This window comes from Sphingobium herbicidovorans (assembly GCF_002080435.1).
GTDB lineage: Bacteria > Pseudomonadota > Alphaproteobacteria > Sphingomonadales > Sphingomonadaceae > Sphingobium > Sphingobium herbicidovorans.
On sequence record NZ_CP020538.1, the window covers coordinates 2,195,893 to 2,305,959 of the forward strand.

The following is a 110,067-nucleotide window of genomic DNA, read 5'->3' on the forward strand; positions in this document are numbered from 1 at the left end:
GGTCTTGCCGTCGAAGCGATAGCCGCTGCCTTCCAGCGTCAGCTTGTAGCTGGTGAAGCCCAGCAGCGTGTTGACGGTGTTGGTGAAGCCCAGATCATTGTTGAAGGCGAAGCGCAGTACCGGCAAGCCGACCTGCGTCGCGCCATAGATGGCCATGCCCGGCGCTGTGATCTGCGCCTCGTAATAAGTAAGCTGGCTGGGCGCCCAGGGCAGGTGCGGGTTGGCGAGCAGCATCGCCTTGCCGCTGGCCGAGCGGGACGGTGCGACGGCCCAGGCGTTGGAGCCGCCCGCTTCGTTGATCGACGGATCGGCCAGCACCTTTCGATCAGACGCTATATAGCCGAAATTCATAAGACGCTGCGCGTGGGCGATGATGTCCACGCCCTTCAAAGGCAGCACAATCTTCACATCGGGGTCGATCGCCTCGGGATGAGCCGCTGCATAGGCATTCACCCCGGCCGCGAAGGCTTCGAGATTCGTCTGCATCTGGGGTGTCTGGCGTTTGAACCACAGGGCGGAGCGTTCCGGCACGTCATTGGCGACCAGCCATTTGTCCTGCTTTTCATATTTCTCGCCCCAATATTCAGCAGCGCGGGCGCGGCTTTCGCCATACATGCGCAGCAGCAGATTTCCGTGGCTTTGCGCCTGGGCGTAGCCGAAGCCGTAAAAGCCGCCTTCCTCGGTCCTGGCGTAGATATGCGGCACGCCGAAACTGTCCCACAAAATCTCGCCCCCGCCCCATCTGGCCGTGGGCGCTGCGACCGATGCGGTCATCGCGGTGGAAGCGGCCAGCGTCGCCAGCCAGATCGTCATGTGGCGCATCGCAATCAGTCTCCCGTCAATGCAGAAAAATGCGCCGCCCCTGAAATGCCCGGCGGCGCGCAGCCGGATCATGTTCCGGGCGCATTTTGGGGAGCGGTCGCAATGGAAGACAAGTCGCTTGATGTATCGACCGGGATGCCCGCTTCGCACCGTTCGGAATAACGATCGACCAGCTGCTGTGCATGCGGACGCAGCAGGACTGTAAAGCGCACCAGCTCTTCAACTACATCGACAATGCGATCATAATAGCTCGACGGCTTCATGCGGCCATCTTCGTCAAATTCCGTGAAGGCCTTGGCCACGCTCGACTGGTTGGGAATTGTGAACATCCGCATCCACCTGCCCAGAATGCGCAGTGTGTTGACGCTGTTGAAGGACTGCGAACCCGCGCTGACCTGCATCACGGCAAGCGTGCGCCCCTGCGTGGGCCGCATGCCCTTATAGGCTAACGGGAGATGGTCTATCTGGGCCTTCATGATCCCCGTAATCTGTCCATGCCGTTCCGGGCTGCACCAGATTTGTCCTTCCGACCATAAGGAATGCGTGCGCAGTTCGGCGACCGCAGGGTGATCGTCCCCGTCGACCTGATCGGGGAGCGGGAGTTCCGACGGATCGAATATTCGCGTTTCGCATCCGAAATATTGGAGCAGGCGCGCAGCCTCTTCCACCACGAGCCGGGAGTAGGACCGCTCCCGCAAACTGCCGTAGAGGAGCAGTATGCGCGGTGGCGGATCCAGTTCGCGAAGGCCCAGCGCCGGGCGGCGATGGGCAAATTCCTGCTTTAACGCTGGAAGTGTGCCGGGATAGGGCAAGTCGCGAAGGTAGCGGAAATCGGGCATGATCTGCGGTCAGGCTCCTTCAGCCGGGTTTAAAGCCATGCTCGCTCAAGCTGCGGCAGGCACGGTATCGGGGAACCACCGTCGTCCGAACCAGAAGGCGACATTGACCAGCAGGATCAGCACCGGCACCTCGACCAGCGGCCCGATCACGGCGGCAAATGCGACCGGGGACGCCAGCCCGAAGGCCGCGATGGCGACCGCTATGGCCAGCTCGAAATTATTGCCCGCCGCCGTGAAGGCGACAGCAGTGGTGCGCGGATAGTCGCTGGCGATCAGCTTGCCCATGAAGAAGCTGATCGTGAACTGGACGACGAAATAGATCGTCAGCGGTATGGCGATGCGCAGGGCGTCACCGGGCAGGGTAACGATCTCGTTGCCTTTCAGACTAAACATGGCGACGATGGTGAACAGCAGCGCGACCAGAGTGATCGGGCCGATCCTGGGCAGGAACACGCCTTCATACCAGTCGCGCCCCTTGGCGCCCGCAAGCCATTTGCGGGTCAGATAACCGGCAAGGAAGGGGATGCCCAGATAGATGGCCACGGCTTCCGCGATGGTCCAGAAGCTGACGTCGATGACGCTGCCTTCCAGCCCGAACAGCGGCGGCAGGAAAGCTAGAAAGAACCAGGCATAGACGCTGAAGAACAGGATCTGGAAGATGGAGTTGAACGCCACCAGCGCCGCGACATATTGATTGTCGCCCTTTGCCAGCTGGTTCCAGACGATCACCATGGCGATGCAGCGGGCCAGGCCGATGAGGATAAGGCCGGTCATATATTCCGACTGATCCCGCAGGAAGATGACCGCCAGCACGAACATCAGGACAGGGCCGATGATCCAGTTCTGGATCAGCGAAATGGCCAGCACCCGCTTGTCCTCGAACACCCGCGGCAGTTCCTCATAGCGCACGCGCGCCAGCGGGGGATACATCATCAGGATGAGGCCGATGGCGATCGGGATGTTGGTGGTGCCCCAGGACAGGCTGTTGATGACCTGTGGCAATCCCTCGACGCTTGTTCCTAGGCCGACGCCCAGCGCCATGGCGAGGAAAATCCAAAAGGTAAGGTATCGGTCCAGAAAGGACAGGCGCGGAGATCTGCTTGCGGTCATTGCTGTTCCATCAGCTATGAGGTGGCATGGCGGTGGGCACGCGGTTGCCCGTGGCGTCGATCACCTGTTCGCCATCCTCCTTGCTGAAAGCGCCGCGCTGCGCCGCCGGGATCAGGTCGAGGACGGCCTCTGAAGGGCGGCACAGCTTCACCCCCAGCGGAGACACGACCAGCGGCCGATTGATAAGGATGGGATGCGCCATCATCGCGTCGATCAACGCCGCGTCGGAGAGGCCTTCATCCCCCAGCCCAAGCTCGGCATAGGGCGTGCCCTTTTCCCGAAGGAGGGCGCGCGGCGTCATCCCCGCGCGAACGATCAGGCTTTCCAGCATGGCGCGGGAGGGCGGCGTCTTGAGATATTCGATGACATGCGGCTCGATACCGGCATTGCGGATCATGGCCAGCGCGTTGCGGGACGTCCCGCACTCGGGATTATGGTAGATGATGATATCGGTGGTCATTCACTTTGCTCCGCTTCTCGCACATGCGCCTTCATCTTCACCAACAGCATCGCAGGCGATCGTGGACAGCAGGTCGGCGCAGGCGCGTGGGTCGCCCTGGCAGCAATCCGCCATCAGGAATGTGAGCAGCGCCTGCATTCCCGCATAGTCGGCGGCATAATGGATCTGTCGGCTTGTCCGCCAGGATGTGACGAGTCCGGCCAGTTCCAGCTTCGCCAGATGATGCGACATGGTGGAGGGCGGAACATCCATCGCGTCTGCCACTGCGCCCGCGATCATACCGTCGGGACCGACCTTTATCAGCAGGCGGAACACGGAAAGGCGCGTTTCCTGCGCGAGTGCGGCCAAAGCCGCCACAGCCTTGTCCTGATCCATGGACCGTCCACCTTGATTCGATGATCGTCAAAATATGCCGGCCATCAGCAGTGCGTCAATAACATTTCGAAAAATGTCAAAATATCCAGTCTTCAGGCGAAACGATCCCCCGTCTTTGCCGTTGTACCAGCATGAACAAGACCTCCCTTCTCATCGCGCCCCTATGCGGCTTTCTTCTCATCGCCACTGGCTGTTCGGCCGATCCCCAACCGACTGACCAGGCGACCATGGCAAAGGGCGCAGATAATGGCAGTGGGTCAACGACCAGCGACGTCGCCGCCATCTCACCCGTGGATGCCGCCCCCGACACATCCCCGGCATCCTCCGCCGACCCGAAGGTCCTCGCCCTTGAAGGTCTGGGCGATCTGATGATCGGCGAACCCGTCCCCAAAGACAGCCGCTGGGCCGAGCGCGGTGCGCAAATCAGCGATGCCTGCCGCACGGTAAGTTCGCCGGATTATCCCGGTGCTTATGCGATCGTGACCGATGGCAAGGTTCAGCGCATCACATTGGGCCAACGATCATCCGCTAAACTGGCTGAGGGCATCGGCGTCGGAGCGAGCGAGGCGGACGTCAGGAAATGGTTTGTCGGCTTCCGCGAAGAGCCGCATAAATATGAAGAAGCGCCCGCGAAATATCTGACGGCGCCAAACGCGTCGAGCGGCTCGTCTGCGCTGCGTTTCGAGATCGGTGATGACGGCAAGGTCAAGATGATCCATGTCGGCCTGATGCCGGTGCTCGCCTATGTCGAGGGCTGCGCATGACCCGGCCCTGACCACCAGACGCCTGAACGGTCAGTCGCAAACAATCACGCAGTTGCGCAGTTCGTAGCCGGTCACCAGCCGGTTCCAGGAAAGATCCGGCGCTCGCTCGAGCTTCAGCCCCGGCACCCTCATCAGCCGGTCGAGGAACAGGCAGCTTTCCTGCAGTGCGACCTGTGCGCCGGGGCAGCGATGCTCGCCGTCCCCAAAGGCAAGCCCCGCATTGCCATATTTTGCGCTGACCTTGCGCCCCGGCCGAACCTGCATCGGGCAGGCGCCGAACGCCGCCACATCGGTATTGGCGGCGCGCACATCGACCGCAACGGCCTCACCTTTGCGGATATCCTTCGCGATCCCGTCCGTAGTCGGCAGATCGTCCTGAAGGCGGCGATAGATATAGCCGACTACAGGTTCCAGCCGCAGAATTTCCTCCAGGATCGCGATCTTGCCATGCTCGTCGGCCTCTAGAAAAGCGCCGCGGACCTCGTCATTGCCCAGCATGTGCCAGGCGGCCATGACGATGAACTCACGCGTGGTCGCCATACCTGCGGCGCCGTAGACAAGACATTCCGTCAGTATCTCGCGGCCATTATAGCCTTCATCGATCAAGTGCGAGATCACATCGTCCTTGCGCTGCTGCCTGCGCGATCGGATCGCCGGAGCCACATCCTTGTAGTAAAATCGCAGAACCCAATATTGCTGGCGGAGAAACCGGGCAAATGCCTGGATCGGGTTTGTTTGCGGATCGAAATCGCCGGTGAAGAAAACGTCCAGGCGCTTGGCGAGGCCCTTCGCGTCGCTATCGGTCAGGCCGACAATGTCGCCTGCAACCCCTACAGCCAACTCCAGGCTGAGATCATCCAGCTTCGCCCGCTTGCGCGCCTGAAAGCGGCTGACGAGATTGTCCGATAGGCGGATCATCAGGTCACGATAATGGGTGGTGACGATTTTCGGCGTGAAGAAGCGCGCGGTCGCGCCGCGCTGCACGCGATGCGCCTCGCCTTCGAGGAACAGGATCGGCTGGCGCGTGGCGCTGCCGATCTTGCCCACCTGTTCGGCCATGAATCCGGCCTGCCGCGCACCCTGGTTGCGAAGCACCGCGCGGGCATGATCGAAGGTCCGGGTGCGCACATTCTCCTTGATCGTCCCTCCGCCGACCGACGCCGCCGCTGACTTGCGATGGTCTTCGTTATCGGTGACAGGACACAGGACAGGGTTCAGAGGGGCTTGCGGGGTCACGTTTCTCGCCTTCCCGATGACTGACTCTGATTGGCATTCTGCCAAAAACAGGGTGCGATGTCTCCGGGAATCAACCAGGCCGCTTCCTGACACCGGACCCGGTTCGGTCGCGACCGGTCTTGGTGGCCGCGCTCACAGGATGATCTCCAATGCAGCAATCTTCTCGTCCTCCAGGTGAGGGGGGTTGTTGTTGGTATAGCGATTTCCGAGACCAAAATCTGATGATACACATATATCATGATTGCAGCCGCCACTATGATCCGCTGCCGGGCGCGCTGCGCTTCGACAGGGGCGATGCCGAGTTGACCCATGAACAGGACCGGTGCAGCTTCGAAACCCTGCTGCTGCGCGCCAATCTGACGAACGATCCGCGCTGATGGCGAGCGACGCTTTCAACCAGTTCCATGCCTTTTTCAGCAACAGAAGGACGGACCGATGACGACAGGCGCGTCCTCCATAACTCCTGCGGACACGCCTTCCGCCGGCGACCACGGCATCCCCTTGAACGAAGCCACAAAGGTTTGGGCCCGGATTGCCGCACTCAGCTTTGGCGGACCGGCGGGCCAGATCGCGGTCATGCACCGTATCTTGGTCGAAGAGAAACGATGGATCGGTGAGGAGCGCTTCCTGCATGCGCTTAACTACTGCATGCTGCTGCCTGGACCCGAAGCGCAGCAGCTCGCCATTTATATCGGTTGGCTGCTGCACAAGACGAAGGGCGGCCTGATCGCCGGAGCGTTGTTCGTGCTGCCCGGCTTTCTCGCCATATTGGGCTTGAGCTACCTCTATGTGCTGCTCGGCCATGTGCCCTTGATCGAAGGGCTTTTCTTCGGCCTGAAAGCAGCGGTGCTGGCAGTCGTGGTGCAGGCCGTCGTGCGCGTCGGATCGCGGGCGCTCAAGAACAACGTCATGCGCGGCATAGCCGCCGCTGCGTTCGTCGCGATCTTTTTTCTGGACGCGCCCTTCCCGGTGATCATCCTGGCCGCAGGGCTAGCCGGCTATGTCGGCGGACGCAGCGGCCTTCCGCAGTTCAAAGGCGGTGGCGGCCATGGCGCGGGTGGTGGGGAGGTCATTCATGATCGCGACACCGCGCTTGGCGAAGCGTTGCCCGAACATGCAAAGCCCAATTATGGTTGGTCGCTGCGGATCAGTTCGGTCCTGCTGTTGCTCTGGCTGGCGCCGGTTCTGGCGCTGTTCCTGACGCTAGGACCCGATGATGTGTTCTACCGCATCGCCAGTTTCTTCAGCCAGATGGCGGTGGTGACGTTCGGGGGCGCCTATGCCGTGCTCGCCTATGTCGCGCAGGAGGCTGTCGACACCTTCGGCTGGCTTCAGCCGGACGAAATGCTGGACGGCCTCGGCATGGCGGAAACCACGCCCGGACCGCTGATCATGGTGACGCAGTTCGTCGGTTTCCTTGCAGCTTTCCGCGATGCGGGTCAGCTCTCGCCATTGATCGCGGCAACGCTCGGCGCAATCCTCACAACCTGGGTTACCTTCGTGCCCTGCTTCCTCTGGATCTTCGCCGGAGCCCCCTTCATCGAGCGGCTTCGCGGCAACAAGGCGCTTTCGTCTGCGCTGACAGCCATCACCGCAGCGGTGGTGGGGGTCATCCTGAACCTCGCTCTCTGGTTCGCGATCCACACGCTGTTTGGAGAGGTCAGACTCCTCGCGACGCCGACGGGCTCTCTCGACGTGCCGGTGCTGGATTCAATCAACATCCCGGCGACACTGTTGTCGATCGCCGCCCTGATAGCAGTGTTCAGATTCAAGATCGGCGTCCTGCCTGTGCTGGGCGCATGTGCGGCAATCGGCGCTGCCTATGTAATCCTCGTCTGAGCTTGGACTTCTGACGGATGTGCGCCTGTCACCCGAGCGATCCGACCTCGGAACAGGAGACTGACGAGATGATCGAGCATACATAGCAGCGCTCGCCTTCAATTTTCATCATGTCAGCGGCGGAAGTTGGTTCAGGTGCTTGTCGAGCGTGATCGGGTAGTCGCGCACGCGGACGCCAGTGGCGTTGTAGATGGCGTTGGCGATGGCTGCGGCTACACCGCACAGCCCGAGTTCGCCCACGCCCTTTGCTTTCATCGGGTTGGCCTTGTCGTCCGCCTCCTCCAGGAAGATCACTTCCTGATGAGGGATATCGGCATGAACCGGCACTTCATAGGACGCGAGATCGTGGTTGACGAAAAAGCCGAAACGCCTGTCGACGGCCAATTCCTCCATCAATGCGCCGCCGACCCCCATGGTCATCGCGCCGATCACCTGGCTGCGCGCTGACTTGGGGTTGATGATCCTGCCGGCAGCGCAGACTGCCAGCATCCGGCGAATGCGCGTGGCGCCGGTGTAGGCGTCGACGCCCACCTCCACGAAGTGAGCGCCAAAAGTGGAAAGTTGCCACTTTTCCGCCAGTTCGCCAAATTCGATACGGTCCTCGGCCGTTAATCTTCCCGCTGCGGCTGCCTTGTGGAGTTCCGTCGACCGGTTGCCGCTGCGCACATAACCGCCTTCGAACAAAGCGCCGCCTGCTTCAATGCCCAGGCTTTGGAGGACCGCTTCCCGCAATTTTACACAAGCCGCATATACGCCTGCCGTGGCATTGGCCGCACCCCATTGACCGCCCGAACCCGCAGCGACCGGGAAGGTTGAACTACCGAGCTTTACTTTGACGGCGTCCATCGGCACGCCCATCATCTCCGCCGCGGTCTGGGCGATGATGGTGTAGCTGCCAGTGCCGATATCGGTCATGTCTGTTTCGACGGTTATGAGACCATCGGGGTCGAGATGGACCCGCGCGCCGCTGGCCCGATTGATATGGTTGCGAAAGGCCGCAGCTACCCCCATTCCGACCAGCCAGCGCCCGTCTCGCACCTTGCCTGGGACGGCATTTCTGCGCGACCAGCCGAACCGTTCGGCGCCTTCCGTCAGGCAGCGTACAAGCTGGCGTTGCGAAAACCGCCGTTCGGGTTTGGCGGGATCGACCTGGGTGTCGTTCTTGATCCGGAAGGCGACGGGATCCATTCCCAGCTTCTCGGCCATTTCGTCCATGGCGATTTCAAGCGCCATCATGCCGGGCGCCTCCCCCGGAGCGCGCATGGCGTTGCCTTCGGGCAGGTCGAGCACCGCCAGCCTGAGTGCGGTCAGTCGGTTCGCACCCGCATAGAGTAGCTCAGTTTGGGCGGTCGCCGATTCCGGGCCGCCGCCTGGTTGGTCCCCCGAGCCGCTTTCATGCGCGATGGCGGCGATCGTACCGTCGCGCCCCGCGCCGATGCGGATGCGCTGGCGGGTTGCGGGACGATGCGTGCTGTTGTTAGCCATGAAGGGCCGCGGCAGCGCAATCTTCACCGGCCGTGCCGCCGCCTTTGCTCCCAGCGCGGCGAGGACAGCGTCCGTCCGCAGGAACAGTTTTCCACCGAAGCCGCCGCCGATATAGGGCGACAGGAAATGGATTTTCTCCTTTGGCATGTTGAGCGTTCGGGCAAGGTCCCCGCGACCCCAGTCGATCATCTGGTTCGATGTCCAGATCGTCAGTTCGTCGCCCTGCCACGCCGCGATGGAAGCGAAGGGCTCCATCATCGCATGGGTGTGATCGGGCGTCGTATATTCGGCATCGATCTTTACCGCAGCGGCAGCGAAAGCAGCCTTGAAATCACCGACCGTCGCTGGCTCGCCGCCATTGCCAACGACTGGAGCGGTCTTCAACGCCTGGTCCAGATCGAACCGCCCTTGCGTACGGTCATAATCGACCCGCGCCATGGCGGCGGCGGCGCGGGCCTGTTCGAATGTCTCTGCGACGACGATAGCGATGGCCTGGTGATAGTGATCGACCTCCGGCCCGCCGAGCAGCTTCACCGTATTGAACTGTCCTTTGCCCAGCGTGCCGGCATCCTCTGCGGTGACCACCGAAATGACGCCGGGCGCAGCCCTTACAGCGTCCAGGTTCAGCCAGCGGAAGGTGCCCTTGGCGATTGCCGACCCGATCACATAGCCATAGGCGGGGTTCGCCGCCTCGCGCTGTTCATAAGCGTAGGGCGCGAGGCCCGTCGTCTTGAGCGGACCGTCGATCCGATCCTGCGCACGGCCGACAACGGACATCCTGTCGATGGGATTGGTCCCGGCGGGAACATTGAACTTCATGGGATCAGATCCTGGCTTGCGCGATGACATAGGCCAGCGCGCGCGTCGCGAGCGGCAGCTTGAAGCCATTGTTTCTTGTCGGCGTCGCCCCTTCAAAGGCCCGCGCGGTAACGGCCGCCGCACCTTGCGGCAGCAGCGCCTCGGCGGCTTCGATGCGCCAGGGCTTTGGCGCAACCCCACCAAACGCCACGCGGCCGATGCCATCAGGCTGGATCACGGCCGCGACCGACACGAGTGCGAAGGCATAGGAGGCGCGGTCGCGGACTTTCTCGTAGAAATGCTTGCCACCTAGGGGCGCGGGCAGCGTGACGGCGGTGATGAGTTCGCCGGGCTTCAGCACGGTATCCTGTTCCGGATTGTCTTCCCAGAGGCGATGAAAATCCGCAATCGGGATGGACCGGGTTCGCCCATGCGCATCAATCGTTTCCACAACGGCGTCGAGCACGCGCAGGGCTACGGCCATGTCGCCCGGAAAAGTCGCGATGCAGGACTTGCTCACTCCGATCACGCCGAGATGGCGGGAATAGCCGCCAACTGCAGCGCATCCCGAACCCGGCTTCCGTTTGTTGCAGGCCATGTTGATGTCGTAGAAATAGGGGCAGCGGGTGCGCTGGAGCAGGTTGCCGCCGGTCGTGGCCTTGTTGCGCAATTGTCCCGAAGCGCCGGCAAGGATCGCGCGCGACAGCACGGCATAGTCACGGCGCACACGTTCGTCCGTGGCAAGATCGGTATTCGTGACGAGCGCCCCGATCCGCAGGCCGCCCTGGGGCGTCGTTTCGATCTTGGTGAAGTCCAGGTCCTGCACATCGACGAGATGCGTCGGCGTTTCCACCTCGATCTTCATGAGGTCCAGCAGGTTGGTGCCCCCGGCGATGAACCGCGCGCCGGGGCGTTGCGCTACCGCCCGTGCCGCCGCGACAGGGTCCGTAGCGCGTTCATAGGTGAAGGCTCTCACGCGCTCTCTCCCGCGACGTCCGCCATCGCCTCGGCGATATTGGAGTAAGCGCCGCAGCGGCAGATATTGCCGCTCATCCGCTCCCGCATCTCCAGCGCCGTGGCGCGTGGGCTGGCAGTCAGATCGTCCTGAACGTGGCTGGGGATCCCGCGCGCGATCTCATCCAGAACCGCGACTGCGGAACAGATCTGGCCGGGCGTGCAGTAGCCGCACTGATAGCCGTCATGCTTGATGAATGCCGCCTGCATCGGGTGCAACTTGTCAGGCGTGCCCAGCCCCTCGATCGTGGTAATTTCGTGGCCTTCATGCATGACGGCGAGGCTGAGGCAGGAATTGATGCGCTTCCCTTCGACAAGGACGGTGCAGGCGCCGCACTGGCCGTGATCGCAGCCCTTCTTGGTGCCAGTCAGATGAAGATGTTCGCGCAGGGCGTCGAGCAAGGTCGTGCGCGGATCAAGCGCCAGCTGCTGCTTGCTTCCATTGACGGCGAAAGTGACGGACATTGTAGGAACAGGCCGGGCAGGCGGAAGTGCGGGGGACTCAGTCAAGGCAGGCGCCGCAGCCGCGACTGCCGTGACGGTCGTTCCGGCCAGAACGCCGCGGCGCGATATCTCCAGCTTGGGCCGATTGGCCATGAGTTCAGTCCTTTCGCGCATCTTTTCAATCTGGCCGCGGGGCGACCGGGTAGATGATGAAATCGTCATGAGCTTGCGGCCGCTCGGGCACGTCGAGCGGCGCCTTGAGGCCCTTTTGCAGCTCGACGATGCTGCGTTTCGGCAGTTCCAGCGGACGCTCGTCCGGGTGCGCCTGTGCTTCGTGCGGATAGTCCTGGCCAGGCGTTCGCGTCATTTCGATATGGGCGCCCAGCACTGCGCGGATCGGGTGTCTGGCCGCAAATGCCGCCACGCGATCCACGCTTGCCCGATTGTCCGCCAGAAAGTTGACGGGGATGTACAGGCGGCCGGGATAAAGCGTGTCGCCCGACAGCAGGATCTTCAACTGCGGATCGTAGATCATGATGGCGGCGGCCTGGTGTCCGGGCGCAGGCATGACCGTGAGGACGCGGCCACCCAGGTCGAAGCGAGCCGGATCTTCCGGCCACTTCGCTATGCCGAAGAAGCGAGCCACATCCTGACTCCCGAGTCCGATGACCGTCGTATCGGGCCGATCCTGAAATGCTGCGTCCCCGGCGACATGATCGCCGTGGCTGTGACTATGCGCCACCACGAGAGGAATCCGCGCGCGCCCCTTTGCCGCCAGCCATTGTGCCACGAGGCGGTCGATCACCGGCCTGATCCGGCCGCCCTGTGCGCCCGTATCGACCAGTAATGCCCTGTCTCGCCCGAAAAGAAGATATAGAAAGGGCGCTTCAAAGTTGGTTTTAATCGACTGTCGGATGACGAATGTGTCGCCGTCGAGCGCCTGAACCTGGGACTCAGGCTCCTGCGCGAGCGTGCCGTCGATCCATCGCTCCGGGAACAGGCCAGGAGTCTTTGTCGTTGCAGCCGGAACGGCCGACGCGCCGCAAAGCGCCATGGTTGCCAGGACCGTTCCGGCAATCCTCGCGAACATAGTCTCGGCCTCCCTTGATCGGGGCGCTTCCCGCACCCCTGTAGTTTGCTCCTGAACCGTTACGGCTCTCCCGGCAGGAAGGGGGCGCAACCCTTTGAAGGGATGCGCCCCGCCGATCTTGTCCCGTTCAGTATTTGAGCCGCGCTTCGATGCCGAAGGTGCGCGGATTGATAACCGTCTGCTTGTAATAACGCAGCACGACGCCATCGTTGAGGCCAACCCGCGAACGATCATTTGCGACTGAGGCCACCGCATATTTGTCGAAGATATTGTTCGCAAACAGGCCGATGCTGTATTTGTCGGTCTCGTAGTTCAGAGCCGCGCGATGCAGGACATAGCCGGGTAGCTTGTCGCCAAAAGCGCGATCCCAACCAAGCCGCGTCACCACATTGCCGCGATAGGTAGCTGTCCAATTGGCGACAATGCTGCCGTCCCTGACAGGATGGGCGTATGTCACGCCCAGGCTGCCGCTGTTCTTCGCCGATCCCGGGAGGCGGTCGCCGGAAAATGCATCCAGCTGAATGGGATTGCTGGGGTAAGTGCCCGCCGGATCGTTGACGGCGATGACATTGGGCACGTCCTCAGTCAGCCTGGCATCGACGTAGGAATAGGTTCCCTGGATCGACAAACCCGGAAGGGGGCGCAGCTGGAATGATGTTTCAAACCCTTCGGATTTCGCCTTGCCGCCATTGACCGTGATGCCAACAATGCCGTTCAGAGTGGCGGAATCGACCTGGATGCCGTCCCATTTGATCTGGAAGACGTTGAAGTTGAAGGTCAGTTTTCGATCAAAGAACTGAGTACGGATGCCGATTTCCGCATTCTTGGTGGTGTCTGGCCCATATTGAAGCTCGTTGGGCAGGGCGCAGACATTTTGCGCAGGAGGCGGGTTCAGAACGGGCGGGCAGGGCGCGACCGAGTTCGGACCGCCGATGCGATATCCCTTGCTATACGTCGCATAGAGCATGATGTCGTCGGTGAAGTTGTAGGAAGTGTTGAACTTCCACACAGTGCCGCTTTTCTTTGCTGTGCCGCCTGCTGCTTCGGCGTCATATGGGCTGAGTGGATCGCCCAGCAACGGGATGACTGCGCGCCCCCTGATGTTCGACTTATACTGGAACCAGCGGCCGCCCGCCGTTACCTGCCATTCCGGCGTAATGCGGAATGTGCCTTCGCCGAATATCGCCTTTTCGGTGACCTTCGATGTTGTGTAGGACGCATATTCAATCTCTTCAGGATTGGTCGCCAGATCAACCCAGGGATGGCCGGGAAGGATCTCGCGATAGTCGTTCTGCAGCTTCTGTTCGTTGTAGAAGCCGCCTATCGCCCAATTGAAGGGCCCGCCGTGGCGTGAGACGAAGCGGACTTCCTGATTGAACTGCTTTCGACTGTTGACGCTTTCATTGTAGCTCGAAAAAGCTGGAAAGCTCTCATAGCCATAGTCGAGGTCCAGCAGAAGGTCAGTGTTGTCCGAGGTACGGACATTGCGAACATTGGTGTAGGCGGTCGTCGCGACCAGGTCGGTAAAGTCCGCAATGTTCGCGTTGACTTCCATGCTGCCGAGGTGCGCGCGACGATTTACCGGTTCCAGATAGCGGGCGCCGTTTTCGTACCTGCCGGTTCCGAGTACCCCGTCGCTAGTATACTGGCCGCCATCGGTCTTGGTCCGCTGGAAGGCGTAGGTGAAATTGACCGACAGATCGGGGTTGAACTGGACCAGCAATTGGTTGCGCGTGGTGAAGGTCTTTTCGAAATTGACGTCCTTCCGCGCAGTCAGGTTTGCGGCATAATCCGCATCCGTTACACCGCCGGGGCCGCTTGGCTGTGGCAGCGACACGCCAGGTTCCTGCAGCAGCAGCGGAGAGTCGATGAAGCCAGGATCATAATAATAGCCGGTGGACGAACGGAAGGCGACATGATCCCGGATGATCGGGATGTTGATGACGCCATCCAGCTGGAAGCCAGCCTTTTCACCATGTTCCTTGGCATAGAGGCGGCTGTGCACTTCGCCGCTGATCGCCGTCAGGTCGGGGCGATTGGGTATGTTGCGGATGGCGCCGGCTAGCGTGCCAAGGCCATAGAGCGTGCCCTGCGGTCCAAGCAATGTTTCCACTCGCGCGATGTCGAGGAGCTTGAAGTCGTAATAGAGCGGAACTTCGCCCAAATAGACGCCCAGCGCGTCGTCATAGGACAAGCCGGTTGCATCAACATCCGAAGCGCTCAGTCCCCGAAGCACGATCGTTCCGGTAGAACCCGGACCAGTATCGGAAACTGTCATACCCGGCGTGAAGTCTGCAAGATCGCGAACATCGTCGATCCGCTGCCTGGACAATTGTTCAGCGCCTATTGCGGTGATGTTGATAGGCACATCCTGAATGGTGACTTCACGGCGAGTGCCCGTCACCACGATCTCGTTGGCGTCGCCAGCTTGCGGCATGGCGTCTTGTGCGACAGCCGGAGTGGTTCCGACGCCCATTAAAATGGTCGCGCCTAACAACGTGTTCCGAAACATTTTCATAGTCACTCCGACCCCCTTTCGGTTGAGCCCTTAAGTGACATCCCTCCTATTGGCGCTCTAGCCGAGCCTGGCGCCTTGTCAGATAGTTCGCCGGTAGATTGGCGATCTCGCGCCGATGTTCATGGCGCAGCCTTACTTCCCTGCGGACATGCCGCGACGATGCGGCGTCGCGACCTGTTGTTCGAGCATTTCGAGGACGATTTGGTAGACCGATCATGTTTGATGAGCTGGCAAGGACGACGACTGATGTCATCTCATCCAGCATTGCTGCATTACTGGTCTTGATTCGATCCACTTGCCCTCACTTCGATAGGCCGTCTTGCGGACGCTCAACTTTCCGTCTCGACGCTTTGCCGAACAATCACTCATACGGTATGGATATTACCTAATGCGTCAAGCGTAATATTTTTGCACTTGCTCAGTATGAGTAAAATCTGTGACGCGCCGCATCAAAATGGCCTTTTTGGGCCGTAGGACGCTCTTGCCTTCCAGCTTTGCAGGGGTCTTGGCAGGCGATGAGCCAGTCCTTCGGCAGCAACTGGCCGCCCTGATTCGCGAAGGCGCCACTCCTTGCCCGTTGCGAATGGGAGCTCCCGGATTGCTCATGTTCATTGATGATTCGCGTCAATGGCGGTCCGGGGATGCCTTGGGCAATGATCCTGTGGATGTGCCCGCCATCACGGGTTCATGCGAAAAATTATTACATATTCGACAACTTGTAATATTTTCTTGTGGACAACAGGATGAACCAAGGTGATGCTGCATTGCGAAAGGGGATCGAATCATGGTCAGGTTGATCGACAAGGTGGGCAAGGTCGCAATGCTTGCCAGCGCGCTGTTGCTCGCATCCTGTTCGCAGACGCCAGACCGGGGGGCGCAGCGTACGGATTTCAATATCGGCTGGTCGATCTATGCGGGGTGGATGCCTTGGCCCTACGCTCAACAGGCCGGCATCGTGAAGAAATGGGCCGACAAATATGGGATCAAGATCAACGTCGTTCAGGTGAACGACTATGTGGAATCGATCAATCAATACACGGCGGGCAAGTTCGACGGGGTGACCGTCACCAATATGGACGCGCTCACCATACCCGCTGCCGGTGGCAAGGACAGCAGCGCCATCATCGTGGGGGATTATTCCAACGGCAATGACGGCATATTGCTGAGAGGCGCGGACCAGATGCGCGCCATCAAGGGCCAGCAGGTCTATCTGGTCGAACTATCCGTCTCCCATTATCTGTTGGCGCGTGGTCTCGAGACTGCAGGGCTCAAGCCGACCGATGTGAAGGCCGTGAATACGTCCGACGCCGACATTGTGGGCGCTTTCGGGAGCCCGCAGGCCAAGGCCGTGGTTGCCTGGAATCCGCAGCTTTCGGTGATGAAGAATCAGCCGGGCGTTGCTCAGGTATTCAGTTCAGCCCAAATCCCGGGCGAGATACTTGACCTGATGGTCGTCGATACCGCTACGCTCAAGGCCAATCCGAACCTGGGCAAGGCGCTGACGGGCATCTGGTATGAGACCGTTTCCCTGATGCAGCGGCAGGACGCCCAGGGCAGAGCGGCGCGCGCAGCCATGGCGAAGCTGGCCGGATCGACGCCCGAGAGCTTCGAAAGCCAGCTGTCGACCACGCATCTCTATACCGATCCCAAGGCTGCGGTGAGCGCCACCTCAAATCCGGCGCTGATCAAGACGATGACACAGGTGCGAAATTTCAGCTTTTCCAAGGGGCTGTTCAAAGGCGCGTCGTCTGCCGATGCCGTGGGCATTGCCTTCCCCGGCGGCAAGACGCTCGGCGATCCGCAACGGGTAACGCTGCGGTTCGACGAAAGCTTCATGAAGCTGGCTGCTGACGGAAAGCTCTGACTGGTTCGTTTCGAATTTATCGAAAGTGATGTGACGATGCGTTGGGTGAACCGACATGCCCGCCGAGGCGACCGCATCTTCCTGGGTGCGTTGCCGATCCTGCTGCTGGTACTGCTTTACCTGTTCCTGGCGGTGCAGCGCCACGCTGCCAATCCCATGGACAAGATCCTGCCGCTGCCTGCCAGCATGGTGGATGCCATGGCGGCGCTCCTTTTCCAGGCAGACCAGCTTACCGGCCAGTTCGTCTTCTGGGCCGACACGCTGGCCAGCCTTCAGCGGCTTGGCATTGGGCTCGGCATCGCAACCCTGTCGGCGCTGGTCGTCGGCCTCCTGCTGGGCGTACTCCCCCCGGTACGCGCCACTTTCGGCCCCCTCGTAACGGTCGTCGCGGTCATCCCCCCATTGCCCTGCTACCCATATTATTCATTGCCCTGGGTCTGGGCGAGACCGCGAAGGTCGCCCTTATCGTCATCGGCGTCGCGCCGGTCATGATGCGTGACATCGCGGCCCATGTCGCAGCCCTGCCGCGCGAGCAGATCGTCAAGGCGCAGACACTGGGCGCAAGTTCCTGGCAGATCATGATCCGGGTCGCGCTGCCGCAGGCGATGCCCCGGCTGCTGCACACCATGCGCCTGGCGCTGGGGCCTGCCTGGGTCTTCCTGATCTCGGCCGAAGCCATCGCGTCCGACGTCGGCCTTGGCTACCGGATTTTCCTGGTCCGCCGCTATCTGTCGATGGACGTGATCATCCCTTACGTCGCCTGGATCGCGATCCTGGCCATCCTGATGGATGCTGTATTGACGCTCGCCAGCCGCCGGGCATTCCCTTGGGCGCATGGAGCGGGCCATTGAGCGCGCTCCTCTCCCTCCGCAACATCTGGGTCGAATATGGCGACAAGATCGTACTCGAAAAGGTCGATCTGGACATAGAGGCAGGTTCCTTCGTGTCGATCATCGGGCCGTCCGGTGCGGGGAAGAGCAGCCTGCTGCGCGTGGTGTTAGGCCAAGAGGTGCCCACCAGGGGGACCATCCTGCTGGACGGGCAGCCGCTGAAGCCGGAATGCGGTCCCGATCGCGGCGTCGTCTTCCAGCGCTACTCGGTGTTCCCGCACCTTTCCGCGCTCCGCAACACGATCTTCGGCCTTGAATGCGCCAAGGCCCCGCTGGCCGCGCGCCTGTTCGGCGGCGCGCGCCGGGCGGCCGCCGCGGAGGCGGAAGAGATGCTGCGATCAGTAGGGCTTGGCGACGCGCTGCACCTTTATCCCGCACAGATGTCGGGGGGGATGCAGCAGCGGCTGGCCATCGCACAGGCGCTCATCAAACGGCCACGCATCCTGCTGCTGGACGAGCCGTTCGGCGCGCTTGATCCGGGCATCCGGGCGGACATGCATGCGCTGATCACGCGGTTGTGGCGCGACTATGCGCTGACGATCATCATGGTCACCCACGATATCCGGGAAGCGTTCACATTGGGCACACGGGTACTGACGCTCGACAAGCGGCGTCACGATCCGCACGCCCCCCACCGGTTCGGCGCCACCGCAGTTTATGATCTTCCGCTGCTTCGGCGCACTGAACCCGCGGCCAGCGAAGACGCCGCAGACGAGACCAGCCCGCAGGATGACAAGGAGGCAATTGGCAATGGCTAGCGAAGGCACAAGCCTGGCGAGGCTCAGCATGAGCCTGCCCAGCGATCTGTTCCGGCAGCTTGACGCCATGGTGGTCGAACGAGAGCTGCCCTCGCGCTCCCAACTCATCGCCGAGTTGATCCGCCATGCGCTGGCCGAGCATGAGGCCCTGACCCGGCCGGACGAGATGCTCGCGGGCACCATCACCTTGGTTTACCGGAGCGACAGAGGCCGGGTCCGGCATCAGCTCGCCCAGACTCAGGCCGATTATCTCAAGGAGGTGATCTCGTCCCAGCATGTGTTCCTTGAGGGGGACCAGTCGCTTGAAGTGCTGCTGGTGCAAGGTCCTGCGACATTGCTGAAGGAATTATGCGATGCGCTGCGCAGGGTGCGCGGCGTCCAGCAGCTCCAACTTGTCACGACCACCGCGCTGCTTCCGCCGCTGTATGAGCAGGAAGAAAGCGGCCGCAAGGAGAATGCCGCATGACCGAAATTCTCGCCAGTCCATCGGACGCCCGCGATCATGCCCGCGCCATGGCGGGCAGGGTGGTCGAAGCCATGCCGGTGTTGCCGCCGGTGGCGGATGATCTTCCCCCAGGCGTCGCCGCGTCCCACCTGCTGTGGGAAGAAACCGTCGCAGCCGGTGGCTACGCCACTAGGCGGCTGCCACGCGGCGCGCGCCTGCGGCTGATCGATCTGGCAGGCGATGCCTGCGCGTCGATCCTGCTTTTCAACGCGGACATGCCGACCGAACGGCTCAACGTGGCCGACACGGTGAAGGTGCAGTGGAACGCCTATCTGGGTGAGGGCAAGCTGCTCCTTTCAGACATGGGCCGGGTGCTCATGAGCATATTGGAAGATGGCGCTGGCACGCACGACACATTCTGCGGAACGTCTAACGCGGTGACCAACGCCGCCAAATATGGCTCCGGCGCGAATAGCGGACCTTATCCGAACGGGCGCGACCGTTTCCTGCTTGGCGCGGCGAAGCACGGGCTCCAGCGGCGCGACGTTCACCCCTGCATCAATCTGTTCAAGGGTGCGAAGATCGAAGCTGGCGGCGCGATAACGCCGCTGGTCGGACCGTTTCCTGCGGGCCGCAGCGTCCTGCTGCGGGCGGAGATGGAGGTGATCATGGTCGTCGCAAACTGCCCGCACGTCCTCGATCCGAGGGATGCCTACACAGTTACTCCGCTGCGGGCGACAGCCTGGCGCGGGCCAGTGACGGGCGAGGATGATCCTATACGCAACGCGACGCCGGAGGGCCTCAGAGCCTTTCTGAATGTCGAAGATTATTATCGCTGACAGGAAGGAACAGCTTCCCACATGAGCATCGATCCCCATTTGGCGGGCCTTTCGGGGCCGGTCGTCCACGATGTCATCGTGCCTGCGCGCGCGCCATGGCTGCACCATATCGCCGCCGGCCAGACGCTGCGTATCGTCGATCTGGAGGGCAATCAGGCGGTCGACTTTCTCCTCTACGCGGCGGCTGACGACGCCGAACGCTACAGCGCGCAGGACACCGTGTCGGCGCAGGGCAACCTGTTCCTGCGCGAAGGGACGGTGCTGCGGTCGAACGAGGGGCGGCCGATGATGACCATAGCGGCGACCTCCGTAGAATATCATGACACGATCGGCGGCGCATGCTCATGCGAGTCCAACACGCTGCGCTACGGACACCACACCAAGGCGGAACATGCGTGCGTCGAGAATTTTCTGGAGGCGAACCTGCGCGAGGGGCGCGGCAAGCGCGACATCGTCTCCAACATCAACTTTTTCATGAACGTGCCGGTCGAGGAGGACGGGTCCTTGGGGATCGTCGATGGCATCTCCGCGCCCGGTCTTACGGTGGATCTGAAAGCGGAAATGGACGTCATCGTCGTCGTGTCAAACTGCCCGCAGATGAACAATCCCTGCAACGGCTTCAATCCCACCTCCGTCCGCATGATCGTGGCCGCATGAGCTTCGACACGGTCCTCATTGCCAACCGGGGCGCGATCGCCACTCGGATCATTCGCACGTTGAGGCGCATGGGCTTGCGCTCCGTAGCGGTATATTCCGAAGCGGATGAAGCATCGCTGCACGTCGCCCAGGCGGACGAGGCGGTCTGCATCGGCCCGGCGCGGGCTTCCGACAGCTATCTCAACATCGCCGCCATATTGGATGCTGCTCGCGCAACCGGCGCGGGGGCGATCCATCCCGGCTATGGCTTCCTCGCCGAAAATGTGGAGTTTGCGGAAGCATGCGCGGCGGCCAGCATCGTCTTCATTGGCCCCACGTCGGATAATATCCGCACCTTTGGCCTCAAGCACAGCGCGCGTGCTCTCGCCGCCGCGCATGGCGTTCCGCTCGCGCCGGGCACCGGACTGCTGACCGGCGAAGAAGAAGCGGTTGCCGCTGCGCACGAAATCGGTTTCCCCGTGATATTGAAGGCGACGGCCGGCGGCGGCGGCATCGGCATGCGCATTTGTGAGGACGAAGCCGACGTCCGCGAAGGTTTCGCCGCCGTTGCCCGCCAAGGCCAAAGCAATTTCGGCGATGCCGGCATCTTCCTTGAACGCTATATCCGCCGTGCCCGCCACATCGAAGTGCAGTTGTTCGGCGACGGGCAGGGCCGAATCATGCCGCTGGGCGAGCGGGACTGTTCGCTTCAACGCCGCAACCAGAAGGTGGTTGAGGAAGCGCCCGCCCCCTTGCTGCCCGAAGTCGTGCGCCGCGATCTAATCGCGGCTGCAACGCGCCTCGGTGAGGCCGCGAATTACCGATCGGCGGGAACGGTCGAGTTTCTCTATGACGCAGAGCGCGAGGAGTTCTTCTTCCTGGAGATGAACACGCGCCTTCAGGTCGAACATGGCGTCACCGAAGAGGTGATGGGGATCGACCTTGTCGAATGGATGATCCGTGGCGGCGCGGGCGATTTCGCCTTTCTCGATGCCGATCCGCCCGCTCCTCGGGGGCATTCGGTTCAGGTGCGGCTCTATGCCGAGGATCCGGCGCTCGACTATAGGCCGACTTCGGGCGCGCTGACAGCATTGGAGTTCCCCGCCGACATTCGTGCTGAAACATGGTGCATGGCGGGCAGCGAGGTCACCAGCTGGTACGATCCCATGCTCGCCAAGCTCATCGTCCATGCCGCGACGCGCGCCGAGGCGATCGATAAGATGCAGTCCGCGCTCGAAGAGAGCCGGGTGGATGGTATCGAGACGAACCTGCGCTGGCTGCGCGACGTTGTCCGCGCGCCCGCCTTTGTCAGCGGGGAGGTTTCGACGGGCTTGTTGGCGGGGATCGCCTCCAAGGCCCGAAGCATCCGCGTGATCAGCGGCGGCACCGCCACCACAGTGCAAGACTGGCCCGGACGCCAGAAGCTCTGGGCCGTTGGCGTGCCTCCGTCGGGGCCCATGGACGATCAGTCTTTCCGCCTGGGCAACCGGCTGCTCGGCAACCCTGAAGGGACAGCGGGCCTGGAAGTCACCGTCACCGGCCCGACGATCCTCTTCACGGCGGAAGCGCGCATCTGCCTGATGGGCGCCGATTTCGGAGCGACACTCGACGGTGAACCGGTTCCGCGCGGTGCAGCGATCACCGTACAGGCGGGTCAGACGCTGGCGCTTGGCCGCGCATCGGGTGGAGGGCTGCGCGGCTATATCCTGTTCGCCGGCGGTCTCGATATCGCGCCCTATCTCGGTAGCCGCAGCACGTTCGAGCTGGGCCGGTTCGGCGGCCATGCCGCACGCCGGCTGCTGGCAGGAGATACGTTGCACCTTGCGAGCGAGGAAACGGACGCGCCGCTGCCTTCGGCCACGCTGCCCGATCTACCCACCGAATGGACGGTGCGCGTCCTCTACGGCCCGCACGGCGCGCCGGACTTCTTCACGCAAGCCGACATAGCGTCGATCGCTGCTGCTGAATGGCAAGTCCATTACAACAGCAACCGCACCGGCGTACGCTTGATCGGGCCCAAGCCTGAGTGGGCGCGGGCGGATGGAGGGGAGGCGGGTCTGCACCCGTCCAATATCCACGACAATCCCTACGCGATCGGCGCCGTTGACTTTACCGGCGACATGCCAATCATCCTTGGCCCCGATGGTCCGTCGTTGGGCGGTTTCGTCTGCCCCTTCGTTGTCATCGCCGCTGACCGCTGGAAGATCGGACAGCTCGCGCCTGGCGACAAGCTCCGCTTTGTGCCGGTCAATATCGGCGACGCGGCCGCGGCGGACAGGTTGCAGCGGCGGCTGATAGCCTTGGGCGCGGCGGAAGATTCGGGTCCAGCCCGGCCGATCGACATGCTCTCGCCGATCCTTGCGGACATCCCGGAAGGGCCGGGGCGGCCACACACCGTCTATCGACAGCAGGGCGACCGGAATATCCTGGTCGAATATGGTCCCATTGTCCTCGACATCGAGTTGCGGATCCGGGTCCATGCGCTGATGACCGAACTGGAGCGGCTCGCGCTACCCGGCGTGGTGGATGTGGTGCCGGGCATAAGGTCGCTTCAGCTTCATTTCGATGGCGAAAGGCTGGATCAACGCGCCGCTCTGGCCGCCCTCATTGCCGCCGAAGAGCGGCTGGGCGATCTGGAGGATTTCACCATACCCTCCCGTATCGTGCATTTGCCGCTGAGCTGGCGCGATCCGGCCACGATCGAGACGATCGAGAAATATATGAGCGGGGTGCGCGCCGACGCTCCGTGGTGCCCGGACAATGTCGAGTTCATCCGCCGGGTGAACGGCCTGCCCGACGTGGCGGCCGTGGAAAATCTCATATTCGAGGCGAACTACCTCGTCATGGGGCTGGGCGACGTCTATCTCGGCGCGCCGGTGGCCACCCCGGTCGATCCCCGGCACCGGCTTGTCACCACCAAATATAATCCCGCACGGACTTGGACTCCGCCCAACGTAGTGGGCATCGGCGGTGCCTATATGTGCATCTACGGCATGGAGGGGCCAGGCGGCTATCAGCTGTTCGGCCGGACCATTCAGGTGTGGAACACGCATCGCCAGACGGATGCGTTCGTGGAGGGCAAGCCCTGGCTGCTGCGCTTCTTCGACCAGATTCGCTTCTATCCGGTCAGCGCGGAAGAGCTGGTGGAATGGCGTCGCGACTTTCCCAGCGGGCGGCGCTCGATCAGGATCGAGCAATCGGAGTTCCGGCTGGCCGACTATCGCGCCTTCCTGGCGGAAAATGCCTCGTCCATCGCGGAATTCGAGGCGCGTCGGCAGGCGGCTTTCGATGAGGAACGCGCCGAATGGCAGCGGAGCGGCGAGTTCGACCGCATCACGGACCTCGCCGAAGCCGACGCGCCCGGATCGCGAACGATCGAGATCCCGGATGGGGCCGCGCTGGTCGAGACCCCTTTTGGCGGGAGCATCTGGAAATTGCTGGTCGCTGTCGGCGACGAAGTGAAGGCTGGCGACACGATCGCCATCATTGAGGCAATGAAAATGGAATGTGCAGTGCAAAGCCCAGGCGCGGGGATTGTCGAGGCGCTCTATGTGCAGGAACGGCAGTCGTTACAGCCCGGCGCGCCGATGCTGGCGCTGAGGGCGCAGGCATGACCGCGCTCGACCGCCGCAGCGCGATCGCCATCGCGCAGGAGGTCAGGGGTGGGCGGACCAGCGCCCTTGCCGTGATGGAGGAAACGCTTGGGCGTCTCGCCGCCTATGACGCCGTCCAGCCGCAAATATGGATCAGCAGGCCCAGCGCGGAAAGTCTGATCGCCGCCGCCAAAGCCGTCGACGCTCGGCTGGCTGCGGGCGAAGACCTGCCGCTCGCTGGAGTGCCCTTCGCGGTCAAGGACAATATCGATGTGGCCGGGGCGGAGACCACTGCTGCCTGTCCCGCTTTCGCCTACAGCCCTGGCGCATCCGCAACCGTGGTCGACCGCCTTGCCGCAGCCGGAGCGATCTGTATCGGGAAGACCAATCTCGATCAGTTCGCGACCGGACTCAACGGGACGCGCAGCCCCTATGGTAGTCCCCGCAACGCCTACAACCTTGCCTACGTCAGTGGGGGGTCGAGTTCGGGCTCCTCGGTAGCGGTAGCGGCTGGGCTGGTCGCGTTCGCACTAGGCACCGACACGGCCGGGTCGGGCCGGGTGCCAGCTGCATTTCAGCATTTGATAGGCTTCAAGCCGACAAAGGGGCGGTGGAGCAATGCGGGACTGGTGCCGGCCTGCCGCACACTCGACTGCATTACCGTCTTCGCCAATGACAGCGGCGACGCGCGCCTGCTGGACAGGATCATCGCCGGCTTCGATCCGGCGGATGCCTATTCAAAGCCATTGGCCGACCGGCTGCTCTCCTGCAAGCGGATCGGCGTGCCGAGGCGCGACCAGCGGGTCTGGTTCGGCGACGCGGAGTCGGAATATCTGTATGATCGTGCGCTGGAGCGGCTTGGCGGGCTGGCCGAACTGGTTGAGATCGACATCGCGCCGCTGCTGGAAGCAGCACAGCTGCTCTATGGCGGGCCATGGGTCGCGGAACGCACAGCCGCTTTGTCCGGCCTCCTGGCCGACGATCCGGGCGCCATCGATCCGACCGTGCGGGAGGTGGTGGAACCTGGCCTTACGATCAGCGCGGTGGATCTGTTCAAAGGCATCTATCGCCTGGCAGAACTGAAGCGGCATGCCGATAAGCAATGGGCGGAGGTCGACCTGCTGGCGTTCCCGACGACGGGCACGACCTTCCGCGTCGGCGAATTGCTCGCCGCGCCGGTTGCTCTCAACAGCGCCCTCGGCTTCTACACCAATTTCGTGAACCTGCTCGACATGGCGGCTGTCGCCGTTCCTGCGGGCAGTCGCGCCAATGGCACGGGCTTTGGCATCACCCTGATCGGGCCGGCCGACACGGACCGCGCCCTGCTCGATGTAGCGGACGCCTATTTCGCCGTCGCCGATCTTCCTTCCCCACCGCCACTAGATCTGGAGGGCAAAATGCAGACTGTGAAACTCGCCGTTGTGGGCGCGCACCTGAAGGACATGCCGCTGCATTGGCAGCTTACGTCGCGCGACGCGCAGTTCGTCGGTGCTTTCGAAACCGCGCCCAACTACCGGCTTTACGCGATGGCCGACAGCGTACCGCCCAAGCCGGCGCTGGTGTATAGCGACGAAGGCGGTCCGATCGCGCTGGAAGTCTATGAGCTGGGCGTTGCCGAGTTCGGCAGCTTCGTCGCGGAAGTGCCCGCGCCGCTCGCCATCGGCACGGTGACGCTGGCGGACGGCAGCAGCGTCAAGGGCTTCGTGGCCGAGCCGCGCGCGATAACGGGGGCGGAAGACATCACCGCCCTTGGCGGCTGGCGCGCCTATATCAACCGGGAAGGATGATCATGACGAAGCTTCCAATCCTTGGCGCCATGCTGGTGGCGGGCTGTGCCACGGCGGCTGCCGCGTCGCCTGCGCACGGGGAACAGGTGATAAAGGTTCCGGGCTTTGCCGACTTTCTGGCGGTCGATGGCGACAGCGTGTGGGCGACCAACGACGCCCGCGTCGAGCGTTGGTCGCGGCAGGGCAGGATCGCATCGGTGCCGATGGCCAAACCCTGCGGCGCGATGGCGATATTGGGCGATGCCTTGTGGGTGGCCGATTGCGACGAAAAGGCGCTTGTCCGAATCGACAGGATCAAGGCGCAGAAGAGCGCCACCATCCCTACCGGCATCGCCAATCCCAAGGGCGAACTAAACGTCGTCGCCGGGGCAGGATCGGTCTGGGTCGCGAGCGACCAGAAGGGCGTGGTCTCACGCATCGATCCTGACAGCAATGAGGTCACGGCTACCATCCCGGTCAGCGTGGGCACCCATTACCTCGCCTTCGGCTTCGGCTCTCTGTGGGCGGTCAGCAGCGAGGCGGGGACGATCCAGCGCATCGATCCGGCCAGCAATATGGTGATCAAGACCACGGCGCTCGGCAAGGAGCCCGCTTTTCTGGCCGCCGGGGAAGGAGCCATATGGGTTCAGGAGCAGGGTGACGGAACCGTCGCGCGCATCGATCCAGCAAACGGCGAGGTCACCGGCCGCGTCAAGGTTGGCGAAGTGCTGAAATATGGGGACATCGACACCGGGGCAGGCATGGTGTGGCTGCGCACCACGGAAGATCAGACCTTCGTCGTGATCGACCCCGACACGATGACGGTCAAGGCGCGTGTCGGCAATGCAGAGGGCAGCGGCGCGCTGCGTTTCACCAAAAAGGGCCTGTGGACTTCAGCGCATGACGTGCAAACGCTGACCTGGTGGCCCAACCCGAAGAAACTGGCAAAATAAGCAGGCTGTTCCTCCGTCGCCCTGAAGAATGGGGCGGCGGAGGTGAACCAGCCAAGCAATTAGCGGGCGGCGACCTGGACCGGCTTTGCGTTCATGGCCAAGCGCGCTTCGATCTGCGAGCGGACATCGGCCAGCACGGCGGCGCGACATTCCTGGGCTTTTGCTTTGGCTGCGAGATGCACTGCGGCGAGGCGTTGGCCACATACGGCGTTGGCGGCCTGATCCATGCGGATGGCCAGGCGCTGCTGCCCGTCTGCCGAAGCGAGGTCGAGACCCTTGAGGTCGAGGATCGTCTGATCCTGAGCGAAGGGGTTGTCGGCGGCGAAGGCGGAAACGGGAATCGCGCATGCGAAAGTGGCGAGAGCCACAAAGCCAATCTTCATCATTGTCTCCTGTGCGTCAGACGAACGCCGCTCTCCGGCGACTGCGGATCACATAGAAGCGAGCAATGATTATTTCAAGACTACAATGAAATTTGTTCGATTATTACTAGGGCGTTACCTCAATATTACTTGGGCCTGATGACGAGCATCGTCAGTTTCTCCGGCCGGACAAACATGCCGACAGGCAGCCTGGCCTTCGTTTCCTCGCCATCCACGGAGACGGTCACGGTGCGTGCGTTGGGCGCGGACCAGGCGCGGAAGGTTTCGACCGGCAGCCGGGCCTGCCAGCGGCAATCGCCTTTGACCGCAATTTCATGGCCGTTGATGCTGACCGGGGCGTGCCGGTCGTCGCGGCGGCCGGTCACGAGCAGGCAGTCACCCGTTGAACATTCCACCAGTCGCGTGCTCGGCTCCGGCGCAGCGAGTGCTGACGTGGCCGAACCGAGGAGCACGGGGATCAACATCCATTTGGCGGCTGGTGGCATGATCCGGTTCCTTTCTGTCATGATATGTCGATCCCGGCCTGCTCGAAGAAGCGGCGCACGGGTTCCAGGACGTCGGCATGCCGTTTCCATCGACCGACCGAGTCGGCATAGATCGGGCGGCGCACCTGGGCGGCGCTGGGGGTGGAAACCGGGGCATGGTTCGTGTGGAAGGACAGGCAGCTGTCCGACCAGTCGAGCCCGCAATGGGCGAGCAGGCGGCGGCTCTCGCCTTCCTGATCGGCGACAATATCTTCATAGCGCAGTTCGATCAGGCGGCTTGGCAGGGCTTCGCGCCACAGGCTCATCAGCCGGTCGAAGCGGGCGTAATAAGCAGCAATGTCGAGCAAGTCGTAGCTATAGTCATAATAGCGGGAACTGACTGCGAAGAGATTGCGGAAGTTGCTGAGCACCGTGTCCATGGGGTGCCTGCGCAGGCAGACGATCCTGGCGGCGGGCAGGGCGCGGGCGATGAATCCCGCATAGAAGAAGTTGCCCGGAAACTTGTCGATAAAGCGGAGTTCCGGCTGCCGGCGGTGATGGGCGGCGCGGTCCAGATAGTCGCGTCCGATCATCCCAATGTCAGCGCGTGCGGCAGCCGCAATGGTCTCGGCGTCCATGACCGTGGGGGATTTCGTTCCAGCCGCTTTCTTCACGGCAAGCGGCATGGCCTGCAACTCGCCGGCGCTCTTGACCAAGGGATGGGATGACAGGATGCGGTCGACAAGCGTGGTGCCGGTGCGGGGCATGCCGATGATGAAGATGGGTGCATCGCCCGGCGCGTCAGACGCTGGAGCCAGCGGCCATGCGCCTTCCACGGCGTCGAACAACGCTGCGTCGCGGGCGAAGGCATAAGGCAAGTTTCGACGATGCTCTGCATTGGTCGCGCAAAGCTGCTTCAGCGCTTCGTCCGGCCTGCCGACATCCTCCAGTTCCTTCGTCAGCGCGTAGCCCAGAAGCAGCCTGCTGCGGCTGTCCTTCGCATCGGCAAGCGTGGCAGTCAGGCGATCTACATGATTGTTGTCCGGCCTTTGTTTGCGGAGCGCGGACAGGAGATGGTGCGCCCGCGCGTCCTGCGGGGCGAGCGCTAGCAACGCCTCCAGTGCTGTCTCTGCCTCGTCTGAGCGGCCTAGAAAATTGAGCGTCGTTGCCAGATTGTAGCGGTAATTGATGTTTGGCGGGTCCAGCCGGACAGCCTCTTCGAAATGGCCAAGCGCGGCGCCATGATCGCCCAGGCGCGCATAGACGCAGCCAATCGTGTCGCGGCTCAGTGCATCCGTGGGCGGGGCCTTTTCGGCATCATGCAGGATCGCTGCGGCATCGCCGTCGCGGCGCATCATGACGAGGAGCCGGGCGAGTTGAGCCCGATATTCCCCTTGAGGATCCAGCGTCACTGCTCGATCCAGATGTTCGATACCCGCGCCGATCCGGCCATCATTTGATTCCGCCAGGCCAAAGATGAAGTGGCCTTCGGCATCGCTGGGATCGCTTGCCATCATCCTGGCAGCGAACTGGCGCGCCGCCTGGACGTCGCCTTGGGCCAGCGCATCGCGTGCCGGACTGACCCGCAAGGCGCATGTGGCCGTCATGCCGCGATCGGGCTCTCTATGGCTTCTGACCGGGGCCGCTCCACCACCGCCTTGGCAGGGGCACTGCTGTCTCCGCTCGTCTCCGCCGAACCCTTGCGCGCCTTATATCGCGCAATCAGCGGCTCGAAGGGGAAAATCGTCTGTTCCCAGATCGACAGGCGGCGGCGTTCGTCCTGGCCGACCAGTTCCGCTTCGCCCTCACGATAGGTGCCAAAGATGCGGTCGAGACGGATCAGCGAATTGCCATAGTTGCAGCGGGTGCTTTCATAATCGGTCGAATGATGCAGGCTGTGGTGCCGGATCGTCGTGAAGAAGAAGGAGTAGAAGATCGGCGGATCGGACCGCACATTGGCGTGAGCAAAGGTCGAAATGACGCCAAGGACATTGATTGCCGCAAACACTGCGGTTGTTTGAAGATCGAACAGCGCCACGATGCTGAGGCTGATCAGCACCAGCTCGATCGGATTTCCGACCGTGCCTTTCGCTGCATTCAGTTGCGTGAGGTGGTGATGCGGGGCGTGGGTGAGCCAGAAGGGCGTCACATTGTGCATCAGGCGATGCATCCAATATTGCCCGAATTCGATCAGAAATACGACGAGGCCGACTTGCGCCAGCCAAGGCATGCGCATGGCCCATTGCGTCGTGATGCCTAACGAACCCTTGACCGCTGCCAGCGGTTCTTCACCGACCTTGCGCGACACCCATGCGATGACGGTGGCGCTGAGAACCGCGTAGAAGAGGTCGGTGAAAAATTCCTGTCGGTTCATGCGCCAACCAGCGTGGCGTTCATGGACCTGCTCGAGCAGGAGCACGCTGATCGTGATGAGCGCGGACATACCGACCAGGGTCAAAGGATGGTCCAGCAGGATTTCAGGACCCAGGGCCCAGAAAAACAGAAGGGCTGCGACCATCGCGGGCGGCATGTAGTTGAAGATGTTATCCTTCATCGCACTTGTCGTTTTGCTTGCCATGGTCGCGACGATCATCGTTTCTCGCGGGCTGGCGGGGACGCGAGCAGGACCTGCGCCCTGGCAGTCATGCCCGCGAGCAGCAGACGACCGATCAATGCGGCAATGCGGGAGAGGCTATCGGCTATATGGCCGGGACTTAGGGGCGGCCTGCGCCCTTGATTTGTCCGCATGATTCACCTCCATTCGCTCGAATGGAAAGCTGTGCTGCGGCGCGTCATTATGGGAGGGGTAAAATCCCGATGTAAGGCATCGATGAAATCTATGTCCGGTTCTTGGCCCGCAAGCGGCGGATGACCTCGTCCCAGAAAAGCTGGGTCGCCGTGTCTCTCGCGGGTTCTGAACGGGAGAGAAGGAAAATGTCGTAAGACGGTTCCATATCTGCGTCCAGAATAGGCCAAAGCCGCTCCCTGGCGACATCCTGTTCGGCCGCAAGGACTGGCAAGAAGCCGATGCCGACCCCCTGCACGATGAGCCGCCTCGCCTCGTTAATGTCTTCGGCAAGACCGCTGACCTGGGTTCCAAGACGGTAGCGACGACGCAGATGCGTGATCGCTTCGATCTCGTCATCGCCGGTGAGGACGAAGCCTTCATCCTTCAGATCGTGCAGGCGGCTGAGACGGTAGCCAAAATAGGGGCTGTAGCGGGAGCAATAGAGTTGCTGCCGCTCCACCAGCAGCGGCTCGTACATCAGACTTCCCCGAACGTTGCTGTCATAGCCGACGCCGATCTCGACCTCGCCCTGTTCGAGCGCGTCGAGCACCTGACGCCATGGCGACACGCGAATTTCGATGTGGATGGCGGGATTGCGCCGATGGAAGCTTGCAATCGCCTCGTCAAACTCGGGCGACATCAGGCCGGAGATGATCTGGATGCGAACGAAGCCTTCAACTCGCTTGGTCGCCTGCGCGATCTGATGCGGCACCATCTGCGCTGATTCGAGCATGTCTTCGCAAAGCGCCATCAACGCCTTGCCCGCCGCCGTCATCTCGACGCCAGTGGCGGTGCGGTGGAGGAGGGTGGCGCCGACATGATCCTCGAGCCGCTTGAGCGCGGCGCTGATGCTGGGCTGCTGCCGATTGAGTTGCCGGGCGGCCGCGCCAATGCCCCCGGCCCGGACGATGTCCACGAAGGTGCGCATCAGGTTCCAGTCCACTCGGCTGGCGAACTTCCGATCTATCAACTGTCCCCTGTCCGTCATGGGCCGCCTTTCCATAGCTGCTCATCGCCGCCGACATAGATCAAATCAATGCAAATCATCGTTAGGTCGCAACTTACCCTTATGACCTATGTTCCATAACAGGGTGGCATGCGTTCGCTGCCCATCATCGACATATCCAATTTGGTAAGCGCCTCGCGCGATGACCGTATCGCCGTAGCGCATGCTCTCGATCGCGCCTGTGCGGAGTCGGGCTTCCTCTACATCAGCGGTAAGCAACTGGATTGGGCGTTGTTTCGCAGATTGCACAGCCGGGCGATAGCGTATTTTGCGCTGGAGCAGACAGCCAAGATGGAAAGCTATATCGGCCGGTCGCAGAACCATAGCGGTTACGTGCCGGTCGGAGAGGAGCAGTTCGGCGAAGGCGTAGTCGACCTCAAGGAAGCCTATGACGTCAATTACGATTATCTGCATGCCGAGGGTCGGCGGCCGCTGCTCGGCCCCAACCTCTGGCCGGAGATGGCGGGCTTCCGGGACGATGTCATGGCCTATTATGCCCATATCATGGACATCGGCCGTCAGTTGTTCGGGGCCTTTGCACTGGCGCTGGGCCTGGATGAAGATCATTTCGACGCACATCGTCTAAATCCGCCGAGCCAGTTGCGCCTCATCCACTATCCTCGTGACGACAGTGCGCAGGACCGACCGGGCATCGGCGCGCATACCGACTATGAGTGCTTCACCTTGCTCTTTGCGACGGTGCCTGGGTTACAGATTGTCAGCAGGCAAGGGGGTTGGATCGACGTGCCGTTGGTTGAAGGCGCGATGATCATGAACATTGGCGACATGATGGAAATCCTGTCCAATGGGCGATATCTGGCGACCAGGCACCGCGTGAAGAAGGTCCGGGAGGAACGCTATTCTTTCCCCATGTTCCACACCTGCGATTATGACTATGTCGTCGCCCCGTTGACGAACGACGAAGCTCCCCGTTACGCGCCGCTTAAAGGCGGCGAGCATCTTTTCAATCAGACCGCGCAGACATTCGCTTATCTGAAGCGCCGCATCGCGGCCGGAGATCTTGCCTTGACTGACGTGATGCCGCTTCATTCTTTCGGGCGGCGGGACGTCTAGAGCATTTTCGAAGCAGATGGCATCATCTGCTGGCTCGGAAAATGCGGAAAACAAAAGAAAAAAGAGCGTAAACCGGTTCAGCATGAACGGATTACGCTCTAGAAAGGCGCTCGGCCCGTCTGTTCACACGCCCAGCAGCTTTCTGCGGAACAGCGATTTCACCAGCCTGGCTTCCAGGATGCGCCCGACAACATAGAGGGTGGCGAACAGGGCCGCGAACACATAGGCCGCCTTTGGCGACGGCTTGTCTTCGTCCTCGGATTTTTTGTCTTTGTCCGCCTTCGGCTTTTCGGGTGCCGGTGCGCCCAGAAAGGCGTCGATGGGGTGCTGCGGCAGCGCAACGTCCTTCTTCTTCTTGTCCGGCTTCTTCTCCGACGATTGCGCCGAGGCCTTTTCCCACTGGCCGATCATCACCGTGGCTTGAGCGAAGGCCAGGAACAGCAAGGGGGCAAGAAAGCAGAAGAGCAGCGCACGGCTTTTCAGGCGATAGTGGAGCACTGAACCGGCTGCGTCCTTTCTAACCTGGAGCACGCCAGCATCGAACACCGACATCTTGTCCTGAGCTGCCTGCCCCTTCTTGCGGAACGTCAGTGTGTCGGCTGACCTTTCATGGCTGGTGCCGGCTTCCTGGAACAGTGGATCGAGCCGGCGAAAGGCATCGTCGCTGGACTGTCCTGGAACGAGCGCCAGGCTGCCCCTGATATTCCAGATCCAGTCGATGAAGCGCCGGTTCACCCCATTTCCCCCATTCCCGCGCCGCGCCATTGTCATTCCGCGGGCACTATCGTCGGCTCGTCGAAGCGATCCCTGCGCAGCTTTGCCTTCATCGTTTTCCAGGCTTCAGTGAAGGGGAAGGTCATGGTTTCACCGACCGACATCCTGCGGCCGCCCTCCATGCCCAACAGCTCCGCTTCGCCATCAACGCAGGTGCCGAACATGCGGTCGATGATGATCCAGGTGCTGGAATAGTTGCTGCGGCTGCCCTCATAGTCTTGAGAATGGTGCACGCTATGATGCTCGGTGGTGTTGAACAGGAAACGCCACCAGCGAGGGGAGTTGAAGCGGACGTTGATGTGCTGGTAGGTCCCGACGGCAAGCCCCAACGTGCCCGCAAGCAAGGCCGCCCGGGGCAGGAAGTCAAAGAAACCACCAATGCCGATCCCGATCAGGAAGAGTTCGACCGGATTGCCGACTGCTCCCTTGTTTATATTAAGCTGCGTGATGTAGTGGTGCGGCGCGTGCGTCAGCCAAAGCGGATACCAGTTATGCATTCCGCGATGCATCCAATATTGCCCGAAATCGAAGATGAACGAGATCAGGAACGCCTGTAGCAGCAGCGGCAGGCCCATGAACCACGCGATCTTTTCCCAATTGAAATTCTGCTGAACAGCCTCGATCGCCACGTCAGCGCCGATAAAATGTTCGACAATGCTGAGCAGCGTGTAGCCCAGCCCAACATAAAAGAGGTCGGTGATCAGCTCTTTCCAGGTCAGCCGCCAGCTCTCATGGCGCGGGTTGACCCATTCCAGGGCCAGCAGCAGCACCTTGAAGGCGATGCCGATGCCGATGGCTGTAGATGCCTTGGCTATAGAATTGGGCGCATAATACCAGAACGCGATGAGCGCGAGCAGCGCTGCGGGCTGGAACCAGGTGAAGAAGGCGCGTTTGAGCGGCCCGCCTTCAACGCGCGGGATATTTTCCCACCCCACCGTGACGGGGGACTGCGTGCCTATCAGTCGTTTACCTACGCGGACTCCGTCCATACCGCCCTCATTTTGCCAGCCCATATCTGCAGGTCGTTGAAGCGCGCCCAAGGAGAGCGACGGCATCCAAGTCCATCGGGCTTCAGGTCGGTTCAGCATCGCGAAACGGCGCCATCACGCCAGCCGCTATTGCGCTATAGATCTCATAGATGCGATCTATGTGGAGTGATTGCCACATGTGCGGCCTTCTCATAGTTTTCGCGCCCTGTCCGAAGGGACATTCGGCAGCGATTTTAGGAACGTCCTGAATATGAGGTCGAGCTTGTCGAAGTGGGAGACGATGCGTCGGAAGGCCCGGAGCTTTCCCAAGAGCCGCTCGATTTCCTTGCGGCATTTGTAGAGGTTTCGGTCAAAGGCAAGCGCCAAAAATTGTGCCTTGCAACATAAAGCGAATCATTAGATAAGGAAAAGGTCGCGCGACGATGCGCGTACATGGATGAGCACGCCCAAGGATGGGATCGCGCTCTCCTGAAACAGATTTTGCAGCAAAGCCGCTGGCCGGACCCCGTCAATAACGGGCCTCCGGAGAGCGGCTTTTTTTTGTCCATTTCACAAGATTGAGGGACGTCATCATGGCAACTGCTTATTGGGACCGCGAGAAAGGCGGCGAGGGGGAAGTCGGCCAGACCAGCTTCTGGAAAGCGGGTCATACGCCCACTCTGGTCGCCGCATTCCTGTATTTCGACCTCGCTTTCATGGTGTGGGTGTTGCTTGGCCCACTCGCTCCGTCCATTTCCCTGACCTTGGGGCTGACCCCTGCGGAAAAGGGGCTGATGGTCGCCGTCCCAACGCTGGCGGGCGCTCTGCTTCGCGTCGTCAACGGCCTGTTGGTCGATCGGATTGGATGTAAGCAGGCGGGCGCGATCAGCCAGGTTATTGTCATCGTCGGCTTGTTCACGGCCTGGCTTTTGGGCGTGAACAGCTTCGGCGGTACGCTGGCGCTGGGCGTCATTCTGGGTTTTGCGGGCGCGAGCTTCGCCATTGCCTTGCCGCTCGCGAGCCGCTGGTATCCGCCCGAACATCAGGGCAAGGCCATGGGCCTGGCAGGCATGGGCAATTCGGGCACAGTGTTCGCGTCGCTTTTCGCCCCCGTTCTGGCCAAGTTTTTCGGCTGGAACTCAGTGCTGGGCCTGGCCTGCATTCCGCTCACCATCGTCTTCATCGCTTATATGCTCATGGCGAAAAACGCCCCCAACGCGCCCGCCCCCAAGAAGCTGGTCGACTATTTCCGGCCGCTCAAGACCGCGGACGCCTGGTGGTTGATGGGCTTTTATTCAGTGACGTTCGGCGGTTTCGTCGGCCTTGCCGCGTCGCTGCCTATCTACTTCACCGACCAGTTCGGCCTGACCCCGATCGTCGCGGGCTACTGCACGGCTGGGTGCGTGTTCGCAGGGTCGCTGGTTCGTCCGATGGGCGGCGCGCTGGCGGACAAGATCGGCGGCGTCAAAGCCCTGATGATCGTCTATGTCGCCGCTGCGCTGGCCTTGGCTGCTGTGGCCTATGCCCCGACGCTGGTATCGGCGCTTGCCTTCTTCGTCGCCGCGATGCTGGCGCTGGGCGCAGGTAACGGTGCGGTGTTCCAGCTCGTGCCCCAGCGCTTCCAGGAAGAGATTGGCGTCATGACCGGCCTGGTCGGCATGGCGGGCGGCATTGGCGGCTTCTACCTCGCCTCGTCGCTGGGCATCGCAAAGCAGTTCACTGGCAGCTTCGCGCCCGGCTTCCTGATCTTCGCGGGCCTGTCGGTGGCTGCTTTCCTCGGCATCTCGCTGGTCCGTGCCCGATGGCGCGCGACCTGGAGCAGCGCCGCTCGTATCTGAAAAGGTTGACAGGAGGGGAGGCGGCGGCACTCGAAAGAGGCGCCGTCGCCTTTTATAGGGTTTTGCGCGCAAAAGGATGCGCACACGGCATTGGGAATGCAAAAAACTTCCTACGAATCGCTTGACCCCCTCCACCTTTCATTTATGCTGCACTGCGAAGGACAAGGTTGTCCTCCACCTACATAGCTGACCTGGTCCACGGACGGACGGTGGGAAGCGTGAATGATGGCAAAGCCGCCATCCAGACCTCTGGGTTCAAAGCCCAGGGGTCCGGATGGCGGCTTTTTTTATTGTCTGGAGTCAAGGGATGGATTTTCAGAACAACGCCGGACCGGAGACGGCCAACGAAGAGGAAATCTTCGTGCCCTCTGACGATGTTCGCGAGCATCTGGTGGTTGTGGGCAACGGCATGGCCGGTTGCCGCGCGATCGAGGAATTGCTGGCGCGGGATGCGGGACGCTATCGCGTCACCATTTTCGGCGCTGAGCCCTATGTGAACTATAACCGGATCATGCTTTCGCCGGTTTTGGCTGGCGAGAAGAGCTTTGACGACATCGTCATCAACAGCCGCGAATGGTATTCGGACAATAATATCGAGCTGATCGCGGGTGATCCGGTGACGGGCATCGACCGGGCTGCGAAGACGGTCACGAGCCAGTCTGGTCGCACCGTTGGCTATGACAAGCTGCTGATTGCCACGGGTTCCGACCCGTTCATCATTCCGGTGCCGGGCAAGGATCTGCCGGGCGTCATCAGCTTCCGCGACATGAAGGATGTCGACACCATGCTGGAGGCCGCCGGGAAGGGCGGCAATGCAGTTGTCATCGGCGGCGGGTTGCTGGGGCTGGAAGCGGCGCACGGCCTCACCCTGCGCGGCATGAAGGTCACCGTGATCCACCTGATGGACACGCTGATGGAGCGGCAGCTGGACGAAGCGGCGGGCTGGTTGCTCAAGACCGCGCTGGAAGGCCGGGGGCAGACCATCCTGACCGGCGCCAACACCGAAGAAATCTATGGTGACGGCAAGGTCGAGGGCGTCCGCTTGAAGGACGGCACCGAAATCCCCGCGAGCCTGGTGGTCATGGCGGTGGGCATCCGTCCCTCAACCGCGCTTGCCCGCGAAGCTGGTCTTGAAGTCAATCGCGGCATCAAGGTCGATGACCATATGGTGACGAGCGATCCCGATGTGCTGGCGGTCGGCGAGTGCGTCGAGCATGACGGCAATGTCTATGGTCTCGTGGCCCCGCTGTGGGACATGTGCCGCAGCCTGGCGGACGGCCTCACCGACCAGCATACGGGCTACAAGGGTTCGGTCACTTCGACCAAACTCAAGGTCGCCGGGCTGGATGTCTTCTCCGCCGGTGACTTTTCCGGTGGCGAGGGCTGCGAGGACATCGTCCTGCGGGACGCCTCGCGCGGTGTTTACAAGCGCGTCGTGGTCAAGGAAGACAAGGTCATCGGCGCGGTGCTGTATGGCGATACGGCGGACGGCGGCTGGTATTTCGACCTGCTCAAGCGCGGCGAGGATGTCGGCGAAATCCGCGACTTGCTGATCTTTGGCCAGGCTTTCGCCTCGGGAGGGGGCGCGCTGGACCCTAAGGCGGCCGTTGCGGCGCTCTCGGACGATGCCGAGATCTGCGGCTGCAACGGCGTCAGCAAGGGCCAGGTCGTCGCCTGCATCGAAAAGGGTGCATGCAGCCTGGACGCGGTGCGCGGTGCCTGCAAGGCGTCGGCCAGTTGCGGTAGTTGCACGGGTCTGGTTGAAAATCTGCTGGCGGTAGTGCTGGGCGATGACGTGCAGTCGGGGCCCAAGACGATGTGCAAGTGCACCAGCTTTGGTCATGACGATGTGCGTCGCGAAATCGTGGCGCAGAATATGCGCTCGATCCCGGAAGTGATGCAGAAGCTGCACTGGTCGACGCCGGATGGTTGTTCGTCCTGCCGTCCCGCGCTGAACTATTATCTGCTCTGCGCGCTGCCCGGCGAATATCAGGACGACCAGCAGAGCCGCTTCGTCAATGAACGCATGCACGCCAATATCCAGAAGGATGGCACCTACTCGGTGGTGCCGCGCATGTGGGGTGGCCTCACCAACCCGCGTGAGTTGCGCGCGATTGCCGATGTGGTCGAGAAATATGATGCGCCGATGGTGAAGGTGACCGGCGGCCAGCGTCTCGACATTTTCGGCATCAAGAAGGAAGACCTGCCCGCCGTCTGGGCCGACCTCAATGCCGCGGGCATGGTGTCGGGCCACGCCTATGGCAAGTCGCTGCGCACGGTGAAGACCTGCGTGGGTTCCGAATGGTGTCGCTTCGGTACGCAGGATTCGACCGGCCTTGGCGTCAAGATCGAGCGGATGACCTGGGGATCCTGGATGCCCCACAAGTTCAAGATCGCCGCATCGGGCTGCCCCCGCAACTGCGCGGAGGCGACGATCAAGGACTTCGGCGTGGTCTGCGTGGATAGCGGTTATGAACTGCATGTCGGCGGCAATGGCGGCATCCATGTCCGCGCCACCGATCTGCTGTGCAAGGTTGCGACCGAGCAGGAGGCGCTCGATTATTGCGCCGCCTTCATTCAGCTCTACCGCGAGGAAGCCCGCTATCTGGAGCGCACCGCGCCGTGGATCGAGCGTGTCGGCGTAGAATATATCAAGCAGCGGATCGTCGAGGACGAAGCTGGCCGCGAGGCTCTGCGCAGCCGCTTCCTCTATTCGCAGAGCTTCAGTCAGGACGACCCATGGGCGGAGCGCGCAGCGGGCCAACATGCCGAACTGCATCAGCATCTTGAACCCATCGCCATCGCTGCGGAGTGAACGATATGACGACATGGATCGACATCGGAACGCTGGCCGACATTCCCCAGCGCGGCGCCCGCACGGTGCAGATTGCCGGGGAGAAGGAAATCGCCGTCTTCCGCACCAGCGACGACACCGTCTTCGCGCTGGTCAACGAATGCCCGCACAAGAAGGGGCCGTTGAGCCAAGGCATCGTCCACGGCCACAGCGTCGCCTGCCCGCTGCATAACTGGAACATCGCCCTGAAAACGGGCGAGGCGCAGGGCAATGATGAGGGCTGCACGCCGACCATCGCTGTGAAAGAGGAGGGCGGTCGTATCCTGATCGCCCGCCCCACGGCGCTGAAAGCGGCTGCGTGAGCTTCCGGTCCCCAGCCACAACGGCGGGGACCCGGGTGGGGGCGCCATGCTGGCCATCCCTTGCGGCATGCGCCTCCACCCAATTCTCTCTTCTGGACAAGAGGTAAGAGCATGACACAGGCCATCCGCACCACCTGCGCCTATTGCGGTGTCGGTTGCGGCATTTCGGCCATGCCGACCGGACCCCGGTCGGTGACGATCAAGGGCGACGAGCTGCACCCCGCCAATGCTGGCCGCCTGTGTTCCAAGGGCACGCATCTTGGCGAGACCGTGGGGCTGGAGGGCCGCCTGCTGCATCCGATGATCGGCAACAAGCGCGCCAGCTGGGACAAGGCGCTGGACCTGGTGGCGAAGAAGTTCCGCGAGACTGTGGATCGCTACGGTCCCGACAGCGTGGCCTTCTATGTTTCCGGCCAGTTGATGACCGAAGACTATTATGTCGCCAACAAGCTGATGAAGGGGTTCATCGGCACGTCGAACATCGACACCAATTCGCGTCTTTGCATGTCGAGCGCGGTTGCCGGGCACAACCGCGCCTTTGGCGAGGATGTCGTGCCCGCAACCTATGACGATCTGGAAGAAGCAGATCTCATCGTGCTGGTCGGCTCCAACACCGCCTGGTGCCACCCCATTGTATATCAGCGCATCCAGGCGGCCCGCGCGGCGCGCGGCGCCAAGCTGGTCGTCATCGACCCGCGCCGCACCGAAACCTGCGAAGGCGCGGACCTGCATTTGGCCGTAAAGCCCGGCACCGACGTAGCGTTGATGAACGGGTTGCTCGCGTGGTGCGACGCCGAGGGAATCACTGACGCTGCCTTCGTCGCGGATCATGTGAACGCCCCCGAAGGTTTCTGGGAGCATATCCGCACAGGCCATGACCTTTGGACCACGGCCAAGACCTGCGACATTGCACCCGCGCTGCTGGAGCAATTCTATAAGCTGTTCGCGGCGACCCCGCGCACAGTCACGCTGTTCAGTCAGGGCATCAATCAGTCGATCCGCGGCACCGATCAGGTGAACGCAATCATCAACGTCCACCTCGCCACCGGCCGCATCGGCAAGCCGGGCGCCGCGCCTTTCTCGATCACCGGCCAGCCCAACGCCATGGGCGGCCGCGAAGTTGGCGGGCTTGCCTCGACCCTCGCCAGCCACATGGACTTCGCACCCGAAAATGTGGATCGAGTGGGCCGCTTCTGGGCTGCGCCGCGCATGGCTACGAAGCCGGGCCTGAAAGCCGTCGACCTCTTCCGCGCGATCAATGAAGGCCGGGTCAAGGCGCTCTGGGTGATGGCAACCAATCCCGCCGTCTCTCTGCCCGACGCCAATAGCGTGCGCGAGGCGCTGGAGAGCGTGCCCTTCCTCGCGGTGTCAGACATCATGGGGGACACCGACACCAGCGTCCATGCCGATGTGCGCCTGCCCGCCGCTGGCTGGGGCGAGAAGGACGGCACCGTCACCAATTCGGACCGCACCATCAGCCGCCAGCGTCCCTTCCTGGACCTGCCCGGCGAGGCCAAGCCCGACTGGTGGATCGTCACCGAAGTGGCCCGCCGGATGGGTTGGCGAAACGCCTTCGCCTATGATCGGCCCGCCGACATCTGGCGCGAGCATGCGCGCCTGACCGCCTATCAGAACGACGGCCAGCGCGTGCTCAACCTGCGCGGCCATGCGACGATCGGCAACGATGCCTACGAAAGGATGGAGCCGTTTCGCTGGGGTGAGGAAAGGCCATTTTCGGATGGGCATTTCTCGACGCCCGACGGCAAGGCACGTTTCGTCCTGACGAAGCAGATGGATATTCAGGAGCCGCTGAAACAGTGGCCGATGACGCTCAACACAGGGCGCTATCGCGACCAGTGGCACACGATGAGCCGCACCGGCCTCTCGCCCAAGCTTGCGCGTCACCGCGAGGAGCCGCTGGTGGAAATCCACCCGCGCGACGCCGAGGAACTGGGCATCGTCGATCGCGATCTGGCGCGCGTCCAGACCGCGCAGGGCAACAGCATCTTTCGCGTCGCGATCAGCACTGGCCAGCGCCCAGGCGAGATCTTCACGCCGATCCACTGGACCGACCAGATGTCGAGCGGCGGCCGCACCGGCCTGCTGCCGCGCCCACTTGTCGACCCTCATTCGGGCCAGCCGGGTTTCAAATCGACCCCGGCCAGCGTCGAGAAGGTCGCGGCCGAATGGAAGGGTTTTCTGATCCTGCGCGGATCGGAGCCGGTGAAGCTGCCCTGCCTGTGGGCGACGAGGATCAGCGTGCCGGGCGGTGCGCTTTACGAGGTGGCGGGCAATGGCGATCCGGCGCGGCTGGAGGCTTTCCTGCCCAAGGGCGACCGGGTCGAGGCGATGGACGCATCCCGTGGCACCCGCCGGATCGCGACCATCAGCGAGGGCAAGCTGTGCGGCGTGCTGTTCGTGACGCGCACCGGCCTGCTGCCCTCGCGCGACTGGCTGATCCGGCAACTGGAGGCCGAGGGCGTGGGCGGTTCGGTGCTCGCGGCGCGCGGCCCGGGGAACCAACCGGACAAGGGCGCGACGATCTGCGTCTGTTTCGATATCGGCCTTAACCAGATCATGACCGCCATCCGCGAGCAGAGCCTGGTCGATGTGCCCGCCATCGGCAAGGCGATCGGCGCAGGGACCAATTGCGGGTCCTGTCGCCCCGCACTCGCCAACATCCTTGCCCAAATCCCGCAGGAGACTCTCCATGCAGCCGAATGAACTGATCGCCCCCGGTGAAGTCTGGCTCGTCGGCGCAGGCCCCGGCGATCCCGATCTGCTCACCCGCAAGGCCGAAAAGCTGATCGCGGCCGCCGACATCATTTTCTACGATGCGCTCGTCGGTGCCGGCGTGCTCGACCTTATCCCTGCTGGCGTCGAGCGTGTCAGCGTCGGCAAGCGTTCTGGCCGCCACAGCAAGGCGCAGGAAAGCATCAACGATCTGCTGCTCGCCGCGGCGAAGGCTGGGAAGCGTGTCGTGCGCCTGAAAGGCGGCGATCCATCGATCTTTGGCCGCTCGGCCGAGGAGATGGAGCATTTGGCCGCGGACGGCGTTCGTTTTCGCATCTGTCCGGGGATCACGACCGCCAGCGCCGCCGCTGCGAGCGGCAGCGCCTCGCTCACCCTGCGGGGCGTCGCGCGCGGGCTGACGCTGGTGACGGCGCATCTGAAGGTAGGCGAGCCGCTCAAACTCGACTGGGAGGCGCTGGCGCGTCCCGGCGGCACTCTGGGCATCTATATGGGCCGCGCCGCCGCCGGAGAGATCAGCCGGCAATTGATCGCTGCTGGCCGCGACCCGGAAACGCCGGTGATGGTTGCGGTCAACGTCTCGCTGCCCACCGAACGCCTCATCCGGGGCAGGCTTTCCGCGCTTGCCTTTCTGGTGGCCACCATCAGCGATGAGGACCCGACGCTGCTTCTGATCGGTGAAGCCGTGGCGGGCACGGCCATGCCTGTGGAGACTGCCGTGAGCGTCGCCCTTCAGGTCTGAAGTTGCCCTCCACGATTTTGCCCTGAGCCTGTCGATGCGCCTGCCTTAGTTGGAAGGAAGGTGTGGGGTATCGACAGGCTCAGACATTGCGCAGCCTGTCCAGATCGTCCGGCCAGTTGATATTGGGCAGCACGATGTCCGGCCGATCGACAATGCGCGCACCGATGCGGTTCAGCCAGCCATATATGGACCGGTTGTTGTCCTCCGCCAGATGCGCGTCCATTTCGACTGCGAGGGATGCAGGCCAGAAGCCTGCCAGCTGTTGACCCTTGAGCACAGCCGCGCGGTCGCCGACCAGCGCGTCAGCCAGCGCGGACGGATAGACCGGCATGTCACACCCGGTTGTCAGCACCGCGTTAAATCCCTGCTCAGCCGCATGATGCAGCGCCGCGTTCAGCCCGCCCAATGGACCCATGTCTGGTGCTGGCCGGTCGGTAAGGCATGTCATGCCTTGGACCTCCCGCCCGCAGACCACGACAGCTTCCACATGCGGCGTTATCGCCGTCACGGCATGGTCCAGCAGCGTGCGCCCGTCCGGCAACAGGGCCGTCGCCTTATCGCTCCCGAAACGGCTCGATCGCCCTCCCGCCAGCACTGCGCCCAGCAATCGCATCCAACCACTCCTTGGCAGAACCCTGTCTTTCCACTATGGCGCGCCGCGTGAGCGGGCAACCGTTGACATGAAGAAGATCGCGCCGGTGCCCATTTGGGCTTGAAAGGGAATGCGGTGCGGATGGCTTGCCCATCCAACTCCGCGGCTGTCCCTGCAACTGTAAGCGGCGAGCGCGATGCACGGGGGACCTGCGCTTTCGAAAGGGGAAGGCGAAGGGACCAGCCACTGGGCGGCCAGCCCGGGAAGGCTTGTGCATCGCTGCCTTGACCCGCGAGCCAGGAGACCTGCCGGCGCATGGTCGCTCTTGCCTTGGGTCCAGGGATCGGCCCAGGCACGGTGTTTTCCGTCTGAGCGACGCAGCGGCGGGGGCCGCATCGGTGCGCGGGGCGGGACGCTGGCGTCTGTCCTTCCCGCATGCCGACCGTTTGCGCGGATGCTCCTGCCTGAAGTCGCGTGACGCTCAGGGAAGACAATATAATGTTGAAAATCGGAATATCGCTTGTGGCGCTGCTGGCTGCGACGCCCGCACTCGCGGAACAGTCGGACAGCATCGTGGTCACCGCGCTTGGCATTGAGCAGCCGCGCGATGAAGTTGGTCAGGCCGTCTCCGTCATTGATGCGCAGACCATCGAGACGCGTCAAAATGTCAGCGTGGCCGACCTGATCGCCACCACGCCGGGCGTGCGCTTCAATCGCGCCGATGCTGTTGGCGGTGTGACCGGCATTTCAATCCGGGGCGCTGAAACGACGCAGACGCTGGTGTTGTTGGATGGCGTCAAGATCAACGATCCCAGCGGCATTGGCGACGCTTATGATTTCGGCAATTTGCTGACGGGCAATATCCGGCGGATCGAGATACTGCGCGGTTCCAACTCGGTCGTCTATGGCAGCCAGGCGATCGGCGGCGTCATCAACATCATGACCGGAGAACCGGGCGATGGCTTTGGCGGGTCCGCATCGGTGGATTACGGCTATGCCGATACGGTGAATGCAAAGGCGGACGTTTCGGGCAGCAGCGGCATTGTGGCGGGCAGCGCGGGGGCCGCATGGTTCCGCACCGATGGCATTTCGGCTGCGCAGGGCGGCACGGAAAAGGACGGCTACGAGAATATTGCCGCCCACGCCAAACTGAAGTTGAGCTTGGCCGATAATCTGAGCCTCGACCTGCGTGGCTATTATATTCATGCCGACCTCGACACCGACATCTTCTTTGCCGAGCCGATGGAGTCCACGGACAGCAGCAAGCTGAACCAGTATATCGGCTATGCTGGCATCAACCTTACCCTGTTCGAGGGCAAGCTGACGCAGAGGGCGGCAGTCACCTGGTTCCGCAACGACCGTGACTATTTCTCGTCCTTCGGCGACTATGGCTATTCGGGCACCAATCTGCGTTTCGAATATGAAGGCGTCTACCAACCCGTCGATCAGGCGAAGCTGGTGTTCGGCTATGAGCATGAGAGCCCGGATTACGATTTTTACGGCTTTGGATCGGGCGGCGCGAAGGCGAACATCGACAGCGTCTTTGCTCTTGCCGTCGTGAAGCCCTTTACCGGTCTCTCGCTGACCGGCGGCGTGCGTCATGATGACCATAGCCAGTTTGGTGGTGCGACCACCTTCGGCGCGAACGCCAACTACACCCCCAATGGCGGCGCGACCAATATCCGCTCCAGCTACGGCGAAGGTTTCAAGGCACCCTCGCTCTACCAGCTTTACGATGGCTTCAACGGCAACCCCGCTTTGCAGCCCGAAAGGTCGAAGAGCTATGATATCGGCTTTGACCAGAGCCTGGACGGCGGGCGCGCGCTGTTTTCCATCACTGCGTTCCGCCGTGATACGCGTGACCAAATCTATTTCGACGGCGTCATTCCGCCATTCGGGCAATATATCAATCTCACCCGCACCCGCGCCAAGGGTGTTGAGGCGGCCGTGACGCTGAAGCCGGTCGATGCGCTTACCGTCACCGCGGCATATAGTTATATCGACGCGGTGGATCGCTCAGAAGGCGGCATCAACGAAGGAAAGCTGCTGCCCCGCCGCGCCAAGGACGCCGTCAGTGTTTCGGCCGATTACATATGGTCCTTTGGCCTGTCAGCCGGAGCGACCCTTACGATGGTAGGCGACAGCTTCAACGACGCCGCCAATACGCAGTCGCTTGATGGCTATGCGCTGATGGGCGTCCGCGCATCCCTGCCCATCACCGGCAGTCTCGAAATCTATGGCCGCATCGACAATCTGTTCGATGAGGAATACGCGACCGTTTATGGCTATAACACTTATGGGCGTTCGGCCTATGGCGGCGTTCGTGTCCGTTTCTAAGGGCTGGCGAGAGGGGCGGGCGTGAGCCTTTGCCCCTCAGCGTCTGGGCGCAGCGTTGACCTGCGCCCCAGCCTTGGCTGCATTCAGCTGCACCACGATGCCGCGCACCGCCTTCACATAGGCAGGCCCGCCGCACACCGTCCATGCTTGCGGCAGGCGGATGCGTGGGATCGACCGCAGGACGGGATGATGCAGCATCTCCGTCCCCTGATCGACGACCTTCTCGCTTCCGCTTTCGACGATAAGCCAGTCGGGCCTGGCGGCGATCATCTGCTCAAGCGGTACTTGCGCCAGCGCTGGCTTGCCCAGCCTGGCGGCGAGGTTGGTCAGCCCCGCGCGGCGGATCAACTCATCGACCAGCGTGCCCGTGCCGGTCATATAGCCGCGCCGCTGATAATAGGCCGCCACGCCGCCGCGCGCGGCGCGGGGCAGAGCGGCGAGGTCGCGCTCCATGGCGCGGATAAGCGCAACGCCGCGCTCGGGATGGCCCACGGCGGTCGCCACTTCGCGGATTTGCGCTCGGATCGTTGCAAAACTGTCCGCGCTCGCCAGGCCCAGCCTGCGCCATTGCCCCGGCGGCGCACCCACGACGCCGCCAGCGCCATCGGGAAAGCCGATCAACAGGTCGGGCCGCATCGCCAGCACTTCCTCAGCGGGACGCCGAAGGACGCGAAACTTGCGCGCCTGCGCCACTGCGGCCGACAGTTCCGGATCATGTCCATAGGGACTGAGCGCCGCGATCTGTTCTGGATCGGCGAGCGCCAGCACATATTGATCGGCGCAGGTGTTGAGCGACACGATTCGCCGGGGGGCGGGCGACGCAGCGCCCGTCAGGCCAAGCGCACAGAGCGCCGCGATCACCATTTTTCCGCGCATGAAACGGGCCTTACCAAGCAACAGCCGGGACGCAAGCCATGAGCCTGCGCCGTCACCCGATACTGATCCCCATTCTGGCCGCGCTTACCATTGTCGCCGCGCTGGGATCGATCACGCTCGGTGCGGTGCCGCTCACAGCTACGCGCATTTTCGCGGTCCTCATGGGCGGCGGTGACGAGGTCGCTCGCGCGATACTTGTCGATCTGCGCCTGCCGCGCATGCTGCTGGGGATCATCGTCGGCGCGATGCTGGGGCTGGCGGGCGCTGCGCTTCAGGGTTATCTGCGCAACCCGCTGGCCGAACCCTCGGTCCTTGGCGCATCCAATGCCGCCGCCTTGGGCGCGGTTTGCGCCATATATTTCGGTCTGGCGCAGATGCATCCGGCCATATTGCCCATCCTGGCAATCGCCACCAGCCTGATGGCGATCACCGCGCTGTTCCTGCTCGCAGGGCCATCGGAAAGCCCGCTAACCCTGATCCTTGCCGGTATCGCCGTTGCCACGCTGGCCGGGGCGGGGATCAGCTTGTCGCTCAACCTTTCGCCCAATCCTTTCGCCGCGATGGAGATCATGAGCTGGCTGATGGGCAGCCTTGAAAACCGCAGCTATGCGCATGTCTGGATCGCATTACCCTGTGTCCTCATCGGCGGTGCACTGCTATTTATCGACGGCCGCACGCTCGACGCGCTGACGTTGGGCGAGGAGGGCGCGCAGGCGCTGGGCGCCGATCTTGGCAAGGCGCGGCTGCGGATCATGCTGGGCGTCGCCATCGGCGTGGGCGGGGCGGTTGCGGTTTCCGGCGCGATCGGTTTCGTCGGCCTGATCGTGCCACATCTGGTTCGTCCGCTGACCGACCGTTCGCCTTCGGCGATCCTGTTCCCTTCGCTGCTCGGTGGTGCGGCGCTGCTCACCTTCGCCGACATTGGCGTGCGCCTGATCCCCACCAGCAGCGAGTTGAAACTCGGCGTCCTCACCGCCTTGCTCGGCGTGCCGGTCTTTCTGATTCATTTGATGCGGGAGCGGCGGCTATGGTGACCGTCCGGGCCGAAAGCCTGTCCGTCCGCCTTGGGCGTCATGCTGCCGTAACCTCCGTGACCATGACGCTGGAGCCGGGCCAGCTGGTCGGCATCGTCGGTCCCAATGGCGCAGGCAAATCGACGCTGATCCGCGCCCTTCTGCGCCTTGTCCGCGCGAAAAGCGGCGAAGTGTGGATTGACGGCAGTCCGATCGCCAGCCTCAGCCGCAAGGATGTGGCGCGTCGGATCGCCTATCTGCCGCAGGGCCAGACGCTGCATTGGCCGTTATTGGTGGAACGGCTGGTTGCGCTTGGCCGGATGCCGCATCTGGGGCCGCTGTCCCGCCTGTCCGATCAGGATGAGGCAATTGTCGATGCCGCACTCACCCGCGCCGATGTTCTGCATTTGAAGGGCCGGATCGCCACTGAATTATCGGGCGGCGAGCGCGCCCGCGTGCTGCTGGCCCGCGCGCTGGCGGTGGGCGCGCCCGGGCTGATCGCCGACGAACCGCTCGCCGCGCTTGATCCGGGGCATCAGCTCGACGTGATGGACTTGCTCAAGGCCGAAGCCAGCGCCGGATCGTTGGTGGTGACTGTCCTGCACGACCTGGGCATGGCGGCGCGCTATTGCGACCGGTTGCTGCTGATGGACAAGGGCAGGCTGGTCGCCGATGGCAAGCCGATGGCGGTGCTGACCGAACAAAGCCTTGCTGAGGTCTACGGCATATCGGCTTGCATCGAGCCTGATGGCGAATGGCCGCTGATCCTGCCGACGGGGCGAATCACGCCCTAAACACCGACCTCCGTTCGACCTGAGCTATTCCGTAAAGGCCTTGGGAGCGGCTGCCACCACTGTATAGGTGCCCGTGCTGACTTCCGACACTTCCAGCGCGCGTTCCGCCACGCCATTCCGGCCGAAGCGGAATGCGCCGTCAATGCCGGAAAAGCCGCCCGAATCGCGGAGCCTGGCGGCCGGAAAAGTCGTTCCGGGCCTCCAATCGCGCGCGATCCGCACGGTCAACAGCACGGCGTCATAGCCCAGCGCCGACAGGCGGAACGGTGCGCTGCCATAACGGGCGCGATATTTGTTCGCCAGCTGGCCATAGAGTCCGTCGGAAACAGTGGCGAACCACGCGCCGCGCAGTGCCGGGACGGATGCCAGCCCCCTGTCCGTATTCCACAATTCCGTCCCCAGCAGGCGTGCGGTCGCCCCGCCATTTTTCCGCACGATCGGGGCCAGTTGCATGGCGACCCGGCCGCTGTCGGCAATCAGCAGCGCGTCATAGCTGGACGACGCCTGCAATTTCTTGACCGCCGCCGTCATCGACGCAGGCGTCCGGTCGAATGTCTGCATCGACACGACCGTCCCCCCTTCGGCCTCTACCGCTCGGAGCAGGGACGTGCCCGATCGCTCGCCATAGGTGCCCTTGGGTATCAATGCCGCGAATTTCGAAAGTCCCTTGGCTTTCGCGAATTCGACCACCCGATCGATCGACTGGTTGGGATTATAGCCCATGATGTAGACGCCGTTTCCGGCAACGCTGACATCGTTGGAAAAGCTGATGACCGGCACGTTGGCGCGCGACGCGATCGGGCCTATAATCCGCGCATCTTCGGCCAACAAGGGGCCAAGGATCAGCCGGTTGCCTTCGGCCAGCGCCTTGTTGACAGCCGCTGCCGCGCCCATGCCGGTGTCATAGGTGGTGATCCGTACCCGATCCGCCTTGGTATCCAGCAGCGCCAGCGTGGTCGCATTGGCGATCGACTGACCCACGCCAGCGTTGGGGCCGCTCAATGGCACCAGCAGCGCCACGCGATGGCGCATAGTGTCGGTGGGCAGTCCTTGGGTCACATCGGGACCGCTGGGCGCTGGTTCCGCCGGGGCAGGGCCCGCGCCCCGAGGAACGACCGACTGACAGGCAGCGACCAGCAATGCGCTGGCCGCGAATATCATGCGTGCGCCGCGCTTCATGGCCGCGAACATGTTCGCTTGCCGGGAGGCATCCGTCTCTGTCATCTGGCGTCCTTATGGAAACTCAATCTTCTGGGCTGGAGCCCGGGCTTTACATCGTTGCGGGGCCGATCGGCAACCTTGGAGACCTTAGCCCGCGCGCAGCCGAAGTCCTGCGCCTTGCCGATGTGATCGCCGTGGAAGATACACGGGTGAGCGCACGGTTGTTGCGGCATGCCGGATCGGACCGGCCGATGATCCCCTATCATGACCATAGCGCCGAAGGTGTGCGTGCGCGCCTGATCGAACGAATGGCAGGCGAATCAGTCGCGCTGCTGTCCGATGCGGGAACGCCGCTGATTTCCGATCCGGGTTACAAGCTGGTTCGCGACGCCCGTGCCGCCGGACGGACCATCACGACGCTTCCCGGCCCCAGCGCGGCCATCGCCGCGCTCACCCTATCGGGCCTTCCCACCGACCGTTTCCTTTTCATAGGGTTCCTGCCCGCCAAGCAGAAGGCGCGCGCGGACGCGCTGGGGGAAGTCGCCGCGCTGCGCGCCACGCTGATCTTCTATGAAAGCGGTCCGCGCCTTTCCGAAAGCCTTGCCGCCATGGCGGAGCATCTGGGCGACCGTGACGCCGCCGTATCGCGTGAAATCAGCAAGGCGTTCGAGGAAACGCGGACCGGCACGCTCTCCGAGCTTTCCGCCCGCTATGCGGACGCTACACCCAAAGGGGAGATCGTCGTCATCGTCGGTCCTCCGGGCGAAGCGCCGCCAGCCAGCGCAGATGACGCCGACGCTGCCCTGCTGGAAGCGATGCAGCGGCTTCCTGTCTCCAAGGCGGCCGGAGAGGTGGCCAAGAAGCTGGGTCTCGACCGCCGCGCCCTTTACGCCCGCGCGATGGACCTGAAAGGGTGAAGCGTCAGCAGGCCGAAAGACGCGGGCGACAGGCGGAACGCATCGCGGGCTGGTGGCTGCGGCTGAAGGGCTGGCAGATCGTCGGCCGCCGTTTGCGTACTCCCGCAGGCGAGGTTGACCTGGTTGCCCGGCGCGGCGCGATGCTTGCCTTTGTCGAGGTAAAGGCCCGTGCCAGCGGCGCTGATCTGGACCTAGCCATCGATGAGCGCCGCCTGTCGCGCGTCGCTGCGGCGGCAGAAATGCTCTTCTACGAACTTGCGAAGCCCGGCGATGACATGCGGATCGATGTGATCCTCCTTGCGCCGGGGCGCGCGCCGCGCCATCTGGCGAATGTCTGGCATGGGGGGTGACAGCCCTGAACGGAAGGAACAGCTAGTCCGATGACCGATCTCAACCCCCTGACCGTCGCTGTGCAGATGGACCCGATGGAAGGGATCAATATCAAGGGCGATTCAACCTTCCACATCATGCTGGCGGGACAGGCGAGGGGGCATCGCCTCTACCATTATCTCGCGCCGGACCTCACCTACCGCGAAGGCCGCGTGCTGGCGAAGGCGCGTCCGGTCAAGGTGCAGAAAGTGGACGGAGACCACTTCGCCCTTGGAGAACCTGAACTGCTTGATCTTGGCCGCGACGTGGACGTCGTGCTGATGCGCCAGGATCCGCCTTTCGACCTCAGCTATATCACTGCCACTCACCTGCTCGAGCGCGTGCAGGATGAAACGCTGGTCGTGAACGACCCGGCTTCGGTTCGAAACGCACCTGAAAAGCTGTTCGTTCTGGACTATGCGCGCTTCATGCCGCCGACGATGATCACCCGCGACCTGGCCGAGGTGAGGAGCTTTCTGGCCGAACATGGGGAGATCGTCGTCAAGCCGCTTTACGGCAATGCGGGCAACGCGGTCTTTCATGTCGGCCAGTCCGGCGCAAACCTTTCCGCGCTGGTGGAACTGTTCAACGCATCGTGGGTCGAGCCCTTCATGGTTCAGGCCTTCATCCCCGGCGTCGCGCAGGGCGACAAACGCATCGTCCTGATCGACGGTGAGATCGCAGGTGCGATCAACCGCATTCCGGGCGCTGGCGAAATACGGTCCAACCTTGCGGTGGGCGGATCGGCGGCCAAGACCGAACTGACCGATCGCGAACTGGAAATCTGCGCCGCCATGGGGCCGGAACTCAAGCGTCGCGGCCTGCTGTTCGTCGGCATCGATGTGATAGGCGGCGAATGGCTCACCGAAATCAACGTGACCTCTCCCACCGGCATCGTCTCGATCGACGCCTTTAACGGCACGGACACGGGCGGCATGATCTGGGACGCCATCGACGCCCGCCTGGCTGCGCGGGCCGCCGCTTGACGCCTGACCCTCTTAGCCCCGCGACGAGCAAGTGACCGACTGGGTTCTCCACCTGATCGACGCGGGCGGCTATTGGGGCATTTTTGCCCTGATGGTGATAGAGAATGTCTTTCCGCCGATACCATCGGAACTGATCATGGGCATTGGCGGCATCCGCGTTGGGCAGGGCCGAATGGCGATGGAGTGGCTGCTGCTGGCGGGGACGCTGGGCACGACGGTCGGCAATTATTTCTGGTATCTGGTGGGCCACGTGCTGGGATTTCATCGCTTGAAGCCATTGGTCGACCGCTATGGCCGCTGGGCGACGCTGGAATGGAGGGATGTGGAGGCGCTGGACCATCTATTCGGGAAATATGGGCAGATCGTCGTCTTCGTCTTTCGCTTCCTGCCAGCCTTCCGCACCATGATTTCGTTGCCGGCAGGGCTGTTTCGCATGGGTCATTTCAAGTTTCTGGCCTGGACTGCGGGCGGGGCGCTGATCTGGAACATCATCCTTGCCTATGCGGGATTTCTTCTGGGCCAGAATTTCCGCGACATTGACAAATATGTGGGGCCAGTCGCCACCGCCTGCGTCGTGGGCGCAATCGCCCTTTACCTCTGGCGCCTTGCGACATGGAAGCCCAGAGGCTGATGGTCATCCGATCCGATCAGGCGCGTGGATGCGCGTTGCGATACACGTCCAGCAAATGGGCCGCATCCACCTGGGTATAAATCTGCGTGGATGACAGGCTGGCATGCCCCAGCAGTTCCTGAAGCGAGCGTAAGTCCGCCCCGCGTCCGAGCAGATGCGTCGCGAAACTGTGCCGCAGCGCGTGGGGCGTCGTTCGATCGGACAGTCCCAGCCTGCCCCGTGCGCCCTGCACTGCCCGCCGGACGATTGCTGCCGACAATGGCCCCCCCGTGCGCCACGGAACAGTGGTTGGCGCTGCTCCAGCGGATAGGGGCATAGCACAACATATTTTTCTATGGCTTCCCGCACCTGCGGCAGCAGCGGCACGATCCGCGTTTTCCCTCGCTTGCCTGTCACGCGCAGCGTTTCGCCTAACGGCATGACATCGCCGGTCAGCGCCATCGCCTCGCCAATCCGCAATCCAGCCCCGTACAGCAACAGCAGCACCGCCCAGTCCCGTGCGCCGATCCACTCCTCTCGCGCGGACTCCGCAATATCTGCGGCCAGCGCCACCGCTTCATCGGGTGACACAGGTCGTGGCAGCCCGCGCTTTACCCTCGGCCCTTTCAGCAACGGCACGCGCGCATCTTCGCCGCCAGTGAATTTCAGAAAGCCCCGCACGGCCGATAGCTCCCGCGCCGCAGACCCATTGCCGATCCCGTCCATCCGTCGCACCGTCAAAAAGGCGCGCAGGTCTGCCTGCTCGACCGTCGCCAGTGTCGCTGCGCTTACCGGGCCGCCGCGATGCTCTTCAAGAAATGCGATCAGCCGCTCGGCCGTTGCCATATAGGCCCGTACCGTATGCGTTGAGCGTCGGCGGTCGAGCGCCAGATGATGCCGCCATGCTTCCACCAGATCCCGCAACATGCACTCCCCACGCCCGTTCGCGGCGACCCTTGCGACCGCTTGCCAATCTACTCGCCCGCACGAACGGAGGTGGGGATAGTAGGACAGCCTTCTTTCCAACGGAATCCCTTATCCCCGCGCCCTTGAAAATCCCCCAAAATGGGCACATGAGGCGCATGGCCTCCGTTTCCGACACAGCCGACATGCCCACTGGCGCATTGCTGCAGATTTCGCCGCTGGTAGGCCGCGTGCTGGCGCCCAATCCATCGCCCTTTACCTATACCGGCACGCAGACGTACCTCGTAGGCGGCAGCGATCTTGCCGTTGTCGATCCCGGCCCCGACGATGCGGATCATCTCGCCGCGCTGGTCGCCGCCGTAGGCGACCGCCCGGTGCGCGCGATCCTTTGTACCCATACGCATCGCGACCACAGTCCTGCGGCTGCCCCGCTCTCTGCCCGGACAGGCGCGCCGGTCATTGGCTGTGCTCCGTTGGCACTGGAGGATGACGGGCCGCGCGCCGACGCCGCGTTCGACATTCACTACAGCCCCGACAGCATAATGGCCGATGGGGATCGATTGGCAGGGGAGGGCTGGACGCTGGAAGCTGTCGCCACGCCCGGTCATACCTCGAACCATCTCTGTTTCGCCTTGGTTGAGGAAAACGCGCTCTTCACCGGCGATCATGTCATGGGCTGGTCCACCAGCGTCATCTCGCCCCCGGATGGCGACATGGCTGACTATATGCGTTCGATGCAGCGCCTGCTCGATCGCCAAGACGCAGTCTATTATCCTGCGCACGGCGAGCCGGTCGAAAATCCCCGGCGGCTGGTGCGCGGCATGATGGGGCACCGCAAGCAGCGCGAGGGTCAAATCCTGCGCTTTCTGGAGCGTAATGGTGCGTCGGAAGTCCCTGACATGGTGGCCGAAATGTATCGGGGCGTGGATGCGCGGCTGCATCCCGCCGCAGGCCGGTCGGTTCTGGCGCATCTTATCGACCTTGGCGGGCGGGGTATTGCTGCCGCCGTGGGGGATGGCCGCTGGCGGCTGTGCTAGGATCAAATACTGGCCAATCGGGCCAACGCCCGCTAGGGGCGCGCTGAACAAGGCCCTTGAGGAGTAGGGACAATGAACGCCATCACTGGAATTCCCCAGGGGATTGATCTGCGCGCGGAAATCGACCGCCTGCGCAAGGACCGCAACGCCGTCATCCTCGGTCATTATTATCAAAAGCCCGAAATCCAGGACCTGTCCGATTTTGTTGGCGACAGCCTGGAGCTTTCGCGCAAGGCTGCGGAGACGGACGCGGAAGTCATCGCCTTTTGCGGCGTGCGCTTCATGGCTGAAACCGCCAAGATCCTGTCGCCTGAAAAGATCGTCGTCCTGCCGGACATGGATGCCGGCTGCTCGCTGGAGGACAGCTGCCCGCCCACGCAGTTCAAGGCGTTCCGCGAAGCGCATCCCGATCATATCGCACTCAGCTACATCAACTGCTCGGCAGAGGTGAAGGCCTTGAGCGACATCATTGTGACGTCCTCGTCAGCCGAAACGATCCTGAGCCAGATTCCCCGGGACCAGAAGATCATCTTCGGCCCCGACAAACATCTGGGCGGCTACCTGATGCGCAAATTCGACCGCGACATGCTGTTGTGGCCTGGTGTGTGCATCGTGCATGAGGCTTTCAGCGAAACAGAATTGCTGAAGCTGAAGGCCGAGCATCCCGGCGCGCCGGTCGCCGCTCACCCCGAATGCCCGCCCTATATCGTCGATCATGCGGACTATGTCGGATCGACCAGCGGCATCCTGCAATATGCCAAGACGATGACCGGCGACACGCTGATCGTCGCCACCGAACCGCATATCATCCACCAGATGCAGAAGGCGGTTCCCGAAAAGAGCTTCATCGGCGCACCCGGCGCGGACGGCAATTGCAACTGCAATGTCTGTCCGTACATGGCGCTCAACACGATGGAAAAGCTCTATCTGGCGCTCCGCGATCTACAGCCGCGCATCGAGATGGACGAGACTCTGCGCCTTGGCGCCCGCAAGAGCCTAGACCGCATGCTGGAGATGGCCAGCGGCACGGTGGGCAAAGGCGACGTTGGGAATCGCTGAGTATATGACTTTTACGCTTCCCGGCTTCGATCTCGACGCCTTTATCGATTCCACGCTGGCCGAGGATCTTGGTCCCGAAGGCCGTGACGTCACCAGCGAAGCGGTAATTCCGCAGGATGCGATCTTCGACGGGGTCATGGACAGCCGAGACGCCGTGACGCTCGCCGGGCTTCCGATCGCCGCCGCTTTTTTCCGTGCGCTCGATCCGGATGTGGAGATTGAACTGCTCCAGCAGGATGGCGACCGCGTGGGGCCGGGCACCGACATCATGCGTATCCGGGGCAAGGCGCGCGCCATGCTGACGGCTGAACGGTCAGCCCTCAACACCGTCCAGCATCTCACCGGCATTGCCACCATGACGCGCGCTTATGTGGACGCGATCATGGGCACCGGCGCTACGCTGCTTGATACCCGCAAGACTATTCCCGGCCTTCGCGTGCTCGAGAAATATGCGACGCGCATGGGCGGCGCGACCAATCATCGCATGGGGCTGTGGGATGCGGCGATGATCAAGGACAATCACGTCGCCGTCGCGGGATCCGTCGAGGAAGCAGTCCGCCGCGCCGCCGCGGCCGGAATCGAGCGGATCATAGTGGAGGTCGATCGCGTCGATCAGATCGAGCCCGCGCTTGCGGCCGGGGCGACCCACCTGCTGCTCGACAATATGGACGCACCTACATTGCGCGGCGCGGTAACGCTGGTCGGGGCGCGCGTTCCTACCGAAGCATCCGGCGGCGTCACGCTTGAGACGATTCGCGCGAAGGCGGAAACCGGCGTGACCTTTATCAGCGTGGGACGGCTGACCCAGTCCGCACCCGCCGCCGATATCGGCCTGGACTTCGCCTTTGCTTGAAAGGGTCGCGGCGCTCCTGATGCTGGTCGCGCCCGGTACGGCTCTGGCGCAGGCCGCCTCGTGCAGCCCTCCCGCGCAAATTCCCCGGCCTCGCCTGGAAACTGCCAGCGCCAGTGAGCCTCGCCGTTTTCTTCCCATAGGCGGCTATACGCTCGCCCTGAGCTGGTCGCCCCAATATTGCGCAACGGCGCGGGGCGCAGACAGCGCCATCCAATGTGGCGGCCGCAGCGGCCGTTTCGGCTTCGTCCTCCACGGTCTATGGCCCGAGGGAGAGGGGGCTGAATGGCCGCAATATTGCCGCCCCGCCAAGCTCCTTCCCCGAAATCTTATCCGCGAAAATCTCTGTACGACGCCGTCTGTCCAGTTGCTCCAGCATGAATGGGCCAAGCATGGCAGCTGCATGGCCACAAGGCCTGAGCTATATTTTGATCTTTCCCGCGCCCTCTACGGATCAATCCGCTATCCTGACATGAATGCCCTGGCGCGGCGCGACACCCTTACGGTAGCCGACTTTGTCGCAGCCTTCGTCCGCGTAAATTCGCGTCTGAAGCCACATATGATCCGGGTGCAAACGGTGCGCGGAAACCGCCTGAAGGAAATATGGCTTTGCATGGATCGGGCGATGGAGTTTGTCCGCTGTCCCGCTCGCCAAAGGGGTGCGCCAGCCGCCAGCCGTCTCCGCATCGAACCAGGGCCTGCGATGCCACGCACGAAAAAGGCCGCGCCAACACCGCCGCGCCGTCCAGCGCTGATCCTTGACCTGGACCCCAATGCGCAGGCGCCAGCCAACTGATCGGCCATATGGCGCCCGGCTATAGGTCGATCGTTGCCGTTGAGGGATGATGCCGGTCCAGATGCCTGCGAATAAGGCGCAGGTTTTTGGTGTTGGACTTGAACAGAAAATCGAAAACGTCCCCGGCAAAGGGAATTGCGCCGACGACCGTGTCGAAACCCACATTCGCCGCCATGCGCGTCAATTGCCATTTTGACATGCCCAGATTTCGTGCTTCCCACACGATCCACGCGCCCATCGCCGCAGTAGCCAAATCGCCCACGATCGGGATCAGGCCGACCAGGCTGTCCAGTCCCACGCGCCGTTTGGTGCCGGGGATGACGAACAGCCCCTCCAACAAGGCTTCCATGGCTTCGATCCGCCGCCGCACTGATGCGGGGTCGCGACCAAAGCCGGGCATGTCGCGTACCATCCGGTCAAACTGGTCTTGCGAAAGGGCCATTGCTGCTCCTCCAATAAATCCTAATTGGGGCTGCGGAACAGATGGTTCAATGGGTGCCGCGCCCGAGGGGACGGCATGAAGCCCGTGAGCCGCCGGGAAACGAGCGACCATCGCACGGGCGAGCCCAGCGCGATATAGCCGTTATGGGCTTGCATCAGCGCCTCTGCCTCCGCCACCCGCGCCAAACGCTCCGAAGCGCTGCTGGCCATACTCGCCGCCTGCATTTGCGCCTCTGCCTGGGCCGAGCAATGCACCTTTCGCGCGCAACTGACTCGCCCAAGATACCAGAGCGCGCTGTCATAGGCCGCTACATCGTCGATCAACCGCAGGTCCGCGTCATCCTTCATCGCCACTCTTTCGACCCGCAGCCCGATCAGGCCCAGATCATGCCGGATCAGTCCAAAAAGCGTGGTGGCGCCCGGTCCGTTTGGCAATGCGACGCGCAGCACCGGGGGATCGCCATTGTCGCTGCGCCAGCGCGCTATCACGGCAGCGGCCTGCGCTCGCCGATCATCCATCGTCATGTCCGCCCAGCCGGGTACGGTGGGTGGTCGTGGCAGATCCAGTTGTGCGGGTACGATCTGTTCGGTGGTTGCCCAGCCGCCCAAAGGGAAAAGGATGGGCAACTGCTTACGGTCGATCGCCATATTGATCGCCTGTCGCACACCGTCATCGTCCAGCAGTTTGCCTTGACCCGTTACCGCCAGTCCGAGCAATCCCTGTACGGGATCGACCTGGACCGCATTGCGATCAATTCCGGCGGGCACCAGCAACGGCAGATCGGCGAAGCGCCCGCCCAACACGATCGCTGCCTTGCCCTCCCGGAAACGGATGACGGCCAACGCTGCCCGTTCCGCCCGCAGGATGCGTGTTTCCCAGGCGCTTGCTGGCGATTCATCCTCGCCGTCATCTGGCTGGTCCACCGGGGTCAGTATCAGCGCCTTGCCCCAGCGCTCGTGGCGGTAGGGGCCTGTGCCCCCTTCGCGTGACAGCAGCGCCATCTGCGGCTGCGCCAGCATCTGCAACAGATAGGGTCGCGGCGCGGCCAGGCGGATTTCTATGACCTCGCCGGTCATCGGCACAACAGCCTCCACTGCGTCGAGCGGCCCCTCGGGATCTAGCCGTCGCAGCGATTCGATCCGTGCCATCAGCAGGCGCGCGACATCCTTCGCCGCCACCCTCTCGCCATCGGGCCATTGCGCCCGCCGCAGCCGGAATATGTAGCTGCGCCCGTCATCACCGACGATCCAGCGCTGCGCGAGCGCGGGCAATATCTCGCCGCTTGCATCGAATGCGACCAGCCCTTGCGCCGTCGCCTCAAGGATCAGCTTCGCGCCGGGATCGGGCAGATTTTCCAGCGGCTTCACGAAATCGGCAGGCGATCCAACGACGCTGACCACGACCGGCCCGCTTGCCTCCTGCGAACAACCAGCAAGCAGCGCAACGGCGCCCATCAGGACGGCAATCGATCGGAGCAGGGGGGCGGCTACGGTCATGCGTTCAACAGGCTTAGAGTCTGTCTCGCCCAAGTTGAAGCATTTACGTCAGGCATTGCCTCCTTTGTGATCAGGGGCTGGTTTTTTCGCCGCCCGATTGCCGGAGGAAGTCTTCCGATCCCGGAATGGGATTTTGTTAACCATGAGTCCGCATTGCCGTTTGGTAGCCCGAGTCTATGACTTTCGATATGCGCATCCTATCCACAACATTGCTTGTCTTTGCCGCCGCCGGAGCGGCCGCTTTGGCGCAGGGCACGCCGACGCCCTTCACCATAGCCGAAAGCGGGCGAGGCTATGCCTCGCTCAAGGATGCGGTGGCAGCGATCGGCAATGGCAAAGGGACAGTGGTAATCGCGCCCGGCACCTATGCGCAATGCGCGGTGCAGGAAGGCGGGGATATTGTCTATCGTGCCCAGACGCCCGGCAGCGTGATCCTCGACGGCGTTCCCTGTGAGGACAAGGCGGCGCTGGTGTTGCGTGGACGGTCGAGCAGCGTCGATGGTATCATATTCCAGAATTTGCGTGTTCCCGATGGCAATGGCGCGGGCATTCGCCTGGAAAGCGGCGATCTGACCGTCGCCAACAGCCTCTTCCGCAACAGCGAGGAAGGGATTTTGAGCGGCGATGCGCCGGGTAACAGCGTCACCATCGACAAGTCCACATTCCGCCATCTTGGCCGCTGCGACCGGGACCTGGATTGCGCCCACGGCATCTATATCGGTCGTTATGGCAAGCTCACCGTTACACGCTCCCGTTTCGATCAGGGCGATGGCGGCCATTATCTGAAGACTCGCACGCCGCGCGTCACGATCACCGACAACAGCTTCGATGATAGCGGCGGGCGCCTGACCAACTATATGATCGACCTGTCCAATGGCGCCAGCGGTGAAATCAGCCGCAACGAAATGGTGCAGGGCCGGAACAAGGATAATTACAGCGCCTTCATCACCGTCGCGCCGGAAGGGCGGGAGCATGACAGCAGCGGCTTGTCGATCGCGGGCAACAGTGCATCCTTCGTGCCGGGCCTGCAGCGAAACAGCAGCTTCGTCGCCAATTTCACTGACGACATCGTGAAAATCGGACCGAATCGTCTGGCGAGCGGGATCAGGCAGGCAGACCGCCGCTGACGGCCACTGGCTTGCGCGGGCCGCTGTTCAGGTCGATAACTGTGCGATGCGCAGCACTCATGATTCCGCCACAGTACGCCTCTATCACCTGAGCGACTCCGAAGAAGGGGGCGCAGCGACGACCCTCTTTTACGGACCGTTAAGTCAAGCTGTGCTTATCGCGGAGCAGCAGTCGCAAGATATCCAGGACGGGCTGTTCATCGCCACCGATAATGATGTGGTCGCCTGGCTTGATTTGCAGGAGGCTGAATAGGCGCCTCCATGTTGAGGAGGGAATGTGCGGAAGTTGGAAGGCTTTTTCGACGTCAGTTATGACAGCAGCCGCAAGCTGATCAAAATTACCACCTATGGTTTCTGGAATCTCCAGGTGGTCGAGCAGTTTGCGCAGGCGATCGCCGACATCAGCAGGGTCGCTGATGATGGTTGCGACACGCTGCTCAACACCTGCCGGACGGAAATCCACACCCTGGAGGTCAGCGAGGCGTTGGGCCGTATCTCCTATCCCAACAGAGATGCCAACTCGGGCCGGATCGCCATAGTGTCGCCATCCATGCTCCTGCGGATGCAGACCAAGCGAATACAGCCGCCTGACGGCAACTTTGGCTATTTCGATACCGAACAGGAGGCGTTGCAGTGGCTTGCGGCCGCCTAGCGCCTGCATCTGCGTTCCCGCTTTTCCGCACCCTTCCGGCTCTATAGAGTTGTAAAAGCCGGCCGGGAAGGAGAAGCGTTCATGTCTTACACCCTCATCACCGCCAATCGAAACTATTCGAGCTGGTCGCTTCGTCCCTGGATGCTGATGAAGGCGCTGGGCATTCCGTTCGTGGATAGGCTGGAACCGTTCGCGCATAGCGTCAATTACGCTGCCTTCCGCGCCTTTTCCCCCACGGGGCAGGTTCCTGTGCTGATGGATGAAAGTCGGACCGCTTGGGACTCGCTCGGCATCACGCTTTACCTTGCCGATCGGCATGCCGGGGTTTGGCCGCAGGATGAGGACGCCCGCGCCTTTGCCCAGTGCGCCGTTGCCGAAATGCACAGCGGCTTTTCGACTCTGCGGAACGAATGCCCGATGAACGTCGGGGTGCGCGTGGAACAGGACCTGCCATCCCCTTCCCTTAACCGGGATATCGCGCGATTGGCCGAGTTGTGGGGCGAGGGGTTGAAGCGATTCGGCGGCCCCTATCTCGCGGGACCGGCATTCACGGCTGCGGATGCCTTTTACGCTCCGGTGGCCTTTCGCGTGCGGACCTACGCCCTGGACGTCGGCCCCGCCGCACGGAAATGGGTCGACCATATCTTGGCTCATCCCGCGATGCAGGAATGGGAAGCCGCTGCCCTGGCGGAGACATGGCGCGAAGAAAGCCATGAGGCGGAGGTGGGTGCAGCGGGGCGCATCATCCAGGATGATCGCGCCTAGTTAAGGCTCCGCTGCAGGCATGCTATCGCCGGAAACAGGAAATATTGGCTTTCTTCCCCCTTTCGCCGGACCCCGTCTGGGTCTAGGGGGAGACTGTTATGGTCAAGCCCCGCACGCTGTACGAGAAGATTTGGGACGCGCATGTCATTGAACGCCGTCCCGATGGAACCTGCCTCATCTATATTGATCGCCACCTCGTTCATGAGGTGACGAGCCCCCAGGCTTTCGAGGGCCTTCGACTGGCTGGCCGGCCGGTGCGCCGCCCCGATCTGACTCTCGCCGTGCCGGATCATAATCTGCCGACCACGCCCCGCCGGGACGTGCAAGGCAATCGCATCCCGATCGCCGACCCCGAAAGCGCGCAGCAACTCGCCGCGCTGGAACGGAACGCCCCGGAATTTGGCGTTCGCCTGATCGGTGACGCAGACCTGGAGCAGGGCATCGTCCATGTTGTCGGGCCGGAACAGGGCTTTACCCTGCCGGGCACGACGCTGGTTTGCGGCGACAGTCACACCAGTTCGCATGGCGCATTGGGCGCGCTGGCCTTCGGCATCGGCACGTCCGAAGTCGAGCATGTGCTGGCCACCCAGACGCTCATGCTGAAGCAGTCGAAGACCATGGAAGTCGTGGTCGAGGGTCAGTTGGGCTTTGGCGTCACGCCCAAGGATGTCGCGCTGGCGATCTGTGGGCGCATCGGTACGGCTGGCGGCACCGGCTATGTCATGGAATATCGGGGATCGGTTTTCCGCGACATGTCGATAGAGGGTCGCCTGACCGTCGCCAACATGTCGATCGAGGCGGGGGCCCGTTCCGGCCTGTTCGCGCCGGATGACAAGACCTTCGCCTATCTCAAGGGACGTCCGATGGCGCCCCAGGGCGCGGCCTGGGACGCGGCGGTCGCCTATTGGCGGACGCTCGTTACCGACGAAGGAGCGCAGTTCGACAAGACGGTCGTCATCGACGCCGCCGACATTGTGCCCAATGTCACCTGGGGCACCAGCCCTGAGGATGTCGTGCCGGTCACTGGCGCTGTCCCCAGCCCGGACAGCTTCGCCGATCCGTCCAAGCGCGCCGCCGCGCAGAAGTCGCTCGACTATATGGGCCTGTCTGCCGGGCAGCGGATGGAGGATGTGTCGGTCGAGCATATCTTCATCGGCAGCTGCACCAACAGCCGCATCGAAGATCTGCGCGCCGCCGCCGCCCTGCTTAAGGGGCGTCACATCGCGAGCGGGATCAAGCAGGCGCTGGTCGTGCCGGGTTCCGGTCTGGTCAAGCAGCAGGCAGAGGCCGAGGGGCTGGACCGCATATTCAAGGATGCGGGCTTTGAATGGCGGGAGCCAGGCTGTTCGGCGTGTCTGGGCATGAACCCGGACAAGGTGCCTGCGGGGGAGCGCTGCGCCTCCACCAGCAACCGCAACTTCATGGGCCGCCAGGGTCCGGGATCGCGGACACATCTCGTTTCTCCGGCCATGGCAGCTGCCGCCGCCATCACCGGGCGCCTGACTGACGTGCGGGAATTGCTGAAAGAAAAACAGGGGGAGGTCGTCGCATGAAGAAGGTGTTCTGGCTGCTGGCGCTCGGCGCGCTGGCCAGTGCCGCAATGGCGGCGACACTCGGGCGCGCGGAAGATACGCGCCGCCTGGAGAGCAAGCAGGCGAATTGATGGAAAAGCTGACTATCGTTGACGGCCGGGCCTATCCGTTCGGAATGAAGAATGTCGATACCGACATCGTCATTCCGGCGCATTGGCTCAAGACCATTTCGCGCGCTGGCTTGGGCAAGGGCGCGTTCGAAGTGCTGCGCAAAGAGCCCGGCAATGTCTTTGATGATCCGGAATATGCGGGCAGCCCAATCCTGATTGCAGGGGACAATTTCGGTTGCGGGTCGAGCCGTGAGCATGCTGCCTGGGCGCTTGCTGACCTGGGCATCAAGGTGGTGATTTCACCAAGCTTTTCGGACATTTTTTCCGGTAATGCATTCAAGAATGGCATATTGACCGTCGTCCTGCCGCAGGAGGCTATTGATCGGTTGATGGAAGTTGCGAAGACCGACCCGATCCATGTCGATCTGGAGCAGCAGACCGTCACGACGCAGTTCCAGGATCGCTTCGAATTCGAGATCGATCCGTTCCGCAAACATTGCCTGCTGGGCGGCCTTGACGAGATCGGACTGACACTGGGGCAGGCTGACACGATCAGCCAGTTCGAGGCGAAGGACGCCGGGCTGCGGCCGTGGCTCGTTCCCGCCGTTGCGTAACCGTCGCGATCTTCCTATTTCGATAGATAATCCAGTTCATTTCAACAGGGCATCAGCATGACGACTTTCGACGATCGCGAAAAAGCCTTTGAAAATATGTACGCCCGCGACCAGGAGATGCAGTTCCGCATCCAGGCGCGGCGTAACCGGCTGTTGGGCGAATGGGCTGCGGCGAAGATGGGACTGACGCCGGAAGAAACCGACGCCTATGCGAAGGCGGTGGTGCAGGCCGATTTCGAGGAAGCGGGTGATGAGGATGTCATTCGTAAGCTGGTGGGCGACATGACGCAGGCTGGCGTCGATATCGACGAGGCGGGCGTACGCACTGCGCTGGAAGAACAGCAGGTGATCGCTCGCCGGCAGTTCATCGAAGCACAGTAAGACAGGACACGCTTTTCCATGCCAATGGCTGCCGATGAAATTGCGGACATGATCCGCGCGGCCATTCCCGATGCGCAGGTCGAGATTACCGATCTTGCCGGGGATGGCGACCATTATGCGGCGCGGGTGGTGTCGGAAAGCTTTCGCGGCATGAGCCGGGTGGCCCAGCAGCGCGCGGTTTACGCCGCGCTGGACGGCCGGATGGGTGGCGTGCTTCACGCCTTGCAACTGACCACCGCCGTTCCCAACTAACGGCTTGGAAATTTTCATGCGCGCCATGGCTTATTTGCGGGCGCCTGACAGGAATGGACCGACAATGACCGACGCCGTGCAACAGCGGATCGCCGATATCGTGAACAGCAATGATGTGGTGCTCTTCATGAAGGGGACGCCGCTGTTCCCGCAGTGCGGCTTTTCCAGCCGGGCGATCGCCATTCTTGAACATCTCGGCGTAGCCTATGAAACCGTCGATGTGCTTCAGGACCAGCTGATCCGGCAGGGCATCAAGAGCTTTTCCGATTGGCCGACGATCCCGCAGCTCTATGTGAAGGGCGAATTTGTGGGCGGCAGTGACATCATGATGGAAATGTATGAAGCGGGCGAGCTGGAGCAGTTGATGACAGACCAAGGCGTCGCATCAGCGAGCTAAAGGCTGTTCCTGTCCCAGGTCAGACGCGGATGATCTCGGGCAGTATGGCGTCGAGCAGCAACATCGCCGCCGGGGTGACGCGCAGACGTTGACCGGTCCGTTCGACCAGATTCAGCGCCGTAAGACGAATGATCGCTTCGTCGTCGAGCAGCACATCCGGTTGTAGCCCGGACATATCCGCAATCCTGCGAAGGTCGACCCCTTCGGCAAGGCGCAGGCCCATGATCAGTGCCTCGCGAGCGCGGTCGGTGGGAGCAAGCGGCTCCTCGCTTTGCAGCCCATGGCCATTGCGGTGCACCGCGTTCATCCAGTTTTCCGGTTTCTTGTGGCGCAGCGTCGCTACGCCGTTCCGGCGGCCATGCGCTCCGGGACCAACGCCAGCATAGGCGCCATAGCGCCAGTAAGTCAGATTGTGCCGGCTTTGCTGACCCGGTCGGGCGTGGTTGCTGATTTCGTAGGCCGGCAGGCCCGCGGCGTCGGTCATGGCCTGGGTTTGTTCATAAAGCGTTGCGGCATGATCAGGATCGGCAGGGGTCATCTTGCCCTGCGCGACGAGGGTGGCGAACCGGGTGCCGGGTTCGATCGTCAACTGATAGAGGGAAAGATGATCCGTGCCGAAGGAGAGGCCTTGGGCCAGTTCTGCTTCCCAAGCAGCCTCGCTTTGATCCGGCCGGGCGTAGATGAGGTCGAAATTGACGCGGTCGAAGACGGATTGCGCCACATCGAGCGCGGCGAGCCCCTCGGCAACGTCATGCGCCCTGCCCAGAAAATGCAATGCCTGATCGTCAAGCGCCTGGATACCGAGCGACACGCGGTTCACCCCCGCTTTCGCCAGATCGGCAAAGCGCGCGGCCTCCACCGAACTCGGATTGGCTTCGAGCGTGATTTCCATGTCCCTCGTCGGCTGCCAATAGCCTGATGCAGCATCGATCAGGCTGGCGACAATAGCGGGTGGCATGAGCGACGGCGTACCTCCGCCGAAAAAGATCGACGACAACGGCCGTCCGGGGTTCAGCGCCGCTTCATGGGCAAGATCGTCCAGCAGGGCGCTACGCCAGGCATCCATGTCGATGTCGGCCCGGACATGGCTGTTAAAATCGCAATAAGGACATTTCGAAACACAAAATGGCCAGTGCACATATAAGGCCATGGGTTCTTGCGCGAGCGCTGGGGAATCGAGTGGGGACAGGGGCATGACTGGGGGGCGCATTAGACGGCTTTGGGTCGCGCGGCTAGCGATCGCTGGCGCGGCTGTCGTCATTGCCGACAGCGCCATGGCGATGTCCGGGCATCAGGCCAGGCAGTCGGAAAGGGTGATGCCCGCATCCTATTATGGCATTAAAGAAGCGGATCGCGATGATGACCTGCTCCGTGATGTCACTCTGGGCATGCATAATGATGAGCGGAAATCGCTGGGCCTGCCGCTGCTCAGTTGGGACAATGCCCTTGCGGAGGATGCCGCGCGCTACGCCCGGCAAATGGCGGTTACCAATCATTTTCAGCATTCGCCGCGTTCATCCCGCTCTGTTCCGAGCGGCGAGAATCTCTGGATGGGTCCGCGGCGGTTGTACGAATATGATGTCATGATCGGCGCGTTTCTGGATGAAAAGCGGCTGTTTCGGCGTGGTGGCAAGCTGCCCAATATCAGCGTTTCGGGGCGTTGGCAGGATGTGGGGCATTATACGCAGATGATCTGGCGTGGCACGCGCAAGCTGGGTTGCGCGCTGGCTGACGGGCAGAATTACGAATATCTCGTCTGCCGTTATTTCCCGGCTGGCAACAACTTCGGCCAAGGCCCGCTCGACGCCGACGACAGCCCGCGCGGATCCCAGTTCGCGAGCGGAGCGGAATAGGCGCCCGCGCCGCTTCGTCAGAACACCGATGCGACCAGTTGCGCGAAGGCGTCGGCGCGATGGCTCATCGCATGCTTTTTCGCAGGCTCCATCTCACCAAAAGTGATCGCATGCCCCAGCGGCTGGAAGATCGGATCATAGCCAAAGCCCTTTTCGCCGCGCGGCGGCCAGGCGATCGTGCCATCGACCCGGCCTTCGAACGCTTCGACATGGCCGTCGGGCCACGCCAGAGCGAGAGCGCAGATGAAATGCGCGCCGTGACCCGCGTTCGGCCCCTTGGCTTCGATCGCGTCCCAGACCAGCTTCATGGCGATGCCGAAATCCTTCGTTTCGCCGGCCCAGCGCGCGGAAAAAATACCCGGATCACCATTCAATGCCTCGACGCAAAGGCCGCTGTCGTCGGCCAGCGCAGGCAGTCCCGACAGGTCGGCCGCCTGCATCGCCTTCAGCTCTGCGTTGGCGATGAAGGTGGTTCCGGTTTCTTCCGGTTCCGGCAGGTCCAGCTCCGCCGCCGACACGGTTTCTATGCCGTACGGCGCCAGCAGTTCGCCGATCTCCCGAACCTTGCCGGGATTGTGGCTCGCGATCACCAGCTTGCCGGGGGCCAGCTTGCGGATCGCCTGTTCCTGTCCGAAGTCGTCGCTCATTATCTGTCCTTATTGCCGTTCGCCCAGGGCGTGTCGAGAAGCGGGTGTCCGTTTCCCTGCACGGCCGGAACGAAGGGAGGCCGGAATCTAGCGGCCGGTCGCCCTGTCCTGCGCCGCGAAGATCTGCGCGCAGCCGATGCGGGCGAGACGGAGCAGGCGGAGCAGCTCTTCCTCGTCATAGGCCGCGCCTTCTGCGGTAGCCTGGACTTCGGCGAACTTGCCGTCCCCGGTCAGGATCAGGTTGGCGTCAGTCTCTGCATTGCTGTCCTCGGCATAGTCGAGGTCCAGAACGGGCGTGCCGTTGTAGATGCCACAGCTGATCGCCGCGACCTTCTGAATGATCGGGTCTTCGGCCAATGCGCCGGACGCCAGCAGCTTGTCTATGGCGATGCGCAGTGCGACCCAGCTGCCCGAGATGGCGGCGGTGCGGGTGCCGCCATCGGCCTGGATGACGTCGCAATCTACGACGATCTGGCGTTCGCCCAGCTTCTTGAGATCCACCACGGTGCGCAGCGAGCGACCGATTAGCCGCTGGATCTCCTGGGTACGTCCCGACTGCTTGCCCTTGGCGGCCTCGCGGCTACCACGGGTATGGGTGGCGCGGGGCAGCATGCCATATTCCGCCGTGACCCAGCCTGAGCCCTTGCCGCGCAGGAAGGGGGGCACCTTTTCCTCGACCGATGCGGTGCACAGCACGCGCGTGTCGCCGAAGCTGACGAGGCAGCTGCCCTCTGCATGAATGGTGAAGCCGGGCTCCATGGTGATGTCGCGCATCTGGTCGGGCGCGCGGCCGGAAGGACGCATAAAATTGTTTCTCCGAAGCGTTCAGTGGGTGGGGCTTAGCGCCGGGCGTGGCGTCATGCCAGTGGCGATACGCGCGAAAGATGATAGGAAGCCTGGCATGCAACTGCGATGGATGATGATTTTGACGGGTGCAGCCCTGCTGGCGGGATGCACGCAGGAGCGCCCCGAGCTGGAAAAGCCGGTCGCGGCGGGGGATACGATTCGTTTCTCCGCTGGTCCCTGCTTCGGCACCTGCCCCACCTATAGCCTGCGCGTGACGCCGGACGGTTCCGGCCTGATTGAGCCGGAGCGGTTCACGGCCGTTCCCGGCGCGACCCGCTTTACGGTCACCCGCCCGCAATATCGCCGCTTCCGTGCAATGCTGGCGCAGTTCCGTCCGCCTGCCGGGACAACCAGGCGAATCACGCATGGCGAAAATTGCACGCGCTTCGCTACGGACATGCCCGGTTACACGATTGAATGGCTGAGGGCGGACGCCCCGCCAACCCGGCTGGAGTTTCAATCGGGATGCGGCGACGCTGCTTATGGCAAGCTGCGCGCGGCGATCGCTTCGATCCCTCGGATGCTGGACGTCGATGCCATGGTCAAGCCAACAGGCCGCCGCTAGTGCGCGACTTGAGTGCGGCCGATTGCTTGCCTAGATAGATGGCCATGGCGGTCACACCGGTTACAGAACTCAATGAGCGGGCGCGCGACGTCTTTCGCGTGGTGGTCGAGAGCTATCTCGGCACCGGCTTGCCCGTGGGTTCGCGCACCATCAGCAAGATCGCCTCGCTCAGCCTGTCGCCCGCATCGATCCGCAACGTCATGCAGGATCTTGAGGAACTGGGGCTGCTGGCCGCGCCGCATACATCCGCAGGGCGGATGCCGACCGAAACCGGGCTGCGCCTTTTTGTCGATGGCATGATGCAGGCGGCAGAGCCATCTATCGAGGAACGACGCGCGATCGAGGCGGGCGTCGTTGAAGGAGGACCGATCGAGGAGGCGCTGTCAGCGGCTACCGCTGCCTTGTCCGGCCTTTCCGCCTGCGCCGGGATCGTGATGGTGCCCAAGCGCGAGCCGGTGCTGCGGCAATTCGGCTTTGTGCCATTGAACGACCGGCAGGCGCTCGCCGTGCTGGTCGGGCAGGACGGATCGGTTGAAAACCGCGTGCTGGACATGCCGCGGGGTGTGACGCCGGTGATGCTGAACGAAGCGGCGAACTTCATGTCGGCGCGGTTTGCCGGGATGACGCTGCGGGAAGCGGGTGACGCCCTGCAGCGGGAGATGGAGGGCGAACGGACGGCGTTGCAGGGCGCGGCGCGCGAACTGGTGGAACGGGGGATCGCGGTCTGGTCGCAGGATGCCGATGATCGGCCCGTGCTGATCGTTCGGGGGCAGGCGCATTTGCTGGATGACGGCACCGCTGCGGACCTGGAACGGGTGCGGCAGTTGCTGGAGCAGCTGGAAGGCAAGCAGGAGATTTCGCGCCTGCTGGAAAATGCGCTGGCGGGGAGCGCGACGAAAATCTTCATCGGGTCGGAAAACAAGCTCTTTTCCCTGTCCGGTTCTTCGGTCATAGCCGCGCCTTACCGTGGCGGCGATGGCCGTGTCGTCGGCGTGGTCGGGGTCATTGGCCCCACGCGCTTGAACTATGCGCGGGTGATCCCCATGGTGGATTTCACTGCGCAGACGTTGTCGAGATTGATGAGATGAGCGAAGACAAGCAGAATATCGAAAATACCGAAGTTGTGGATGAACTGCCCGAGGACACCGCACCTGCTGGAGACGCTGCGGCGGAGCGTATCGCTGCGCTGGAGGCCGAACTGGCAACGGCAAAGCAGGATGTTCTCTATGCCCATGCCGAGACGCAGAATGTCCGGCGGCGACTGGAAAAGGAACTGGCGGACGCCCGCTCCTACGCTTCGACGGCTTTCGCCCGCGACATATTGTCGGTCGCCGACAATCTGGGGCGCGCGTTGCAGGCGATACCGGCGGACCTGCGCGAAGACGACAAGTTCAAGGGACTGGTCGCCGGTCTGGAAGCGACGGGCCGCGAGCTGGAGAATGTGTTCGGGCGCAACGGCATCGAAAAGCTGGTTTCTGTCGGGCAGCCGCTCGACCCCAACAAGCATCAGGCGATGATGGAAGTGCCATCCGATGAGGCCGAGCCGGGAACTGTGCTGGTCGAGATGCAGGCGGGATATATGATCAAGGACCGGCTGTTGCGGCCGGCGCTGGTGAGTGTGGCGAAGAAGCCCGACTGACCAAAAACGCCCGTATCCGGGAGCTATTGACCCTCCGGTCCTTTGGACTGGAGGGTTTTTTCGTGAATGAAATAGTGAGTTGGATTGACTTTTTTCGAATCTAAGATATATCGTAGTGCATCGTAGACATATGGAATAATGTTATGCACGCTTTTATGAACAAGGATGCCCGTCGGCGCCATGGTGGTCACGCGCATTTCGCGGCGATGGGGGGCCGACATGGTCGGCACGGTGAAGGACATGGGCCGTTTGGCGCAGGCCCTGGTCCCTTTGGCGGCGGGTCAATGCGCGGCGGCGGGGGTGGCCGGGGCGGCCGGCGGCGATTGTTCAGCAACGATTCGCTCCAGTTGATCCTGCTGCACTTGCTGAGCGAGACGCCCCGTCATGGCTATGACCTGATCCGCGAGATCGAGAGTCGGTCGGGGGAAGCCTATGCGCCCAGCCCGGGCGTGGTCTATCCGACGCTGACGATGCTGGCGGACATGGACCTGATCGCCGAACAGCCGGGCGCAGGCAGCCGCAAGCTGTTCGCCATCAGCGAAGCGGGGCGCGTGCATTTGAGCGAGCATGCGGATGCACTGAAGGAGGCGATGGAGCGGTTGACGTCCCTGGCGCAGCAGGCCGAGCAGGTCGATGGCGCGCCGATCCGGCGGGCGATGCACAATCTGTCGATAGCCGTGCGGGCGCGGCTGGAACGGGAAGGAGCCGACCGGGAGACGATGTTCGATGTCGCATCGCTGATCGACGAGGCCGCAAGCAAGATCGAAAGGCTCTGACATGATGCTGACCGCGCACGTGCCGACGGCTCAGGGCAGCCGCTACCTCCAGCAATTGTGCAAACATTGGGGGCACAAGTTCGAGACGGAGTGCGACGCGGAGAAGGGCGTGATCGCTTTTCCCATGGGGCCGATCCGGCTGGCGGCCGGGGCGGACGGGCTTACCGTGACGATCGAGCCGAACGAGGATGCTGACGCCGAGCGGTTCAAGCAGGTGGTGGCGGAGCATCTCGACCGCTTTGCGTTTCGGGAAGCGCCTTTGCGGTTTGACTGGGGGTGAGGGTGCGCGTGGGATGGGGTGGCGTGTAGTCTCCTGAGATCCCAGCTTTCGCTGGGATGACGGATGCGAGGCGGCGTTAGCGGCTGGGGATGCGGCGGGCGCTGGCCAGGTGATGGGCGTGGGTGATGGCGACTGCCAGGGCGTCGGAGGCGTCCGGCCCCGCTACCTTAGCGCCGGGGAGCAGGCGGGACACCATGGCGTGGACCTGATCCTTGGACGCGTTGCCGACGCCGACCACCGACTTTTTGACGAGGCGCGCGGCATATTCGCCCACCTCCATGCCGGAGCGCGAGGCGGCGAGCAGCACGACGCCGCGCGCCTGGCCGAGCTTCAGGGTCGATTGCGGGTTCACGTTGACGAACACTTCCTCGACCGCCGCGCCGCCCGGCTGATGTTCAAGGATGAGGTCGGCGAGCGCGAGATCGAGCACCAGCAGGCGGCTCGCCAGCGGCATCGCTGAGTCCGTCTTGATCTGTCCGTTGGCGATGTGGGAGAGGCGATTGCCGTCAGCGGCGATCACGCCCCAGCCCGTGGTGCCAAGGCCGGGGTCGAGGCCGAGGATGATCATGCTGAGGGGTTCACGCGGAGACGCGAAGGCGCGGAGAAGGAGTATGGCTCAAGCCAACCCATCGCTGGGCTTGCGATCGCTATTGTCTCCGCGCCCCCGCGCCCCCGCGTGAAATCCACTTAACCCAGCTTCTCCATAACGTCGTCGGAGACTTCGTAATTGCCCCAGACGGTCTGGACGTCGTCATCATCTTCCAACGTGTCCACCAGCTTCATCAGCGTGGCGGCATTGGCTTCGTCGACTTCCACGGTGGTCTGCGGCTTCCAGGCGAGCTTGGCGCCCTCGGCCGGGCCGAGCTTGGCTTCCAGCGCCTTGGCGACTTCGTGAAGCGCGTCCATGGCGGTCCAGATTTCATGTTCGTCGTCGTTCGACGAGACATCATCCGCGCCCGCTTCCAGAGCGGCTTCAAAGATCGCGTCGGCATCGCCGGCGCTGGCGGGATAAGTGATGAGGCCCATGCGGTCGAAGCCGTGGCTGACCGCGCCGGACGCGCCCAGATTGCCGCCATTTTTGGAGAAGGCGGTGCGGACGTTGGTCGCGGTGCGGTTGCGGTTGTCGGTCAGCGCCTCGACGATGATGGCGACGCCGCCGGGGCCATAGCCTTCGTAGCGGATTTCTTCGTAATTTTCCGTGTCGCCGCCGATCGCCTTGTCGATGGCGCGCTGGATATTGTCCTTGGGCATGGACTGCGCCTTGGCCGCGTTGACCGCGAGGCGGAGGCGGGGGTTCATGTCCGGGTCGGGCATGCCCATCTTGGCCGCGACGGTGATTTCGCGGCTGAGCTTGGAGAACATCGAGGAACGCTTTTTGTCCTGCGCGCCCTTGCGATGCATGATGTTCTTGAATTTGCTATGGCCGGCCACGGCCTGCTCCTAAACTTGTCTGTTTGTCCGAAGGGCGCTCTCTAGCGGGCGCGCCTGCCAAGCGCAACTAGACGAGGATCGCCGTGCCCGAGGCGGAAACCATCAGCATGGAGCCGTTGGAGCCAAGCACTTCATAATCGAGATCGACCCCGACCACGGCGTTCGCGCCGAGCGTGGCGGCGCGCATACGCATTTCACCGATAGCCTGTTCGCGGGCGCGCTGGAGAACGTCCTCATAAGCGCCGGAGCGCCCGCCGACGATGTCGCGCACGCTGGCGAAAAGATCGCGGAAGAGATTGGCGCCCACGATCACCTCGCCGGTGACGATGCCGAGATATTCCTTGGCCGGACGCCCTTCCAGGCGGCTGGTGGTGCTGACGATGATCTCGGACATGGTTGCTACCTCCTTGGATTGAAAGCATTGCCATCCTATACGCGAGGTACTGGCCGGGGTAATTCATGAATCGCGACGAAATCGATTTGCTCAAGATGTTGGCCGGTGATGTGCAGTGGGCGCTGGATCATCTCGCACAATCCGATACGCAGACAGCGCGTCGCAACTTGATTCGCTGCCTCGTGTCGGCGGCCGAAGGGATGTCATGGACCTATCGTATGAACATCATGTCCATGGCACGGCATTTTGATGAGGCAAACCCGCTAATCGAAATGGCGTTTGCCGAAGCATCCTACGCTGTCACGGAAAATGGTGTAATCGTCGAGCAAGCGCGTCATATCTCTTTGACAGCCATGATCCGGCTGACGACCAGGGTGGCGCAAACCTTCTGTCCCGAGGTCAAGGTGGATTTTGGGGTGGCGGGTTGGTCCGCCCTGAAGAAGGCGATATCTGTTCGCAACCGGATCACCCACCCCAAACAGCCTGAAGACCTGTTGCTGTCAGACGACGAAATCGAAGCCGCCAAGGCAGGCTTTTTCTGGTTTTCGGATATGGCGATGGGGGTAATGGAAGCTGCGATCAAGACCTTCGCCGCCGATGTCAGGCTCGCAAAAGACCTAATCGAAAAATATAAATCCGGCGATCCTGACACGCTCGCTTTATTCAAGAGAGCGCATCAGGGACTGGACGACTGAAAATCAGTCCATGCCCAGCGCCGACAGATAGGTCTGGAGGACCGCTTCCATCTCCTGTCGATCATGCGCCGGCATTTTCCGCAGGCGGACGATCTGACGCATTATCTTGGCGTCGTACCCGGTTGACTTTGCCTCGAGATAGACGTCCTTGATGTCGTCGCCGATGCCCTTTTTCTCTTCCTCCAAGCGCTCAATGCGCTCGATATACAGCAACAGCTGATCGGCGGCGACGTTGCCCTCGCTCATATTTCAAATCTCCAGAAAGAATGTGAATCGGGTTGGCGACTGCTCCTAATGGCTGTCGGCGTTCTTCGCCACACTCTCCTGCATCTTTGCGATCTGTTCGGGGGTCGCTTCGCCCTGATGGCGCTGTTTCCATTCGGAAAAAGGCATGCCATGCACGATTTCGCGGGCTTCTTCGCGGCTGAGCGACCCGTCGGCTTCGGCGATCCAGTCGGCCAGGCAGTTGCGGCAGAAGCCTGCCGTGCCCATCAGGTCGATATTCTGAACGTCGGTCCGATGCTGCAAATGCGCGATGAGGCGGCGGAAGGCGGTTGCGGCAACCGCATCGGTGAGTATTGTGTCGGCCACGGCGATCCTTTCGCTGATCTACATCATCCTGTCGTGCAGCACGGATAATCGAAAACGACGCCCTGGCAAAGCAGAGGCGCCCATGACGGTCAGGAGCTATTTGGAATGACGAAATTGCCGCCCCGTTCGCGCAAGGTCCGCATCCTGGCGACCCTTGGCCCCGCGAGCGACAGCCCGGAAGTGATTCGGGCGCTGTTCGTCGCCGGGGCAGACGCTTTCCGCATCAATATGAGCCATGGCGCGCATGAGGATCATGCCGCGCGGATCGCCACAATCCGCGCGCTGGAAAAGGAATTCGGGCGGCCGACGACCATATTGGGCGATCTTCAGGGGCCAAAGCTGCGCGTTGGTACGTTCAAGAGCGGCCTGGCCGTGCTGGAAACCGGCGCTCCTTTCGTGCTGGACCGGGACGAGGAGCCGGGGGACGCGCGGCGGGTCAATTTGCCGCATCCTGAGATTTACGAGGCGCTGCTGCCCGAAACCCGGCTGTTGCTGGACGATGGCAAGCTGGTGCTGCGGGTCAAGAAGGTCGAGGGTGGGCGCATCGACACCATTGTCGAGGTTGGCGGGACGCTGTCCAACCGCAAGGGGGTGAACGTGCCCGATGTGGTGGTGCCGGTGCCTGCGCTGACCGACAAGGATCGGCGCGACCTGAGCTTTGCGGTCAATCACGGGTGCGACTGGATCGCGCTGAGCTTCGTGCAGCGGCCCGAGGATCTGGCCGAGGCGCGCAAGCTGATGGGTGGGCATGGCGCGTTGATGGCGAAGATCGAGAAGCCCGCCGCCGTGCAGCGGCTGGAGGAGATTATCGAGCTGGCCGACGGCGTGATGGTGGCGCGCGGCGACTTGGGCGTCGAATTGCCGCCGCAGGCCGTGCCGCCGCTCCAGAAGCAGATCGTGGCGGCGGCGCGGCGTATGGGGCGGCCTGTCGTCGTGGCGACGCAGATGCTCGAATCGATGATCAAGGCGCCGACGCCGACGCGGGCGGAAGTGTCGGACGTCGCCACCGCCGTCTATGACGGGGCTGACGCCATCATGCTGTCGGCCGAAACGGCGGCGGGCGATTGGCCGGAGGAAGCGGTGGCGATGATGGACAGCATTGCGCACAGCGTGGAGCGCGACCCCGGCTATGTCGCGCGGCTGCACTTTACGGAGACCAAGCCCGACGCGACCACCGCCGATGCGCTGGCGGAAGGGGCGGCGGGCATTGTGTCGGTCGTGGGGGCGAGCGCCATCACCTGCTTTACCCTGTCGGGCAGCACGGTGCGCCGCGTGGCGCGCGAGAGGCCGCTGACGCCGATCCTGGCGCTGACGCCGCGGCTGGACACGGCGCGCAAGCTGGGGCTGACCTGGGGCGTGCATGCGGTGCGGACCAAGGATGTCGGCACGTTCGAAGAGATGATCGGCAAGGCGCGGCGCATGGCCTTGCGGCATGACATGACGCGCAAGGGGGGCAAGATCGTCGTGCTGGCGGGGGTGCCGTTCGGCACGCCGGGATCGACCAACGTGCTGCATGTCGCCGCCATTCACGGCGACGAGCTTAAAGGACGGGAATAGGCGCGAGCAGGCCGAGCGCGGCAAGGTCGCGGCGCAGAGTGGGGGCGTCGCGGAACAGATGGCCGTGGATGCCGAGCGCCTGTGCCGCCGCGATATTGTCTTCGCGATCGTCGATGAACAGCGTTTCTTCCGCGGGCAGGCCGAATCGGTCGAGCGCCAGGCGGTAGATGGCGGGATCTGGCTTTGCGATCCGTTCGACGCCCGACACGACGATGTCGCGGAAGTGCGCGAATAGGGCGGCTTCGCGGGCGTGGAAGGGCGTCCAGAATTCCGCGCTGAAATTGGTGAGGGCGTAGAGCGGCACGCCCCGCTGGTGCAGGTCGCGGACCAGTTCGGGCATGCCGGCGACGGCGGGCTGGACACTGTCGATGAAGCGATCGCCCCAGAGGCGGATCAGCGGTTCATGTTCGGGATGGCGGGCGATCAGTTCCGCGCTGGTTTCCGCGAAGGGGCGGCCCATGTCATGCTGGACATGCCAGTCCATCGACACGACATCGCGCAGAAACGCGTCGAGCGCCCGATCGTCATGGATCAGGCGCTCGTAGAGGAGCCGAGGCTCCCAATGGTAGAGGACCTTGCCGACGTCGAAGATGACGGCGGCGATGTCCGCCATTCAATCAGCCCTGGCGGGCCTTGAAACGGCGGTTGGTCTTGTTGATGACATAGGTGCGGCCGCGACGGCGGATCACGCGGTTGTCCCGGTGACGGCCCTTGAGCGACTTGAGCGAGTTGCGGATCTTCATGGAACCAGCCTTTTAAGAATCTTTGCGTGATCGGAAAATCGAAGCGCAGCCCCTATGGGCGGTACAGGCGAAAGTCAAGGGCGGCTGACCGCTCTTTTGCCCCGTTCATTCGCCATGCAGCCAAGCCATGGCTTCACATGTTTGAAGAGAAAAGCCGCCCGGCGTCGTGTATGGCTGACGCATCCTGTCGGAGACAAGCATGATGATGAAGCAAATCCTCCTCCCCGCCGCATTGGCCCTGTCGCTGTCCGCCTGCGCGACCGCTGTGCCGCCGGTTGAAGTGACGCGGTTCCATGTAGGCGACCCGGCGCGCAGCGGGACGATCGCGGTGGAGGAAATGCCCGACAACCCGGACGCGGGGCTGGAATTCCGCACCTATGCGGCGGCGGTGGAGCAGGAGTTGCAGCGCGTGGGCTTTACCCCGCCGGCGGCTGCGGGCGCGCGGAGCGACTATGTCGCGCTGGTTGGTTTTCGCCGCAGCTTCCGCCCGACCGGCTATGGCGATGACGGCAGGCCGGTCAGCGTAGGCGTGGGCGGCGGCGTTGGCAGCGGCGGCTTTTCCGGCATGGGCGTGGGCATCGGCATCAACCTGTCGGGGCGGCCCAAGGATGTGGTGATGACGCAGTTGCAGGTGCAGATCCGCCGCCGCGCCGATTCGGCGACTTTGTGGGAAGGACGGGCGGTGAGCCAGGCGCGCGAAGGCACGCCCGCAGCCCAGCCGGGCCTTGCCGCGCAAAAGCTCGCGAGCGCGCTCATCGGGGGCTATCCGGGCGAATCGGGGCGCACTATAACCGTCAAATGACCATTTCGATCAGCAGCGCCTTCGACAGCGGCAATATTCGCGTTCGTTCCATCATCGACAGCGGCGCCAGCGTCCGGGCGGAGCTGGAAATCGTCAAGGACCGGGAGAGCGACTTCTATCAATGGTTCCATTTCCGGGTCGCGGGCGTGGCCGGACGCGAGGTGGAGCTGGCCATCACCAATTGCGGGACATCGGCCTATCCCGACGGCTGGCCGGGTTACAGGGCGCGGGTGAGCGAGGATCGGGAAAACTGGACCCAGGCGGACACCAGCTATGCAAACGGCACGCTGACCATCCGCCTGTCGCCTGACGTCAATGCGGTGTGGCTGGCCTATTTCGCGCCCTATTCGATGGAGCGGCACCATGACCTGATTGCTTGGGCCGCGTGCCAGCCGGGGGTCGCGCATCGCGAACTGGGCCTGACGCTGGACGGGCAGCCGATGGACCTTCTGACGATAGGGGACGGGCCAAAGCAGGTGTGGCTCTATGCACGGCAGCATCCGGGCGAGAGCATGGCGCAATGGTGGATGGAAGGCGCGCTGGAGCGGCTGTGCGACGAAGAGGATGCGGTCGCACGCCTGCTGCGCCGACAAGCGACCTTTCACATCGTGCCGAACATGAACCCCGATGGCAGTCGCAGGGGGCATTTGCGCACCAATGCGGCGGGCGTGAACCTGAACCGCGAATGGCACGAACCGTCGATGGAGCGCAGCCCCGAAGTGTTCCTGGTGCGCGCGGCGATGGACGAGACGGGGGTGGATTTCGCCATGGACGTGCATGGCGACGAAGCAATCCCGGCGGTGTTCCTGGCGGGGTTTGAGGGGATTGCGGGGCTGACGGAGCGGCAGCTGGCGCTCTATAATCGATACCGCGACACGCTGGCGCTGCGGACGCCGGATTTCCAGACGAAGCTAGGCTATCCCACCGCTGCGGCGGGCAAGGCGAACCTGTCCATGTCCACCAACCAGATCGCCCAGCGCTTCGGCGCGGTGGCGATGACGCTGGAAATGCCGTTCAAGGATAATGACGACCTGCCCGACGCCGATTTCGGCTGGTCCCCCGCGCGGTCGATGCAGCTGGCGAAGGATTGTTTGGGGGTGTTGGCGGAGATGATTGGGGACGTTTGAGGGGGGGCGAGGGCGACTGGTAGGTGGTGACCATTTTGGTCGGCGAAATTAGTTGATTGAATTGCAAAGGCGATCGTTCAAGGCATGGCACGATAATGTCCTAAATGGGCCTTGGCCTGCAAATCATTTGAGATCATTCGCATCAAACTGATAGTCTGTTCTGTAAGTGGATTTAGATCCTCGACCCCGACGAAAGTTTCTTCGCCGTGAGCGATGGAGTTTCTTCGTTTCAACAGAATAACATCTATAAAATTCTCATGATCTGAAAAAATAGTGGGATCAACTCCGCACACGCGACAAATATCGCAAAGAACCTCAAAATTGAGATTTGATTTTGTATTGACTAGATTTTCATTGATTTGAACGAACCGCCGTGAGCCTCCATCAAGGATGGCATCAATTAAATCTCCCCTTTCTTTGACACCTTTCTGACCGATCGCGGCAAGCTTTGGCAGGAAATCGTTTCTCAAAAATTGCCGAGTTAAAGATGAATAAGCAATTTTGCGCAATGCGACATGAGTAAGATATTTTTGCGCAGAATATTTAACATGGCCTTCCCAGTGTGCGTAGGCAACGGTAACGAGCGCGCGGAGTAGGGCGGGCCGAGCAACCGTATCACTCAATAATACCGCAGATTTTAAGTCGCTTATTTCTTTGATTCGCCAAGTTAGATCTCGGGATAATTGATAGGCCAGATCTTGGTCGGAAAACGGTTTACTCACGGTTGAAACCATTGCGCTCCGTAAGGAACGGTTCGCTGTATTCTCGTTGTGCCGCGGACTCCGGGTGAGGTGAAGTTAGCTGTCGCAGGATCTTGCCAAAAATCCCGAGATTTTTGACGAATGAACCCCACAGCGTCGGGCAGAGCGCGAACATCTGACAGATTTTTGGCTATTCCAACCGCAATCGTCTCAAGCGCTACCAAGCCAATTTTACCTGTGTGTCTTACCCCATCAAATCTTCGGAGAGCCCTATCGCCATCCGCCTGAGAAAGCAGGTCAAAAGTTTGTATGATTGTAGACGTGTCTCGAGCAATATCTCCATTGCGAGCCAGCGCAATTGCGCCCTCATCGATATATTCTTCGACGTCTAACTTTCCATCATATTCTATGAATGTATGGACGAGAAAACGCATTGCTAGTTCAAGGTGACGTTGCTTCTGCTCTTGATCTTCATTTATTCCAGTCACAGTCTTGAAATTATCATTTTCTGCTGCTGTACGTAATGCTCTAAAATATGGAGCATTCACCATCAATGTAATTGAATTTCTCAACTCTTGAGCATTTGCTACAGTTCCGCCAGCATTTAGCCTTTGGAAAAGATCAAATTTAGTGGCGTCATCACTCGGCCGCTTCAAAATTTCTACGCCTAGACGCGCTCTTCTGATTGCAAGTTGTTGAGTTTTATCTAGAGGCCTCTGGTCTGCTACTGCCACACCTTCGACCTGATCAGATTCTTCCCATACGACATTATGCAATGATGGGAGATACCGTGTTGCTTCCAGCACCGATGGTGGAGCTATCACTCCTTCGGGCAAACGTAGCTTTCCCATGAATTCTAGTATGGTCGATAAGCGCTGTAGACCGTCGATAAGCTCCCATTTTCCTTGGTCTGTTTCAAAAACAAATATCGAAGGCAAAGGTATTCCCAGCAAAAGGGACTCAATTAGCTTCGATTTCTGGCCGGGCTCCCATCGAAAGAGCCGTTGAAACTCAGGATCGATAACTAGATCACCATCCTCATACTGACTAACGAGCTCGCTGATGGACATTGAATAAGCGTCAGTTCGCACACTACGCGCAGCCAATTCAATTTCGTCAATCAAATCAGTCATGTCCAGTCCCTTGAAGCCTCGTTCGACAGCTTAGCGTGAGGCTTGAGGTCAGGGCAACTCCTGTCGGCACTCTCGACAGCTCGCCGTAGCGTAGATGCGGCTTTGCCTCTTATTTAAATTTGAGCCAGCGGCAATCTGCACCTACCCAAACAAATCCCCCAGAAAATCCCGCATCGAGCGGAAGCTGCGGCGGTCCGCATCGGCGCTGTAGGCGAGGCCCTTTTCGGGCATGTTGACGGCTTGGTCGGTGAAGGCGTGGCCGGTGTGGCCATAGGCGTGGATCTGCCAGTCGCAGCCTGATTGCGTGAGTTCGTCGGCCAGGGCGACGGTGGCTTGGGGCGGGGCTATCGGGTCTTCCCAGCCGTGGCAGATCAGTAGCCTGGCCGTGATGGCGGCGTTGGGGAAGGGTGGGGCGTCATAGACGCCGTGGAAGCTCACTCCGCCTGCCATGTCCGCGCCGCTGCGGGCCAGATCGAGCACGCATTTGCCGCCGAAGCAGAAGCCGATTGCGGCGGTGCGGGCTTCATCCACTTCGTCGAGTGACTTGAGCAGCGCGTGCGCCGCCGTCACCCGGTCGCGCAGCAGGGCGCGGTCTGCGTTGAGTTCGGCCATGTAGCGGCCCATGTCCGGGTCGGTGCGCGCGGTGCGCTTGCCCTGTCCGTAGAGGTCGGTGACGAGGACTATGTAGCCGAGCGTGGCGACCTTTTCGGCATAGGCGAAATCGGCTTCCTTTGTGCCCAGCACGTTGGGGAAGAGGAGGATGCCGGGGCGGGGGCCTGACGCTGTATTGTCGAAGACGGCGAGGCTTTCGAACGTGCCGCCGGGGCCTTCATGGATGGTGACGCGGCGGGTGATGGGCATGGCGCTCTCGCTGAATGGTGAGGGTCGGTGGCGAGACTAGGGGGCTTTGCGGGGGAGGCAAGAGGTTGGTTAGGCGCTGGACCCCGGATCAGGTCCGGGGTGACGGGACGGCGATTTGCCCTCACCCAACCCTCTCCCGCGCGGGGGAGAGGGCTATTTCAAAGGCTTCCGAAACCCGGCGCTTCGCCGCGCGCCTGACGGTCGATGCGGCGGGGGCGTTTCCAGCCGATGGCGGGGCGCTTGCGCAGGCGCAGGGTGGGCCAGTCGCCTCGATCGCTGCGTTCGGCGAGGCGCATGCCCTGCGTGCGGTAGGCGGTAAGGACGGCGTCGGCCTGTTCCTGTAGCAGCCCGGCGAGCAGGATGGTGCCGCCTTCATCGACCAGTGCGCAGAGCGAGGGGGCGAGTTCGATGAGCGGGCCAGCCAGGATGTTGGCGATCAGCAGGTCGTAGGGCGCGCGGGTGGCTATCGCGGGATGATCGACCCCGGCGGCGGTGTAGAGCGCGAGCTGACCCTGCCCCCGGCCGAGCGGGATGCGGTTGGCGGCGGCGTTCTGCGCGCTGATATCGACGGCGACGGGGTCGATATCCGACGCGGTCGCATAGGCGCGGGGCCACAGGTGGAGCGCCGCGAAGGCGAGCAGGCCGGTGCCTGTGCCCACATCGGCGACATTGCCAAAGCGCATGCCGATCCGGCGCATGCGGTCGAGCATCAGCAGGCAGCCTGCGGTGGTTTCATGCTGGCCGGTGCCGAAGGCGCGGCTGGCTTCGATGAGGAAATTGATATGGCCCGACCGTTCCGGGTCGGCGGCGAGGTTGCGGACATGGAAGCGCCCGGCGGTGACGGGTTCGAGGCCCTGCTGGCTGAGCGTCACCCAATCTTCGTCGGGCAGCTGTTCGATCAGGGGTTTCGCGCCAGCGGCGCTGGGGACGAGGGTGCGAAGGAGCTTGATCGCGGCGGGGCTGGGTTCGCCCTCAAAATAGGCGTCGAGGCGCCAGGCGTTTTCGTCGTCGGGGGCCGCTTCGCTGGTCATCAGGACCGGCGGGCTGTTCATCAGCGCGAAGGCCGCAATGTCGCCGTCCAGCGCCTCTGCCTCCGCACGGGTGCAGGGGAGCGTGACTTTCCAGCTTTGGGCGGCGGTGGGGGCGGCGTCGGTCATGCCGCGCCCTTTAGAACTTTGATGAGGGGAGGGGAAGCGGGTGCGCGCCTAGAGCCGCCGAGCGGGGGTTAAGCTGGACCCCGGATCAAGTCCGGGGTGACGATGGGCGGTCTGGCTAACCTTCAGGCGACCTGACGCCCGAAGTCGGACGAGGCGGCGCGCAGGCTGGCAAGCTTGCCCTCCACGCTCATGAAGCCGCGTTCGAGCTGGTCGATTTCCGACGCGACGACTTCGGTATCCTGGCGGATCGCGGAAATGGTGCCCGACATCGAATCGGCGGCAAGCGCGGTTTCATCGACAGCCGCCGTGATCATGGTGACGGTCTGCGCCTGAACATCCATGGCGTGGCGGATGCGGTCGGCGCTCGATTGCACTTCGCCCACGGTGTCGCGGATGCGTTCGTTGGTTTCGACCGACTGGCGGGTGGACGCCTGGATATCGGCGATCCTGCCCGCAATCTCGTCGGTGGCGCGCGCCGTCTGGTTGGCGAGGCTCTTTACCTCCTGCGCGACGACGGCGAACCCGCGACCGGCATCGCCCGCGCGGGCCGCTTCGATCGTGGCGTTGAGGGCGAGCAGGTTGGTCTGGCCCGCAATGTCGCGGATGAGGCCGAGAATCGATTCGATCGACTTGGCATGTTCGGTCAGGGTAGTGGACATGGTGACGGCGTCGCCTGACTGGCGGGCGGCGCGCTGCGCCACGTCGGCGGCGCTTTCCACTTCGGTCCGGGCGTCCTCAATCGCGCGGATGAGGCCAGCCGATGTCCGCGCGGCTTCGCGCATGGCGATGGCGGACTGTTCGGCGGCGGCGGCGACTTCGGACGCCTTGCCCAGCATGCCGCGCGTGGCGGCGGACGCATCCTTTGCCTGTTCGCGCAGCGATTCGCCCAGTTGCGAAGCGCCGTCGATCTCTCCCATGATTCGCTGTTCGAACAAGGTGCCGATCCGCTGGCGTTCGCTGCGCTGCGCTTCGGCTTCATCGCCGGCAAAGGCGTTGGTCATCAAGCTGGCGTCCACCATGCTGACCATGGTGATGATATTCACCAGGCGCTGGCGCGTCGCGTCGTCCGGCGCCTTTCGCCACACCATGTCGATGAGCTGCTTGTTGGCGTCGGATACGGCGGTCAGCACGACGCCCAGCGGCAGGTTGCGCTTGCGCGCCAAGCGGACGCAGGCGATGCTGGAGCCGGCCCAGCTCCCCGCTTCATAGAAGCTGAGTTTCTGCCGCACATATTCATGCGCCTCGGTCTCGATCTTCGCGATGGTCGAGGCCGCCAGGACGCTGCGCAGGCGCGACTGGTCCATATAGCTGTCGAAGAAGGTGCGCGCGGAGATGGATGCCGCATCGCCGATCAGGTCGCGAATTTCGCGAAGCCCCGCGGCCAGTTCGCCGGTGGGATCGATTTCTGCCATGCTGGCGATCATTGCGCTCTTCGATGATGCGGCGGACGTCATATGCGGCAAACCTCAATTTGTCTTCTTTGTCAGGCTCGTGATAGCGCGATCTGGTTAATCAGTTCTTAGCCGTGATGATCCGGTCGCTCCGCCGGGGCGGCTTGCCCTCTTGACCGATCGTGCCTAAGGGGACGGGAATCAGGGACAAGCATCAGGGACGTAGGTAGATATGGCGCGAACCACGAGCCGGCCGCTCTCGCCGCATTTGACGATCTGGAAATGGGGGCCAGCGATGGCCGTTTCCATTATGCACCGCGTGACGGGCAATGGCCTGGCGACTGCGGGTGCCTTGGGTCTGGTCTGGTGGCTGATGGCCGCCGCGTCGGGGCCGGAAGCCTATGCGACCTTCGTGGCCTGTGCGACTTCGCCCATCGGCTATCTGGTAATGGCGGGCCTCAGCTGGTTCTTCTTCCAGCATCTGACGTCGGGTCTGCGCCACTTCGTGCTCGACATGGGCGCTGGCTATGAACTGAAAAACAACAAGACCTGGTCCGTGCTGACCTTCGTCATCTCGACGCTCCTCACCATCGCCTTCTGGGCCGCTATCTGCACGGGGAAATTCTGATGGGAACGGGAACCGGAATCGGCCGCGTCCGTGGCCTGGGCTCGGCCCGTCATGGCGCGCATCACTGGCTGGCGCAGCGTTATACCGCGATCGGCAACCTGTTGCTGGTGCTGTGGCTGCTGTTCAGCCTGATAGCGCTGCCGGGGCTCGATTATCAGAGCGTCCATAACTGGATCGCCAATCCGCTGGTCGCGGTGCCGCTGATGCTGATGGTCGTCAGCATTTTCTGGCACCTGCGCCTCGGCATGCAGGTGATGCTGGAGGATTATGTCCATGACAAGGGGCTGGCCTTCCTGTCCATGCTGCTGCTGAACTTCTATGCCTTTGGCGGCGCGGCCGCGGGCGTATTCGCGATCGCCAAGATCGCCTTCACGGGGATCGTCAAATAATGAGCGAAGCCTACAAGATCATCGACCACACCTACGACACGGTCGTCGTGGGTGCTGGCGGCTCCGGCCTGCGCGCGACGATGGGCAGCGCCGAAGCGGGCCTGAAGACCGCGTGCATCACCAAGCTGTTCCCGACGCGCAGCCACACCGTGGCGGCGCAGGGCGGCATCGCCGCGAGCCTTGGCAACAACTCGCCCGACCACTGGACCTGGCACATGTACGACACCGTCAAGGGGTCCGACTGGCTGGGCGACCAGGACGCCATCGAATATATGGTGCGCGAGGCGCCTGCGGCCGTCATCGAGCTGGAACATGCCGGCGTGCCGTTCAGCCGTAACGAGAATGGGACGATCTATCAGCGCCCCTTCGGCGGCCACATGCAGAATATGGGCGCTGGCCCGCCGGTGCAGCGCACCTGCGCCGCCGCCGACCGCACCGGCCACGCCATGCTGCACGCTCTGTATCAGCAGAGCCTGAAATATGACGCGGACTTCTACATCGAATATTTCGCCATCGACCTGATCATGGAAGACGGCCCGAACGGCAAGGAATGCCGGGGCGTCGTCGCCATCTGCATGGAAGATGGTTCGATCCACCGCTTCCGCAGCAAGGCGGTGGTGCTGGCGACGGGCGGCTATGGCCGCGCCTATTTCTCCGCCACTTCGGCGCACAGCTGCACCGGCGACGGCGGCGGCATGGTGCTGCGCGCGGGCCTGCCGTTGCAGGATCTGGAGTTCGTGCAGTTCCACCCGACCGGCATTTACGGCGCGGGCGTGCTGATCACCGAAGGCGCGCGCGGCGAGGGCGGCTACCTCACCAACTCCGAAGGCGAGCGCTTCATGGAACGCTATGCCCCGTCGGCCAAGGATCTGGCGTCGCGTGACGTCGTGTCGCGCTCAATGGCGATGGAAATGCGCGAAGGGCGCGGCGTTGGTCCGAACAAGGATCATATATACCTGCACCTCGACCATATCGACCCCAAGGTGCTGGCCGAGCGTCTGCCGGGCATCACCGAAAGCGGAAAGATCTTCGCAGGCGTCGACCTGACGCGCCAGCCGCTGCCCGTGACCCCGACCGTCCATTATAATATGGGCGGCATCCCCTGTAACTATCATGGGCAGGTGGTGACGAAGGTCGGCGACGATCCCGAAGTCGTGGTGCCGGGTCTGTACGCGGTCGGCGAAGCGGCCTGCGTGTCGGTCCATGGCGCGAACCGCCTTGGCTCCAACTCGCTGATCGACCTTGTCGTGTTTGGCCGCGCTACGGGCCTGCACCTTAAGGAAACGATCAAGCCCAACGGATCGCACCGTCCGCTGCCCAAGGATGCGGCCGATCTGGCGCTGTCGCGCCTCGACCATTATCGCAATGCGAAGGGCGGTTCGCCCACGGCGAAAATCCGTCTGGAAATGCAGCACACCATGCAGAAGCATGCCGCCGTGTTCCGCGACAGCGCGCTGCTGGGCGAGGGCGTCACCAAGATCGCGCAGGTCAATGCCAGTATGCAGGATGTCGGCGTTTCGGATCGCTCGCTGATCTGGAACACCGACCTTATCGAGACGCTGGAGCTGGACAATTTGATGTCCCAGGCGGTCTGCACGATGGTCAGCGCGGAAAACCGCAAGGAAAGCCGCGGCGCGCACGCGCACGAGGATTTCCCGAACCGCGACGACGACAACTGGATGAAGCACACCGTCAGCTGGTTCGAAGGCTGGGGCGGCAAGGGCGGCAAGGTCAGCCTCGATTACCGTCCGGTGCACGATTACACGCTCACGGACGAAGCGGAATATATCAAGCCCAAGGCCCGCGTTTACTAAGACGCGCTGATAAAGCTGGATGAGGAAGGGGCGGGCCGCGAGGTTCGCCCTTTTTCGTTTTTGGGTTGGGGAGTGTTGTGTTGAGCGGGCTGGAAGATGTTCTCGGTCCGCGTAAGCTCCGATGCCGAGGTTTGTTGGGCTTTAAATTGCGGTGGCTGGCCGTTGCGGAATGACGACTTTAGGACAACGGGGGTCGGTTAGTAGCCATTCCAGAAGACGACAGGGCTGGGAGGCGCTGATACACAACTATTACAGGACACGCCGAATTTCGCATCGGCAGTGTCCGAGGAGGCAATGTGGGGGAAGCAAAACGCAGAAGGGAGGCCGTCCTCCAAGCACCATGCCCGTGCGGCTCAATCAAGATTGCGCTGGAGTGTTGCTTTGACGGTCGAAACTGGCACCGACCATCAGCATCACTCGGCCTTCGCGATCTGTCAGCGGCGGAGACAGTCGAGCGCTGTTATATGCGTGAACTCGGTTCGTGCGTGTCGCCGATATCAGGCGAGCATCTAATCTCGGAATCCGTTATTGAAGTTCTCAAAGGAGATGGAGGCTTTTCTATCTCCGGAGTGCCTTGGCTCGCCAAGGGCGAGGAGAAAATCCTCAGCAAGAAAAGTCTGCGCGCTAATTGCCTGTGCACGAAACACAACAGCGTGCTGAGTCCTATCGACAATGCAGCGAAACATCTCTTTCGCTGCCTAAAAGTCTTCCTCGAAGGTGATGCTGGCCAGCCGCGTCATGCGCTAGTATCGGGCCACGATATAGAACGGTGGCTGCTGAAAACCGCTAAGGCGCTCGCGGTGTCTGGTAACTTAGTGCGCGACGACAAACGCCTCTCGGGCGCGTTCGCGAAAGATGTGTCGCTGGTCGCTATGCTCGATGACCCCACAGCCTGGCCTGAGGGCGCTGGGCTTTACTGTATGATGAATGAGGGCGATCTGATGGTAAACCATTCTCGGTTCCAGCTTGTTCCTTGGGTCGAAACAGCTGAGGACGGAGATGAGATCGTCGCGGTCCAAGTAAGCGTCCTCGGTTTCATTTTCGTACTGCTCCTCGAGCAAGTGGACGATGAAAAATACCCACTCTTAGCAAGGGCCCAATATCGGCCCGGGCGCATAGAAATTCAGCATCCTAAATCGGTGAGCTGGGTGACGATAAGTTGGGAGGACAACGCCTTTCACGCGACGCTAAAGGTCCAACATGTTAAGCAAGTGGCGGCCGATGACGGCAGCACAAAGACAGGTTAAAATTTATTGCAACCAGCGGCGACTGGTTGAGAGCGGACGTCCGCTTTCTAGCCTATGAGGATGCAATTTGGGCGTCTGAAAGAGGCGCTCTGCGGCCTTCAACATGTTCATGTAAGCTGTTTCGCGAGCGGGCTCTGAAACCCTCGCCGCAACCCGCCCTTTTCCTCATTCCCGCGAGCGCTGGCGTCTCAAGCGGCAAGGCATCGCGATGAGATCCCAGCTTTCGCTGGGATGACGGAAGGGGTGGGAGGGCGGTGGGGCGTTGTTTGTCGCTCCAGCCAACCGATCAGTGCTTGCCCGGCTTGCTCGATGTGCCTGCCGCCGATGGGTTGAGCAGTTGGACGCCTGTCGGCAATCCGGTGCCGCCCATGTCGATTTTCTTCGCTTCGGTGCGGGCGACGGTCATCGGGTTGTCGCGTTCGCGGATCGCGGCTTTGGTTTCCGCGTCCATGCCTTCTTCGTCGGCGTTGCCGCTGTCATTGCCGCCCTGCGTCCAGCCAAGGATCACCGACATGCGGCGGTTGCGCGGGTCGTAGGCGTCGCCCTTGGCAAAGGGTTCGCGGTCGGCGACGCCTTCGATCCGGGCGAAGCGGTCGTTGCCGATGCCGTTGCTGGCCAGCGCCTTGCGCGTGGCTTCGGCGCGGGCGGAGGAGAGCATCCAGTTGTTCATCGTCTGCCCGGCGCTGTAGGGCAGGCCATCGGTATGGCCGCGCACGATCAGCGGGTTGGGCATGGTCTTGATGACGCCCGCGACTTCGCTGACCAGCGCCTGCGCCTGGGGCAGCAGCCGGTCGGTGCCCATGGCGAACATGGCGAAATCCGATTCGTCGATCAGGTCGATGCGCAGCCCTTCGCGGGTCATGGAAAAGCGGATATTCTTGTGCAGCCTGGCGATCCCGGCCTTTTTGGCCATGCGCGCTTCCAGCTCTTTCTTGATCTGTTCGAACTTGGCCCGGTCGGCGGCGCGGGTGGCCTTGCCGCCCTGATCCTTCGTGCCGGACGCGTCGCGCGGGATGGTGATGGCCAGATTGCCCTGACCGCCGGTGGTCGGGTAATTTTCCTTGCTGACCATGGAGTCGCCGCCGAACAGGCCGGTGGAGCCAGCCGACGCCATCTTCAGTTCGACCAGCGTCGGCGTGAAATAGTCGGCCAGGCCCTTGCGCTGCTTTTCCGTGGTCGCGCCGAGCAGCCACATGAGCAGGAAGAAGGCCATCATGGCCGTCACGAAGTCGGCATAGGCGACTTTCCACGCGCCGCCATGATGGCCGCCATGACCATCGACGATGATCTTCTTGACGATGATCGGCCGCGGTTCGGGCTCGTTCGCGCCGCGCTTCTTTTCCGCCATGGGTTATTTGCCCCGCATGCCGTCGAACACCTCGGCGAAGGCCGGCTGGTTCGCGTGGGTCAGGCTGGAGCGCGCGGCTTCGATGACCAGCGGTTGCGGGTGGCCGTGCAGCGATGCGATGATGATCTGCTTGACGACATGATACATGGCGCCATCCGCTTCGATCACCGAGCGGCAGCGATTGGCGAAGGGGCCGACCATGCCATAGGCGAGCAGAACGCCGAGGAAGGTGCCGACGAGCGCCGAACCGATCATGCCGCCCAGGATCGCGGGAGGCTGATCGATGGATCCCATGGTCTTGACCACGCCCAGAACCGCCGCGACGATGCCGAGCGCGGGGAGGGCGTCCGCCAAGCCCTGGAGGTTGTCGGCGGGTTTCAGCGATTCATGATGGTGCGTCTTGAGCGCGTTATCCATGACCTCTTCCACCGCATGCGGATCGAGCGTGCCGGAGGATACGACGACCAGCCGCAGCGTGTCGCTCATCAGGTGGATCAGCGTCTTGTCGGCCATCAGGCGCGGATATTCGGAAAAGATGGTGGAGCTTGCCGGATCCTCGATATGCGGTTCCAGCGCGACCGGCCCTTCGACCCGCAGCGTCTTCATGAGGCGCGAGACGAGGAAGATGCAGTCGAGAAAATCCTGCTTTTTATATTTGGGGCCCTTGAACACCTTGCCCAGGCCGCCGCCCAGCGCTTTCAGGTCCGCGCCCGAATTGCCGATGATGAGCGCGCCGACAGCCGCGCCGCCGATAATCAGCATTTCATGCGGCAGGGCGTGGAGAACGGGGCCAATGTCGCCGCCCGTGAAGATGAAGCCGCCGAAAACCATGGCGAGCAGCACGACGAGGCCAATGACTGCGAACATGAATACCCCTGAAAATTCCGCCCGTGGGCTTTCATCCGACAGCGCCAACGCGGCGCTTTCATCAGATGGTTAATGCACAATGGTTAGCGCGAGGTTTAGGACGACGGGTTTTTGTTCCATTTTGCGTCTTTTGCCCGTTGCAGATCATGATCGAGGAGCGGTGAAGGCGCTTATCGGATCAGGTCGAACAGAGTCTGCTGATTGATCCGCGCAAAGGCCGACTGGGCCGCTTCGAGCTGGAGCAGCTTGCTCTTCACAGACGAGATGACTTCGGCAAGGTCGGTCGATTCCAGGCCCTGGCGACGTTCGGCCAGGTCAAGATCGACGTTCGTCAGCCGTTCCCCGATCACGTCGAGCCGGTCGCCGCGCACGCCCTGCTTTGCCTGTTCGATGGAGATATGGGCTTGCCCGACCTTGATGGTGTTGAGCGCCGTGACAAGATCTGCGTCCGTGCCGTTCTGAACGGCGGTGATGGCCTGACCCAGAATATCGTCGAGGGACATGGGCGTCCCGCTGACGTCGATCCCTTCAGACACTTCCTGACGGGTGCCGACGACGGAAAGGTTGAGGCTGCGGCTTACCGGCACCAGCACGCTTTGCGTGTCGTCGAACACCGGCACGCCCTGATAATCCTGCTGGTTCAGCAGTGACGCGACGCTGGTGCGGATGGTGTTCAGCTCTTCGAGAAAGGCCGCGCGGCCGGTGTCGTTGAGCGAGCCGCTGCGCGTCGATGTGACGATTTCCTGCGCGCGGATCAACAGGCTGTTGATTTCCTGCAGATTGGCTTCGGCATTGGCCGCGCGGCTTATCCCATAGCTGACATTGGCCTGCCAGGCGGACTGCTGGGCTTGCGCCTTGCCGATTTCCGACACCTGCACCCATGCGAGCGCGTCGTCGGACGGCTTGTTGAGCGTGATGCCGGTCGAAATGGCTGTCTGCCCTTCGATGATGCCTTGCGAAAGCTGTTGCTGCCGACGGATTTCGGCGATCAGCGTCTTGTTTGTGATGCCTACCATGGGTCAGCCCTTTTTCAGATGATCCGCAAAATTGCGTCGACGGTTTCCTTGGCGATCTGCAATATTTTCGCCGAGCCGGAATAAGCCTGCTGCAAGCGGAGAAGCTCTGCCGCTTCCATGTCGAGATCGACGCCGCTCACCGCTTCGCGGGCGGCGATCGCCTGGTCGCTGCGGCCCTGCGCGGTGGTCTGTTCCGCCTTTACCGACGACAGGAGATTGGCCTGGGTGGCGATGAGCGCGGTCCAGCCCTGTTCGACGCTGCCATTGCCCCGCAAGGTGGCGGATACGGTGAGCAAATTGCCGTTGAGCGTGCCATCGGACGATTTCGTCGCCAGCGCCGCTGGGTCGGTGATAAGCGCGGTTACGCTGGCCGCGCCGCCGCCATAGGACAGCAGCGCCGCGCCAGCAGCGCCAGCGTCGGTGACGCCCTGCGCATGCCAGGCGTTCATGTCGGTGACGAACTGCTGCGCCAGCGTGTCGAGGCTCGCGCGGCGCTCCATCGTGATCGATGCAGCGGAAAACAGGCCGCCCAGCGTGCCGCTGGCAGGTGCGGTCAGCGCGGCGCCGCCGCTGGTGGCGAGAGCAAGGGTGCCATCGGCGTTCACGGTCAGCGCGACCGGCGTGGCGGCATTGCCCTGAACCAGCGTCTGGCCGTTGTAGCTGATCTGCGCCTGATCGCGCGCGCCGAAGCTGATATCGACGTTGAGATTGGACGAGAGCGTATTGAGCGCGGCGTCGCGGCTGTCGAGCAACTGGGCATAGGCGGAAGTGCCCGGCTGCGATCGCAGCAGGCTGTTGTTGATTTCCGAAAGCTGCGCGAGCGAGCGGTTGATGGTGGTGACCGACGCTTCGGCTTCCGTCGCGATGCCGGTGGAAATCTGGGTGAGGTCGGCGTCGGTGCGTTGGAACGCTTCGGCGACGCGGCTGATGCTGTCCAGCGTGGTCACGCGGAGCGACCGGTCGCTGGGGCTGGCGGCCAGCTTGTCGATATTCTGGAACATGCCGGTCATCAGCTTGCCGATGCCAGTGTCGGTATCGTTCAGCGCCCCTTCGATGTCGGTCATCCAGCGCAGGCGCGCCGTCGAACTGGTGAGCGCCGTGCCGGTCTGGCGGACTGCGGCGTCCAGATAGGGGTCGGCAGCGCGGGCGACGCCCGACACTTCGGTCCCGCCGAAATTGGCGCGCGCAATGTAGGTGGCCATCGTCGCGGTGGACGACCCGGATTCAACGGTGGTCAGCGAACGGCGCGAATAGCCTTCGGTGCTGGCATTGGCGATATTTTCCGCAATCGCCGCCATCGCCTGCCGATAGGCCTTGGTGCCCGAAGCGCCGATGATGAAAAGATCGCTCATGCGCCCTTGCCCGGCGTGGGCGCGGCGGGCGTTACTGGCGTGCGGCTGTCATATTGGCGCAGCAGCATTTCCGCGATGCCCAGCGCGCCCTTCTCGGCCATCGTGTCGGCGGTGCGGGCGTCGGACATATCGCGAAACTGCTCGGTCGCGCTGGAATCAAAGATGCCTTCGCCACCGCCGGACTGACGCATGGTGCCGATCATCTGACGCAGGAAGATGGCCTCGAACTGCTTCGCGACCTTTTCCAGCTGCGCCTTTTCGGGCGATGCGGTGGGCTGCGCCCCTGTGGAAACCGAGCTTATCTGCATCACAACACCACCAGTTCAGCCTTCATCGCGCCCGCCTGTTTCAAGGCTTCGAGGATCGCGACCATGTCAGCGGGAGAAGCCCCGATGGCGTTGACCGCCTTCACTATATCGGTCAGCGACGCCCCACCTTTAAAATTGACCATCGGTTTCTTTTCCTGGTCGATGGAAATCGAGCTGGAAGGCTCCATGGCGGTCTGGCCGCGCGAAAAGGGCGCGGGCTGGACGATGCGGGGGGATTCATTGACGCTGACGGTCAATTTTCCGTGCGCGACGGCGGCCGGATGGATCTTTACCGCGCCATTGATGACGACGGTGCCGGTGCGGGCGTTGACGATGACCTTGGCGGCCGCGTCGGCGGGCTTGATCTCTATATTCTCGATCATGCCCATCATCATGATGCGGTCGGTCGCGCCGGGGGCCGCAGCGATGTTCACCGATACTGCGTCGGTGGCCTGGGCGCGCTGGTCGCCGAAAGTGCGGTTGATGCCGTCCGCGACGCGAAGTGCGGTCGTGAGGTCCGCTTCGGCGAGGTTGAAGGTCAGCGTCGGCGCGGTGTCGAAGCCGGTCGCGACCGCGCGCTCGACCGTCGCGCCGCCGGGAATGCGGCCAGCCGAAGGGATGTTCACCGAAACCTGGCTGCCGTCCGCGCCGGACACGCCAAGGCCGCCGACGGCGAGGTTGCCCTGCGCCATGGCGTAGATTTCATTATCCGCGCCGCGCAGGGGCGTCATGATGAGCGTGCCGCCGCGCAGCGACTTTGCCTTGCCGAGCGCGGAGACGGTGACGTCCAGGCGCTGGCCGGGTTTGGAAAAGGCGGGAAGGTCGGCCGTCACCAGCACGGCGGCGGCGTTCTTGAGCGCGGGGTTGATGCCCTGCGGCAACGTCAGGCCGAAGCGCGCGACAACGCCCTTCATGCCCTGCGTCGCATAATCCAGGCTGTCGTCGCCCGTGCCCGCGAGGCCTACGACCAGGCCGTAGCCGGTCAGCTGGTTGGGACGGACGCCCTGGAAAGTGCCGAGATCCTTGATCCGTTCGGCGTGCGCCGGAACGGTGATCAGGCTGGCGACCGTAAGGCCGACCAGCACCAGGACATATTGCAGCAAGCGGGTCATGAAGGCGCGCTCCATCAGAAGGGGCTGATCATCGAGAAGAAGCGCTGCAGCCAGCCCTGGCGGCTTGCGCGGGCGATTTCGCCCTTGCCGGTGTAAATGATCTTGGCGTCGGCGACGCGGGTCGATGCGATGCGATTGTCCGGGCTGATATCGGCCTGACGGACAAGGCCGCTGATCTGGATATATTCGTCGCCGCGGTTGAGCGTCAGCGCCTTTTCACCCTTCACCAGCATCGTGCCGTTGGGATAGACCGCCGCGATCGTGACGGTGATTTCGCCCGTCAGAGCGTTGGATTGGGTAGCCCCACCCTTGCCGGTGAAGCCCTGATCCCCGCTGGCGGCAATGTCGCTGGGGGAAAAGAGCTTGGACAATATGCCGGTGCTGGGCGGGGTCAGGCCGATGCTGCCGCTGCGGCTGGTGTCCGCGGTGTTGCTCTTGGTCGCCTGCGTGCGTTCGATGAGGACGATCGTTATGATGTCGCCCACGCTCTGCGCCCGCGCGCCGCTGGTGAGGGGCGTGTAGCCCATCGACGCCTGGAAGATGGAGCCGTTCGCTACGGGGGCGGCGGGGTGTGCGACGACGGTGGGGGCAAAAAATTGCCGCTCGGCATCGCGCTTTTTGCCGGCCATTGCCGGGGAGGCGGCGAGGGTGGCCGCGATCAGGAACAAGGCAGCCGTTCGTCCTGTCCGACCGAGCCGCTTGTCTCGACCGAATGTCGAAGGACGTTTGCGCGCGGGCTTCGACAAGCTCAGCCCGAACGGAGATTTGGGGTTCCGCATCGTCACCCTCACAGCTGCTGGTTGACGTACTGGAGCATCTCGTCGGTCGCCTTGATCATCTTGCTGTTCACCTCATAGGCGCGCTGCGTTTCGATCATGTCGACCAGTTCCTCGACCACATTGACGTTCGAGGTTTCGAGGTTGCCGGAACGGATGACGCCGCGCCCGTCAAGACCGGCAACGCCGACCTGCGGCGTGCCGCTGGCCGCGCTTTCGGCGAGCAGGTTGCCGCCGATCGGCTGAAGGCCTGCGGGGTTCATGAAGCTCGCCAGTTCGACCTGGCCAAGCTGTGTCGGCTCAGTCTGGCCTTGCAGCGTCGCGGTGACGGTGCCGTCATTGCCGATGGTGATGCCGGTCGCGCCCTGAGGCACGGTAAGCTGCGGCACGAGCGGAAGGCCGTCGCTGGTGACGACGATCCCTTCTGCGGTCGTGCTGAAATTACCCGCGCGGGTATAGGCGAGCGTGCCGTCGGGGCGCTGGACCTGGAAGAAGCCCGAACCCTCGATGGCCATGTCCAGCGCGTTGCCGGTCTGGCTGAGCGTGCCCTGCGTGTTGATCTTGCTGGTGCCCTGCATCGAGACGCCGGAACCCAGGTTCAGGCCGGTCGCGAACTTGTTTTCGCTGTCCGAATTCGCGCCCGCCGCGACCATCTGCTGATAGGCGAGGGTTTCGAAATCGGCGCGGTCGCGCTTGAAGCCGGTCGTGTTGACGTTCGCCAGGTTGTTGGCGATCACGCGCATCTTCGTATTCTGCGCGTCAAGGCCGGTGCGGGCGACGTGAAGGGCTGCGTTGGTCATCGTCTAACTCCGTGATGCCGTTAGGCTTGCACAACGAAAAGCAAGGTTCGTGCCAAATTAACCATCAAGCCGCATGAGCGACGCGCCGCCGTCGTCCAGCTGCTTGGCGGTGTCGATCAGCTTGACCTGGGTTTCCCAGGCACGGCTGGCTTCGATCATCTGAACGAGCGCGGAGGTGGCGTTGACGTTGGAGCCTTCGAGCGAGCCGCCGGTGACGGTCGCCAGCGGGTCTTGCGGCAGAGCGCCGCCATTGGTTTCGCGGAACAGGCCGTCCGTGCCCTTCGCGATGCTGGAGCCGACCGGGCGCACGAGCTTCAGCCCATCGACGCGCTGAGGATTGGAGGCTTCGCCGCCCAGCGGCACGCCCCAGATGCTGCCATCCTGCGCGATGGAAACGCTGTCCATCGCAGGCAGGGTGATCGGGCCGCCTTCGCCCAGCACGGGCAGGCCGTCGCCGGTGGTGAGCAGGCCGCTGTCGGAGAGTTTGAGGTCGCCGCGGCGCGTATAAGCTTCGCTGCCGTCCGGGGCCTGAACGGCGAGCAGAGCATCGTCGTTCATGGCCACGTCCAGCGGATTGCCGGTTTGCGTGACCGCGCCTTGCGCCATGTCGGCGGCGATCACCTGTTCGGATGCTTGCGCCCGCGTGTCGAAGCCATCGCCCTTGATCCAGCGTGTCTCGGCATTGGCGATTTCCGCGCGAAAGCCAACCGTGTTGACGTTCGCGAGATTGTTGGAAATCGCCGCCTGCCGCGCCATCGCGCCGCGCATTGCGGTGAGTGCCGTATTGACGAGCCGGTCCATGGATCTGTCCTGTTTCTAGCGGGCGTTCGCGGTTTTAGGTGCGCATGTTGACGATGGTGGTCGACAGCGTGTTCGCCGCCTCGATCGCCTTCGAGTTCGCCTGAAAGTTGCGCTGGGCCGAGATCAGGGCGACCAGTTCCTCGGTGATGTCCACGTTGGCGCGTTCCAGCGAACCGGAACGGACCGATCCGTAAAGGCCGCTGTTGCCGATGCCGAAACGGGGCGTGCCGCTGGCCGAGGTGGATGTCCAGTGCGCGTCGCCCTGCTGGCGCAGGCCATCCTGGCTGTTGAACGCGGCCATGGCGGTGGTGCCCAGATAGACGGTGGAACCATCGGCATAGACGCCGGTGATCTGGCCGTCCTTGCCCACGCCGACGCTGTTCAGCTGATTGCCGGTGCCGCCTGCGGGCCAGTTGGTGGGAACCTGAAGGTCCGCGAGGTCGCCGGAGGTTACGGTGCCCGCAGCAAGGCTGGCGGCGAGGGCGGCGCTAGGTTCGCCGGTCGTCGGATCGACGGGGATGACCTGAACCCGCGCGCCGGTGGTATCCACCACATAGCGGTCCTCGGTCAGCGAGAGCGCGCCGTTGCGGGTGAAGCTGACCTGGCTGTCGCCGGTGCGCTTGACGGTGAAGAAGCCTTCGCCGGTGATGGCGAGGTCAAGCGTCTTGTCGGTGCCCTCGATCGTGCCCTGCGTGAATTGCTGGGTGATGCCCTGCACGCGCGCGCCCTGGCCCGCGACCTGCGTGGTCGTCTGCATCGGCGCGGCGGCGAAGATGTCGCCGAACACGGCCTTGCTCTTCTTGAAGGCGGTGGAGTTCACGTTCGACACGTTATTGGCGATGGTCGCCAGATCGGTCTGGGCGGCCTTCAGGCCGGAAAGCGAAATGTAGAAGGACATGGCGTTGCTCCTTGGGTGAAAAGGATTTTGGGGGTGAAAAGGATTATTGGGTGATGAAAGTCAGGCGAGTGAAAGGGCGTCCGACGGGCTGTAGGTGCCGAGCGCGGTAATGAGTTTGGAGGCGCTGCCGTCGGCGGGTGACTGAACGGCGGCGATGGTCGCCCAGCTGGCGACGCGGGTGGGAGAGGCACCGTTGACGCGGATCTTGAGCGCGTCGGTTGCGACCTGCTCTCCCAGGTCATTCTTGCCATCCCAGTAGAAGTTGACGTCGCCAGCGTCCTGATTGCCAAGTTCGATGGTTTTCAGGACATTGCCGTTGCCGTCCATCAGATCGACGGTCGCGCCGCTGGTGGCGTCCGCGAAGCTGACCTGGCCGATATATTGACCGGCCGCGTCGGGCGCGACGATATTGCTCTGCACCAGCATCGACTTGCCGATCCAGCTGGCGGCGTCGCCCAGGCGCGAGCCGGTCAGCTGCGAGGCCAGGCCTTTGAGCGTCTGGTTCATTTCGGCGATGCCGCTGGAATTGGTGATGGTCGCCATTTGCGAGACCATCTGCGCATTATCCATCGGTTCGAACGGATCCTGCGTCTGCATCTGTGCGGTGAGCAGGCGAAGGAAATCCGCCTGGCCCATTTCCGACTTGCCCGTGCCGACATTCTTGTACGGATTATAGACGGACAAGCCCGCGCTGTCGGTGACAGTGGAGGTCGTGCTCATTTGCCGATCCTTATGGTTTCGAGCATGAGGGATTTGGCGGTGTTCAGCACCTGCACATTGTTTTGGTACATGCGGGCGGTTTCGATCATGTCGACCAGTTCCGCGCTGCTATCGACAGCTGCTTCCCACACGTCGCCATTCTGGTCGGCGAGAGGATGGTTGGGGTCGTGGCGCTTGGTCGGCTTGGCGTCGGTGGTGAGGACATTGGCGACCTTCACCGTGGACACGCCGGGCTTGTCGGTGACCGACTGGAAAACAGGCTTGATGGCGCGATAGGCTTCCGCCTCGCTGCCGGTGACGTTGCCCGCATTGGCCATGTTCGAAGCCGTGGCGTTCAGGCGGACCAGCTGCGCGCTCATGGCGCGGCCGGCGATGTCGAAGACGTTCATGGGGCCGGAACCGCTCATGCTCATTCTCCCTTCAGCGCGCGAGTGATGGTGTTGATGCGGCCCTCAAGGAAGGAGAGGGTCGTGCGATATTTGACGGCGTTTTCCGCGAACAGCGTCTGTTCGGTGCTGAGTTCGACCGTATTGCCGTCGAGGCTGGATTGCAGCGGGACGCGATAGCCCATGCTGTCATCGACGGCCTTCGACACGTCGGCCACAGACCTGCTCTGCCGGGTCGATGCTTCCTTGAGCGCGGATTCGAAATCGATGTCCCGCGCCTTGTAGCCGGGCGTCGAGGCGTTCGCGATGTTGGACGCGAGCAGGGACAGGCGTTGCGAGCGAAGCGCCAGCGCCTTTCCATGTATCCCGAACAGTCCGTCTTCCAGCGACATTGTCTCATTCCATCTTTTTCGGGCCGGAGCCCTAAAACCTGACCGTCCCCCGCCGTTCTGAAGCCTGATGGCGTGAACCGCGGGTGAGCCGAACGGATATTCGCAAGAGCCGTGCCAATTTGCGTGGGTGACGCATCGGCAATGGCAGGAATGGCGGAAATCCGTCGGATTGAGCGGTGGAGGCAGCAGGGGCGGCAAGATTTTGCCGGTCGCTGGCACAAGTTTGCCGTGGTGATTCCGGCAGTTGGGGGATTGGTTGATGATCGCGATATTGGCGCAGCTATTTGATCCCCTGACCCTGGTCGTGATGATCGCTGGCGTGGGCGCGGTGGCGCTGTTCCAGAATGGCCTGTCCGCAATCGGGCGGGCCTTTGCCGCTTTGCCGCCGCTGTTTCGCGCGGATCCCGACAAGGATCAGGCGACGGCGCGGGCAGCGATGCTGAAGATAGACCAGGTCGCGCAACTGCGCGGGCTTGCCTGCACCGACCGGGTGAAGACGGCCAACCCTTTCCTTGCCGAAGCGGCGCGGCGGCTGGCCAACAGCGATGGCGCCGAGCAATTCGAAAACTGGGCGGCGCAGGCGCTTGCCGACCGGTCGCGGCGTCATGCAGGCGCGCGCAATGTCTGGCTGTCCATCGCCGACGCTGCGCCCGCGCTGGGCATGGCGGGCACGATCCTGGGCCTTGTCGGCATGTTCGCGGCGATGGATGATCCTGCCGCGCTTGGCCCCTCCATGGCGCTGGCGTTGCTGACGACGCTGTATGGCGTGGTCATCGCCAATATGATTGCCGCGCCGGTCGCCAGTCGTCTGGCCGATCTGTCGGAGCGGGAGATTGCCTGGCAAAAGGAGGCCGTTGGCCGCATGCTGGCGATTGCGCGGCGCGAAAATGTGCCGACGCGGCGTGCGTCGATCCGCGAGGTCGCGTGATGATCGGCGCTGCATCACAGGCGCGGCGCAACCGATGGGCGGTGAGTTTTGCCGACCTGCTGCTGCTGCTGCTCGGCTTTTTCATATTATTGCATGCGAGCGGCCAGCGCCGGGACGCCATGCTGGCGCAGGTGAGGCAGCAATTTGGCGGGCGAGCGATCGCCAGGGATACCGAATTGCGGGCGGCGGAATTGTTCCTGTCCGGTGAGGCTCTGCTGTCCGACCGGGGCAGGGCGCAGATTGCGCGCGTGGCGGCAAGGCTAAGGTCAGGCGGGGGCGGGCTGGATGTCAGCAGCGAAGGGACTGATCCTGCGCGGGAACGGTTCGACCAATGGGATCTGGCGGCGGCGCGGCTGGGCGCGGTGGCGCGAGAGCTGAAGGCGCAAGGGCTGGCGGGCGACCGCCTGCGCATTCGCGGGCTGGACCAGATGGACGGCGCGACCGGCAAGGGCCAGGTGATCCGTATCGGCCGGTCGACCGATACGGCGCGTTAACGGCTTGTTAGCTATAAGCACTGCTTAATGGATGGCATGAATCTATGTCCGTCCGGAGATGAGCCGTGAACAAGCTGCCCCTGATTGCCGTCCTGCTGCTGTCGGCAGTCGCTGCCGCGCCCGTGCAGGCGCAGCAGAAGTTTGAAAATCTCGACCGCATCGACGGCCTGGTTGCGATGACCGTGGGCGCGAATATCGGCGAGCCCGGCGGACCGCTGGCCCCGGTAGACCGGCGGCTGCGGCTGGCGGCATGTCCGGGAACGCCCAGTGTGGAAGGTCCGGTTTTCGGTGCGGCGATGGTCAAGTGCGATGCACTGGGCTGGCGCATTCGCGTGCCGCTGGCTGGCGGCGGCGGCGCCGCCGCTGCTCCGGCAGCACGCTACGGCGTGGCGGCTCGCCCCGCCCAGCGCGAGATGGTGGTCAAGCGCGGCGACCCGGTTCAACTGGTCGCGGGCAATTCCGAATTCAGCGTGTCGCGCATGATGGTCGCTGACGAAGACGGCGCGCTGGGCGACACCATCCGGGTGCGCGAGGACAGGAGGGCCGCGCCCGTCCTGGCCCAGGTGGTCGCGATGGGCACCGTGCGCATTCCAGGATTTAATGATTTCTGAACCCGGTCGTTATAGAGTGAGCGGGACGAGTGAAGGATTGTAAGTCATGATCAAAGCTGTCGGCCAGAATATCAGCGCCGCCATAGAGGCTTCCCGCTTGCGGGACAGCGGCAAGGCGCGGGCCTCTTCCGACAAGGGTTCGGTGGGCGTATCGACGTCGGCGGCTTCGGCCAGCCCCGCCGCACGCATGGCGGCCGAAGGCGCGCCGGTCGATATGGACCGCGTGGCGGCGATCAAGGCCGCCATCGCTTCTGGCAATTATCCGGTCGATCCGGCCGCGATCGCCGACAAGATGCTGGCGCTCGACCTGCCGGTTAACGGGTAACAGCCATGCCGCTCGGCCTTGCAGCGCTGGATGAGCTTTTCTCGGCTTTCGAGGAGTTGCGCGTGGCGCTTGACGGGACCGACGTGGCTGCCATCGACGCCGCCGCTGCCCGTGTGAGCAAATGCGCCGCAGCCGTCCGCGCGATCGGCGCGTGGCGCGCCGATGGAGCCATTCGTGAGCGGGTGACGGCGCTGCTTCCCCTGATCGAAGCGGCGCGGGTGCGAATCAATCTGCTGACCGATCATGCCGGGCAGCGTTTGTCGCTGCTCGCCGCGCATGGATCGACGCAGGCGCCGCTGGTTTACGGACGGTAATTCCCCCGCGGCGTTTGATAAGAGAGCCACTATTTTGAGAAGGGCGCCCATCGAGGCGCCTTTTTTCGTTCATGCTGAACGCGGCGTAAATATTTATGGAGCGTGCGTTAACCAAATCTTGGCATAAGCCTTGCTCTAATAGCCCCCGGTACCAAGGGGGATTTTTCTTTGTCGGCTTTTGCAGACATATCAGCGACAGGCGCTTCGACCGGCAATCGCGTGACCAACGCGATTGCGATGGCCAGCCGCAGGACGGGCGTGGACTTCGCCTATCTGCTGGGCCAAGCGAAGATCGAAAGCAGCCTCAATCCCTCGGCGCGCGCGACCACCTCGTCCGCGACGGGCCTCTACCAATTTATCGACCAGAGCTGGCTTGCCGTCATCGACAAGCATGGCAGCGAATATGGCCTTGGCTGGGCGGCGGATTCGATCAGCCGGGGCCAGAACGGGCGCTATTATGTGGCTGACCCCGAAATGCGGCAGCAGATACTGGACCTGCGCAAGCATCCCGAGACCGCTTCGGTGATGGCGGCGCAGCATGCGTCGGACAACAAGGCCTATCTGGAGCAGCGGCTGGGCCGGGAGGCTGAGCCGGTCGATCTGTATCTGGCGCATTTCCTAGGCGTTGGCGGGGCGAGCAAGTTCCTGTCGGTCCATGACCGTGCGCCCAATGCCACTGCCGCGTCGATGTTTCCGGCGGCGGCGCGGGCGAACCGTTCGATCTTCTACGATCGTTCGGGCAGTGCGCGCAGCTTTTCCGAAATACGCGACCGTTTTGCCGCCAAGCTTCAGAAGGGCGTCGATTCGCTCGACACCGGCCCCATTCAATATGCCGCCGCTTCGCTGCCGCAAGGCGCGAAGACGGTGCAGCCCGCCGATTATGTGCGGATCGAAACCCAGCGCCTCGCGACCGCGGCGGACGTTTCCGTCCGGCCCGACCCGCAGACGGCGCGTCTTGCCTATCTCATGCTCGCCACCCTCGGAAGGTAACGCAGCCGTATGACTCCCGCCCAAGTCAAAGCGAAGATCTGGACGAACGCCGCCAAGGGGGCCGTGCTGCCCGTCGCGACGTTGATGGTCGTGCTGTTCATGATGGTGCCGGTGCCTGCGTTCATGCTGGACATCGGTTTCATCACCAACATCATGATTTCGCTGGCCGTGCTGATGGTGGCGCTGAACGCCGCCAAGCCGCTGGATTTTTCCAGCTTTCCCACGGTTCTGCTGTTCGCGACGCTGCTGCGGTTGGCGCTGAACGTCGCCTCTACCCGCGTCGTGCTGGTGCAGGGGCATGAAGGATCGGACGCGGCGGGCCATGTGATCGAAGCGTTCGGTCACTTCCTGATCGGCGGCGACTATGTCGTCGGCATCTTCGTCTTTGCGATCCTGATGATCATCAACCTGGTGGTCATCACCAAGGGCGCGGGCCGCGTGTCGGAAGTCAGCGCGCGCTTCACCCTGGACGCCCTGCCGGGCAAGCAGATGGCGATCGACGCCGACCTGAACGCCGGCCTGATGACGCCCGAAGAAGCCAAGCTCCGCCGCCGCGAAGTGGCGACCGAAGCGGACTTCTACGGCTCGATGGACGGTGCGTCGAAGTTCGTGAAGGGCGACGCGGTTGCGGGTATCCTGATCCTTGCCATCAACATCGTCGGCGGCATCATCCTGGGCGTGGTCAGCCATGGCCTTTCCATGGGCGATGCCGCGCAGACTTACATCATCCTGGCGATCGGCGACGCGCTGGTGGCGCAGGTTCCCGCGTTGCTGCTTTCCATCGCAGCGGCCGCCATCGTGACGCGGGTCGGCAGCGAGGACGATCTTGGCAACCAGATCACCAATCAGTTCGGATCGGGCCGCGCCTGGGTTCCGGTGGCGGCGATCCTCGGCTTCCTCGGCATCCTGCCGGGCATGCCGCACTTCATCATCCTGTCGGCTGCGGCCATTGCTGGGTTCATCGCATGGCAACTGCGCAAGACGGCGCAGGCCAAGGCCGCCGAGCCGGAACCGATGCCCGAGCCTGCCAACCCAGCGGTCATCGAATGGAATGACGTTTCGGACGGTGCGATCCTGGGGCTGGAAATCGGCTATGGCCTCATCAGCCTGGTCGATGAGCGCAAGGGCGCTCCGCTGATGGCGCGCATCACGGGCATCCGCCGCCAGCTTTCCAAGGAGCTGGGCTTCGTCGTGCCGATGGTGCGGGTGAAGGATAATCTGGCGCTGGAGCCGAACCAGTACCGCATCACCATCGCCGGCGTCGTCGTCGGCGAGGACGAGATTTATCCCGAGGATCTGCTCGCGCTGGACAGCGGCGCGCTGGAAGGCGTGGTGTCTGGCCGCGAGGCGAAGGATCCGACCTTCGGTCTGGACGCCGTGTGGATTTCGCCCGCCAAGCGCAGCGAAGCGGTGGTCGCAGGCTATACGGTGGTCGATCCGCCGACAGTCGTCGCCACCCATCTGAACCAACTGATCGCCATGAACGCCAGCGAGATGTTCGGCCTGGACGAAGCGCGCAAGCTGCTCGACAATCTGAAGGATGCCGCGCCCCAGCTGGTCGATGGCCTGACCCCCGGCGCGCTCAGCCTGACGCAGATTTCCGCGCTGTGCCGCGCGCTGCTGTCCGAAGGGATTGCGCTGAAGGACTTCCGCCGCATCTGCGAGGCGATGGTCGATGCCGCACGGCCCGACATGAGCCACGAGCAGCTGGTGGAAGCTGTCCGTCAGCGGATCGGTTCGCTGATCATCCAGGGCCTTGTGCCCGTGAAGATGCCGCTGCCGGTCATCACGCTGGACGGCGATCTGGAGGCGTTGCTGGCGCAGGCGATGCGCGTCGCGGGCGACGCCCGCCACCCGATCGAACCGGCCCTCGCCAACCGTATCATCGAATCGGTGGTGCAGGCCGCTCGCCCGATCATGGGGCAGGCGCGCAACTTCGCCATCGTGACTTCGCCCGTGGCGCGCCGCGCGCTCGCCCGCCTGTTCAAGCCGCACCTGCCCGAAACGCCGGTGCTGTCGTTCCTGGAAATTCCCGATGGCAAGGGCGTGGAAGTCGTCGCCGTGGTTGGCGGCGAACAGCGGCCCGCGCCGCGCCACGATCCGCTGCCCCGCGAACCCGTTTCTGGCCGCGAACGCGTTGCCTGAGGAGCCTGACCCATGTTCATGAAGAAGGTCGTCGCCGGTTCCGACGCGAATACCTATGGCCGGTCGAACAATTCGCCCGAGCAACTCGCCCGGCGCTACATGCCGCTGGTGCGCAAGATCGCCTGGCATGTCCATGGCCGCGTATCGAGCGCGGTCGAGGTAGAGGATCTGTTGCAGATCGGCATGGTCGCGCTGGTCGAGGCGGCCAATAGTTTTCAGGATCGGGGCCTTGGCTTTGCCTCCTACGCGCAGTTGCGCGTGCGGGGCGCGATGATCGACCATTTGCGCCGTGGCGCGACGCTCGCCCGGTCAGCGATGGCGAACCGCAAGCAGCTGGCGGCGGTGCGCAGCCGGTTGGAACAGCAGCTGCGCCGCATGCCGCTGGAGGCGGAAATGGCCGCTGAAATGGGCATGGACGCGGCAAGCTATCGCGTGTTCGCCGATGGCTGTGAAATGGTTCAGCATACGAGCATGGACGAAGTCTATTCGGACCAGTCCATGTGGTTCGCCGATGTCGAGGACAGGGCGGACGATGTGATGGAGCGCGAGTCGCTGAAGGCTGCGCTGGCCAAGTGCATCGGCGAACTGCCGCAGCGCGAGGCGATGGTGCTGCAACTCTATTTCGTCGAGGAATTGAACTTGGAGGAAATCGGGCAGGCGCTGGACATCGGTGCGGCGCGCGTATGCCAGATCAAGAAAGCCGCGCTCGACAAGCTACGCGAGAAACTGAACGAGTGGGATTGATTTGCGCTGCCAGATCCTAGCTTTCGCTGGCGTGACGGGTGCCTAACGGTCGTTAGCAACCGCCTGCTTGAGCGGAGCGACTTCCCCGATCTGTTCAGGATAATGGGGCGGGTGATAATTTTGCGCGCGCCACCATGGCTCGGCAACCTGAAACAGCCCACTCTGTTCGGCCTTGTGGCCCAGACCCTTGCGCGCGGTGACGGCCGCGAGGACCGGGGCCAGCACGAGGCCCGCCACCACCGGAATGATCCAGCCGATCGACGTGCCGCCTTTCAGCGCCAATAGCGTGAGCGCCGCTCCCAGCAGGATATGATATTTGAACAGCCAGATGGCGCTGGTCATCGCCATGCCGTCGCGGTCGCGGATCTGGCCGCTCCAGCTGCTTTTGCGGCCCATCAATATGCCGAACAGGTTGATCGTCTGGGTCAGCATGCTGACGGGCGCCATCAGGATCGACAGTGCGATGTCGGCTATCACGCCCCGGCTCATGCGCGCGGCCCCGCCAAAGCCGATGCGGCGGGCGGGATCGGCCATGGCCCAAAGCATCGACAGCAGTTTCGGCCCGAACAGCAGCACCGCCGTCAGCGCCAGCAGCCCGCCCGAAGGCAGCACTGCGCTGGGCGGCCATACGCCCGCAAGCGCGCCGCCAAGGACGACCAGTATCAGCGCCAGCCAGAGCGGCGAGGTGCAATAGGCTGACGCCCCGACCAGCAATTGAAAGCGGCTGACCGGATGCAGGCCCCTGATCCGGGGGATCAGCGGCACATGCTGGATATTCCCCTGGCACCAGCGGCGGTCGCGGGTGGCAAGATCGGGCAGGGAGGGAGGAAATTCTTCGAAACTGTCGTCGGCCATGACCATGTGGACGTCCCAGCCGCGCCGACGCAGCAATGCGGCCTCGATCATGTCATGGCTCATGATATGGCCGCCAAAGGGCGCACGGCCCGGCAGTTCGGGAAGGCCGCAGCTTTGCGCGAAAGCCTTTGTACGCAATATGGCGTTATGGCCCCAGAACATGCCCTCCGATCCGGCCCACCAGATCATGCCCGCCGCGGAAATGGGACCGAACAGGCGACTTGCGAACTGCTGCCAGCGCGCGAACAAGGTCGCCGCGCCCACGATCGTCGGCACCGTCTGGATAAGGCCGACATGGGGGTGCTGTTCCATGTCGAGGGCGAGGCGCGCCATGGTCTGGCCGCTCATGACGCTGTCCGCGTCCAGCACGATCATATAATCATAGCCGCCGCCAAAGCGCTGCACCCATTCGGCGATATTGCCCGGCTTGCGGCCTGTGTTGAGCGCGCGCCGCCGGTAATGGACGGGCCGCGAGAAACCTTTGCGCATTTCCAGATAGGTCTTGCGCTCTATCTCGCCACTGGCGGGGTTGGAATCGCTCAGGATGAAGAATTCGAACCGTTCATTGCCCATCACCTGCGCCAGCGACCGTTCCATGATCGACAGGCGGCCCATGACGCCCAGGAAATCTTCATTGCACACGGGCAGCAGGACGGCGGTTCGTCCGCGAAGGGGCGACGCGAATAGCGAGCGATAGGGACGGACGCCCGGCCCCTTGCCCATGGTAAGCGTCAGGAAACCGATCAGGCTGGTGGCGAAGCCGAAGGCGATCCAGGCAAAGAGGGGGATGAACAGCGCGAGATAGACGCCTTCCCACAGCGAGAGGCCGTCAAGGCCGATGGAGCGGCGCATGTCGTGCGCAGCCATGGAGGCGGGCAGCAACGCCAGCAGCACGACCAGCATACGCCGCGCCCATTGGTCGATATTCAGCGGCCGATGCGGAAAATCGCGGGGATGTTCGCGAAAGTCCTGCTCCGGCATGGCGATCGGCATTTCCATGGGCACATGCTCGAACCCCGGCGCGGGTGGAGGGGTTGCCGCCTTTGCCTTGCCGTCCGCCACTGTGTCGCCGATCGCCGTCATTCCAAATCCGTTCTGATGTCGTAACGGACGCGACAATGCGCCCGGTCATCGCCGGTTCCCTCAAGCACCAAGCGGGTAATGCACATATTCGCTGAAGGGTCGATTGCCGTTGCGGAGCTGGACGCGGATATCAGCCGGTTTGCCGCTGTTCCGCCGGATGTCGAGCGCGACGCGGAAAAGACCGGGCCGATGGAGGACCGGATAGCCGCCTTTCCTGACCAGCGCGCCATCGGCCACATCGACCCAGATGTCGGGCTTTGCATCTTGAGCGACACCTGAAAAATCAAGGATAAGGCGGTCTACGCCTGCCTCGTTCGCTTGCCCTGTCCAGACATTGGCGAGCAGCGCGCCACTATTCGCCGGGCCGGTCGCCGACGACCAGTCCAGCCTGTAGCTGGCGTCGATCCGGCTGCCTGGACGCACGCTGGCCGCCGGGGTCCAGTAGGCGCAGACATTATCGACATATTCGCTGGTGGTCGGAAATTCATATAGCCGAACCTGCCCTGCGCCAAAGGGCTTGCGCGGGCTGGCCCAAAGCGACGGACGGCGTTCGTAGAAAACCCCGTCATCCTGATAATGATCGAAATCCCGGTCGCGCTGCATCAGGCCGAAGCCCCGCGGATTGCGTTCGGTGAAGCCATCGACCCGAGGCGCCGAGGGGTTGATCAGCGGCCGGGCATGGGTTGTCCCGTCGGCGCTGCCGACTGCCAGCAGGTCGGAATCGTGGATTTCGGGCCGCCAGTCGGTGCGGGCCGCGCGGCTGGCCTGATCATACCAGAACATGCTGGTCATCGGCATCAGCCCCAGTTCCGCTATGGCGCGGCGGGGAAAGAGCGCGGCATCGACATCCTGCCGCACGCCCTGCGGCGTCCTTTCGCTGATAAAGCGGTAAGCGCCCGTGACCGACGCGCCGTCGAGCAGGGCGTATATGGTGAGGCTGCTTGGCCCCATGCGCTCAAGCCAGAAATGGGTGAAGCGGGGAAATTCCTCCTTGCCCTGTATGCTGGTGTTGATTGCGATCGCGCGGGCGGAAAGGCCGAACTGTTTCGTGGCTCCGGGCGACCGGAAATAGCTGGCCCCCAGAAATGACAGCCAGTCGCCGTCGCGCGCGGCGGTCATGACGCGAAATCCGGCATAGCCTGCGTCCGGGCCAAGCTGGCGCACGGCATTGTCGGCAGGCGCATCGAAGATGGTGGGATCGTAGCGCAGCGGCGTCGCGCGGCCATTTTCAACCAGCGCTATTTCGACGGGCTGTTCGGCAGAGGCGCTCAACGGGAAGAGCTGGACGCCCGTGTCGCCGGGCAGATTGCCCCAGATCGTCCGGTCGTCGCGGAAGCGCGCCTGATACAAGGCGTCGTAATTGACGTTGCGGGCGCCCGGATGGTGCGGCGTTTCCCGATAGGGCTGACGCGAAAGCCGCCGCGCCTGGGCGATTACCATATCCCAGGAAAAGCGATCGCCGCGCGGCTGGGCCAAGGCCGATCGGGGGAATAGAAGCGATGCGCCTGAGGCAGCGATCATCGCGCGCCGGTCTATCTTGATCATGGCCGCCATGATGGGCGCATGGAGGCACATTGCAAGCCTTGGCTGCCCAAAAAGCGGTGAAGCCTCCGCCCGGGGGGACGGAGGCTTCGAAATGCTGGCCGTTCGATCGAAGGTTGGTCGCCCGGCGCGGTGGGGACTGTAGATGCGCCGGGTTCCCGTGACTGGCTGCAAGGTGACCACTACCCCAGCCGGTCAGTTCAGGCAGCTGAGCCGGATTACTGGATCAGCTTGAGGACGTTCTGCTGGCTCTGGTTCGCCTGGGCCAGCATCGCCGTCGAAGCCTGGTTCAGGATCTGCGACTTGGCGAGTGCGGTCGTTTCAGCCGAGAAGTCGGCGTCTTCGATGCGGCTGCGGGCGTCCGACAGGTTGGTGATGTTGTTGGTCAGGCTGTTGACCGTCGATTCCAGCTGGTTCTGAGCCGCACCGAGCGAAGCGCGGGTCGTGGCGACAGCCGCCAATGCGGTGTCTGCGGCGGTCAGCGTCGCGGCGGCCAGCGCCGAGGTCGTGACGTCCGACGTGGTCAGGTCGGCCAGGGCAGCGAAAGCGATGTTCACGACGTCGCCGGCGTTCGCGCCAGCCTGAATGTCGATGTCGCCAGCCTGGGCGGTGTAGGTGGCTGCCGGCGCCGCGTCAGCGTTGAAGATGCGGACGCCGTTGAATTCGGTGGTGGCGAGGACGCTGGTGATCTGCGTCTTGAGCGCGGCGGCTTCAGCGTTCAGGTTGGTGCGGTCGGTGGCCGAGTAGGTTTCCGACTTCGACTGGACGGCCAGTTCGCGGATGCGCTGCAGCATGTTGGTGACTTCGCCCAGCGCGCCTTCAGCGGTCTGCGCAAGGCTGATGCCGTCATTGGCGTTGCGGATGCCCTGGGTCATGCCCTTGATCTGCGATGTCATCTGCGAGGAGATGGCGAGGCCGGCGGCATCGTCCTTGGCGCTGTTGATGCGCTTGCCGCTCGACAGACGCTCCATCGCGGTGCTCAGCGACTTGCCTGCGAGAGCCGAAGCATTGGCGGCGCGCAGAGCGGAGGAGTTGGTTCCGATAACAGTCATGATGAATTCCCTTCTCTTAACCTCAGGTCGCTGCCTTCAGGCTGCTTGCGGCCTCGAAAGGGGATAACGGCGCGGCGGGAAAAGCTTTTAGGGACAGCGTCGCTTTTTTTGAAAAAAGTGCAAAAGGCGCGGAAATGCGCGGGTTTCGCAAGGGGCTGGAGCCAGCATCCAGTTTCCAGCGGCGGCAAAACGGAAAAAAATTGCCGCCTTTCGGCAGGGTAATTGCCGCATTAACCATATGCTAACCACAGTCGGGCACTTCTCAGGACATCGAAAGGGGGTTGGGGCGTGCGGGGGCACAAGCCAGCCAAGATTGAACTGGGGATTTTCATGTCATCGCTTGACGTGAGCCGAGGAGTTTGCGCGCTCG

At 62.8% G+C, this 110,067-nt stretch carries 115 protein-coding genes, 2 pseudogenes and 1 riboswitch (2 of these 118 cut by a window edge); of the genes and pseudogenes, 61 read left to right on the forward strand and 56 right to left on the reverse strand.

Going from position 1 to position 110,067, the window contains the following annotated elements:
* The 5 genes in view from B6S01_RS10720 to B6S01_RS10740 are tightly spaced (at most 45 nt apart) and all read right to left on the reverse strand, a layout consistent with a single transcriptional unit that may run on beyond the window.
* Nucleotides 1–894: the beginning of a penicillin acylase family protein gene (locus B6S01_RS10720; protein ID WP_231568047.1), read on the reverse strand. The gene continues 1,275 nt to the left of window position 1, outside the view; only the first 894 of its 2,169 coding nucleotides appear in the window; its start codon is at nt 892–894; the stop codon falls past the left edge of the window.
* Nucleotides 891–1,661, reverse strand: coding sequence for an arsenical resistance protein ArsH (gene arsH, locus B6S01_RS10725; protein ID WP_037467724.1), 771 nt, complete (start codon nt 1,659–1,661; stop codon nt 891–893). The genes B6S01_RS10720 and arsH overlap by 4 nt, the downstream gene beginning before the upstream one ends.
* Before the next feature lie 45 nt (nt 1,662–1,706).
* Nucleotides 1,707–2,771 carry an ACR3 family arsenite efflux transporter gene (gene arsB, locus B6S01_RS10730; protein WP_037467723.1) on the reverse strand — a complete coding sequence of 355 codons (1,065 nt, stop codon included), beginning with the start codon at nt 2,769–2,771 and terminating at the stop codon, nt 1,707–1,709.
* A 10-nt stretch (nt 2,772–2,781) separates the two neighbouring features.
* The gene (arsC, locus tag B6S01_RS10735) at nt 2,782–3,231 is read right to left on the reverse strand and encodes an arsenate reductase (glutaredoxin) (protein WP_037467722.1); all 450 of its coding nucleotides are present in this window, start codon (nt 3,229–3,231) and stop codon (nt 2,782–2,784) included.
* Complete coding sequence (locus tag B6S01_RS10740; protein ID WP_037467721.1) at nt 3,232–3,606, reverse strand: ArsR/SmtB family transcription factor; 375 nt, start codon at nt 3,604–3,606, stop codon at nt 3,232–3,234.
* A 131-nt stretch (nt 3,607–3,737) separates the two neighbouring features.
* On the opposite strand from B6S01_RS10740, the gene B6S01_RS10745 reads away from it, so the two are divergent.
* Complete coding sequence (locus tag B6S01_RS10745; protein ID WP_037467720.1) at nt 3,738–4,370, forward strand: hypothetical protein; 633 nt, start codon at nt 3,738–3,740, stop codon at nt 4,368–4,370.
* A gap of 30 nt (nt 4,371–4,400) precedes the next feature.
* On the opposite strand, the gene B6S01_RS10750 is transcribed toward B6S01_RS10745, so the two are convergent.
* Entirely contained in the window at nt 4,401–5,606 is a 1,206-nt protein-coding gene (locus B6S01_RS10750; RefSeq protein ID WP_197053229.1) for a cytochrome P450, read from the reverse strand.
* Between the two features lie 221 nt (nt 5,607–5,827).
* Between B6S01_RS10750 and B6S01_RS21610 the strand changes: the two genes are divergently transcribed.
* Both B6S01_RS21610 and chrA read left to right on the forward strand, forming a co-directional pair.
* On the forward strand, nt 5,828–5,983 hold the full coding sequence (locus B6S01_RS21610) for a chromate resistance protein ChrB domain-containing protein (protein WP_081570373.1): 156 nt from the start codon (nt 5,828–5,830) through the stop codon (nt 5,981–5,983).
* A 58-nt stretch (nt 5,984–6,041) separates the two neighbouring features.
* The gene (gene chrA, locus B6S01_RS10760; RefSeq protein WP_051908407.1) at nt 6,042–7,445 is read left to right on the forward strand and encodes a chromate efflux transporter; all 1,404 of its coding nucleotides are present in this window, start codon (nt 6,042–6,044) and stop codon (nt 7,443–7,445) included.
* Between the two features lie 108 nt (nt 7,446–7,553).
* Here the strand turns inward: chrA and paoC are convergent, their stop codons facing one another.
* The 5 genes from paoC to B6S01_RS10785 all read right to left on the reverse strand — a co-directional run bounded on the left by paoC (nt 7,554) and on the right by B6S01_RS10785 (nt 14,794).
* Complete coding sequence (paoC, locus tag B6S01_RS10765) at nt 7,554–9,749, reverse strand: aldehyde oxidoreductase molybdenum-binding subunit PaoC (RefSeq protein ID WP_037467719.1); 2,196 nt, start codon at nt 9,747–9,749, stop codon at nt 7,554–7,556.
* 4 nt (nt 9,750–9,753) lie between these two features.
* Nucleotides 9,754–10,704, reverse strand: coding sequence for an FAD binding domain-containing protein (locus B6S01_RS10770; RefSeq protein WP_037467717.1), 951 nt, complete (start codon nt 10,702–10,704; stop codon nt 9,754–9,756).
* Nucleotides 10,701–11,339, reverse strand: coding sequence for an aldehyde dehydrogenase iron-sulfur subunit PaoA (paoA, locus tag B6S01_RS10775; protein ID WP_037467835.1), 639 nt, complete (start codon nt 11,337–11,339; stop codon nt 10,701–10,703). The genes B6S01_RS10770 and paoA overlap by 4 nt, the downstream gene beginning before the upstream one ends.
* Before the next feature lie 25 nt (nt 11,340–11,364).
* Nucleotides 11,365–12,276, reverse strand: a complete 912-nt coding sequence (locus tag B6S01_RS10780) for an MBL fold metallo-hydrolase (RefSeq protein ID WP_037467714.1) — start codon at nt 12,274–12,276, stop codon at nt 11,365–11,367.
* A gap of 127 nt (nt 12,277–12,403) precedes the next feature.
* A complete protein-coding gene (locus tag B6S01_RS10785) occupies nt 12,404–14,794 on the reverse strand; it encodes a TonB-dependent receptor (protein ID WP_037467713.1) in 2,391 nt (796 codons plus the stop codon).
* 784 nt (nt 14,795–15,578) lie between these two features.
* Here B6S01_RS10785 and B6S01_RS10790 point away from each other — a divergent pair.
* The 9 genes and pseudogenes from B6S01_RS10790 (at nt 15,579) to B6S01_RS10830 (ending at nt 26,538) form a co-directional block, all read left to right on the forward strand.
* The gene (locus B6S01_RS10790) at nt 15,579–16,658 is read left to right on the forward strand and encodes a putative urea ABC transporter substrate-binding protein (RefSeq protein ID WP_037467711.1); all 1,080 of its coding nucleotides are present in this window, start codon (nt 15,579–15,581) and stop codon (nt 16,656–16,658) included.
* 36 nt (nt 16,659–16,694) lie between these two features.
* Nucleotides 16,695–17,509 (forward strand): annotated as a pseudogene (locus tag B6S01_RS10795) (ABC transporter permease).
* Complete coding sequence (locus tag B6S01_RS10800) at nt 17,506–18,306, forward strand: ATP-binding cassette domain-containing protein (RefSeq protein ID WP_037467708.1); 801 nt, start codon at nt 17,506–17,508, stop codon at nt 18,304–18,306. The pseudogene B6S01_RS10795 and the gene B6S01_RS10800 overlap by 4 nt, the downstream one beginning before the upstream one ends.
* The gene (locus B6S01_RS10805) at nt 18,299–18,772 is read left to right on the forward strand and encodes a CopG family ribbon-helix-helix protein (protein WP_037467707.1); all 474 of its coding nucleotides are present in this window, start codon (nt 18,299–18,301) and stop codon (nt 18,770–18,772) included. The genes B6S01_RS10800 and B6S01_RS10805 overlap by 8 nt, the downstream gene beginning before the upstream one ends.
* Entirely contained in the window at nt 18,769–19,590 is an 822-nt protein-coding gene (locus tag B6S01_RS10810) for an urea amidolyase associated protein UAAP1 (RefSeq protein WP_037467705.1), read from the forward strand. The genes B6S01_RS10805 and B6S01_RS10810 overlap by 4 nt, the downstream gene beginning before the upstream one ends.
* A 21-nt stretch (nt 19,591–19,611) precedes the next feature.
* Nucleotides 19,612–20,247: an urea amidolyase associated protein UAAP2 gene (locus B6S01_RS10815; RefSeq protein ID WP_037467704.1), complete on the forward strand. Its 636-nt coding sequence runs from the start codon at nt 19,612–19,614 to the stop codon at nt 20,245–20,247.
* The gene (gene uca / locus B6S01_RS10820; protein ID WP_037467703.1) at nt 20,244–23,840 is read left to right on the forward strand and encodes an urea carboxylase; all 3,597 of its coding nucleotides are present in this window, start codon (nt 20,244–20,246) and stop codon (nt 23,838–23,840) included. Before B6S01_RS10815 ends, uca begins: the two co-directional genes overlap by 4 nt.
* Complete coding sequence (gene atzF / locus B6S01_RS10825; RefSeq protein ID WP_037467702.1) at nt 23,837–25,606, forward strand: allophanate hydrolase; 1,770 nt, start codon at nt 23,837–23,839, stop codon at nt 25,604–25,606. Before uca ends, atzF begins: the two co-directional genes overlap by 4 nt.
* Nucleotides 25,607–25,608: 2 nt before the next feature.
* Nucleotides 25,609–26,538: a Vgb family protein gene (locus tag B6S01_RS10830; protein WP_037467834.1), complete on the forward strand. Its 930-nt coding sequence runs from the start codon at nt 25,609–25,611 to the stop codon at nt 26,536–26,538.
* A gap of 59 nt (nt 26,539–26,597) precedes the next feature.
* Here B6S01_RS10830 and B6S01_RS10835 read toward each other — a convergent pair whose 3' ends face one another.
* The 5 genes from B6S01_RS10835 to B6S01_RS10855 form a co-directional block, all read right to left on the reverse strand.
* Nucleotides 26,598–26,924 carry a UrcA family protein gene (locus B6S01_RS10835; RefSeq protein WP_409372949.1) on the reverse strand — a complete coding sequence of 109 codons (327 nt, stop codon included), beginning with the start codon at nt 26,922–26,924 and terminating at the stop codon, nt 26,598–26,600.
* 122 nt (nt 26,925–27,046) lie between these two features.
* Nucleotides 27,047–27,427, reverse strand: coding sequence for a hypothetical protein (locus tag B6S01_RS10840; RefSeq protein ID WP_231568046.1), 381 nt, complete (start codon nt 27,425–27,427; stop codon nt 27,047–27,049).
* Complete coding sequence (locus B6S01_RS10845) at nt 27,424–28,992, reverse strand: tetratricopeptide repeat-containing sulfotransferase family protein (protein ID WP_037467700.1); 1,569 nt, start codon at nt 28,990–28,992, stop codon at nt 27,424–27,426. The genes B6S01_RS10840 and B6S01_RS10845 overlap by 4 nt, the downstream gene beginning before the upstream one ends.
* Nucleotides 28,989–29,939: a sterol desaturase family protein gene (locus B6S01_RS10850; RefSeq protein ID WP_081570455.1), complete on the reverse strand. Its 951-nt coding sequence runs from the start codon at nt 29,937–29,939 to the stop codon at nt 28,989–28,991. The genes B6S01_RS10845 and B6S01_RS10850 overlap by 4 nt, the downstream gene beginning before the upstream one ends.
* A gap of 283 nt (nt 29,940–30,222) precedes the next feature.
* Nucleotides 30,223–31,161: a LysR family transcriptional regulator gene (locus tag B6S01_RS10855; protein ID WP_037467830.1), complete on the reverse strand. Its 939-nt coding sequence runs from the start codon at nt 31,159–31,161 to the stop codon at nt 30,223–30,225.
* 108 nt (nt 31,162–31,269) lie between these two features.
* Here B6S01_RS10855 and B6S01_RS10860 point away from each other — a divergent pair, with 108 nt between their 5' ends.
* The gene (locus tag B6S01_RS10860; RefSeq protein WP_037467698.1) at nt 31,270–32,253 is read left to right on the forward strand and encodes an isopenicillin N synthase family dioxygenase; all 984 of its coding nucleotides are present in this window, start codon (nt 31,270–31,272) and stop codon (nt 32,251–32,253) included.
* Between the two features lie 123 nt (nt 32,254–32,376).
* On the opposite strand, the gene B6S01_RS10865 is transcribed toward B6S01_RS10860, so the two are convergent.
* Entirely contained in the window at nt 32,377–32,988 is a 612-nt protein-coding gene (locus tag B6S01_RS10865) for a hypothetical protein (protein ID WP_037467829.1), read from the reverse strand.
* A 32-nt stretch (nt 32,989–33,020) separates the two neighbouring features.
* A complete protein-coding gene (locus B6S01_RS10870; RefSeq protein WP_037467828.1) occupies nt 33,021–34,016 on the reverse strand; it encodes a sterol desaturase family protein in 996 nt (331 codons plus the stop codon).
* 572 nt (nt 34,017–34,588) lie between these two features.
* Between B6S01_RS10870 and B6S01_RS10875 the strand changes: the two genes are divergently transcribed.
* The 5 genes from B6S01_RS10875 to cobA all read left to right on the forward strand — a co-directional run bounded on the left by B6S01_RS10875 (nt 34,589) and on the right by cobA (nt 42,482).
* Entirely contained in the window at nt 34,589–35,833 is a 1,245-nt protein-coding gene (locus B6S01_RS10875; RefSeq protein ID WP_037467696.1) for a nitrate/nitrite transporter, read from the forward strand.
* Nucleotides 35,834–36,140: 307 nt separating this feature from the next.
* Nucleotides 36,141–38,648, forward strand: a complete 2,508-nt coding sequence (gene nirB / locus B6S01_RS10880) for a nitrite reductase large subunit NirB (RefSeq protein ID WP_037467694.1) — start codon at nt 36,141–36,143, stop codon at nt 38,646–38,648.
* 5 nt (nt 38,649–38,653) lie between these two features.
* On the forward strand, nt 38,654–38,989 hold the full coding sequence (gene nirD / locus B6S01_RS10885; RefSeq protein WP_037467693.1) for a nitrite reductase small subunit NirD: 336 nt from the start codon (nt 38,654–38,656) through the stop codon (nt 38,987–38,989).
* A gap of 111 nt (nt 38,990–39,100) precedes the next feature.
* Entirely contained in the window at nt 39,101–41,713 is a 2,613-nt protein-coding gene (locus B6S01_RS10890; protein ID WP_037467692.1) for a nitrate reductase, read from the forward strand.
* Nucleotides 41,700–42,482 carry a uroporphyrinogen-III C-methyltransferase gene (gene cobA / locus B6S01_RS10895; protein WP_037467689.1) on the forward strand — a complete coding sequence of 261 codons (783 nt, stop codon included), beginning with the start codon at nt 41,700–41,702 and terminating at the stop codon, nt 42,480–42,482. The genes B6S01_RS10890 and cobA overlap by 14 nt, the downstream gene beginning before the upstream one ends.
* Before the next feature lie 79 nt (nt 42,483–42,561).
* Here cobA and mobA read toward each other — a convergent pair whose 3' ends face one another.
* Nucleotides 42,562–43,095: a molybdenum cofactor guanylyltransferase gene (gene mobA, locus B6S01_RS10900; RefSeq protein WP_037467688.1), complete on the reverse strand. Its 534-nt coding sequence runs from the start codon at nt 43,093–43,095 to the stop codon at nt 42,562–42,564.
* 66 nt (nt 43,096–43,161) lie between these two features.
* A riboswitch (cobalamin riboswitch) is annotated at nt 43,162–43,401 on the forward strand.
* A gap of 171 nt (nt 43,402–43,572) precedes the next feature.
* Here mobA and B6S01_RS10905 point away from each other — a divergent pair.
* Nucleotides 43,573–45,411, forward strand: a complete 1,839-nt coding sequence (locus B6S01_RS10905) for a TonB-dependent receptor plug domain-containing protein (RefSeq protein ID WP_037467826.1) — start codon at nt 43,573–43,575, stop codon at nt 45,409–45,411.
* A gap of 36 nt (nt 45,412–45,447) precedes the next feature.
* On the opposite strand, the gene B6S01_RS10910 is transcribed toward B6S01_RS10905, so the two are convergent.
* Entirely contained in the window at nt 45,448–46,287 is an 840-nt protein-coding gene (locus B6S01_RS10910) for an ABC transporter substrate-binding protein (RefSeq protein ID WP_037467687.1), read from the reverse strand.
* A 38-nt stretch (nt 46,288–46,325) separates the two neighbouring features.
* On the opposite strand from B6S01_RS10910, the gene B6S01_RS10915 reads away from it, so the two are divergent.
* Together B6S01_RS10915 and B6S01_RS10920 are read left to right on the forward strand one after the other, a co-directional pair.
* Entirely contained in the window at nt 46,326–47,321 is a 996-nt protein-coding gene (locus tag B6S01_RS10915; RefSeq protein ID WP_037467686.1) for a FecCD family ABC transporter permease, read from the forward strand.
* Entirely contained in the window at nt 47,315–48,094 is a 780-nt protein-coding gene (locus B6S01_RS10920) for an ABC transporter ATP-binding protein (protein ID WP_037467685.1), read from the forward strand. Before B6S01_RS10915 ends, B6S01_RS10920 begins: the two co-directional genes overlap by 7 nt.
* 24 nt (nt 48,095–48,118) lie before the next feature.
* On the opposite strand, the gene B6S01_RS10925 is transcribed toward B6S01_RS10920, so the two are convergent.
* Nucleotides 48,119–49,318, reverse strand: a complete 1,200-nt coding sequence (locus B6S01_RS10925; RefSeq protein WP_037467684.1) for a penicillin-binding protein activator — start codon at nt 49,316–49,318, stop codon at nt 48,119–48,121.
* Between the two features lie 11 nt (nt 49,319–49,329).
* On the opposite strand from B6S01_RS10925, the gene rsmI reads away from it, so the two are divergent.
* Genes rsmI through B6S01_RS10945 form a run of 4 tightly spaced genes read left to right on the forward strand, consistent with a single transcriptional unit; the run spans nt 49,330 to nt 52,158 of the window.
* A complete protein-coding gene (rsmI, locus tag B6S01_RS10930) occupies nt 49,330–50,172 on the forward strand; it encodes a 16S rRNA (cytidine(1402)-2'-O)-methyltransferase (protein ID WP_037467683.1) in 843 nt (280 codons plus the stop codon).
* A complete protein-coding gene (locus B6S01_RS10935; protein ID WP_037467682.1) occupies nt 50,169–50,522 on the forward strand; it encodes a YraN family protein in 354 nt (117 codons plus the stop codon). The genes rsmI and B6S01_RS10935 overlap by 4 nt, the downstream gene beginning before the upstream one ends.
* Before the next feature lie 30 nt (nt 50,523–50,552).
* A complete protein-coding gene (gshB, locus tag B6S01_RS10940) occupies nt 50,553–51,527 on the forward strand; it encodes a glutathione synthase (protein ID WP_037467681.1) in 975 nt (324 codons plus the stop codon).
* Nucleotides 51,528–51,558: 31 nt separating this feature from the next.
* Nucleotides 51,559–52,158: a DedA family protein gene (locus B6S01_RS10945; RefSeq protein WP_037467679.1), complete on the forward strand. Its 600-nt coding sequence runs from the start codon at nt 51,559–51,561 to the stop codon at nt 52,156–52,158.
* 16 nt (nt 52,159–52,174) lie between these two features.
* On the opposite strand, the pseudogene B6S01_RS10950 reads toward B6S01_RS10945, so the two are convergent.
* Nucleotides 52,175–53,064, reverse strand: a pseudogene (locus tag B6S01_RS10950) (tyrosine recombinase XerC).
* A gap of 155 nt (nt 53,065–53,219) precedes the next feature.
* Between B6S01_RS10950 and B6S01_RS10955 the strand changes: the two are divergent.
* From B6S01_RS10955 to B6S01_RS10970, 4 genes are all read left to right on the forward strand, one after another.
* Nucleotides 53,220–54,098, forward strand: coding sequence for an MBL fold metallo-hydrolase (locus B6S01_RS10955; RefSeq protein ID WP_037467675.1), 879 nt, complete (start codon nt 53,220–53,222; stop codon nt 54,096–54,098).
* 72 nt (nt 54,099–54,170) lie between these two features.
* Entirely contained in the window at nt 54,171–55,157 is a 987-nt protein-coding gene (gene nadA / locus B6S01_RS10960) for a quinolinate synthase NadA (protein WP_037467674.1), read from the forward strand.
* Nucleotides 55,158–55,161: 4 nt separating this feature from the next.
* A complete protein-coding gene (gene nadC, locus B6S01_RS10965) occupies nt 55,162–56,010 on the forward strand; it encodes a carboxylating nicotinate-nucleotide diphosphorylase (protein ID WP_037467673.1) in 849 nt (282 codons plus the stop codon).
* Nucleotides 56,011–56,029: 19 nt separating this feature from the next.
* A complete protein-coding gene (locus tag B6S01_RS10970; RefSeq protein ID WP_407695219.1) occupies nt 56,030–56,803 on the forward strand; it encodes a ribonuclease T2 family protein in 774 nt (257 codons plus the stop codon).
* 19 nt (nt 56,804–56,822) lie between these two features.
* Here the strand turns inward: B6S01_RS10970 and B6S01_RS10975 are convergent, their stop codons facing one another.
* Nucleotides 56,823–57,245 carry a DUF4112 domain-containing protein gene (locus B6S01_RS10975; RefSeq protein ID WP_037467670.1) on the reverse strand — a complete coding sequence of 141 codons (423 nt, stop codon included), beginning with the start codon at nt 57,243–57,245 and terminating at the stop codon, nt 56,823–56,825.
* Nucleotides 57,246–57,265: 20 nt separating this feature from the next.
* The gene (locus B6S01_RS10980) at nt 57,266–58,741 is read right to left on the reverse strand and encodes an ABC transporter substrate-binding protein (protein WP_037467669.1); all 1,476 of its coding nucleotides are present in this window, start codon (nt 58,739–58,741) and stop codon (nt 57,266–57,268) included.
* A 188-nt stretch (nt 58,742–58,929) separates the two neighbouring features.
* On the opposite strand from B6S01_RS10980, the gene B6S01_RS10985 reads away from it, so the two are divergent.
* The 9 genes from B6S01_RS10985 (at nt 58,930) to grxD (ending at nt 64,571) form a co-directional block, all read left to right on the forward strand.
* Nucleotides 58,930–59,868, forward strand: coding sequence for a right-handed parallel beta-helix repeat-containing protein (locus B6S01_RS10985; RefSeq protein WP_037467824.1), 939 nt, complete (start codon nt 58,930–58,932; stop codon nt 59,866–59,868).
* Nucleotides 59,869–59,914: 46 nt separating this feature from the next.
* A complete protein-coding gene (locus tag B6S01_RS10990) occupies nt 59,915–60,121 on the forward strand; it encodes a hypothetical protein (RefSeq protein WP_037467668.1) in 207 nt (68 codons plus the stop codon).
* 24 nt (nt 60,122–60,145) lie between these two features.
* Nucleotides 60,146–60,520: an STAS/SEC14 domain-containing protein gene (locus B6S01_RS10995; protein WP_062793005.1), complete on the forward strand. Its 375-nt coding sequence runs from the start codon at nt 60,146–60,148 to the stop codon at nt 60,518–60,520.
* Between the two features lie 81 nt (nt 60,521–60,601).
* Nucleotides 60,602–61,285 carry a glutathione S-transferase family protein gene (locus B6S01_RS11000; RefSeq protein ID WP_037467666.1) on the forward strand — a complete coding sequence of 228 codons (684 nt, stop codon included), beginning with the start codon at nt 60,602–60,604 and terminating at the stop codon, nt 61,283–61,285.
* A 98-nt stretch (nt 61,286–61,383) separates the two neighbouring features.
* Nucleotides 61,384–62,838 (forward strand): 3-isopropylmalate dehydratase large subunit, encoded by a 1,455-nt coding sequence (gene leuC, locus B6S01_RS11005; protein ID WP_037467665.1) that lies wholly within the window; start codon nt 61,384–61,386, stop codon nt 62,836–62,838.
* A gap of 109 nt (nt 62,839–62,947) precedes the next feature.
* Nucleotides 62,948–63,541 carry a 3-isopropylmalate dehydratase small subunit gene (gene leuD, locus B6S01_RS11010; protein WP_037467664.1) on the forward strand — a complete coding sequence of 198 codons (594 nt, stop codon included), beginning with the start codon at nt 62,948–62,950 and terminating at the stop codon, nt 63,539–63,541.
* A gap of 57 nt (nt 63,542–63,598) precedes the next feature.
* Nucleotides 63,599–63,922, forward strand: a complete 324-nt coding sequence (locus tag B6S01_RS11015; protein ID WP_037467662.1) for a DUF1476 domain-containing protein — start codon at nt 63,599–63,601, stop codon at nt 63,920–63,922.
* A gap of 18 nt (nt 63,923–63,940) precedes the next feature.
* On the forward strand, nt 63,941–64,174 hold the full coding sequence (locus B6S01_RS11020) for a BolA/IbaG family iron-sulfur metabolism protein (protein WP_037467661.1): 234 nt from the start codon (nt 63,941–63,943) through the stop codon (nt 64,172–64,174).
* A gap of 64 nt (nt 64,175–64,238) precedes the next feature.
* Nucleotides 64,239–64,571: a Grx4 family monothiol glutaredoxin gene (gene grxD, locus B6S01_RS11025; RefSeq protein WP_037467823.1), complete on the forward strand. Its 333-nt coding sequence runs from the start codon at nt 64,239–64,241 to the stop codon at nt 64,569–64,571.
* A gap of 19 nt (nt 64,572–64,590) precedes the next feature.
* Here grxD and hemW read toward each other — a convergent pair whose 3' ends face one another.
* Complete coding sequence (gene hemW, locus B6S01_RS11030; RefSeq protein WP_037467660.1) at nt 64,591–65,766, reverse strand: radical SAM family heme chaperone HemW; 1,176 nt, start codon at nt 65,764–65,766, stop codon at nt 64,591–64,593.
* A 79-nt stretch (nt 65,767–65,845) separates the two neighbouring features.
* On the opposite strand from hemW, the gene B6S01_RS11035 reads away from it, so the two are divergent.
* Nucleotides 65,846–66,424 carry a CAP domain-containing protein gene (locus tag B6S01_RS11035; protein WP_322787663.1) on the forward strand — a complete coding sequence of 193 codons (579 nt, stop codon included), beginning with the start codon at nt 65,846–65,848 and terminating at the stop codon, nt 66,422–66,424.
* Between the two features lie 17 nt (nt 66,425–66,441).
* On the opposite strand, the gene rdgB is transcribed toward B6S01_RS11035, so the two are convergent.
* Both rdgB and rph read right to left on the reverse strand, forming a co-directional pair.
* Nucleotides 66,442–67,071: an RdgB/HAM1 family non-canonical purine NTP pyrophosphatase gene (gene rdgB, locus B6S01_RS11040; RefSeq protein ID WP_037467657.1), complete on the reverse strand. Its 630-nt coding sequence runs from the start codon at nt 67,069–67,071 to the stop codon at nt 66,442–66,444.
* A gap of 87 nt (nt 67,072–67,158) precedes the next feature.
* Nucleotides 67,159–67,875: a ribonuclease PH gene (gene rph, locus B6S01_RS11045; RefSeq protein WP_037467656.1), complete on the reverse strand. Its 717-nt coding sequence runs from the start codon at nt 67,873–67,875 to the stop codon at nt 67,159–67,161.
* 97 nt (nt 67,876–67,972) lie between these two features.
* Between rph and B6S01_RS11050 the strand changes: the two genes are divergently transcribed.
* The 5 genes from B6S01_RS11050 to B6S01_RS11070 all read left to right on the forward strand — a co-directional run bounded on the left by B6S01_RS11050 (nt 67,973) and on the right by B6S01_RS11070 (nt 71,177).
* Entirely contained in the window at nt 67,973–68,482 is a 510-nt protein-coding gene (locus B6S01_RS11050) for a DUF6438 domain-containing protein (protein WP_037467822.1), read from the forward strand.
* Between the two features lie 44 nt (nt 68,483–68,526).
* Nucleotides 68,527–69,570 carry a heat-inducible transcriptional repressor HrcA gene (gene hrcA, locus B6S01_RS11055; protein ID WP_037467821.1) on the forward strand — a complete coding sequence of 348 codons (1,044 nt, stop codon included), beginning with the start codon at nt 68,527–68,529 and terminating at the stop codon, nt 69,568–69,570.
* Nucleotides 69,567–70,121: a nucleotide exchange factor GrpE gene (gene grpE / locus B6S01_RS11060; protein ID WP_037467654.1), complete on the forward strand. Its 555-nt coding sequence runs from the start codon at nt 69,567–69,569 to the stop codon at nt 70,119–70,121. Before hrcA ends, grpE begins: the two co-directional genes overlap by 4 nt.
* A gap of 155 nt (nt 70,122–70,276) precedes the next feature.
* The gene (locus B6S01_RS11065; RefSeq protein WP_234810761.1) at nt 70,277–70,897 is read left to right on the forward strand and encodes a PadR family transcriptional regulator; all 621 of its coding nucleotides are present in this window, start codon (nt 70,277–70,279) and stop codon (nt 70,895–70,897) included.
* Nucleotide 70,898: 1 nt separating this feature from the next.
* The gene (locus tag B6S01_RS11070) at nt 70,899–71,177 is read left to right on the forward strand and encodes a DUF2218 domain-containing protein (RefSeq protein ID WP_037467652.1); all 279 of its coding nucleotides are present in this window, start codon (nt 70,899–70,901) and stop codon (nt 71,175–71,177) included.
* Nucleotides 71,178–71,253: 76 nt separating this feature from the next.
* Here the strand turns inward: B6S01_RS11070 and ruvC are convergent, their stop codons facing one another.
* The 3 genes from ruvC to B6S01_RS11085 all read right to left on the reverse strand — a co-directional run bounded on the left by ruvC (nt 71,254) and on the right by B6S01_RS11085 (nt 73,002).
* Nucleotides 71,254–71,745 carry a crossover junction endodeoxyribonuclease RuvC gene (gene ruvC, locus B6S01_RS11075; RefSeq protein ID WP_037467651.1) on the reverse strand — a complete coding sequence of 164 codons (492 nt, stop codon included), beginning with the start codon at nt 71,743–71,745 and terminating at the stop codon, nt 71,254–71,256.
* Nucleotides 71,746–71,864: 119 nt separating this feature from the next.
* A complete protein-coding gene (locus tag B6S01_RS11080; RefSeq protein WP_037467650.1) occupies nt 71,865–72,608 on the reverse strand; it encodes a YebC/PmpR family DNA-binding transcriptional regulator in 744 nt (247 codons plus the stop codon).
* Between the two features lie 67 nt (nt 72,609–72,675).
* Nucleotides 72,676–73,002 (reverse strand): heavy metal-binding domain-containing protein, encoded by a 327-nt coding sequence (locus tag B6S01_RS11085; protein ID WP_174525906.1) that lies wholly within the window; start codon nt 73,000–73,002, stop codon nt 72,676–72,678.
* Nucleotides 73,003–73,067: 65 nt separating this feature from the next.
* On the opposite strand from B6S01_RS11085, the gene B6S01_RS11090 reads away from it, so the two are divergent.
* Nucleotides 73,068–73,697 (forward strand): hypothetical protein, encoded by a 630-nt coding sequence (locus B6S01_RS11090; RefSeq protein ID WP_037467649.1) that lies wholly within the window; start codon nt 73,068–73,070, stop codon nt 73,695–73,697.
* Nucleotides 73,698–73,700: 3 nt separating this feature from the next.
* On the opposite strand, the gene B6S01_RS11095 is transcribed toward B6S01_RS11090, so the two are convergent.
* On the reverse strand, nt 73,701–73,943 hold the full coding sequence (locus B6S01_RS11095) for a DUF2312 domain-containing protein (protein WP_037467648.1): 243 nt from the start codon (nt 73,941–73,943) through the stop codon (nt 73,701–73,703).
* 45 nt (nt 73,944–73,988) lie between these two features.
* On the reverse strand, nt 73,989–74,288 hold the full coding sequence (locus tag B6S01_RS11100) for a DUF1244 domain-containing protein (RefSeq protein ID WP_037467647.1): 300 nt from the start codon (nt 74,286–74,288) through the stop codon (nt 73,989–73,991).
* Nucleotides 74,289–74,393: 105 nt separating this feature from the next.
* On the opposite strand from B6S01_RS11100, the gene pyk reads away from it, so the two are divergent.
* Entirely contained in the window at nt 74,394–75,845 is a 1,452-nt protein-coding gene (pyk, locus tag B6S01_RS11105) for a pyruvate kinase (protein ID WP_081570374.1), read from the forward strand.
* Here the strand turns inward: pyk and B6S01_RS11110 are convergent.
* Both B6S01_RS11110 and ykgO read right to left on the reverse strand, forming a co-directional pair.
* Nucleotides 75,829–76,458, reverse strand: a complete 630-nt coding sequence (locus tag B6S01_RS11110) for an HAD family hydrolase (protein ID WP_037467646.1) — start codon at nt 76,456–76,458, stop codon at nt 75,829–75,831. The two genes, pyk and B6S01_RS11110, sit on opposite strands and share 17 nt — an antisense overlap.
* Before the next feature lie 4 nt (nt 76,459–76,462).
* Entirely contained in the window at nt 76,463–76,588 is a 126-nt protein-coding gene (gene ykgO / locus B6S01_RS11115; RefSeq protein WP_004210176.1) for a type B 50S ribosomal protein L36, read from the reverse strand.
* A 202-nt stretch (nt 76,589–76,790) separates the two neighbouring features.
* Between ykgO and B6S01_RS11120 the strand changes: the two genes are divergently transcribed.
* Nucleotides 76,791–77,390 carry a DUF4136 domain-containing protein gene (locus B6S01_RS11120; RefSeq protein ID WP_037467817.1) on the forward strand — a complete coding sequence of 200 codons (600 nt, stop codon included), beginning with the start codon at nt 76,791–76,793 and terminating at the stop codon, nt 77,388–77,390.
* Nucleotides 77,387–78,517, forward strand: coding sequence for a M14 family metallopeptidase (locus B6S01_RS11125; RefSeq protein WP_037467645.1), 1,131 nt, complete (start codon nt 77,387–77,389; stop codon nt 78,515–78,517). The genes B6S01_RS11120 and B6S01_RS11125 overlap by 4 nt, the downstream gene beginning before the upstream one ends.
* 77 nt (nt 78,518–78,594) lie before the next feature.
* Here the strand turns inward: B6S01_RS11125 and B6S01_RS11130 are convergent, their stop codons facing one another.
* The 5 genes from B6S01_RS11130 to B6S01_RS11150 all read right to left on the reverse strand — a co-directional run bounded on the left by B6S01_RS11130 (nt 78,595) and on the right by B6S01_RS11150 (nt 83,823).
* Nucleotides 78,595–79,251 (reverse strand): MAE_28990/MAE_18760 family HEPN-like nuclease, encoded by a 657-nt coding sequence (locus B6S01_RS11130; protein WP_197053228.1) that lies wholly within the window; start codon nt 79,249–79,251, stop codon nt 78,595–78,597.
* Nucleotides 79,236–80,351 (reverse strand): DUF262 domain-containing protein, encoded by a 1,116-nt coding sequence (locus tag B6S01_RS11135; RefSeq protein WP_037467643.1) that lies wholly within the window; start codon nt 80,349–80,351, stop codon nt 79,236–79,238. Before B6S01_RS11135 ends, B6S01_RS11130 begins: the two co-directional genes overlap by 16 nt.
* 141 nt (nt 80,352–80,492) lie before the next feature.
* The gene (locus B6S01_RS11140) at nt 80,493–81,212 is read right to left on the reverse strand and encodes a dienelactone hydrolase family protein (RefSeq protein ID WP_037467641.1); all 720 of its coding nucleotides are present in this window, start codon (nt 81,210–81,212) and stop codon (nt 80,493–80,495) included.
* A gap of 158 nt (nt 81,213–81,370) precedes the next feature.
* Nucleotides 81,371–82,369 carry a 50S ribosomal protein L11 methyltransferase gene (locus B6S01_RS11145; protein ID WP_037467639.1) on the reverse strand — a complete coding sequence of 333 codons (999 nt, stop codon included), beginning with the start codon at nt 82,367–82,369 and terminating at the stop codon, nt 81,371–81,373.
* A 122-nt stretch (nt 82,370–82,491) separates the two neighbouring features.
* Complete coding sequence (locus B6S01_RS11150) at nt 82,492–83,823, reverse strand: methyl-accepting chemotaxis protein (protein WP_037467637.1); 1,332 nt, start codon at nt 83,821–83,823, stop codon at nt 82,492–82,494.
* Nucleotides 83,824–84,055: 232 nt separating this feature from the next.
* Here B6S01_RS11150 and sdhC point away from each other — a divergent pair, with 232 nt between their 5' ends.
* The 4 genes from sdhC to B6S01_RS21360 all read left to right on the forward strand — a co-directional run bounded on the left by sdhC (nt 84,056) and on the right by B6S01_RS21360 (nt 87,838).
* Nucleotides 84,056–84,388, forward strand: coding sequence for a succinate dehydrogenase, cytochrome b556 subunit (gene sdhC, locus B6S01_RS11160; RefSeq protein ID WP_407695216.1), 333 nt, complete (start codon nt 84,056–84,058; stop codon nt 84,386–84,388).
* Complete coding sequence (gene sdhD / locus B6S01_RS11165; protein ID WP_037467635.1) at nt 84,388–84,777, forward strand: succinate dehydrogenase, hydrophobic membrane anchor protein; 390 nt, start codon at nt 84,388–84,390, stop codon at nt 84,775–84,777. The genes sdhC and sdhD overlap by 1 nt, the downstream gene beginning before the upstream one ends.
* On the forward strand, nt 84,777–86,591 hold the full coding sequence (gene sdhA, locus B6S01_RS11170) for a succinate dehydrogenase flavoprotein subunit (RefSeq protein ID WP_037467634.1): 1,815 nt from the start codon (nt 84,777–84,779) through the stop codon (nt 86,589–86,591). Before sdhD ends, sdhA begins: the two co-directional genes overlap by 1 nt.
* 464 nt (nt 86,592–87,055) lie before the next feature.
* Entirely contained in the window at nt 87,056–87,838 is a 783-nt protein-coding gene (locus tag B6S01_RS21360) for a hypothetical protein (protein WP_197053227.1), read from the forward strand.
* 286 nt (nt 87,839–88,124) lie between these two features.
* Here B6S01_RS21360 and B6S01_RS11180 read toward each other — a convergent pair whose 3' ends face one another.
* The 13 genes from B6S01_RS11180 to flgB form a co-directional block, all read right to left on the reverse strand.
* A complete protein-coding gene (locus B6S01_RS11180; RefSeq protein WP_037467633.1) occupies nt 88,125–89,186 on the reverse strand; it encodes a flagellar motor protein MotB in 1,062 nt (353 codons plus the stop codon).
* Between the two features lie 3 nt (nt 89,187–89,189).
* Entirely contained in the window at nt 89,190–90,053 is an 864-nt protein-coding gene (gene motA, locus B6S01_RS11185; RefSeq protein WP_037467814.1) for a flagellar motor stator protein MotA, read from the reverse strand.
* A gap of 170 nt (nt 90,054–90,223) precedes the next feature.
* Nucleotides 90,224–91,069 carry a flagellin gene (locus B6S01_RS11190; protein WP_037467632.1) on the reverse strand — a complete coding sequence of 282 codons (846 nt, stop codon included), beginning with the start codon at nt 91,067–91,069 and terminating at the stop codon, nt 90,224–90,226.
* Between the two features lie 14 nt (nt 91,070–91,083).
* Entirely contained in the window at nt 91,084–92,421 is a 1,338-nt protein-coding gene (flgK, locus tag B6S01_RS11195; protein ID WP_037467631.1) for a flagellar hook-associated protein FlgK, read from the reverse strand.
* Entirely contained in the window at nt 92,418–92,729 is a 312-nt protein-coding gene (locus B6S01_RS11200; RefSeq protein WP_037467630.1) for a rod-binding protein, read from the reverse strand. The genes flgK and B6S01_RS11200 overlap by 4 nt, the downstream gene beginning before the upstream one ends.
* Nucleotides 92,729–93,856 (reverse strand): flagellar basal body P-ring protein FlgI, encoded by a 1,128-nt coding sequence (locus tag B6S01_RS11205; RefSeq protein WP_037467629.1) that lies wholly within the window; start codon nt 93,854–93,856, stop codon nt 92,729–92,731. The genes B6S01_RS11200 and B6S01_RS11205 overlap by 1 nt, the downstream gene beginning before the upstream one ends.
* A complete protein-coding gene (locus B6S01_RS11210) occupies nt 93,856–94,470 on the reverse strand; it encodes a flagellar basal body L-ring protein FlgH (protein ID WP_094182643.1) in 615 nt (204 codons plus the stop codon). The genes B6S01_RS11205 and B6S01_RS11210 overlap by 1 nt, the downstream gene beginning before the upstream one ends.
* Nucleotides 94,471–94,628: 158 nt before the next feature.
* Entirely contained in the window at nt 94,629–95,417 is a 789-nt protein-coding gene (flgG, locus tag B6S01_RS11215) for a flagellar basal-body rod protein FlgG (RefSeq protein WP_037467628.1), read from the reverse strand.
* 57 nt (nt 95,418–95,474) lie between these two features.
* Nucleotides 95,475–96,218: a flagellar basal body rod protein FlgF gene (locus tag B6S01_RS11220; protein WP_037467627.1), complete on the reverse strand. Its 744-nt coding sequence runs from the start codon at nt 96,216–96,218 to the stop codon at nt 95,475–95,477.
* Between the two features lie 34 nt (nt 96,219–96,252).
* A complete protein-coding gene (locus tag B6S01_RS11225) occupies nt 96,253–97,116 on the reverse strand; it encodes a flagellar hook-basal body complex protein (RefSeq protein ID WP_037467625.1) in 864 nt (287 codons plus the stop codon).
* 60 nt (nt 97,117–97,176) lie between these two features.
* A complete protein-coding gene (locus B6S01_RS11230) occupies nt 97,177–97,836 on the reverse strand; it encodes a flagellar hook assembly protein FlgD (protein WP_037467623.1) in 660 nt (219 codons plus the stop codon).
* Entirely contained in the window at nt 97,833–98,243 is a 411-nt protein-coding gene (gene flgC, locus B6S01_RS11235; RefSeq protein WP_037467621.1) for a flagellar basal body rod protein FlgC, read from the reverse strand. Before flgC ends, B6S01_RS11230 begins: the two co-directional genes overlap by 4 nt.
* A gap of 2 nt (nt 98,244–98,245) precedes the next feature.
* A complete protein-coding gene (gene flgB, locus B6S01_RS11240) occupies nt 98,246–98,614 on the reverse strand; it encodes a flagellar basal body rod protein FlgB (RefSeq protein WP_037467619.1) in 369 nt (122 codons plus the stop codon).
* A 259-nt stretch (nt 98,615–98,873) separates the two neighbouring features.
* Between flgB and B6S01_RS11245 the strand changes: the two genes are divergently transcribed.
* From B6S01_RS11245 to B6S01_RS11280, 8 genes are all read left to right on the forward strand, one after another.
* Nucleotides 98,874–99,542, forward strand: a complete 669-nt coding sequence (locus tag B6S01_RS11245) for a motility protein A (protein WP_037467618.1) — start codon at nt 98,874–98,876, stop codon at nt 99,540–99,542.
* Nucleotides 99,542–100,036 (forward strand): flagellar motor protein MotB, encoded by a 495-nt coding sequence (locus B6S01_RS11250; protein ID WP_037467617.1) that lies wholly within the window; start codon nt 99,542–99,544, stop codon nt 100,034–100,036. Before B6S01_RS11245 ends, B6S01_RS11250 begins: the two co-directional genes overlap by 1 nt.
* Nucleotides 100,037–100,101: 65 nt before the next feature.
* Nucleotides 100,102–100,647, forward strand: coding sequence for a flagella basal body P-ring formation protein FlgA (locus B6S01_RS11255; protein ID WP_037467616.1), 546 nt, complete (start codon nt 100,102–100,104; stop codon nt 100,645–100,647).
* 46 nt (nt 100,648–100,693) lie between these two features.
* A complete protein-coding gene (gene flgM, locus B6S01_RS11260) occupies nt 100,694–100,972 on the forward strand; it encodes a flagellar biosynthesis anti-sigma factor FlgM (protein WP_037467615.1) in 279 nt (92 codons plus the stop codon).
* A gap of 5 nt (nt 100,973–100,977) precedes the next feature.
* Nucleotides 100,978–101,286, forward strand: a complete 309-nt coding sequence (locus B6S01_RS11265; protein ID WP_037467614.1) for a hypothetical protein — start codon at nt 100,978–100,980, stop codon at nt 101,284–101,286.
* A gap of 168 nt (nt 101,287–101,454) precedes the next feature.
* Complete coding sequence (locus tag B6S01_RS11270; protein WP_037467613.1) at nt 101,455–102,276, forward strand: lysozyme family protein; 822 nt, start codon at nt 101,455–101,457, stop codon at nt 102,274–102,276.
* 9 nt (nt 102,277–102,285) lie between these two features.
* Nucleotides 102,286–104,421: a flagellar biosynthesis protein FlhA gene (gene flhA / locus B6S01_RS11275; protein WP_037467612.1), complete on the forward strand. Its 2,136-nt coding sequence runs from the start codon at nt 102,286–102,288 to the stop codon at nt 104,419–104,421.
* Nucleotides 104,422–104,433: 12 nt separating this feature from the next.
* Nucleotides 104,434–105,165 (forward strand): FliA/WhiG family RNA polymerase sigma factor, encoded by a 732-nt coding sequence (locus tag B6S01_RS11280; RefSeq protein ID WP_037467611.1) that lies wholly within the window; start codon nt 104,434–104,436, stop codon nt 105,163–105,165.
* 42 nt (nt 105,166–105,207) lie between these two features.
* Here B6S01_RS11280 and mdoH read toward each other — a convergent pair whose 3' ends face one another.
* From mdoH to B6S01_RS11300, 4 genes are all read right to left on the reverse strand, one after another.
* Complete coding sequence (gene mdoH, locus B6S01_RS11285) at nt 105,208–107,103, reverse strand: glucans biosynthesis glucosyltransferase MdoH (RefSeq protein ID WP_037467610.1); 1,896 nt, start codon at nt 107,101–107,103, stop codon at nt 105,208–105,210.
* Nucleotides 107,104–107,163: 60 nt separating this feature from the next.
* Entirely contained in the window at nt 107,164–108,648 is a 1,485-nt protein-coding gene (locus tag B6S01_RS11290; protein WP_037467811.1) for a glucan biosynthesis protein, read from the reverse strand.
* A gap of 215 nt (nt 108,649–108,863) precedes the next feature.
* Complete coding sequence (locus B6S01_RS11295) at nt 108,864–109,697, reverse strand: flagellin N-terminal helical domain-containing protein (RefSeq protein ID WP_037467609.1); 834 nt, start codon at nt 109,695–109,697, stop codon at nt 108,864–108,866.
* Nucleotides 109,698–109,719: 22 nt separating this feature from the next.
* Nucleotides 109,720–109,935 carry a hypothetical protein gene (locus tag B6S01_RS11300; protein WP_037467608.1) on the reverse strand — a complete coding sequence of 72 codons (216 nt, stop codon included), beginning with the start codon at nt 109,933–109,935 and terminating at the stop codon, nt 109,720–109,722.
* A 92-nt stretch (nt 109,936–110,027) separates the two neighbouring features.
* Here B6S01_RS11300 and B6S01_RS11305 point away from each other — a divergent pair, with 92 nt between their 5' ends.
* On the forward strand, nt 110,028–110,067 hold the start of the coding sequence (locus B6S01_RS11305) for a sigma-54 interaction domain-containing protein (RefSeq protein ID WP_037467810.1). Its footprint extends 1,220 nt past the window's final position; only the first 40 of its 1,260 coding nucleotides appear in the window; the start codon lies at nt 110,028–110,030; the stop codon falls past the right edge of the window.

Excerpts from the sequence above, each read along its gene's own strand:
- flgC (WP_037467621.1), bottom strand. The coding sequence starts at position 98,243 with ATGAGCGGTTCCGGCCCCATGAACGTCTTCGACATCGCCGGCCGCGCC.
- B6S01_RS11020 (WP_037467661.1), top strand. The coding sequence starts at position 63,941 with ATGCCAATGGCTGCCGATGAAATTGCGGACATGATCCGCGCGGCCATT.
- B6S01_RS10890 (WP_037467692.1), top strand. The coding sequence starts at position 39,101 with ATGACACAGGCCATCCGCACCACCTGCGCCTATTGCGGTGTCGGTTGC.
- ruvC (WP_037467651.1), bottom strand. The coding sequence starts at position 71,745 with ATGATCATCCTCGGCCTCGACCCCGGCCTTGGCACCACGGGCTGGGGC.
- cobA (WP_037467689.1), top strand. The coding sequence starts at position 41,700 with ATGCAGCCGAATGAACTGATCGCCCCCGGTGAAGTCTGGCTCGTCGGC.
- B6S01_RS10970 (WP_407695219.1), top strand. The coding sequence starts at position 56,030 with ATGCTGGTCGCGCCCGGTACGGCTCTGGCGCAGGCCGCCTCGTGCAGC.
- nadC (WP_037467673.1), top strand. The coding sequence starts at position 55,162 with ATGACTTTTACGCTTCCCGGCTTCGATCTCGACGCCTTTATCGATTCC.
- B6S01_RS11200 (WP_037467630.1), bottom strand. The coding sequence starts at position 92,729 with ATGCAGATAAGCTCGGTTTCCACAGGGGCGCAGCCCACCGCATCGCCC.
- B6S01_RS11225 (WP_037467625.1), bottom strand. The coding sequence starts at position 97,116 with ATGTCCTTCTACATTTCGCTTTCCGGCCTGAAGGCCGCCCAGACCGAT.
- sdhA (WP_037467634.1), top strand. The coding sequence starts at position 84,777 with ATGAGCGAAGCCTACAAGATCATCGACCACACCTACGACACGGTCGTC.
- B6S01_RS11000 (WP_037467666.1), top strand. The coding sequence starts at position 60,602 with ATGTCTTACACCCTCATCACCGCCAATCGAAACTATTCGAGCTGGTCG.
- B6S01_RS10980 (WP_037467669.1), bottom strand. The coding sequence starts at position 58,741 with ATGACCGTAGCCGCCCCCCTGCTCCGATCGATTGCCGTCCTGATGGGC.
- B6S01_RS11300 (WP_037467608.1), bottom strand. The coding sequence starts at position 109,935 with ATGGTTAATGCGGCAATTACCCTGCCGAAAGGCGGCAATTTTTTTCCG.
- nadA (WP_037467674.1), top strand. The coding sequence starts at position 54,171 with ATGAACGCCATCACTGGAATTCCCCAGGGGATTGATCTGCGCGCGGAA.
- B6S01_RS10870 (WP_037467828.1), bottom strand. The coding sequence starts at position 34,016 with ATGGACGGAGTCCGCGTAGGTAAACGACTGATAGGCACGCAGTCCCCC.
- B6S01_RS11110 (WP_037467646.1), bottom strand. The coding sequence starts at position 76,458 with ATGGCGGACATCGCCGCCGTCATCTTCGACGTCGGCAAGGTCCTCTAC.
- B6S01_RS11130 (WP_197053228.1), bottom strand. The coding sequence starts at position 79,251 with ATGGTTTCAACCGTGAGTAAACCGTTTTCCGACCAAGATCTGGCCTAT.
- B6S01_RS10850 (WP_081570455.1), bottom strand. The coding sequence starts at position 29,939 with ATGAAGGATAACATCTTCAACTACATGCCGCCCGCGATGGTCGCAGCC.
- B6S01_RS10855 (WP_037467830.1), bottom strand. The coding sequence starts at position 31,161 with ATGACGGACAGGGGACAGTTGATAGATCGGAAGTTCGCCAGCCGAGTG.
- B6S01_RS11230 (WP_037467623.1), bottom strand. The coding sequence starts at position 97,836 with ATGAGCACGACCTCCACTGTCACCGACAGCGCGGGCTTGTCCGTCTAT.
- arsH (WP_037467724.1), bottom strand. The coding sequence starts at position 1,661 with ATGCCCGATTTCCGCTACCTTCGCGACTTGCCCTATCCCGGCACACTT.
- B6S01_RS10920 (WP_037467685.1), top strand. The coding sequence starts at position 47,315 with ATGGTGACCGTCCGGGCCGAAAGCCTGTCCGTCCGCCTTGGGCGTCAT.
- rsmI (WP_037467683.1), top strand. The coding sequence starts at position 49,330 with ATGGAAACTCAATCTTCTGGGCTGGAGCCCGGGCTTTACATCGTTGCG.
- B6S01_RS10790 (WP_037467711.1), top strand. The coding sequence starts at position 15,579 with ATGGTCAGGTTGATCGACAAGGTGGGCAAGGTCGCAATGCTTGCCAGC.
- B6S01_RS11095 (WP_037467648.1), bottom strand. The coding sequence starts at position 73,943 with ATGAGCGAGGGCAACGTCGCCGCCGATCAGCTGTTGCTGTATATCGAG.
- B6S01_RS10845 (WP_037467700.1), bottom strand. The coding sequence starts at position 28,992 with ATGACGGCCACATGCGCCTTGCGGGTCAGTCCGGCACGCGATGCGCTG.
- B6S01_RS11220 (WP_037467627.1), bottom strand. The coding sequence starts at position 96,218 with ATGGACCGGCTCGTCAATACGGCACTCACCGCAATGCGCGGCGCGATG.
- motA (WP_037467814.1), bottom strand. The coding sequence starts at position 90,053 with ATGTTCGCAGTCATTGGCCTCGTCGTGCTGCTCGCCATGGTTTTCGGC.
- B6S01_RS11090 (WP_037467649.1), top strand. The coding sequence starts at position 73,068 with ATGAATCGCGACGAAATCGATTTGCTCAAGATGTTGGCCGGTGATGTG.
- nirD (WP_037467693.1), top strand. The coding sequence starts at position 38,654 with ATGACGACATGGATCGACATCGGAACGCTGGCCGACATTCCCCAGCGC.
- B6S01_RS11205 (WP_037467629.1), bottom strand. The coding sequence starts at position 93,856 with ATGGAGCGCGCCTTCATGACCCGCTTGCTGCAATATGTCCTGGTGCTG.
- B6S01_RS10785 (WP_037467713.1), bottom strand. The coding sequence starts at position 14,794 with ATGAAAATGTTTCGGAACACGTTGTTAGGCGCGACCATTTTAATGGGC.
- B6S01_RS10780 (WP_037467714.1), bottom strand. The coding sequence starts at position 12,276 with ATGTTCGCGAGGATTGCCGGAACGGTCCTGGCAACCATGGCGCTTTGC.
- B6S01_RS10835 (WP_409372949.1), bottom strand. The coding sequence starts at position 26,924 with ATGATGAAGATTGGCTTTGTGGCTCTCGCCACTTTCGCATGCGCGATT.
- B6S01_RS11140 (WP_037467641.1), bottom strand. The coding sequence starts at position 81,212 with ATGCCCATCACCCGCCGCGTCACCATCCATGAAGGCCCCGGCGGCACG.
- B6S01_RS10905 (WP_037467826.1), top strand. The coding sequence starts at position 43,573 with ATGTTGAAAATCGGAATATCGCTTGTGGCGCTGCTGGCTGCGACGCCC.
- rph (WP_037467656.1), bottom strand. The coding sequence starts at position 67,875 with ATGCGTCCTTCCGGCCGCGCGCCCGACCAGATGCGCGACATCACCATG.
- rdgB (WP_037467657.1), bottom strand. The coding sequence starts at position 67,071 with ATGAGCGACGACTTCGGACAGGAACAGGCGATCCGCAAGCTGGCCCCC.
- arsC (WP_037467722.1), bottom strand. The coding sequence starts at position 3,231 with ATGACCACCGATATCATCATCTACCATAATCCCGAGTGCGGGACGTCC.
- B6S01_RS11180 (WP_037467633.1), bottom strand. The coding sequence starts at position 89,186 with ATGGCGGAAAAGAAGCGCGGCGCGAACGAGCCCGAACCGCGGCCGATC.
- uca (WP_037467703.1), top strand. The coding sequence starts at position 20,244 with ATGAGCTTCGACACGGTCCTCATTGCCAACCGGGGCGCGATCGCCACT.
- B6S01_RS11120 (WP_037467817.1), top strand. The coding sequence starts at position 76,791 with ATGATGAAGCAAATCCTCCTCCCCGCCGCATTGGCCCTGTCGCTGTCC.
- B6S01_RS11295 (WP_037467609.1), bottom strand. The coding sequence starts at position 109,697 with ATGACTGTTATCGGAACCAACTCCTCCGCTCTGCGCGCCGCCAATGCT.
- B6S01_RS10955 (WP_037467675.1), top strand. The coding sequence starts at position 53,220 with ATGGCCTCCGTTTCCGACACAGCCGACATGCCCACTGGCGCATTGCTG.
- ykgO (WP_004210176.1), bottom strand. The coding sequence starts at position 76,588 with ATGAAGATCCGCAACTCGCTCAAGTCGCTCAAGGGCCGTCACCGGGAC.
- B6S01_RS11135 (WP_037467643.1), bottom strand. The coding sequence starts at position 80,351 with ATGACTGATTTGATTGACGAAATTGAATTGGCTGCGCGTAGTGTGCGA.
- B6S01_RS10860 (WP_037467698.1), top strand. The coding sequence starts at position 31,270 with ATGCGTTCGCTGCCCATCATCGACATATCCAATTTGGTAAGCGCCTCG.
- B6S01_RS11265 (WP_037467614.1), top strand. The coding sequence starts at position 100,978 with ATGCCGCTCGGCCTTGCAGCGCTGGATGAGCTTTTCTCGGCTTTCGAG.
- B6S01_RS11125 (WP_037467645.1), top strand. The coding sequence starts at position 77,387 with ATGACCATTTCGATCAGCAGCGCCTTCGACAGCGGCAATATTCGCGTT.
- B6S01_RS11210 (WP_094182643.1), bottom strand. The coding sequence starts at position 94,470 with ATGGCCGGCAAAAAGCGCGATGCCGAGCGGCAATTTTTTGCCCCCACC.
- flhA (WP_037467612.1), top strand. The coding sequence starts at position 102,286 with ATGACTCCCGCCCAAGTCAAAGCGAAGATCTGGACGAACGCCGCCAAG.
- B6S01_RS10840 (WP_231568046.1), bottom strand. The coding sequence starts at position 27,427 with ATGACAGAAAGGAACCGGATCATGCCACCAGCCGCCAAATGGATGTTG.
- B6S01_RS11290 (WP_037467811.1), bottom strand. The coding sequence starts at position 108,648 with ATGATCAAGATAGACCGGCGCGCGATGATCGCTGCCTCAGGCGCATCG.
- B6S01_RS10925 (WP_037467684.1), bottom strand. The coding sequence starts at position 49,318 with ATGACAGAGACGGATGCCTCCCGGCAAGCGAACATGTTCGCGGCCATG.
- B6S01_RS10910 (WP_037467687.1), bottom strand. The coding sequence starts at position 46,287 with ATGCGCGGAAAAATGGTGATCGCGGCGCTCTGTGCGCTTGGCCTGACG.
- arsB (WP_037467723.1), bottom strand. The coding sequence starts at position 2,771 with ATGACCGCAAGCAGATCTCCGCGCCTGTCCTTTCTGGACCGATACCTT.
- chrA (WP_051908407.1), top strand. The coding sequence starts at position 6,042 with ATGACGACAGGCGCGTCCTCCATAACTCCTGCGGACACGCCTTCCGCC.
- grxD (WP_037467823.1), top strand. The coding sequence starts at position 64,239 with ATGACCGACGCCGTGCAACAGCGGATCGCCGATATCGTGAACAGCAAT.
- B6S01_RS10830 (WP_037467834.1), top strand. The coding sequence starts at position 25,609 with ATGACGAAGCTTCCAATCCTTGGCGCCATGCTGGTGGCGGGCTGTGCC.
- sdhC (WP_407695216.1), top strand. The coding sequence starts at position 84,056 with ATGGCCGTTTCCATTATGCACCGCGTGACGGGCAATGGCCTGGCGACT.
- pyk (WP_081570374.1), top strand. The coding sequence starts at position 74,394 with ATGACGAAATTGCCGCCCCGTTCGCGCAAGGTCCGCATCCTGGCGACC.
- sdhD (WP_037467635.1), top strand. The coding sequence starts at position 84,388 with ATGGGAACGGGAACCGGAATCGGCCGCGTCCGTGGCCTGGGCTCGGCC.
- B6S01_RS11065 (WP_234810761.1), top strand. The coding sequence starts at position 70,277 with ATGAACAAGGATGCCCGTCGGCGCCATGGTGGTCACGCGCATTTCGCG.
- flgK (WP_037467631.1), bottom strand. The coding sequence starts at position 92,421 with ATGAGCGATCTTTTCATCATCGGCGCTTCGGGCACCAAGGCCTATCGG.
- B6S01_RS11190 (WP_037467632.1), bottom strand. The coding sequence starts at position 91,069 with ATGGTAGGCATCACAAACAAGACGCTGATCGCCGAAATCCGTCGGCAG.
- atzF (WP_037467702.1), top strand. The coding sequence starts at position 23,837 with ATGACCGCGCTCGACCGCCGCAGCGCGATCGCCATCGCGCAGGAGGTC.
- B6S01_RS11085 (WP_174525906.1), bottom strand. The coding sequence starts at position 73,002 with ATGTCCGAGATCATCGTCAGCACCACCAGCCGCCTGGAAGGGCGTCCG.
- B6S01_RS10875 (WP_037467696.1), top strand. The coding sequence starts at position 34,589 with ATGGCAACTGCTTATTGGGACCGCGAGAAAGGCGGCGAGGGGGAAGTC.
- B6S01_RS10915 (WP_037467686.1), top strand. The coding sequence starts at position 46,326 with ATGAGCCTGCGCCGTCACCCGATACTGATCCCCATTCTGGCCGCGCTT.
- grpE (WP_037467654.1), top strand. The coding sequence starts at position 69,567 with ATGAGCGAAGACAAGCAGAATATCGAAAATACCGAAGTTGTGGATGAA.
- flgG (WP_037467628.1), bottom strand. The coding sequence starts at position 95,417 with ATGACCAACGCAGCCCTTCACGTCGCCCGCACCGGCCTTGACGCGCAG.
- B6S01_RS11050 (WP_037467822.1), top strand. The coding sequence starts at position 67,973 with ATGCAACTGCGATGGATGATGATTTTGACGGGTGCAGCCCTGCTGGCG.
- hemW (WP_037467660.1), bottom strand. The coding sequence starts at position 65,766 with ATGCCCCTGTCCCCACTCGATTCCCCAGCGCTCGCGCAAGAACCCATG.
- leuC (WP_037467665.1), top strand. The coding sequence starts at position 61,384 with ATGGTCAAGCCCCGCACGCTGTACGAGAAGATTTGGGACGCGCATGTC.
- flgM (WP_037467615.1), top strand. The coding sequence starts at position 100,694 with ATGATCAAAGCTGTCGGCCAGAATATCAGCGCCGCCATAGAGGCTTCC.
- hrcA (WP_037467821.1), top strand. The coding sequence starts at position 68,527 with ATGGCGGTCACACCGGTTACAGAACTCAATGAGCGGGCGCGCGACGTC.
- nirB (WP_037467694.1), top strand. The coding sequence starts at position 36,141 with ATGGATTTTCAGAACAACGCCGGACCGGAGACGGCCAACGAAGAGGAA.
- gshB (WP_037467681.1), top strand. The coding sequence starts at position 50,553 with ATGACCGATCTCAACCCCCTGACCGTCGCTGTGCAGATGGACCCGATG.
- B6S01_RS11245 (WP_037467618.1), top strand. The coding sequence starts at position 98,874 with ATGATCGCGATATTGGCGCAGCTATTTGATCCCCTGACCCTGGTCGTG.
- mdoH (WP_037467610.1), bottom strand. The coding sequence starts at position 107,103 with ATGACGGCGATCGGCGACACAGTGGCGGACGGCAAGGCAAAGGCGGCA.
- B6S01_RS10805 (WP_037467707.1), top strand. The coding sequence starts at position 18,299 with ATGGCTAGCGAAGGCACAAGCCTGGCGAGGCTCAGCATGAGCCTGCCC.
- mobA (WP_037467688.1), bottom strand. The coding sequence starts at position 43,095 with ATGCGATTGCTGGGCGCAGTGCTGGCGGGAGGGCGATCGAGCCGTTTC.
- paoC (WP_037467719.1), bottom strand. The coding sequence starts at position 9,749 with ATGAAGTTCAATGTTCCCGCCGGGACCAATCCCATCGACAGGATGTCC.
- B6S01_RS11035 (WP_322787663.1), top strand. The coding sequence starts at position 65,846 with ATGGCGATGTCCGGGCATCAGGCCAGGCAGTCGGAAAGGGTGATGCCC.
- B6S01_RS10740 (WP_037467721.1), bottom strand. The coding sequence starts at position 3,606 with ATGGATCAGGACAAGGCTGTGGCGGCTTTGGCCGCACTCGCGCAGGAA.
- B6S01_RS21610 (WP_081570373.1), top strand. The coding sequence starts at position 5,828 with ATGATACACATATATCATGATTGCAGCCGCCACTATGATCCGCTGCCG.
- paoA (WP_037467835.1), bottom strand. The coding sequence starts at position 11,339 with ATGGCCAATCGGCCCAAGCTGGAGATATCGCGCCGCGGCGTTCTGGCC.
- B6S01_RS10975 (WP_037467670.1), bottom strand. The coding sequence starts at position 57,245 with ATGGCCCTTTCGCAAGACCAGTTTGACCGGATGGTACGCGACATGCCC.
- B6S01_RS11250 (WP_037467617.1), top strand. The coding sequence starts at position 99,542 with ATGATCGGCGCTGCATCACAGGCGCGGCGCAACCGATGGGCGGTGAGT.
- B6S01_RS10815 (WP_037467704.1), top strand. The coding sequence starts at position 19,612 with ATGAGCATCGATCCCCATTTGGCGGGCCTTTCGGGGCCGGTCGTCCAC.
- B6S01_RS11145 (WP_037467639.1), bottom strand. The coding sequence starts at position 82,369 with ATGACCGACGCCGCCCCCACCGCCGCCCAAAGCTGGAAAGTCACGCTC.
- B6S01_RS11015 (WP_037467662.1), top strand. The coding sequence starts at position 63,599 with ATGACGACTTTCGACGATCGCGAAAAAGCCTTTGAAAATATGTACGCC.
- B6S01_RS11070 (WP_037467652.1), top strand. The coding sequence starts at position 70,899 with ATGATGCTGACCGCGCACGTGCCGACGGCTCAGGGCAGCCGCTACCTC.
- B6S01_RS10745 (WP_037467720.1), top strand. The coding sequence starts at position 3,738 with ATGAACAAGACCTCCCTTCTCATCGCGCCCCTATGCGGCTTTCTTCTC.
- flgB (WP_037467619.1), bottom strand. The coding sequence starts at position 98,614 with ATGTCGCTGGAAGACGGACTGTTCGGGATACATGGAAAGGCGCTGGCG.
- leuD (WP_037467664.1), top strand. The coding sequence starts at position 62,948 with ATGGAAAAGCTGACTATCGTTGACGGCCGGGCCTATCCGTTCGGAATG.
- B6S01_RS11150 (WP_037467637.1), bottom strand. The coding sequence starts at position 83,823 with ATGACGTCCGCCGCATCATCGAAGAGCGCAATGATCGCCAGCATGGCA.
- B6S01_RS11280 (WP_037467611.1), top strand. The coding sequence starts at position 104,434 with ATGTTCATGAAGAAGGTCGTCGCCGGTTCCGACGCGAATACCTATGGC.
- B6S01_RS21360 (WP_197053227.1), top strand. The coding sequence starts at position 87,056 with ATGCGTGAACTCGGTTCGTGCGTGTCGCCGATATCAGGCGAGCATCTA.
- B6S01_RS10990 (WP_037467668.1), top strand. The coding sequence starts at position 59,915 with ATGCGCAGCACTCATGATTCCGCCACAGTACGCCTCTATCACCTGAGC.
- B6S01_RS10985 (WP_037467824.1), top strand. The coding sequence starts at position 58,930 with ATGCGCATCCTATCCACAACATTGCTTGTCTTTGCCGCCGCCGGAGCG.
- B6S01_RS10810 (WP_037467705.1), top strand. The coding sequence starts at position 18,769 with ATGACCGAAATTCTCGCCAGTCCATCGGACGCCCGCGATCATGCCCGC.